This window comes from Acaryochloris thomasi RCC1774 (assembly GCF_003231495.1).
Classification (GTDB): domain Bacteria; phylum Cyanobacteriota; class Cyanobacteriia; order Thermosynechococcales; family Thermosynechococcaceae; genus RCC1774.
In genome coordinates this window covers 54,694-166,397 of the sequence record NZ_PQWO01000001.1, presented here as the reverse complement: position 1 = coordinate 166,397, position 111,704 = coordinate 54,694, and the positions used below count along the sequence as shown (strand labels likewise).

The following is a 111,704-nucleotide window of genomic DNA, read 5'->3' as shown; positions in this document are numbered from 1 at the left end:
GGTATCGACGGGACAGTCGATTTGTCCCTGAGCCGCGACTAGCGACTGAACCCAGGTGAAATAAGCCTCACGAGTGCGGGGACGACTAAAGCGCTGGAAGTTGACGTAGCTGGTGGCTCCCATACCAAAGCCGTAGTAAGCTTCGTTCTGCCAGTACACCTGATTATGGCGACACTCAAAGCTCGGGCGGGCGTAGTTGGAGACTTCATAGTGGCGATACCCGGTGGCGGATAGCCGCTGTGAGGCAAGCCGGTACATCTGGGCGGCGTGATCGTCGGTGGGCAGTGGCTGGCTTCCGGGCTGGTACCGCTTGCCAAAGACCGTTGTTGGCTCTAGCACCAGATCGTAGGTGGAGATGTGAGTGGGGTGAGATGCGATCGCAACCCTCAAAGATTCTTCCCACTGGGCTAACGTCTGACCCGGCAACCCAGAAATCAGATCGAGACTGAAGTTGCCGCAGGTTTCTCGGACCATTGCGATCGCATCTTCAATCTGCGCCACCGTATGCGTGCGGCCACAGACCTGCAGCAGCTCATCCTGAAACGCCTGGACTCCCAAACTAATCCGATTGACACCCGCATCACAAAAGCCCTGAAGCTGCGCCAGCGTAAAAGTCCCTGGATCCATTTCCATAGAGATTTCAGCCGTCGCCGTTAGATTCAGGCTGTCCTGCAGGGTCGCTAGCAGCGTTATGACCTGTTCTACGCTTAGTAAAGAAGGTGTTCCTCCCCCAAAGAACACTGTTCTCAAGGGCTGTGCTTCTTTGGGTGTTGCCCTGATCTCCTGACAGAGCCAATCGACGTATTGAGCCATTGCCCCAGAGGTCTCCCCCCGTTTGCGATCGCCAATTACAGAAATTGGGAAGTCACAATAAAAACAGCGACGCCGGCAAAATGGAATGTGAAGGTATGCAGAAGTGGGTATCACAATAAGGCCACGAGCGACTGCACTCTATAATGATTGACAGGGGGCATTATGATGGGTTCAGCCTTGCAGGCTTCTGCCTGAGAGCGAATACCGAAGACGCCATTCTCGGCAAGCGAGTGAAATGCTAGACACTACGATTATTTTGACCTGCATCCTCGTTGGATCTGCAATTGGATTCAACGTTGTTGAGCTGTTGCCCCCTAGCATCTTAAATCAAGTCGCCAATATCAACGGGCTCAGTTGGGTCAGTGCCGGGTTTGGCGGATTGTTCGGCATGGTGTTTGGGTTCGCCAGCCAGATCAGCTACCGTCGCGTGGAGCGCAAGGTTAAAAGCCTCCCGGCAGAGGTTTTGCTGAGTCGGTCTGTGGGTCTTGTGCTGGGCTTGCTGGTGGCCAATCTAATGCTGGCCCCTATTTTCTTGCTGCCTATCCCTCAAAAGCTGGCCTTCATTAAGCCAATGGTGGCGGTATTGGGCAGCGTTATTTTTGCCTTCTCTGGCGTTACCTTGGCCGATACCCACGGCCTCACACTACTGCGGGTCATCAACCCTAACTACATGGAAAGCACCCTGCTAGCGGAGGGAACGCTTAAGGCTGCACTTGCCAAGGTTCTGGACACAAGCTGCATCATTGATGGTCGGATTGAGGGGCTACTCGACACGGGCTTTATTGAAGGACAGCTTTTAGTTCCTAAATTCGTTTTGCAAGAGCTGCAAACTTTAGCCGATGCCGCCAATAGTCAAAAGCGTAGCCGAGGCCGTCGGGGGCTGGACATTCTCAATCGCCTACAGGAGGGGCACCCAGAGCGGCTTGTCATTCATCCTGCTGATTATGAAGATATCGCCACCGTGGATGCGAAGTTGGTAACGCTGGCGCAGGATATCAATGGCATGTTGGTCACCAACGACTACAACCTCAACAAAGTGGCCAGCTTGCAAAGCATTCAGGTGCTCAATGTCAATGATTTGGCGCAATCGTTACGACCTCGCTATCTACCGGGAGATGGTCTTGAGCTAAAAATTGTCAAAGAAGGCAAAGAGCCAGCCCAGGGGGTTGGATACCTTGAAGACGGCACAATGGTCGTCGTAGAAGAGGCGAAGGACTATATTGGCAACCAAGTGCCGGTCATTGTCACCAGTGCTTTGCAGACCTCTGCGGGCCGGATGATTTTTGCCCGAACAAAAGCTTCCGTTGCTGCCTAGAGCTGCCTCGCTATTCCAGGTGGGGATCTATAAATTGAACTTTCTTCTCTTTACCGATTTAGCGTAAGTAGCGAGGCAGAATCAAGTTAAAGATCAGATATTAGCAAATGCTCTACATGGCCCTCACCCCCAGCCCCTCTCCCAACATTGGGCGAGCAGGGTGGTTTCATTTAGGGATAGAAAAATGACAATGGTCTGAGCTGTTCTTATCTCAGTAGTATGCCTGAGCATCTCAATCTCATCGAAATTCTTCAAGATATCCCAGACTATCGCAAAAGTAGAGGCCGTCGGCATGACTTGTGGCTCGTCTTGATGCTGGTGTTATTGGGAACCCTGTGTGGCTATCGCGGCTATCGTCCTCTAGCTGATTTTGCCAAGGAACAGTGGCCTATATTGCGTGAGCTGCTAGCGTTGCCTCCATCAACCCGTATCCCCTCCTACTCAACCTTTCGCCGCGTATTGCTTCGCGTTGACTTTGACTCATTAGTTGGGCTGTTCAATCAGTGGAGTCGAGCGTTCATCACACTGACTGAGCCAACCTGGGTTGCCGCCGATGGCAAAAGCATCAGAAGTACGCTGACTGATTACAGCAGCTCCTACCAAAACTTTGTCAGTACCGTTTCGGTCTTCACCCATCAAACAGGGGTTGTTTTGCAACTGCAGGTGATGGAGAACAAGAAATCAAGTGCAATTGAAGTTGTGCGCCAACTGATTACGGCTCTGTCGGGTCAACCGGTCGTCTTCACCCTTGATGCGCTCCACTGTCAAAAAAAACAACGGCACACATTAGCCAACAAGGCCAACACTATTTGATTGCTCTCAAGGCCAATCAGCCGACCCTTTACACAACTCTTGAGCAGTTACATCGCTCAAGCCCGGCTCTGAGTGTGGTACAGACTCTTGATACTTCTCATAACCGTCAAGTTCACCGCGAAGTTTGGGCTTATGCGGCACCGTTAGCTCTCCAAGTGCTGTGGCCTGGTTTAGAGACGTTGCTTTGGGTTGAACGCTGGGGCTGCCGAAATGATGAACCCTTCCATGAGCAAATGGGCTACATCAGTGATTTGAACTTGGCGGCAGATGAGTTTATGAGTCATATCCAACAACACTGGACAATAGAAAATCGTCTGCACTGGGTGAGAGATGTCACCTTAGAAGAAGATGAGGCCCGACCGGGGGGGCATGCGCCAACCTGCTGGGCGATTCTAAATTGCTTCTTGCTCTCCATCATCCGACAACTAGGCTATCGAACGATTCCACAGGGAATCCGATGCTTGGCAAACCAGGTTGAGAAAGTTTATCGAATCCTATGCCAAGGCTTTTCTCTCGATAAATGAAACCACCCTGCTCTCCCAACATTGGGAGAGGGGGGCTGGGGGGGTGAGGGCCAATGCAACGATATTGAATTTAATCAGGAATCTTCAAGTCAATTAAGCCTATCTACTTAGTTGGTAGAGTACCCCTTGATTCGTATCATGGTGGTTTTATCTTTCCATTATTTTTTACTGGAGCTAGCTTAGGGTTGGCCGTTGCCTTTGGCATTCCGACGATGCACCCCACCATTGCCGTGTTGTGCTGTATGGCGGCCATCAACGTAGCGATTGCGAAAACTCCCATTAGCACCACAATCATTTTGACAGTGCTGTCAGATGCGACGATCTTGCCAGTGGTTGCGATCTGAATTTTCACTAGCGATTTCTTCGCTGACCAGCTCTTCTTTATGGGTGAGCAGCCCACAACACTAGATGGCTCTGCCTACAGTTTGCTGGCAAATGTCCTGAATGAAGTCTTGACCTCTTCATTGAGAAATAAGGCAGAGAAACTTAGTAACCTGGTCGCCTACTGTGACCGCATAAACAATAAGTACGATGCCTAAATGTCTGAAACTCTCGACCGCCGTTTGCTGTTTGTATGCCTTCTCAATGAATCCTAAAAAGTAAGTCGTTATCCAATTCTTGACAGTTTAGCGCTTTTAATAAAGCGCCCTGGAAATCCTCGTTTGAGAAAGGTGTGGGAGGGTCTAAGTATTATGAAAGATAGCTCTACAGCATAATCGCAGTTGATTCGTTGCTTGCTAAGTATGAGGGATGTATATATTTGACTGCATGATCATGGCCGAATGCAGATTGATGTTGCTTATTCGTTGATTGATAGACTCGGAAAATGGCTTTGATTACGCCTCCGAAATGGATTAAGTCTCCATCGACTAGACTATGCTCATCGATACGTTTTTCATTGACCATAATCCCATTAACGCTAGGATCTCCACCTGCTTTTCCGTCTATTAGTTTATAGACACAATGCTCCCTGCTGGGATTTTTTGACTTGATCAAGGTAGCGTGGAAGCGTGAGATTGTCCCACTTTCCAAAACAATATCATTGGATACATCTCTGCCAATGGAATACTTGCAGTTAATTAAACTGATGACTTTTTCTTGTCCTACATCGATGAGCAAATGTAGCTGCTGAGTGTGTTGCATTGCAGAGTTTCTATCTATGGATATGCAGTAAGCGAACCAAAATTCATTGTCTTCTCTGAATCTTGTATATCCATTACAGTGATTATCAGTACGAGTCAACGTGATTTGAGTCACACCTCTACGAAATTTGATGAAAGCTGAGGTCCTTCTGATTTTTAGACTTTTTTTAGAATTAAAATCTCCTTTCATGCATCGAGGCTCTCTCCGCTTACTGATGCTGCTGCTCTCTTAGATATGAGGTCACAAAATATGTTTTACGATCCAGGGAAATCTTGATAACTGCCGCCTAAAGCTTCTACGATTGTTTGAGTGTTAGCAACTAGCATCTTGACGTAGGTTTCGGCCTCACTTCCAGGTGCCCCTAACGAATCAGAATAAAGCTGCCGCTCAGACAATTTCACTTTTGCTTCCTGGGCTACGGTCGTAATCAATGCCGGATTGATCGTTGTTTCGGCAAAAATAGCGGGTACTTTTGCCCGACGAATATCATCCGATAGCCGCTTCACCGTTTGGGCGCTGGGCTGCTCCTCTGTGCTCATGCCGATCAAGGTGCCAGCGACCTCTAAGCCATAGGCTTTTGTATAGTATTGAAAGGCATCATGGGTTGTCACCAACTGGCGCTGGTTTTCCGGAATTGTAGCGACTTGCTCTGCAATCCAGCCATCGACTTCCTGCAGTGTTTGCGTGAGCGCCTCTGCATTCGCGGTGAACTCTGCTTTATCTTCGGGGGATAGTTCTATTAGCTGATCGCGGATTGTGTTTACCATTGCGATCGCATTCTCTGCATCCCCCCACACATGCGGATCTGGCTCCCGTTGACCCTGGTAATCATAGTCCAGCGGTTCAATCACTTCCCCTACCGCAAAGGTTGCCCCTGAAACAGAAGACTGAATCAGCTTAATCAAGGCTGGCTCAAGGTTGTAACCGTTGTATAAAATTAAATCTGCATCTTCAATGATCTGGTTGTCTAGAGGTACCGGTTCGTAAATATGAGGGTCTTCACCCGGCTCCAAAATGCCCTGAATTTGTACCTCATCCCCTGCTACCTCCTCTGTCCAGTTTCTCAAAATCGTGCTGGTTGCCACCACTTTGGGCTTGCCTGAGTCAGCTTCTTCTGTGACTCCAGAACAGCCACCCAGCAGAAGACAGACGGAAATACCACCAGTCAGGAGGCTTAAAATATCTTTTTTAAGTCGCGACATAAAGAGTTTTCATAATTCTTTCATTTTTTGATGTTACTATGTTTTCATAATCGTTTCATTTTTGAATGCGCTCAGCCACAGCGCCCAGCTAGGAAGCATCTATGAATTGTGCCAATGGTTTAACAGTTGAACAGCTCGGAGTCCAGTACCGGATGGTTAAGGCTCTGTCTGATATCTCCTGTTCGATTTGTCCGGGGCGGTTGACGGGCATCATTGGCCCCAATGGAGCGGGTAAAAGTACTTTGATTAAGGCGATGCTGGGGTTAATTCCTTCCAGCACTGGCTTGATTACCTATGACGGTCAGCCGCTGACGGCTCAGCTTGATCGGGTGGCCTATGTGCCACAGCGATCGCAAATTGACTGGACCTATCCCGCGACGGTGTGGGATGTGATTATGATGGGCCGGATTCGCAAGACGGGCTGGTTTCGGCGTTATTCTACGGTGTCGCGACGGGCGGCGGCGGCGGCTTTAGAGCGTGTGGATATGGCGAAGTATCGCGATCGTCCCATTGGTCAGCTTTCGGGTGGGCAGCAGCAGCGGGTTTTCTTGGCTAAGGCGATTTCTGAAGAGGCAGATGTGTTCTGCTTGGATGAGCCGTTGGCAGGGATTGATAAGAAGACTGAGGCGATCGTTTTTAATATCTTGCAGGAGTTGGCTGCTGATGGTCATACGGTGCTGGTTGTACATCATGACTTGGGTCAGGCGATCACGAATTTTGACGACTTGATTTTGCTTAATCGCGAACTGATTGCTAGTGGGACACGCAAGGAAGTTTTGACGGGTTCTAATTTACAGCGGGCTTTTGGCGGTCAGGTTAATTTCTTCGCGGGTTAAGCTGCTTAAGCTAACTGATAAATCAGAAAGAGTTTCGCCGTTGATCCCAAACTTTATAACTCATTACCATCTTGCAGATAAGGCTCCGTTCCTCAATCTCAGTGATTTATCAGAACGTGAACGTGCTTCTGTTCTATCGGAGTTGCAGGAACGCTATCGTTCAGAAGATGGATTCAAGCGACAGTATGGCAAACGCTATATGCAACTGCGCCAGTTGACCGAAGCGAGGTTGCGAGATTTATTTATCTCTCGCAGCGGTAAACCACAAAGACACTCGCCGCATTATTTTGTTCTGGGGAAGTCCTTCTGGTTCAAGAATCTGCACCCAAATACCAGAGAGGTGAGAATATCTCTGGATTATCTGAGAGATAAGTCTGTAAGTTTCACTTATCCTGACAGTTTTGTATCGATGGGCTTCATGCCTGAGTTCAGCATAAAAGTGGCACCGCAGCCGTATCACGAAAAAGTCTATTTGTTGAATGAGCTGCCCGAAGTCGTCGCGAAATTTGGGCTTCCACAAGATGATTTCTCAATGCAGTATCAAAATTACAGCAATGAGGAGTTTGAGAAATTTATTGAAGTTCAAGTTTGGGATGACTCACCCTTGGCATGGTGCAACGACTGCTAACGCGAAGGTGAGGCTCAGAGATAATCTATTCCAAGAAAGATTAGAGACCTCAAAGCTCAGATCAAAGATGAAGGATTTGAATACTTACCAAAACGGGGGAAGGGGAGTCATGAACGCTGGCGACATCCCCTGCTTGGCAAAACCGTGACGATTCCAGGTAAAAATGGAGATGATGTGCCACGCTATTTAGAAAAGCAGTTGGAGCAATTGCTGACTGAGCTTAAGAAATTGAGAGAGGAAGACTCGTGAGCCAATACAGCATGGTTATTCAGTGGTCGGATGAAGATCAGCTATTTTTGGTCACAATTCCAGAATTTGCTGATCGTGTTGTCATGCCTTGTACCCACGGTCAGAATCGTGAAGAGGCGATTCGCAACGGTGAAGCAGTTATTGAGATGTACTTAGAGGCTTGGCGATCAGAAAACGAACGCATTCCCAAACCCAGAACGCTACAGATGGCCTAACTTAGAATGAAAGAAAATAACTGAACGAGCAGACTCATAACCTCTACGTTTTGTTGGACTTAGTAGCCTACCTGCAGACTTACCCCCCGTAGATCTAGATAGTCACATGAAGGACTCACTATGAATACTGAAGTGCAGACGAAGCTGGTCTCTCTCTATGACATAGACTATCAACGTTGGCTCCATCAAACTACGGCACAATTGCGATCTCATGATTTTGACAATCTTGATTTGGAAAACTTAGTTGAGGAAATTGAAAGTTTGGGCAGACGTGACCAACGGGCAATCTCTAGCTATCTCACGCGATTGTGTGAACACTTGCTCAAGCTTAAATATTGGGATTCTGAGCGAGAAAGGTGCTTTAGGAGCTGGATCTTAGAAATCAGCAATTTCCGTTTAGAGATTGAGTTGATTCTCAAAGACAGCCCTAGTCTTAAGCCTTTTTTGCATGAGAATTTTCTACCTTGCTACCAAAGAGCTAGAAAGAACATGCTCAAGGTCATACCATCTGACTTAGTCCCAGAAGAACCTAACTTTACTTTGGAGCAAGCTCTAGATGAAGACTGGCTTCCCTGGCAACCTAAGTCGTTTACCTAAATGAACAACCCAGCAAAATGAAGACAGATATTTCACTGCCAGACTCAGTTTTTATTGAGGCAGAGTCTCTCGCAAAACGATTCGGTGTGTCGCGGAGCGAGCTTTACACCAATGCATTGAAAGCTTATTTGCATAGATATAACCAAGACTTGGCTTGCAGCAAACTCAATCAGGTCTATTCCCAACAGGCATCTGATATCGATCCAGTTCTAGCAAAGATATAAGTCATGTCTCTGCCTACTAAGAGCTGGTAGTGTACCGAGTCAGAATGCTGAACTCATTGAACTGAAGTCTTCCCCTATGTTTGATCTTTTAATTGAGCCGCTGCAATACAGCTTTATGCAGCGCTCCTTACTGACCGCTGTTTTAGTCGGCATTGTTTGCGCCACAGTAGGTAGCTACCTGATGGTGCAGCGTTTAGCGCTGTTGGGTGACGCTATTAGTCATTCGGTGTTGCCGGGAGTTGCGATCGCATTTATCTTAAACTTCGACATCTTCCTCGGAGCCTTTATTGCTGGAGTGTTCAGCACTGTCGTGATTACCTGGATTAGGACGCGATCGCAAATCAAAGAAGATGCTGCAATGGGCATCGTTTTCTCCGCCTTCTTCGCTCTCGGCATCACCCTGATCACCATCGTTCAAAAAGACACCAAAATCGATCTCAACCACTTCCTATTTGGCAATATCCTCAGCGTCACTCAGCAAGAAGTGATCAATACTCTCGTGATTACTGTCGTCGTTTTGACCGTGATTGTGCTGCTCTACAAAGAGCTGATGTTTTATACCTTTGACCCCATCGGTGCCCAAGCTAGCGGCCTGCCGACCAATCTGCTCAACTTCGGTTTGATGATTTTGATTGCCCTTACCATTGTTGCCAGCCTCAAAGCCGTAGGCGTCATTCTGGTGCTAGCGATGCTGATTACCCCCGGAGCCACTGCGTACTTACTCGTTCATCGGCTCCACAATATGATGCTTTTGGGGGCCGCACTGGGCGTTTTCTCCAGCATTACCGGCATGTATCTGAGCTATTACTACAATCTACCCTCAGGGCCAGCCATTGTACTGGTCGCTTTTGGATTGTTTATGCTAGCTTTGTGCTTCAGCCCGACCCAAGGCATTTTTACACAGCCCCGAACGGTCCCTGTCCAATTTCAGATGTGGCGTGAAATCAAGGGGTTATTCAAATCCTAAATCAGCTCTTGTAGAGCTGCCTAAGTATTTAGACTTAACGAAATGTTAAGATAGCTTTTAACAAACTTCTTTAAAAAGCATACGGAGATTCAGTTTTGACTCAGGCACTCTCCCGAACCGGCGTTAGACAGCCCACTCTGAAGCACACCGTTCCTATGAAGGTGATTGCGCTAGGCGACAGTCTAATTTATGGCTTTGGCGATCCTGAGGGTGGTGGCTGGGTGGATAGACTGCGGCGTCAATGGATGCAGTCAGAGGGTCCAATTCTTTATAACCTGGGTGTACGCGGTGACACGGTTAGGCATATTTCGCAGCGACTAGAGAACGAGTTCCGCCATCGGGGTGAACTCCGGCATCAGGTGCCTGATCAAATTATTCTGTCCGTCGGCGTCAATGATTCAGCGCGCTTGGGTCGCCCAGATGGACGCAACATGACACCGTTCCCAGAGTTCCAAACAAGAATGGCCGATTTATTGGACCGCGCCAGCCAGCTCTGCCCCGTAACTTTTGTGGGGATGGTGCCGGTAGATGGCACAAAGATGCCGTTTTTAGATGCTTTTTTCTTCAATAATGAAGACCAGCACCTCTATAACGAAGCCACTCGCTTAGCTTGCCAGGAGCGACAGATTCCCTTTCTCGACCTCTTCGATGCTTGGCGACAGCGGGGCGAGGCGTGGTGCCAGTCACAAATGAGTAAGGATGGTCTTCATCCGAATAGCCAGGGTTATCAAATGTTGCTAGCAGATATTCTTGATTGGCAGGCTCTCCAGATCTTGGGCTAGTTCAATCTATCGCTGCGGAGGCTCCTGTGGTTGCGCCCCACAACTGTGAAAATATGTCTGATATTCGGGCTGAAATTGATGCCCTAGATCGTCAGATCATTGCCCTGCTCGGACAACGCTTTGAATATGTGAAGGCGGCAGCTCCTTTTAAGAGCAGCGCGAAAGACGTCCGGGCCCAAGAGCGATTTGACACAATGCTCCAGCAGCGTAGAATTTGGGCTGAGACAGAAGGACTAGAGGCTGATGTGATTGAGAAAATGTATCGAGATTTAGTGACCTACTTCATTGAGGCCGAGCTACAGCACTGGCGTTCAGAGCTATCCTGATTTCTTCATTGCTCATTGCCAAGGAGAATGAATGTGAAAGAGAAGACGGAACGCGAGAAGATGCTGGCTAATGAGCTGTACTTGGCATCCGACGCAGAACTCACGCAATTACAGACTGCCACTCACCGGTTGCTTCACTTCCATAACGTTTCTTTGCCAAGTGAAGTCGATAAGCGAAGGAATATCATACTCAATCTATTCGGCAAGCTAGGCTCTGATTTTGTCGTCAGGCCCCCCTTCTACTGTGATTATGGCTGTCACATCTTTGCTGGTGATCGCCTGTATATCAATTATGACTGCACGATTCTTGACTGTAATACGGTGCATCTGGGTGACGATGTTTTATTCGGGCCAAAGGTCCAAATTTACACTGCTTATCACCCGACAGAACCTGAGTTGAGACTGTCTGGCAAAGAACTGGCAGCCCCGGTTTCCATTGGTGATAACGTTTGGCTGGGGGGCGGTGTTATTGTTTGCCCGGGTGTTTCCATCGGCTCGAATGTCACCATCGGAGCAGGTAGTGTGGTGGTAAAGGATGTCCCGAGTAATGTTGTGGCAGTCGGGAACCCCTGCAGAGTGATTAGAATGCTTTGAAACGCGGGAATGCACCTCACTGGTTTCGAAGCAAAGTTAGAGATTGTTTAACCGTGACGGTTGAGGTGCCACTGCCAAGCATGTTCAACAATCAGCGATAGGTCTGCGTACTGCGGTTGCCAGCCTAAGATCTTTTCTGCTTTAGCTGCACTGCCAATCAAAATAGCTGGATCACCTGCCCTGCGGTAGCTTTCTTCGATCGTAATTGTTTTCCCTGTGACCTCTTTCGCGGTATTTATCACTTCACGCACAGAGAATCCGTCGCCGTTGCCTAAGTTGAAGACTGACGTTTCGCCTCCTTCGAGCAGGTAGTTGAGACCGCGCACGTGGGCATCTGCTAAGTCAGTGACGTGGATGTAATCGCGAATACAGGTACCATCCGGAGTTTTATAATCGGTGCCAAAAATCGAGATTTTCTCCCGTTTGCCTAAGGCCGTCATTAAGACCAAGGGAATCAGATGGGTCTCAGGATTATGGTCTTCTCCGAGGCGTCCTTGGGGGTCAGCACCGGCGGCGTTGAAGTAGCGGAACCGGACCGAGCGGAGATTATAGGCATGGTTAAAGTCAGCGAGGATGTTCTCGACCATCAGCTTGCTCATGCCGTAGGGACTGATGGGCGCTTGGGGATGATCTTCGGTGATTGGAATTTGGTGGGGGGGGCCGTAGGTGGCACAGGTGGAGGAGAAGACAAAGGACCGAACGTCAGCTGCGATCATCGCTTCGAGCAGGGTCAAGGTGCCCATGACGTTGTTGCGATAGTACTTTGCAGGATCCTCGACGGATTCGCCGACGTAGGTGTAGGCGGCGAAGTGCAGAACGGCACCGATGTTGTGATCTCTGAAGACCTGATCTAAGAAGTTGCGATCGCAAACATCCCCACAGATCAGCTCCACCTGAAGCACCGATTCAACTAAATCTTTATGACCGTAGACAAGATTATCCAGCACCACCACTGGGTAACCAGACTCCTTAAGTGCTAAAACCACGTGGGAGCCAATATAGCCCGCTCCGCCAGTGACTAAAACAGTGGGTTTATTCATTTTATATTGAGTGTTGAATCGAACGTCTATATGAATCTTGTCGGTTGATCCACTTTAAAGCTTTCTCCCGAACTCTGGCTAAACCAAATTCAGAAATTAGACTCAACGGCCCCAGACTCTGACATTTAGAATGAGGAAGCGGTTCTTCTTGATTTAGTTCAGGAGACATTGACCGCGCCTCGATCCATCTCTAACCACTCAATGACCTGCACACCCAGTTGTTTGTCATCAAGCCGATCAATCTCTCGAATACCCGTAGGGCTGGTGACGTTGATCTCAGTTAATCGATCGCCAATTACATCAATGCCGACAAAAATCAGACCGTCCCGCTGCAGGACCGGAGCCAGTTGCTGACAAATCTCATGCTCTCGCTTCGTAAGCTGGGCTGCGTCGGAACGCCCACCCGTTGCCATATTACCGCGAAACTCTTTCCCCGTTGGGACTCGATTGACTGCGCCAATCGGCTCGCCGTTGAGCAAAATAATGCGTTTATCTCCTTCTGTGGCTGCCGGTAGATATTCCTGCACCATCACCGGCACCTGGCCCTGATGGGTGCTGATTTCGATCAGAGAGTTAAAGTTGCGATCACCTGCCTCCAGCAGCAAAATTCCTTCTCCAGCTTTGCCGCCTAGCGGTTTAAGAACGCCAATCCCTCGCTGATCCACAAATGAACGAATGACTTCCTTGTCTTGGCTAACAATTGTCTCGGGCATTGCTTCCTGAAACTGCAGTGCATACATCTTCTCGTTCGCAGCCCGTAATCCATGGGGGCTGTTGATCAGCCGCGTTTTCCGCGGATCAATATAGTCCAGCAGATAGGTGGCATAGAGATAGGGCACCGTTACCGGCGGATCCTGACGCATGAACACCCCATCCATTGTCTCTAGCGGATGGGTCACAGCCTCACCAATTTGATACCAGTTGGGTGTTGCAACCCATTTGCCTTCCACTAGCTCAACGGGCTTCAGAGTCACAGGCTGTAGAAATGCCCAGGTTTTGCCCTGAACCAGATATAGCCGCTCCATTTGGGTCACCCAGACCTGATGGCCTCGGACTTGGGCCGCTTCCATCAAGGCCACGCTTGTGTCGTGGCCTGGATCAAGCTTATGGATGGGGTCGATAATAAAGGCCAGTTTCACAGGCTATGCGTTCAGGAGTGGGTCCAGTTTACCGTTGGCATCAAGGGCGTGCATCTCGTCACATCCCCCGATATGCTGATCATCGATGAAGATTTGAGGCACAGAACGTCCGCCATTGGCCCGCTCTGACATTGCCGCCCGAGCGGCATTATCGCCATCAATTTTATACTCAGTAAACTCAACACCCTTACGCTTTAGCAGGTGCTTCGCGCGGATGCAGTACGGACACATCATCCAAGTGTAAATTTCTACTTTTGCTGTCATAGTGCTCCTTATCCAAACAGACCGGCCATCGCCCGACCCATGTTGCTGGGCTGCAGGGCGTCAATTGCGGCAGTCGGTTCATAGCCACAGTGAACCATACAGTCTTGACACTGAGGTTTACCGCTGGCGCGACCGTACTGTTCCCAGTCTGTATTATCCATTAATTCCTGGAAGGTTTCGTAATGTCCTTCACTCAATAGATAGCATGGCTTCTGCCAGCCTAAAACGCTGTAGCTAGGGCTACCCCAAGGTGTGCAGTCGTAGTCCTTCTCGCCCACTAAGAAATCGAGGAACAGGGGGTTGTGGTTAAAGTTCCAGTTTTTCTTACCTGCTCTTTGGGGGGCAAAGATTTGACGGAAGAGGGCGCGAGTCTGCTCTCGCTTGAGGAAGTGGTCTTGATCCGGTGCCCACTCGTAGCTATAGCCGGGAGAGACCATCATGCCATCGACGCCTATACCCTGCACGAAATCAAAGAACTCCTGCATTTGAACGGGATCAGCCCCCTCAAATACGGTGGTGTTGGTGGTGACCCGGAAGCCTTGTGCTTTAGCGGCCTTAATTGCTTTGACGGCAACATCGAACACGCCGTCCCGATCAACGCAGTGGTCGTGCTGCTCTTTGAGACCATCGAGGTGGATACTCAGGGTCAGGTAGGGAGATGGCTTGAATTTGTGGAGGCTCTGCTCTAGCAGAATGGCGTTGCTGCAGAGGTAAACAAATTTGCGGCGCTGAACCAATCCGGCCACAATTTCATCAATTTGAGGATGCAGGAGCGGCTCGCCACCTGGAATCGAAACGACGGGTACACCACATTCCTCAACTGCCTTGAAGCACTGTTCTGGCGTGAGGTTCTGCTTCAAAATCTCTTTGGGATGCTGAATTTTGCCACAACCGGAACAGGCTAGGTTACAGCGAAATAAAGGTTCGAGCATGAGCACGAGGGGAAAACGCTTCCGACCCTTCATGCGCTGGGTGACTAAGTAGCTCCCCACCTCGAAGGCTTCTTTCATACTAATTGACATAAAACCCACTCCTTACGGCCACGAGACACACCCTACGGGGTCATCGTAAATATCACTCTCTTATAACACTTTATAAAGAAAGTTTACCTGTGATAGATATGAGCTGCAGATTAGAAGTTCCTGCCGGACTCATAAGGCATCATGAAAGGGTGGCGACCGTCGTGTGCTGTTAGTGCCGCAGGGGCGGTCTAGAGGCCATTACAAACTCAATTTATAGCTTTAGTACGGGTAATATTATCGAATGGGCGATCTGCAGAGAGCACTCTCAGATTACAATCAGGCCCTGAAAATTCGTCCCCGGTTTTTCCATGCCCATGGCGGACGCGGTAATGTGCTCTTCGCGAGGAAGCAGTATCCTGAAGCGATCGCCGATTTTGATCAAGCGATCTCAATCAGACCGAACGATTTCCGTAACTGCAGCAATCGAGTGGCCGTACGGGTCTCCAGCGGTGATCTAGAAGGCTTTATTGAAGACTTCTAGATTGATGCCAATTTGGCCCACGTCTATAAAAATCGCGGCGTCACTCGTGCCGACCTTGGGGATCGAGCCGGTGCAATCATTAATTTGCAAAGAGCAGCCAGCCTCTATCAAAGAGAAGGCGACGCCGTTCGATATCAGAGAACCATCAGGGCACTAAAGCGGCTTAGCGAAGCCATCTAGCTCCCCTCGTCCAGCATTGGGAGAGGGGTTGGGGGTGAGGGCCAAAACTCAGCGAAGAATAAAGTAGACCTGTGCTCTATTCTTTTGGCATCCAGCTAAACATGGCTCGGAGATCCTTGCCCACCTCTTCAATGGGATGCTCAGCTTCTCTGCGGCGCATGGCGGTGAATCCTGCATTGCCTGAAGCCTTCTCTAGCACAAATTCGCGAGCAAACTGCCCCGTCTGAATCTCTTTCAAGACCTTGCGCATTTCAGCACGGGTCTCATCATTTACAATCCGAGGGCCGCGCGTATAGTCGCCGTACTCAGCGGTATTGGAAATGCTGTCGCGCATCTTGGCGAGACCACCTTCAACTACAAGATCAACAATCAGCTTTACTTCATGGAGGCACTCAAAGTAAGCAAGTTCTGGCTGATATCCTGCCTCTACAAGGGTTTCAAAGCCTGCTTGAATGAGAGCGCTTAAGCCACCGCAGAGAACTGCCTGCTCACCAAACAGGTCTGTCTCAGTTTCTTCTCTAAAGGTCGTTTCTAGAACGCCGCCTCGGGTGCCGCCAATGCCCTTTGCATAGGCCATCGCGCGATCGCGGGCTTGCCCAGTTGCATCTTGATAGACTGCAAACAATGCCGGAACGCCCTGTCCCTGTGCGAAAGTCCGACGTACTAAGTGTCCAGGTCCCTTGGGTGCAATCATCACCACATCAACGTTGGCAGGGGGGACAACTTGAGCAAAATGGATGTTAAAACCGTGAGCAAACGCCAGCACATTACCGTCAGAAAGATTGGGCGCAATCTCTTCGGTGTAAACCGTCTTCTGCACTTCATCCGGCAGCAGAATCATAATGAAGTCAGCGGCATTCGTTGCTTCAGCAACGGAGTGGACTGTCAAGCCAGCGTCACGGGCCTGCTGCGTTGACTTGCTGCCCTCATAGAGACCGATAACGACATTCATGCCGCTATCTTTGAGGTTTAGGGCATGGGCATGACCCTGGGAACCATAGCCAATAATGGCAATCGTCTTACCCGCCAATAGATCTAAATTGGCATCGGCGTCGTAATACATGCGGGCCATGGGGGAAATCTCCTTCCAGCAAGCGTCGGGTGTGCAAACTTTTTATTTTACTGCCTAATGCTGGCAGATTGATATGTGAAGGACAGAAACAATCTATCCCCTATGCTAGAGCCAACGACTTCCGGGCTAAGTTAGGCAAGACCTAGCGCATTCTGCGCTTGCGCCGCATGGCCACTTGCTTGCGCTTCTTTTTCTCAATGGGTGTTTCAAAATAGCGACGACGCTTCACGTCTGCCAAAATACCGGCCTTCGAAACCTGTCTCTTGAATCGGCGCAATGCTGATTCAATTCTTTCGTTCTGGCCTAAAACAACCTGAGTCACTGCTCCTACATTCCTGTTTATCAAAACAACTAAGAGATGGCATCAAGGCAAGACGGCGAAGTTTTTTCTTCGCTCTGCCAGCATCACACCCTATCCGAGATTGCATTTGGGCAAATATCTGCCTCAACTGAGATAGCCCTTGATTTGATATGCACAAAGTCAAGATGACTATTTCTATAATTGTAGCCAAACTATTCGTCGATTTAATCAGCTCTAGGTGAAGGTTCAGTGAGATGCGATCGCAACATTGAAGCCCTGTCTTGAAGTCGCTTCAACCGATATATGAAAGCACCTCCCGCGCTGATCTTTGCCAGCTACAGTTACCGCTATAGGTACAAAAAACGCTGCTGTAACTCAACCGCAGATCATGAGCCACTGTTGGTGAATTACATTACCGCAACTTCATCTTGTTGAGCAGTCTCCGTGTGAGCCTGCAGTTGTTACCAAGTTTTATTAGGTCGCGACTCACGGGGGCGGGCCTTGTTGACTTTCATTTGCCGACCCATCCATTCGGCACCGTCAAGTTCAGAGATGACGGTTTCTTCCTCAGTGTCATTCGCCATATCGATAAAGCCAAAGCCTCTCTTGCGACCGGTTTCTCGATCAACAGGTAAGTGAAGCTTTTGCACTGTTCCATAGGCCGTCAAGACGGCCTTTAGCTCTTCTTCGGTCACATCATAATTTAGATTGCCGATATAAATTCCCATGAAAATTGTCTCCGAGGCAGCTCCGCTACATAAACACTGAGGTGATGGAAAGCGCCGCTCGAATAACGAGGGCAATAGATAAACCAGACCGTCGGACTCAGAGCTTTGCTGAGCAACCCTATATCGGCTTACACTGCGCTTCAAGATCAGGCCATCAGCCATGCAGCTCAAAAATTTCACCATTATCATAGCAACAAAAGCCTCTGCCGCAAGCGCTACAACCCAGTGAAAACTGGGATAATTTGGCTTTGTTGTGTTTGCGATAAATCTACCGTTAGTCGGTCAGCAAGGGTATATACTTCTGCTTCTCGGACAATCATTGCAAAACTACGGCTGCCAGAAGTTAGCATGAAATGAAGGTAGGACTATCTGGGTCTTCCATAGAGAAAGTGGATTATGAAAAAGGTTGTCGTTGGTCTCTCTGGCGGTGTTGATAGTTCAGTCGCAGCCGCAAGTCTGCACCACCTTGGCTATGAGGTGATTGGACTGACGCTATGGCTGATGAAAGGCAAAGGGCAGTGCTGCTCTGAGGGTCTGGTGGATGCAGCACAGCTTTGTGAAGAATTAGGCGTTCCCCATCACGTTGTAGATACTCGTGATCTCTTCCAGGCTGCGATTGTGGACTATTTGGTAACCGGGTATGAACAAGGCGTCACCCCCTTGCCCTGCTCTCAGTGCAACAAGACCGTTAAGTTTGGACCGATGTTGAGCTATGCCCAAGCTGAACTCGACACATCAACGATGGCGACGGGACACTATGCCCGAATTGAATATGATCCGCAGTCGCAGCGCTATCGACTTTTGCGAGCGGTGGATCGGCAAAAGGACCAGTCCTACTTTCTTTATGATTTGAGTCAAGAAATGCTGGCGCACACGATCTTTCCGCTGGGTGAGCAGACGAAGTCCCAGACTCGTCGCGTTGCGGCGGAGTTCAATTTGCATACGGCGGAGAAGCCTGAAAGCCAGGATCTGTGTCTAGTGGAAGCTCACGGATCGATGCAGACGTTTCTTGATCAGTACATTACGCCTCAGCAGGGTGAAATTGTGAATCAGCAGGGGCAGGTCTTAGGGCATCACCAAGGCGTGCATCACTATACGATTGGTCAGCGCAGGGGGCTGGGGATTGCGGCTCCTGATCCGCTCTATGTGATTGGTTTAGATGCGGCGATGAATCGCGTGGTGGTGGGCGATCGCAACTCGGCCCAAAAGTCTGAATGCAAAGTCCAGCGGATCAATTGGGTTTCAATGGCGAAGCCAGATGCGCCAATTCGAGCGGAAGTCCAAATTCGCTATCGCTCGCAGCCGGTACCTGTGACGGTGGTGCCGCTTGACGATCAGGGCTTGCGAGTGAATCTGGTCTTTGACGATCCGCAGTTTGGGATCACGCCGGGACAGGCTGCGGTCTGGTATGACGGAGAGACGCTACTTGGGGGCGGAATCATTGAGCGTTTCCCTGACTAGTCCCGCATCCGCCTTCAAGAAAAGCCCTGACGGACAGCTAATCTGAGGCTGCAGTCAATTTAGACGTCCTTGTAATCATTTTTTTGTAGATTGAACGACTGTAGGAATGAAAAGTCTAAGGGCAGAAAATCAGGATTTTTGTTTACTCTCCGCTCAGCAGATTGATCAGCAGCCAGAGCAGAGCTTTACTCATCCGCTAAACGCAGAAGCCATACGACATACAAAGTCGTTAGGAGATGCTGTGGGATTAGAGCGCTTGGGTTTATATCAGGTTCGCGTTGAGCCGGGCAAGGCTTCGACTCAGTTTCACTGTCATCGCCATGAAGAAGAATTTCTCTATATTCTTTCGGGTCGAGGGATTGCTGATATTGGGGATGCTCAATACGAAGTTGGCCCAGGTGATTTTATGGGGTTCACGGCTCCTTCTCTACCCCACTGCTTGCACAATCCGTTTGCTGAAGATCTGGTCTATTTGATGGGGGGCGAACGGCGGGAGTATGACGTTTGCGACTATCCACGGATCAAAAAGCGTCAGTTTCGCAGTCACAAGCAGCGACAGCTCGTTGATTTAATCGAGGAGGAATAGCGCTCAACTGCTGTACAATTCCGGGCAACTGTCCTCTCACTCGCTATGCTTCCTTTCTCGGGCGTTGTTCTCTGCTTAGCCTTCATTTTGGGATTGCTCACAACCGGTATGGCCTGGGGTTGGCTCGTACTAATTTTGCTCGGGTTGATGGCGGCGCTGTTGAGATCCCAAGCAACCCGCATAAAGTGGCTCCCCTTTGCTTGGCGTATGGGACCACCCGCTTGGCACTGGTTCGTTGCCATTGGAGTTGCTCTAGCCGCTATCGGCTATCTTCATATTCGAGTTCCCTATCCAAGCCCACTGGATATTAGTCGAACCGTTCCTCAGCTAACGAGTGCCACACGACTAGAAGCAACGGTGGTCGGAACAGTGAAAACGTTTCCTGGGGTGACGAGATCGCAAAAGTCCCGATTTCATCTTCAGGCCAGTCAAGTCATTGTCGGATCAGAATCACAAAGGGTTCGCAGCAAGGTTTACGTTACCGTTACTCAGAAGCAGGCCCAGAAGATACACCCGAGTCAGACAGTTGAGATATCAGGCTTTCTTTATCAACCCCCGAGAGCCTCTCTTCCCAAAGGGTTTGACTTTGCCCAGAAGCTAGCGCGACAGAGTATTTTTGTCGGTCTATCGGGTCAAAAAATTAAGATCACCGATGCCGGATCGACTTGGGGATGGTGGGCGTTGCGGCAGCGAATTGTGCGATCGCAAGTCCGCTACCTGGGCGAAACGGAAGGGGCACTGGTGAGCGCAATGGTGTTGGGAGGGCGCTCTGTTGACATGCCTGGGAAAACGCAAGATGACTTTAGACAGGCGGGATTGGCCCATGCTCTGGCGGCCTCTGGTTTCCACGTCTCGCTGATTTTAGCCGCTGTGCTAGCGTTCACCCGACCTTTACCCCTGAATCAACAGGCCGCGATAGGTTGCGGAACGCTGCTTCTTTTTGGTGGCTTGAGTGGCTTTACGCCTTCCGTCTCTCGGGCGATCTTGATGGGCATCGCTAGTTTGTCTGCTCTGGTGACCAACCGCAGGAAGCAATCGGTGGGACTCCTGTTAATGATCGCTGTCTTCTTATTGGTGATCAATCCGCTTTGGATTTGGGATTTAGGGTTTCAGCTCAGCTTTTTAGCCACCTTTGGCCTAATTATCTCGATTCCGACATTTATGAAGGTGTTGGACTGGCTACCGCCTCGCTTGGCGGCGCTGATTGCTGTGCCGTTGGCTGCCACGCTCTGGACGCTGCCGCTCCAGCTTTTTCGGTTTGGCATTGTTCCAGTTTATGGACTGCTGGCAAATATTCTGGCGACCGGCTTTCTGGTGATTCTGACCGTGGGTGGTTTTATCAGTGGGTTGATGGCGGCTTTGCTGCCGCCGTTGGGTGGTGCTGTCGCAGGACTGCTCTACTATCCGGCCCATGTTTTGATATGGATGGTTGATGCTGTGGTGCAGCTCCCTGGAAGCACGACGGCACTGGGAACCGTTTCAATTCTGCAGTTGATTATTCTGTACGCCTTACTTTTGGGGGCATGGCTGTGGCCTTGGGGGCAGCGGCACTGGCAGTTTGCCTTAGCCACAGCTCTTTGCATCATTGTTTTACCGGTTTGGCAGGTTCAATCAAATCGCTTTCAGGTGACGCTGTTTGACTCGGTGAACCCGCCAATTATGGTGATTCAGCAGCCAGGGGCGACGCTGCTTGTGAACAGCGGTGATCCTGTGACGGTTCAGCAAAGCGTGATTCCGTTTTTGGGGCGGCAGGGGGTGAATGGGATTGATGTTGCGATCGCAACCACATCCTGGCCTCGCCTAGAAGAAGGTTGGCAGACGCTGCTCCAGCGCATGCCCATCAACACCCTCAGCGCCGGAGCCGGGAAAGACGCCAGCGCCATCACGGATATGCTCTCTGCCTCAAACCCCAGAGCGCCTGTAGAAATGCAGGTTTTACAGGCGCAGCAACCTCTAACCCTGGGGCAGGTCGAAGTAACCTTCCTGCGAAACCAGCCCGCTATCGTGCTGATGAAAATAGCACAGAAAAATTGGTTGCTTTTGACCGGGGGGCCTCAGTCTAATCCGCAGGCTTGGTTGCAAACGGCTCAGCTTCCTGAAATTGACGTGCTGTGGTGGGTGGGGCAACCCGGTCCTTTGCCCGAGACACTGAAGCCCGAAACGATTATTTATTCCAACAAGGACCGCAGCCTTCCGGCATCCTTTGAAAAACTAGCCCCCAATACCTACTGGGCCGTACGAGACGGCGCAATTCAATGGACCCCTAGTAATGGATTTCGCACAACGCTATCCCCCGGTGATCAAACAGCCGAGATCTTTTGAGGGCCGTTCATAATCGTTCAATCAACCCTGTAGAATAGGTGAGACCCCACCGGGAGAGGTGGCAGAGTGGTTGAATGCGGTAGTCTCGAAAACTACTTTAGGGTCACACCTAACGGGGGTTCGAATCCCCCCCTCTCCGTTTTGATATTGATAGAAAGTATGATCACTCTTCTTTGGCTGCTATGTGGACAGCAATCCGAATATGGGTAGGTCTATCGGTATGGGTAATCAGCAGACCATCTACCTGGGTGAGATTCCCATCAGTGTGGTCAAAAAGAATATCAAGAATGTCAATCTCAGCGTTCATCCTCCTGCAGGTAACGTGCGGATTTCAGCTCCCTTCCGTATGAAAACAGAGGCGATTCATGAGTTTGCGCTCTCTAAAATGGGCTGGATTAAAAAACAACAGCAAAGAATCCGTGCGCAGCATCGTGAAGCACCCCGCGAATACCTTAACCAAGAAAGTCACTACCTGTGGGGTCGGCATTATCTGCTAGAGATTGTCGAAAAAGACGCCACTCCCCACCTGAGCTTCACCCACGATCAAATGCTGTTGCAGGTCCGTCCTGGGAGTGATGTCCTTGAGAAGCGTGCGATTGTAGAGAGTACCTACCGTCAACAGCTCGAAAATGCCATTCCTCCCCTGATTGCCCGATGGGAGCCGCGTATGGGGGTGAAAGTCGCAGACTTCAAGATCAGAAAAATGAAAACGAAGTGGGGAAGCTGCACGCCAACGCTAAGGACCATTCGCTTTAATTTAGAGCTGGTTAAGAAGCCCCCTGAGTGTCTAGAGTATGTTGTTATTCACGAAATGGTTCACTTACTAGAGGCTAGCCACAACAGTCGATTTAAGGCCTTCATGGATCAGTTTATGCCCCAATGGAAGTTCCATAAAGAAATGCTCAACCGCTTGCCCGTCGGTGGCTAGATCCACTCAGCTATTTGAAATAGTAGATGGCTTTGCCCGTTATGAAAGTCCGCTGGGATAAAAGTCTAAAACCTCGGTCAAAAATGCCCATTTATCCGCTGCTTCATCAATGATTTTCGTGATCGGCTTCCCAGCCCCGTGCCCTGCTTTTGTCTCAATACGAATCATCACGGGAGCCTGACCTGAATGGGCTGCCTGCAGAGCCGCTGCGAACTTAAAGCTGTGGGCGGGCACCACGCGATCGTCATGGTCCGCCGTTGTGATTAGGGTCGCTGGGTAGGCCGTTCCTTCTTTTAGATTGTGTAGAGGCGAGTATGCGTAGAGCGTCTTGAAGTCTTCTGCATTTTCTGGAGAACCATATTCTGCTTCCCAGGCCCAGCCAATAGTGAATTTGTTGAAGCGCAGCATATCCATGACGCCGACTGCGGGTAGAGCGGCAGCAAAGAGATCGGGGCGCTGAGTCATGCAGGCTCCCACCAGTAGGCCGCCGTTGCTGCCGCCCATAATTGCAAGCTTTGTTGATGAGGCGTAATTCGAGGCGATCAGCCAGTCTGCGGCGGCGATGAAGTCATCGAAGACGGTTTGCTTATTGTGTTTGGTGCCCGCTTGATGCCAGGTTTCGCCGTACTCGCCGCCGCCGCGTAGAGTTGCGATCGCATATACCCCTCCAATCTCCATCCACTGCAAATACTGAGCGCTAAAGCTGGGTGTAATCGAAACATTAAAACCGCCGTACCCATAAAGTAGTGTTGGATTTTGCCCGTTTAGTTCAATGCCCTTTCGATGCACAATAAACATCGGAATCTGTGTGCCATCCTTACTGGGGTAGAACACCTGTCGTGTTTCATAATCATTCGGATCAAAATCCACCTGCGGCTGCCGGAAAACTTGGCTAATGCCAGTTGTTAAGTCACAGCGATAGATCGTAGTAGGCGTTGTGAAACTTGTGAACGCGTAAAACGTTTCCGCATCTGCACGTTTACCACCGAATCCGCTAACAGAGCCAATCCCTGGTAGCTCGAAGTCCTGGCTAGAGCTACCGTCCAGCGCCATGATCTTGATGATCGTGTGGGCATCCTGGAGATAGTTGGCAATGAACTGATCATTGATAAGGCTAACGCTCTGCAGCGTATCTGCCGTCTCAGGAATGATCTCTTGCCAGTGCTCTTTTTCTGGACGGTTCATGTCAACGGCCATCACTCGTCCCCGAGGGGCTTTCAGATCCGTCTGGATCCAGAAAGTGCTGCCGTCACACCCAATAACGCTGTAATCAGCTTCAAACTCATCGAGTAACTCCACAATTGGGGCATCGGGCTGCTGCAAATCTTGGTAGAACAGCAGGTTCTTAGGATCGGTCCCGCGCCAGACATAAATCAGCAGATAGCGCCCATCCTCGGTGACGCTGCCGTTGAAGCCCCATTCTTTTTGATCGGTTCGCTCATAGATCAATCGATCTTCCGATTGGGGAGTGCCAAGGCGATGGTAGTAAAGCTTTTGGTAGTGATTGACCTGCTCAAACTCATTTTCTGGTTTCGCATAGCGACTATAGAAGAAGCCCTGATGGTCGTGAGTCCAGGATGCCCCCGAGAACTTGACCCACTGGAGATGATCCGAAAGGTCTTCCCCCGTCGCAACATCACGAACCCGAAATTCCATCCAGTCTGACCCCGCTGTCGATAAACCATAGGTGAGATATTGACCATTCTCACTGACGGCAGTATTCATCAGCGCCACTGTACCATCGGTGGAAAGAGCATTGGGATCGAGCAAGACTTGGGCTTCAGCCTCTAGGGATGACTGTGTATAGAGAATGCTTTGATTTTGGAGGCCGTCGTTTTTGCGAAAGAAATAGCGGTCGCCCCGCTTAAACGGCATCCCATAGCGCTCGTAGTTCCAAAGCTCTGTCAGTCTTGCCTGAATGGTGTCGCGGGCTGACAGCGTCTCGAGATAGTCAAAGGTGACTTTATTCTGAGCTGCAATCCACTTGTGTGCTTGCTCTGGATCTTCGAGCCATCGGTATGGGTCTGCAACGGCTACACCGTGATAGGTATCAACCTGCTTGCCCTTAACGCTATCGGGATAGGTAAAGAATGAGGACATTTCGCGACGGACTCCCAGGCAACAACAAAAAGAGATGTGCAAATGTGATTGATGTACGCTTGCCCTCGTGTCCCAGACGTCAAGTAAAAATACTTGCTCAAGCTCTGAAAGTCCCGGAAAACGCCCATCATAATTCAAAATTTGATGAATGAGGTGACCTGAATTACTGTATCAATTATTCATAAAGTAACGTTAAGCTCTACAATTGCAGTTGGTCTGTTCGGAGTCCGCACTGAAGTTGTGAACTGCTCCGCGATGGCCGTAGGCCAATCAAAGACCCTCTCATACCTCATTCATTAACTTCAACAACGTGACTTCAAACCTAACTTCAAAGCCTGTTCTGGAACGGGAGATCTTGCCCTTCACGCTACAGGATGTCCGCAGTGCGATTCCTGAACACTGCTTTGAATCAAATGCTGGGCGATCTCTAGCCTACTTTTTTTTAGATATCGGAATTATCACTTTCTTGTATTGGCTGGCTGCAACCCTCAATAGCGCTTGGTTTTTCCCGCTATTTTGGTTTATGCAGGGCACTATGTTCTGGGCACTTTTTGTCGTGGGGCACGATTGTGGTCACCGCTCGTTCTCAAAATACCGATGGTTGAACGATCTGGTCGGTCACCTCAGCCATACGCCGATCTTGGTCCCGTTCCACGGCTGGCGCATTAGCCATCGTACCCACCACGCAAATACAGGCAATGTTGATACCGATGAAAGCTGGCACCCGACTTTAGAGAGCCAGTATGACGAAATGTCTGGGGCGGGTAAGTTTATTCGTTTTTATCTTTTCCTGCTGGCTTATCCCATCTATCTATTTCGCCGGTCACCGGGTAAAACAGGTTCTCACTTTCTGCCTAGTAGTGACTTGTTCCGCCCCAGCGAAAAGTGGGATGTGATCACCAGTACGGTCTGTTGGGGGTTGATGGTGACTCTCTTGGTTGGCTTGGGCATTAAGTTTGGACTTGTCTGGCTGCTGACCTATTATGTGATGCCCTATCTGGTGTTTGTGGTCTGGCTCGATCTGGTGACTTATCTGCACCACACGGTTGAAGATATGCCTTGGTATCGCGGTAATGACTGGTACTTTTTGAAGGGTGCCCTGTCCACTATTGACCAAGATTATGGCTTCTTCAATCCGATTCATCACAACATCGGTACTCATGTAGCTCATCACGTTTTTCTCAGCATCCCTCACTATCATCTGCTAGAGGCGACGGAGGCGATTAAGCCTGTGTTGGGTGAGCACTATCGAGTTGCCAAAGAACCAATCTGGAAGACGTTCTGGAACTCTTGCCGTACTTGCTTCTATGTTTCTGATCAGGGAAGCAAAGTTTTCTATCAGCCTGCTAAGCGCTAGCAATTAGACTGAACTTTGGCCCTCCAGGACAACTCTGATGTTTCCAGGAGTCGTTGTGGAGGTTTCTGTCTTGGCTTGTTGGCTAAAGATTGAGAGGGTACACAAGATTCACCGCCGTAGCTTTCGCTGTTTAGACTTTGGCTGACCTATGAATCCTTTTCAATGGTTTTGAGAAATTCGCCTTTTGCGTGATTCTAGCCACCGTTGAAGTGATTTTTGACTTTCGCCCGAAGGCTGTCCCAAAAGAATATTTTTGACGCTGACATCTTCGTCGAGGTCAGGCCAGTGAATCCCTTCCCGACTACCCGTCAGTCGCCAGTTATTACGTTCGTCTGATGAACCTTTTAATAGTCGGGGATACCAGGCGAGGGGTACAGAAATAGTGCGACCATCTGCCAAATCAACCGTCAAAGAGTCATCCGTGATGGTAACTTGTTGTGCCTCTGGGATATCAAGTGTCTCCAATATCAAAGAAGTCATTCCATGCCTCCAGAAGTTGCCTTTGATTTTCTTCAACTAATTTCTGAATTCGATTGATTTCTATAGTGTTGAAACCTTTGTTCTTTTGCAGGCGGATTGGCTTCAGCCAAAACTTGATTTCGTTATCGTCGCGTTCTACGTGAACGTGGGGCGGTTCATCACGATCGCCAGCATAACAGAAGAAACGATAGGGGCCAGCACGAAATAGGGTAGGCACTTGCGGCGACAGGCTATAGTCTCTAAAGTCTACAACCCATTGCCCCCTGTTGAGTCGGCTCTAAGGTAACCAGAAATTAGGTGTGAGCACTTTTTGAAAACCACGAATCGTTTTGTTGATGGATCGCGCAAACTGAATATGTGGCTCATCGGCTTCCACTGGGATAATCTCAGCTTTTTGGCCCTGCCCAAAGCGATCGCAAATCAAATTAGCCGCCTCAAGCCCCGTCACATAGGCTTTTTCCTGCGACCAAGACCCGTGCCGATTCACGATCCAGTCGCCGCTAAGATATACGTTATTAAACTCTGTTTGAGCCGGGAGCAAATATTGATAGCTGCCGGGGGCAAAATGGGTCACCGCTCGGGGCAGTCGAATGACGCTGTGATCAATCACCTTCGCTGCGCCAAATCCCGGAACGCAGGTAGTCAGATCCTTTTGCACCATCTCTACGATTGCATCATCGCTCATCGCTAAAAATTGATTAGCGTGATAGAAATCTACCTCAATTACTGACCCTGCTTCATCTCGATAGGCATCGTGCAGTACATTCAGATCGAAGAACGTCCAGCCCGTCGTTGCATGGAACCCAAATCCAGCATTTGAAGGCTGCGGCACGCGCACGCGACGATCAAACCACAGTCGCGTTGCTAAGACATCTACGGATCCCAGATTCATCACGTCCCGGAACTTGGCCTGCTGCTGCAGCGCTGAACTTCCGCGTACGATACTTTGCATCCCAGAGATGCCGACGGAGAAGATTACGGCGTCGGCTTCAAAGACTTCATCGCCACAGATGACAGCATTTGGCTGACCGGATTCATCTAGTCGAAGGTCCGTGACCCGACGCTGGGTGAGAATTTTGCCACCCGCTTTGGAGATGCGATCGCACCAGGGCCGAAAGATCATTTCCCCCACCGTGCCGCGACACCAGACCACGTCAAAATCAGGCTGGTGGGCCAAGATAAAGTAGTAGAGCATTCCCAGCGCTGCCGCTGCCGAACACTGCTCGCCGGGGGCAAATAGACCCACCAGCAACATCGCCTCAAAGGCATCCTTGTAGAGTCTGGCGGAAACCCCATATTGCTTAAACAGCTCACGGGCCGTCATGCCGTCATAGCGTCGCCAAGCCTCATCGGAATTGTCGAAGTCAACCACTGCATGAATGAGCGGAAAAGCCGATAGCCTATCCACCAGAGGCAAGCGCGGAAACTTGGGGTAGGCAAAGGTTCCCAGCGGCATTGGTAACCGAGGCTGGTCCTGAAAAATAGGAGACACTGCCTCCAGCCCCTCGGGGGAATATTGCGAGGATTGGGTCCAGGGGGTGAAGGGCCGCAGTCCTAAGTGATCCACTAGGCCAAAGATATTTTTATAGGGGTACCAAAATCCGTGGATGCCTGCTTCGACGGCTCGACCCCCTGCTGTCTCCCAGCCTGCCACCAGTCCACCGGGATGTTCTCCAGCTTCTAAAAGCGTCACGTCATAGCCTTGCTGAGTCAGGTGATAGGCTGCGCCGAGTCCGGCCCAACCCGCGCCGACAACGACGATTCGTTTTTGTGGTGATGCAGTCATAGTTCTATTCGCGTTGTGGGGCCATAAAAAAGCCCAGATTGTTAAAATCTGGGCGATGGGTTCAAAACGGTTTGCCCTACAGCAGTTTTAAGTCTGGGTAAGCAGAGACTAAATCATCTGAAGTGAGCGTGTCTCCTGATGCCTGGGGTGTCCAGAGGGCTTCTAGAGCAATGAGTTCCTCGCTGGAAACGGCTCCCAGTTTATTCAATGCCTGACGTAGATCGGCTTCTGATTTGAGTTGCGGTAGTGTCAGCTTACCCTGAGAAGCAACGAGCAGCGTAACCACAATGTACTCGCTGGGGGCATTGGACTCAGATTTAACCAGAGCGTCAGTCTGTTCCTTTTGCTGTAGCTCAGATCTGACGTTCGATAGCGTCTCGGCTTGAAACTTACTGCGCTCCGTCAACGCCAAGTTGTTGAAGGCGGCTTCTGCAGTGGCTAAGCGAGTTTGATCAGATTCAGCAGTGGCGTAGGCCCAGTACTCTGGGTTCCGCAGTAAGGCTAAGGTCGTTTCCTGCAGAAGTTTTGCGAGACCGGCACTAGAACCAGTGTTGGCTGATTGCGCGATCCGGTCGAGTTCTGGCTGCAGACCACGGGCTTCTGCAAGTAGGCCCACCTGCACTTGGCTGATGGTAACGGGAGGGTTGGTAACGCTCTGCGGGCTGCTGTAGCCGTCCGACCCGCCGCCACCAATGTTGCGGAAACTGTTGATTAAGAAGTTTGCGATCGCAATGACGATTAAAACCGAGAACAAACTTCCAAACCCGCCACCGATGCCGAAAAATGGAATCAGAAACGGAAAGCCAAGCCCACCCCCGCGACCATAGCCACGGGAATATCCACCGCCGTAGCCGCCACCGGGACTTCTGCGGGCCGGAGCGCGATAGCTGCGGGACGGTACCGAGCGCCGGAAACTACCGCCCCCCATGCGGCCTCCGGTGCGAGCGGCCAAGGCACTATCTGCAGTGCTGACCACTAGCGTTCCGATTAAAAGTGCGGCAAAGACGCCACGGGAGAAGATTCTAAGGATTGAAGAAAATTTCTTATTCATGGTGCTCATTGGAGCTGACGTGAACAGCGATGTTGGTACGGATACCTGAGACTTTGCGATCGCAAACAGGATAACCCATCTGGAAATCAGTGTAACGCTCTTGCCGGGATCGATTCATCCCAAGCACGGGTGGGATCACCGTATAGGCTACCCCCCTCCCACAATCGTGACGATCTCTAGGCGATCCCCCTCATTGATGGGCGTCTTCTCCCAAAATTGTCGGTGCAGAATTTCGCCATTGTATTCAATCGCAATCAGTCGGGGATTGAGATGGAGCTGCACCAGCAGTTCCGGCAACAGTGTACAGGCAGGGCAGGTATGCGCTGCCCCGTTGACCTGGACTGAGATGCCTGAATTGCTCACCATTACTTCCCGAGCCGACCTAATCGGTCTGTAAAGCCCTTGAGAGTAGGGAGCTTGAAGGACTCCTTCCCTGCTTTCTTCGCCTCTGGCTTAGCCGACGGCGCGCTCGCTTTTTCCTCTGCTGACTTGGTTACTGCGGGCTTGGCATCGCTGCTTTGAGCTGTGGCCGTCATTGCTGGCTTGACCGACTGCTCCGTAGAGCCAGGCTTGGCCGCACCAGACTCGGCTTTTACGTTAGAGGTGGCAGGCTGCTTCTCTGAGGTTGTTGGAGTTGACGAGCTAGCTGTCGCGATGCTGCTGGAGGGCTTGCTTTCCGCTGACTTCATCGGCTCCGCTGTTTTCTCTTCAGTCTTCATCGCGGCCTTAACGGATTCTGTCTTAGCTGCTTTGGCTTTGGCGGGCTCCGCTTTTGCTGCGGGAGCTGACTCTGCCTTCTTCGGTGCTATTGTGGCCTCCGCTTTTGCCTTTTCCGCTTCAGCCTTAGCTTTGTCTGCCTTGGCTCTCTCAGCCTTAGCTTTTTCCGCTTCAGCCTTTGCCTTTGCCTCCGCTTTTGCTTTTTCTGCTTCAGCCTTGGCTTTGTCCGCCTTGGCCTTTTCAGCTTTTGCTTTCTCCGCTTCTGCCTTTAGCTTTGCTTCGGCTTGTTTTGCCTTGGCGGCGGCAGCCGCATTTGCCTTGCTCTTTGAGGCTTCTGCTGGCTTTGCCTGTTCCGCTATTTTTGCTCGTTCTATCTTTGCCTTATCTACTTTGCCATTGTCCGTCTTCGTCACAGATTGCGGTGGACTGCCTGCTGATTTCAGCGCCTTTCTTCCGCCAGCTTTAGATTTTGCCTCAGCTGCGGGCTGTGGGCTGGTTGCGGGCGCAGTGGATTTCCCTTTTTGCTTACGGTTCTTCTCTGGCCTTGCCTGCTTGTCTTTGGCTGAGGGCAGTGCCTTTGGCTCGTCCTTAACTGCAGCGTCTTTAACTGCAGCGTTTTTGAGCGCCTTCGCTTTAGGCTCTTTCTTACCGCCCCCAAATAAGCCACCTGAAAATAGCTTTTCAAAAAATCCAGGCTGACGGACAACTAGCAAACCAGGCTGTTTCTGCACCGGCAGCACATTGACCGTATCTATCTCACAGCAGTAGGCGATGTCTTTCTGGCCCCGAAGACGATTAAGGCGCTGTCCATGACTAGAGAGAGCCATCACCTCCTGAAGCTGCCCTTTCCACTGGCGATAAAGGGCCACCGCTGCAATGAGTTCATCATTACCGGATATTTTGCTAAGCGTACTTTTCGACTGCTCTAGAACGCCATCGGCAACCGCTCCTGCACAAATCGTATCTTCTAGAGAATATTCCCCCTGCCAACCGGAGCCGACTAACCATACTTTCCCTGGCTTTTTCTTGAGCAGATAATCCACCACTGCCTGACGATTGATGAGTGCCGCTACCAGTACGGTGGATACTTGCTGAACGCTTTCTAGGCATCGCGTGCCGTTGGTGGTGCTCAGAAATAAGCGTTTGCCTTCTACCTTTTCAGGGGTGCAGTCGAGGGGAGAGTTGCCCAAGTCGCACTTAGCAACCTTTTTGCCACCCCGTTCTCCCGCCCGCAGGCGTTTCTCTTCTGGGAATTCCTCGCTGGCGGCAAAAAGTTCGTCGATGTCGCTAAAGACTTGAATCGCTTCTGCCCCAGAGTTAAGGGCCGTTGTAATTGTCGTACTGGCGCGGAGAACGTCAATTGCGATCGCACATTGAGGGCGACCTTGTTGAGGAAGAAGTTCAGGAGTGTGGTAAACGAATAATTTCACGGCTGCTTGTTAATGCGACAGGTTGAAGTGGAAAGACGGTTCTATTCTAGGGGCTTTGGCCTCCCCATAAAACAAAGCAGGCTCTTAAAGATGTTTGAGGGTTCTAATGTCCCAGAAGTGAATAACTATAGAGCCTGCCACTCGCTTCCATTTGATAGCTAGTTATGCAACATTATAAAACTTAGTAAAGTTATGCAACAGCCCGCTGTGCTCGAATCGTGTGCTAAAGATGTCTGCAAAGACCGGACAGGCAGCACCCAAAAAGTATAGGAAGCCGGTGCTAGCGCTGAGTGATAGAGGAACAGGGATCGAGTATATTAAAGACCTTTTCATCGCTGGATTTGTTAAAGCTGTTATGAGTGCATCATGGAGAATGTTGATCCCTATCGAGTGCTAGGCGTTAAGTCGACTGCGACCCAGGAGGAGGTAAAGCGCGCCTATCGTCAGTTGGCGAAGCGCTTCCATCCTGATAGTCACAGCAAGATGGCCGATCATGATCGCATTGCTCAGGTGAATGCGGCCTATGAGGTTTTGAGCGATCGCCGACGGCGGCAAAACTATGACCAAGTACGGCGGGGGCAGAGTGGTCCTCAGGCTCGGACGGCGCAGCCGCATCGCCCCTCACAGGTCTCGCGGGATACTGATTCTCATCTGCAGGATTGGCTGCAGCGGGTTTATGGCCCTGTTAATCGTGAGCTGGCTCAGGTGATCAGTCAGCTTAAGCCAGAAATTGCTCAGCTGGCTGCCGATCCTTTTGACGATCAGCTCATGGAAGATTTTCAGACTTACCTTGATAATTGCCGCGTGACGCTAGAGTCTGCACAAACCTCTTTTCGGTCGATGCCCAACCCTGCCAATATGGCAGGGATTGCGGCGCATCTTTACTACTGTTTGAGTCATCTTGAAGACGGGGTTGAAGAGCTGGAGCGCTTCACGCTTTGCTATGACGATCACTACTTAAATACAGGGCGAGAGCTATTCCGAATTTCAGCGAAGCTGCGCTGTGAAGCACAAGAGGCAATTAAGGTCGTGCTTTAAATTCGGCTTCTCCACCGTCTAGAGTGGTAGCCGCTGCAGCCCTAAGAAGATGAGGGCAGATAGCGAGATCGAGATGGGGATGGTGATCAGCCATGCTAAGGCAATCTGGCGGAGCGTTGTGAGTTGAATGGTCCGCCAGTCTTGAACCAGACCAATCCCGACGACGCCTCCGATCAGGGCATGGGTGGTGGAGACTGGTAGGCCAAAGCGAGAAGACAGCAACACGGTGGTGGCGGTGGCGAGTTCTGCACTGAAGCCACTACTGGTCTGTAGAGGAATGATCTGCTCGCCAACGGTTGAGATGACTTTGCGACCTGAAATGGCGAGACCGGCGGTGATGCCAATGCCCCCCAGTATAAGAATCCAGAGCGGGGCAGATAGGTCGCCGGAGGGGATGCTGCCGGTGGTGTAGAGGGTTGCGATCGCAACCAACGGAGCCACAGCATTCCCCACATCATTAGAGCCGTGAGCAAAAGCAACCATACAGGCACTGAGAACCTGAAACGTGCCCATCCGGGGTTCAACCGCCGCCTCTGGATCTTGATCAACCCTGGACCATTGGTAGAGCGTAAATATGACCGCCCCCACCAGCGCCACCGTGAGCGTCCCGCCCGGAACCCCTTGGGTCAACGCAGAGAATTGGGGCAGCACGACGGCACCGACGATCAGCCACGCCACCACGCTGAGCCAGGGCAACCATTCCTCTAGCCTGTGGGGATGCTCTAAAAGGTTGCGTTTCACCACGCTATAGAATAGCGCCGCCATTAGCCCACTGAGCAGTGGCGTCAGAATCCAGGTGAGAGAAATGAGGCCAATCACGGACCAGTGAACCGTCCGAATCCCGAAGGCCGTGCAGCTCATGCCTGCGATTGCCCCCACCGTTGCATGGGAAGAGGCCACCGGCCACCCCTGCCAAGTTGCAACCTGCAGCCACAGGCCACAGGTGAGCAGCACGGACACCATTCCTAGTAGTAAAAGTTGAGGCTGGGGGCGAAACAGCTCTAAATCCACAACGCCCCGCATTAAAGTTGCGATCACCTGCCGACCAAACAGAACCGCCCCTGAAAATTCTAGAACGCCTGCTAACACGATCGCCTGACGAAGCGTGAGCGCCTTAGATCCCACCGATGTGCCCATCGCATTTGCCACATCATTTGCGCCCAGATTCCAAGCCAAAAATAGTGCCAGCCCACTGACCAAAATTAGAAATGTCATCGCGTTTCTATGGACATATCACAAGTCTCCGCTGCTTAACATACAAAAGTAGGTTAGATCACAAGGAAGATGCTAAGCTCTTATGCCAACAGCGCTAGTAAGCTGCACTTAAGGCACTGAGAGGCTGAGCTGAGGTCTAACTATAAAAAATTATGACTGAAAAAAATAGGTTGAATGCCAAAGAGCGACAAAGGAGCCATCCGACCCGAACTTGGCTTCGCTCATTCCTCGGCGGAACCAGAACTCGATGGGTCTACCTGCTCCTCATCACGTTAATGGTTCTGATCCCGGCCGCTAGAGTGATGGCCCAAGAAGATGAGCTAACAGGTATTGATAAAGTTATTCAACCTATTAATGATGTCCTAGGTGGCTTCTTCTTCTTCTCTATTGGGGGTGAGAACGGCTTTCCCTTTATTGTGCTGTGGCTGTTTGTCGCCGCCTTCTTTTTCACGCTGCGCATGGGTTTTATCAATATTCGAGGCTTTAAGCACGCCATTGATGTCGTGCGCGGTCAATATGATGATATCCACGATCAGGGCGAAGTCACCCACTTTCAAGCTTTATCTACGGCGCTCTCCGGTACCGTAGGTTTGGGCAACATTGCTGGAGTCGCTGTTGCGATCAGCATTGGTGGCCCCGGTGCGATGGTCTGGATGACGATTGCCGGTTTGCTCGGCATGACCAGCAAGTTTGTAGAATGCACCTTGGGTGTCAAATATCGCCGTGTCGCCCCTGATGGCACGGTCCTAGGTGGTCCTGCCTACTACCTAAATGCTGGACTAGCGCAGCGAGGTTTACGTCCTGTTGGTCAGGGACTCGCGATTTTATTCTGCATTCTATGCTTAGGCGGCAGCATTGGCGGCGGAAACCTGTTTCAGTCTAATCAGGCTTACGCTGCCGTTAAAAACGTGGTGCCGACCTTTCCGGCTTGGTTGTTCGGTCTGATCGTTTCCGCCTTGGCCGCGCTCGTCATTCTTGGCGGCATTAAACGTATCGGCGCTGTAGCGGGAAAGCTGGTTCCTGGGATGGCGATCATTTACGTCTGCAGTTGTCTTGTCATATTGTCGGGCAGTCTCTCAGAGTTGCCCGCAGCTATTGGCCTTATCTTTCAAGGTGCCTTTGCCCCTACCGCAGCCGTGGGTGGCATTATTGGTGTCATGGTCCAAGGCATTAAACGCAGCAGCTTCTCAAACGAAGCTGGGGTTGGTTCCGCATCCATTGTGCATTCTGCTGCCCGTACACATGAGCCGATTCGTGAGGGCCTGGTCTCCTTACTAGAGCCCTTCATTGATACGGTCGTAATCTGTAATATGACTGCATTGGTAATTATTGTTTCAAAGGCCTACGAACAGACAGACCTGGAAGGTGTTGAAATTACTGCCAATGCCTTCGCCACCGTCGCGGGCTGGTTCCCTATTTTGTTAAGTATTGCTGTTTGTTTATTTGCCTTTTCTACGATTGTCACCTGGAGCTACTACGGAATCCAAGCTTGGACTTATCTATTTGGTGAACGGAGTGCCATCATTTTCAAAGTTATTTACATCATCTGCACATTCCTCGGGAGTTGGTTGAGCCTCTCCGTCGTCATTGATTTCACGGACTTACTGTTTTTGGGCATGGCCTTCCCGAACCTACTGGGGTGCTACTTCCTTTCCAATGAGGTCGCGAGCGATTTGAAAAACTATTGGGACCGTCTTGCCTCTGGCCAAATGCCTAAGGTGTTTAAGGTTGCTGATTAACGTTCTCGTTGGAGACTGTAATCGTGAACACCCGCACCAGACTCTCAGACTCTTAAACAGCTTTATGGGTAGCGCGATTGAGGCGACCCGTGCATACAATAGTGAGAGTTGCCATCGTAGATGACCATGCTCATAAAATCCACAACTCGCCATATTCATATCTTCACTGCTGAGGTTGAAGACAATCAGCTCAAGCCCAGCGATACGGTGCTGACGCTAGATGTCGATCCTGATAACGAGCTGGAGTGGAACGAAGACGCCCTGCGTCGGGTCTACGACAAGTTTGATGAGCTAGTGGAATCTTACGGTGGTGAAGATTTGACTGACTATAATCTGCGTCGTATTGGTTCAGACCTCGAACATTTTGTCCGATCTTTGCTGCAGAAAGGCGTGATTGGCTACAACCTCAGTAGCCGAGTCCGCAACTACAGCATGGGGCTACCCCAGGTTGCCCAGAACTAGACGAGGTTGCGTCGTTAGCTAAACAAACCATCCCATCATGTGAGGAAGGCCGCCTACTAGGATAGGTGGTCTTCAAGATGTTCGCTGATATCTAAATCTGGCAGTACCAGAGTCGCGCGCTCATTAGGCACTGCCGAAGGTGGCCTGTTAGATAAGGGGGACTGGCCACTTGACGGCACATCTGCTGAAATTTGCGACGCGGCTACCGCATCGGGCTGCTGTTTAAGGAGTGCCTGAACTAAATTGCGGCTCACTTCTAAGTCTGCTTCAGTTGTATGTTGACGCTCAGGTATGATCACCTTCTTCATCAGATACTCAATCGTTTCTTCTTTAACCCAGCCTCGTCTGACCAGGGCTTCACCCAGGCGCATTCCCGTAATTTCCTGGTCGGCCAGGGCAACGTTGATCTGCGATTCGGTTAGCAACCCAGCCTCCATCAAATAGTTCCCGAGACGCTTCATCTCTGCGACTATCGTTTTGGGCTTCAGGTCTGTGACCTGTGACATCATTCCACTCAGGTCGTCTCGCCAGCTGCAACGACGACAGTCCCAATAAACCGGTAGCTCGTCATATTCATATGCTGCGCCGCACTGCGGACACTGCCCCGTGAAGAACGGATGACTCTTCAACGCCTTGATATCGTCTAAATTCGTCACCCGAGCGAGGAAGTCGGCGACAGAAACCCTCTCCCCGTTTGCTTGCGTCTTTGAACCTGGAGGATGTTGAGCCGCTGGTACCGGGGCACTGCTATTTTGCGAAGCCGTATTGCTCTGTGGAGCCGTCAGTTCAAAACTGTGAACTAAATTAGCCGTTTGCGTCCCTGGCAAAGGCGTGTAAATCTTGACGATGTCAAAGGCGTGGGTCTGCAGATTGACCATTTGCTGCTGCAGGATCTTTAGGACTGTTGACTGATTTGTGCCTTCAGGAGCTTTCAGTAAGATCTGAAGAGAGCGGTTGTTGGCTTTGACTTTAATGTGCACGCCTTCCGCAATGAGATGACGGTTGAGTACGACCGCCACTGCTTGCAGGTTTCCTTGTTTTGCAAGCTGGAGTATTTTTTGCTCATTGACGTCTACCACGCTACTTCGCCTTGCTTTGCTACGACTGGCACTAATCTCTATGATACCCACCTAATCTATCAAATATCGCTATATCGACGGAAAGCAGGCTTAGGGCCTCTGGCAACCGTAAACTCCATGCTCAAAGATTTATTGAGTATGGGGACAGCTCCCCCGTTTGGTTCGACATTGTTAGAGGAGCCTGTCTGAACTCTAATACTGCGTCTATGACTGTTTTAAACCCCGCCACTGTGCGTCGCCTCAATAAGCTACAGCAAACAACGGATGTTTGGGAGGGAGATCGGCGTCCGTTGCCAGGGAGTTTACTGGGTGCTGGTGAGTTAGGAACGAGTGACTGGGTTGTTTGGGCTGATCCGACCCATGTTGTCCGCGCCATGGACCTGGTTCCGGCAGCGAATGGTTTGGAGGCGCTGGTGCGAACCCTAATCATGGCGATGGAATCTCCCCAAGGACCGGCTCAACCGGCTCGCCCCTGCGCGGTGTTGGTTTGCGATCGCGAAATTCAATTCTATCTGCGCGGAGCCTTACAGGATCTCAATATCCAGGTGAACTATGCGCCGAAGCTGCCTCTGATCGATGATATTTGTCAGGAACTGCAGACCATGATGTCCGTGGCGCCACCGCCACTGCCGTCCTCCTATGGTGAACCGCTGCTGCGGGCTGCTGCTACTGTTTGGAGCGATGCGCCGTGGACGCAACTGGCTGATCACCAAATACTGGAGATCTCGCTTGATCATGGCGATCTGAGAACGCTGTATGTCTCAATCATGGGGCTGTTAGAGGCTGAGTATGGTCTGTTGTTTTATCGGACAGAGGCATCACTCCGCCAGTTTCGGCAACAGATGATGACCGCCGTTTCCCCCGATGAGATTGAGGCTATCTTTCTACACCAAGACTGCCTGTTTCTCAATTTTGATGTGGAGGATGCTAGTTCGTCTGAAACCTTGACCGGCAACCTAGAGCAAGACGGATTTGAACCTATCTTTGGCAGTATTCATCCTCTGGAAGGGATGCGAGCGTTCTTAGATGAAGAAGAAGTCCTCTCTTTGACCGTGGCCTTGGACGCCTTCCATCGATTCTGGCAGCGTCATGGTCACAAGCTAGAACCCGATCAATTCCCTGAGGTCAGCGGTCGCTATAAAATTCGTAGTCCACAGATAGACGGTGCTGAATCCATCTCCTATTCTGTGCGGGTGAAAACGCGACCGCAGTTAGCCTCAGAACTGTGGGCCTCAGGATTTAGCGCTGAAGAGATAACTGACTCCCTCTCTGAGAGTCCCATCTTGCGTCAGGACTTGATTCCTGAAAAAGCGTTCTTCAGTCTAGGGATGATCCCCTGGGAGATTGTTGAAATTCTGCGACTGTCTGCGCTGCACTACCAGCCAGGTAAGGTAACGGTGGCAGGGGATGGTCTGCCTATGATGATGGTGCAGACCTCTCGCCCCAAAGCAAAAGCAATGATTAAGACCCTCAAAGCGGGCGGCGGGATTGCTGGACTGGGTTTTAACCCCGGTGAAAGTCCCTTCGACAATCAAGGCTTTGATCTAGGCCTTATCAAAACGGCAGACCAGCAACTGCAGCTATTCGGCGAATATTCCAACGGGGATCCAGTGCATCAGCGCGCGAAACGGAAATGGAACCAGCGCTGTAAAAAAACGAAGGGCTGGTGTGGGTTCGTTATTGCTCAAGGAGGTACCGGCAAATCTCGGGGCCAACCCACTCTCAATGATTTGGTAGCGTTGTTCGAGGTGCGCTTTCTCTCTACAAAAGACTTCGATCTTGGCACTCTGCAGCTGATGCCCCAGATTTTGTCCTAGGATCTTAGTCACGAGGCTGGGGCAAAAGTTGTCAGCGCTACGCCCTGGGCTATTACAATATGTAAAGAAAAATGATAGAGACATAGAGTATGCGAATTGCGATCGTGGGCGCAGGTCTAGCCGGGATGGTCACCGCCATAGATTTGGTGGATGCGGGGCACGATGTCGAAATTTTTGAAGCCCGTCCTTTTGTGGGTGGCAAAGTCAGCAGCTGGCTCGATAAAGACGGTAATCATATCGAGATGGGACTGCACGTTTTCTTTGGCTGCTATTACAATCTGTTTGCTCTGATGGCGAAGGTAGGTGCCTTGGATGAGCTGCTGCTCAAGGAGCATACCCATACCTTTGTTAATGAAGGTGGGAAGCTGGGCGCTTTGGATTTCCGCTTTATTACGGGTGCCCCGTTTAATGGCCTGAAAGCATTTTTTACCACGTCTCAGCTCTCGCTGCGAGACAAAGCTCAGAACGCGCTTGCACTCGGTACTAGTCCTGTTGTCAGAGGTCTAGTCGATTTTGATGGTGCAATGAAGACGATTCGGGCACTCGATCGCGTTAGCTTTGCCGATTGGTTTCGCAGTCATGGCGGCAGCAACGGCAGCATTAAGCGCATGTGGAACCCGATTGCCTACGCCTTGGGATTTATTGACTGTGAAAATATGTCAGCTCGCTGCATGCTGACGATTTTTCAGCTGTTTGCGGCACGCACTGAGGCATCGGTCCTGCGAATGCTGTCGGGCTCGCCCCATGAGCGTCTGCACAAGCCGATTGTCGATTACCTCGAAAGCCGAGGGGGTAAAATTTACACCCGCCGCCGTACCCTAGAGATTTTGTTCGATGATCGCGAGCAGACGAGGGTGACGGGGCTGCGAGTCGCGACTGCTGAGGGGGAAGAAGAGGTTAAGGCCGATGCTTATGTTTGTGCCTGTGATGTACCAGGGGTGCAGAAGCTATTGCCAGAGGACTGGCGACGATGGCCTGAATTCGATAATATTTTCAAGCTGGATGCAGTGCCAGTTGCCACGGTGCAGCTACGATTTGACGGCTGGGTAACGGAACTCCAAGACCCGGAGGCTCGCAAGCAGTTGAGTCGGGCGGCGGGGCTAGACAATCTGCTGTACACCGCAGATGCAGATTTCTCTTGTTTTGCTGACTTGGCCCTCACTAGCCCTAAAGATTACTACAAAGAAGGGGAAGGCTCGCTGATGCAGCTGGTTTTGACTCCGGGTGACCCGTTTATTAAACAGAGCAATGAAGAAATTGCTCACCACGTTCTCAAGCAAGTGCAGGAGCTGTTCCCCTCGGCGCGCGAGCTGAATATGACTTGGTACAGCGTTGTGAAGCTGGCTCAGTCGCTCTACCGTGAAGCGCCAGGGATGGACCCCTATCGCCCTGACCAGAAAACACCTATCCCCAATTTCTTTCTAGCGGGTAGCTACACAAAGCAAGACTACATCGACAGTATGGAAGGAGCGACGCTGTCTGGTCATCAGGCGGCTCAGGCTATTTTGGAAAATGTGTCACAGATTCAGGCTGAGGCGACGCCATGTCAGATTGGTTAGAGCATAGTGAACAGGTGGAGGCTCCTATCTCTGCGGAGGCGGCCTGGGCTCTGTGGGCTGATATTGAGAAGATGCCCCAGTGGATGAACTGGATCGAGTCGGTGACTCTCTCTGATGTAGATCCTGAAATCTCTCGCTGGAAGCTGGCGAGCGGTACTTTTGAGTTTGCTTGGCAGGCGCGCACGTTTAAGAAAATTCCGGGGCAGATTATTCAGTGGGAGTCGGTGGATGGGTTGCCCAATCGCGGGGCCATCCGGTTCTATGACCGTAAGGAAAAGGGCTGCTGCATCGTTAAGATGTCGATTGCCTATCAGGCCCCTGGTATTTTGGCACTGATGGATAATTTGTTCTTGGGACAGATGGTGGAGGCCAATATTCGTGGTGATCTAGAGCGGTTCTGCGAGATTGCTAGAAGCCATCATGGCGTAGGCTAGGCTGCTTAAACAATCGTTCAACCCGTGATAAGTCTTTATCTCCGGGGGACTTCTCTAGGCCACTGGAGAGGTCAATTCCGGAAGGATGGGTCTGACTCAGCGCCTGCGCTACGTTGTCGGGTGTAAGTCCACCGGCTAAAAACCAAGGGCACTGGGGTGAAAAGTCGCTTACGATTGACCAGTCCCAGGTTTCTCCAGTGCCGCCGAGGGCTTGGGATGTATAGGCGTCTAACAGTAGGCTATCGACTGTTTGTTGATATGGTTCTGTTTGCTTGAGTGTGTCTGCGGTCTTAATTCTGAAGGCTTTGATCAATTCCACTTGGGGTAGGGCTGCTCGCAGCTGCTGGCAAAGGGTTAGAGATTCGCTGCCGTGGAGCTGCACGCCGGTTAGTTGGCCTCGCTCAACGGTCTCTTCGATGGTGGCTGCTGTTGCATCGGCAAAAACGCCAATCCGGGCTAGTGGTAGACCCTCTGTCGATGTCTCTGGGAGCTGATGGGTGATCTTGTAGATCTGGTCTGCTGTAATGAATCGTGGCGATTGAGGGACGCAGATGAATCCTAAGGCATGGGCCCCTAACTGTGCGATCGCAACCCCTTGATCTATCTTGGTAATCCCACAGATTTTGACCCGTAGAGATGGGGGCCAGTGGCGGATGTCGGCGGGTCGAGTCATGGACTGAATGTTAACTCTTCAAACAAAACGTCGGTTTGGTGCAGGCCAATTTTTATAATCCTGACAGTTATTCTACCGATTACAGTTATCTCGCTGTTTAGGAGAACCCTTTTTTATGAATCTTATATTGCTGACAACTTTCCCCGAGTATCACTGGACTTTCAATACTGGGGTGCTGATGATAGTGTGCAATTTACTTGCGATCGCAATTGGCCGCTACGCAATCCAGAACCAAGGCGTAGGCCCAGAGCTACCCGGACCCCCTGTTCCAGATATTCTCAAGGGATTTGGATGGCCTGAATTTTTGGCTACTACATGCTTTGGTCATCTGCTCGGCGTGGGCATGATTTTGGGTCTGAGAGCGGCTGGCGGTCTCTAGATTACCTCTACTCCACTGCGGGTGCCCCTGAGGAAGAGAGAACTTCTCCGACTCAGGGGCATTCTATGAGTTTGCTTGTTATAACTCCTGGCCAATCATTATTCGGTGGCCGTCGATCGTTCGGATGGCAAATTCACGCATGCCCCACGGCTCATCATTCAAATGTTTGATTACGTCTACGTTTTTATCATTGAATTCAAGATAGTAGACTTCAGCGTTATCAACCATCAGATATGCGAAGTAGGAGTGATCGCCCAGTTCGGCTGCGGGTGTTGAATTGGGGCAGTGACCCGCCATTATTTGGCAACCTTCTCGCTCGAATACTCGCCAGCCATCATCGCCAATTTCGCGAATTGTGAATCCCAGGACATCGCGATAATAGTCAGATGATAACTGCAAGTCTTGCACCGCAAGAACATACATTTGTCGATTGATCATGACCTTTGATTGTGTTCGATATAGATCGAGCGAATTGCTGCTAACCCTTCTGGAGCGATCCCGGTTTGTCCTGCTTGCAATGGACTGAGACAGGCTATCGTGACCCTCGCTCAATTGCTTACAGCAACCTGTTTAGACGATTTGCATATCCTACAAAACCAGTAGTCCGAACAAGTCTGAAACCCGGTAGGTTAGCTGTTCTAGAAACTTCGGCATCGGTAACACTGTCTCCGGCTCATCTAAGATTTCAATCTCCTGGCTAGGCTGATAGACAAAGACCGCTCTATCTTCAGGGTCAATCAGCCATCCCATCTGAGTTCCATTCCTGAGACAGCGAAGAATATTTTTAGTCACTTTCGTTGGACGCTGGCCGGGTGACAGGATTTCAATGGTCCAATCTGGCGCGAGGAGAAACACATTAGCAATTTCTCCATTCTCGTCTGTGGGAATGCGTGACCAAGTAAAAACGGCGATGTCTGGCACGATAGAGGCACCATCAAAGGTGCAGCGAAGTTCTGGAAAGGCGCAGGCCACCTGTTCAGATTCAACAGCCGAATTGATCACCTTGACAAATTTATCCTGCAGTCTACTGCGCTTTCCCTGCGGCATGGGCTTCTGAATAATGTGGCCGTCGATGTACTCACTGGCTGGTTTGGTCTCCGGCAAGCCCAAGAAGGCATCTAATGTGATTGGCTTCGCTGATGTTTGAACCATGTGGGTTCCTACTTCTACTTGGCTAATATGTTAGCCCGTATCAGGAATAGACAACCAGCCAGGATATTGAAACAGTACTTGCGATCGCATCAGAACTATCTGATCAGGAAACATGAACCGAGGCTGAGAAAGATTTGCTCAAATTATCCATTCAGCCGAGGCGGAGCCAAATAACTTTTGACGGATTCCCGGAGACTAAGCTTAGGTCGTGCATATCCGCGTCTTTTGAGGCAATCATAAAATCATTCTCTTTTGCGTTCCCAAACGACTGAATCCGTTGTTGATTTCATACCTACGTCTCGAACAGGTAGAGAATTTGGGAAAAGATCGCTCAAGCGGTCTGGCAGTCTAGGTGATAAGTTTTCATCAAACAGCAGCTTCATGCCGATAGCGGAGCGGTCATGAACCGACGCTCACGATCAGCAGCGTAAGCGATACAAGCTTTTAAGTCTGCTCGTGTTAGATCAGGAAAGTCATCAAGAATTTCTGCTTCGCTCATTTCAGACGCGAGGTACTCAAGTACTTCATAAACTGTAATTCGTAAGCCACGGACGCAGGGTTTGCCGCCACGCTTCCCAGGTTCAATTGTAATGATGTCCTTGTAGTTCATGGGGGCTTATCGTCGTTACTTACAGTCACTCTTACATCTTGCCAAATCAAATAAAAACAGCAATCAGTCACTATCCGGGCATGGGATAAAACCTACAAATCCCATACAGAGAGAGCGGCGCCTCAATTGTAGACGAAGCTGACTGAAGCATTCTCCTAGAGGTGATCTGAATGCTCTAGCTCCTTGGTGACTTCAAAAAGCCTTCGACTAAAGCGAACACAAAATTTGATACTGTGCAGCTCGGTTCGGAGTGATAGCTGTACATGGATCAGTCGAGACTTATTAGCTGGCTAGCCTCAGCTCATGAAGCCGGATTTGCTATGATTGACAAGTAGCTCTCAAAAAGAGAGCATTTGCCTATGAGGGTAATTAGCCGAAGCCGACTATTAGAGTTCGTAAATCGGCATCGATCTGCTGCAGAAGCGCTTGATGTTTGGTACCGACTGGCTAAGAAGGCAAGGTGGCAAAATCTAAGTGAGGTCCGGGAGACTTTTCGTTCGGCTGATGTTGTTGGCAACTTCACTGTTTTCAATATCAAAGGGAATCAGTACCGTTTGATTGTTGATATCGATTACATGAGACAACGCATCTTTATCAAGTACGTTCTCACGCATAAGGAGTATGACAAGGATGACTGGAAGCGTGACCCCTACTATTGACCGAAACTCCTATGAGTGTTTGCTAGGGCATTATCGTCCTACTCCGATTCGCTCTGAGCAAGATAATGAGGATGCTTTGGCTACTGTTGCAGAACTGGCTCATCGGGATGATTTGACTCAGGCTGAGGAAGATTTGGTGGAATTGCTGACTCAACTGATTGAGCGCTTTGAGGAGGAGCACTATGCTTTTTCTGATGAGATGAAGGCTCAGCCTCTAGATTTTTTGCTGGAGTTGGCCCAGACCAACAGCTTGAGACAGGCTGACTTTGTAGGAGTTATCGGCAGTCGAGGGGTTGTTTCTGAGGTTTTCAATGGTAAGCGAGGGATTTCTAAGGCGATGGCCCGAGCTTTGGGTGAGAAGTTTAAGGTTGATCCAGGTGTGTTTCTGTAGGAGGGATGAGAGGTGCGATCGCACCCATAGATTTTCCTGTATTCCGACAACCTTGTTCTTGAATTTGCGATCGCAGGAAATGCCGAAGTGATTATTACCAACAATGTTCGTGACTTCCGCAACGCACAACTGACATTCCCACAGCTTGCAATCTTAACGCCGGACCAAATATTGAGAGGTAGCTAATATGGCAACGCTAACGATACGCATCCCTGACGATAAGCACTCACGTCTCAAAGCCCTTGCCAGCCATCGTAAGATTAGCGTCAACAAGCTTATTGAGGAGTTGTCGACTCAGGCATTGGCGGAATTTGATGCTGAAACCCGGTTCCGGGCGATGGCTGCATGTGGGTCAGTTGAGAAGGGGCTGAGTGTACTGAACAAACTCGATGCTCATTTTGGGTCCTAACAGATCACAATAAGAAATTCCCTAACGCATAGTGGCGCAGGGCGATCATATAAATTTACTCCCCCTGTTCTTGAACTTGCCACACACTCGACATTTCAAGCGTTGTAGGTTTCATCAGTCAAACAGACTTTATAACTCTGAGATTTTCTCTGTATTGAGGCGAGCCTGACGTACCTGTTCTTTTAAGGCTGGTTCAGGTGAATTCGAAAACCTCTCGATAACCTGATTGTAAATTGCTGTTGCTTCTTCTTGCTCCTCCAGTGCTTCAAGGGAAGCACCCTTGAAGATAAGTGCCTTTGCAACTTGTTCTTGTAAGGCACTTTCAGCAGAATCAGAGTATTTCTCAATAACCTGATCATAGGCAGCTATTCCTTCCTCGAAAAACTCCAACTCGAAGAGCGTACTTCCTTTCTCGACAAGTGCTCCCGCAACTTGTTCTTTTAATTCAGTTGCAGAAAACTCAATGAACTTCTTAATAGCTTCGTCGAAGGCAGTGATCGCCTCTGCCTGACGCTCCAACTCGATAAGGAGATAACCCTTACAGCGCATAGCCAGCGCGACTTGTTCTTGTATATCTGTTTCAGGCGAGTCAGAGTATTTCCCAATAGACTGTTCAAGAGCAGGCAATATTTCATCATAGCGTTCCAACTCATAGAGACTTTGTGCTTCAAATAACAGTGCATTTGCAACCCGTACATGTAAGACTGTTTCAGGAGAGTCGGAGTATTTCTCAACAATCTGTTTATACATCTTGATCGCTTCTTCATGATGCTTTAACTCATGGAAAATCCATCCCTTTTTTAGAAGCGCAGTTGCTACTTTTTCTTGTAAGGTAATTGCGGGAAACTCAGAGTATTTTATAATTAACTGATCCCAAGCAATAATCGCCTCTTCCCAACGCTCCATTTTCTGGAGAATATATGCTTTCTTGAAAAGAGCATTTGCAATTGTATGGACACTTGATTTTGGTATCGGCTGTGTCAAAATCTCCCCCAGCAGCAAAATCTGTTCACAAGCATCTATTACATCATCAGGACTATCATTTAGAGCTAAAGCTGCATCCCATAGACTAGAAATTAAATCGCAGCGCTGTCGGTCATTAAGAACTTTCGTATCAAGCTTATAAATTATTTGGACTGCCTCACGGTACTTTGATCTGCGTAGTGCATCTCGAAAAGGCTCTAATAAAGTCTCAATTTGCGCTTGTCCTTCAATGATTTCACGTTCATGTTCCGCTGCACGTCCAACACGATCTATGACACTGCCAATAGCATATAAATCATCTTGATCCCTAACTTGGGGTAGTGATTTACGTAGGTATTGAGCAAAAAATTTTAGGGGGTCTCTCGTTAAAAGGGGGGCTTCTAGCCCAAACGAACGTACCAAGCTGTCAAGTATTTCTTGTGCCGATAGTGTAATCTCAACTGAGGTACCTGAGACAAGGTTTTTATTGGATTCTTCTATCGCTTTTTTAGGTGTTCTCGAAGTCAAGGCTGTAGGCCGTGGCTCATTAGTCTCCTCAGTCTGAACATGCTCATGAGACTTTTCTACAGGCCCTACAAAACAGACATTGGGATGATCAGTTAACCAATTAGGAAATGCAGCAATATGCTCTCGTCGATAGCAGAACCAGTAGAGATTATTTGGCAATGCTCCTCTTGACAAGCGACGCTTCAATGCGGCCATAATCACATCCCCTTCCCAGCCGCTGTAGCCAATCACAAGTGGCGAACGGCGCAGCAAGATATTGTCGAGTAAAGCTCGCATCGTATAACTGTCTGCACTAGGATTCTTCGAACGCTCTTGAATTTCACCAGCCAAGTTGCAGCAATCATAAAATTGATACGTTCCATGTACATGAACGATTTGTAAATCATTGCGCTCTGGATCGATTCGCTCAGCCGTTTGTGGGTGATCGCAAATGACATAGGATGCGCCGAAGAGGTTTAACGACCGAGCCAGTAGATCATCAAAATTGGGTGTGACGACCAAATTGGTAATCTGCTTATCTAGCAACAAGTGTGCCAATCGCAGGTTAGCAGCAGAAATCGCTTTGTCCTCTATCAAATTACGTAGGTACTTCTGGCGCTGCACCCGCTGTGGGTAAGCCAACTGAAACCAGTGTGAATAAGAATCGCTAGCATTCTGTAATTCTGGCTCATCATCTCTCTTCCACTTCGCAGCTACATTCTTGCAAGCATCTACAATTTGACTTGCCAAAGGAATTGATGGCAAAGAAATTCCAGCACCTACAACAAAGAAGAATGGCTTAATCTCCTCATCCGCACACGATTGATGGATATGGCTAACTGCAGTCTCAAGATCAATCAGATTCATGGAGCTTCAAATTGTGTCGTTATCAGGAAAAGGCTGACGTCCATGTAAAACCCGCAGAATCTCAACACGACTATTTTGAACCCGATATACGGCTAAATAGGGTGTGCCACTAACCACGAGTTCACGAGTTCCCAATAAACGTCCCGGTCGTCCCATATTGGGCATCTTAGCTAGATTGCTAACCGATTGATCAATTCTCTGTGCAACATTGCGAGCCGATACCGGATCGTTATCAGAGATGTAGGTGCGAATGTGAATAATGTCTTGAACTGCGGCAGGCAACCAAACTATGGGCATGGAGCAGATTTCTCTTCATCGGTGCCCCAAGTTTCTAGCCAAGCAGATACATCGCTATGATCAACCCACTCAGTATCAGGCTGATTCGCTTGTTCAACAGCCACCTCAATTTGCTGGATCTGCCAAGCTTCCTGCTCAAGGTACGCAGCAATCGCTTTAGCCGCTAACCATGACTTACTACGTTGGGTGCTTTGAGCAAGTGCCTCTAGTTGTTGCTTAAGGGAGGCATTCAGACGAACCGTAATCGTCGCAGTTTCAGTCATGTGGAATACTAGCAATGTTCCACTTCAATTGTACACATTGTGTACAAAAGCTGCCTTACGCCGTTGGCGTCAACACCTTCTCCGCTGCTGTAACCTCTGGGCGCTCTGCTTCAGATGGTGGCACCACTTGCCAAAACTGAGGCAAGCAGTCAGGCCACTGTCTCAAAACAGCCGCTCCTTTGGCACTCCCCGTATGCTCTACATGGGCTTGAATGAGGGTGCGAAGCTGCTGCTCACCCGCCTCAGTCACAACCCGCTGCAACTGAACAATCTCAGGATTCACCTTAGTGGGGAAACTCCCATCCTCATCCAAAACGTAGGTCAATCCACCCGTCATGCCCGCACCCACATTGCGACCCGTCTCACCCAGAACCACAATCACGCCGCCCGTCATATACTCGCAGCAGTGATCGCCTGCCCCTTCAATGACGGCCTGGGCCTTAGAATTTCGCACCGCAAATCGCTCTCCGGCTTTGCCGTTAGCGAATAGGGTGCCTCCGGTGGCTCCATACAGACAGGTGTTGCCGATGATTACGTTGTCTGCTGCTTCAAAGGGTGATTCTGTAGGCGGTTGAACCACGATTTCACCACCGTGCATACCTTTGCCCACATAGTCATTGGCCTCGCCCGTGAGCTTGAGAATCATGCCCGGAAGGTTGAAGGCTCCGAAGCTTTGACCGGCGCTGCCCTTGAGGTTGAGGGTGATTTGACCCTGGAAGCCCGTGTTGCCGTATTGAGTTGCGATCGCACCCGAAACCCGCGCCCCCACAGCCCGATCCGTATTCACCACCTCAAAGCTTTTCTCTACTTGAGCATGTTGAGTAATCGCCGCCTGAATATCAGGATCTGCCAAAAGCTGATCATCAAACACAGGCCCATTGCTGTGGACTTCTTCATGCTGAAGCCAACCGCGTTCCGTTCGAGAATCTGGCAGCATCGTTAAACAATCCAAGTTCACCGCCGCCGTTTTTGTGAGGCCAGCGCCCTCGAGCATTTGCAGCAGGTCGGAGCGGCCAATGATCTCATCTAAAGAGCGAACGCCTAACTGAGCGAGAAGCGATCGCACTTCCTCTGCAATAAAGCCAAAGAAGTTAACCACATGCTCAGGAATCCCCGTAAACCGCTGCCGCAGCTTCTCCTGCTGAGTGGCAACGCCCACCGGACAATTGTTGGTGTGACAAATGCGGGCCATAATGCAGCCCTCTGCAATCATGGCGATGGAGCCGAAACCATATTCCTCAGCGCCCATCATCGCGGCCATAATAATATCCCAGCCGGTTTTGAGACCGCCATCGACTCTGAGGGTGACGCGATCGCGAAGCTGGTTTTCCATTAGCGTGCGATGCACCTCAGTAAGGCCCAACTCCCAAGGGCTTCCGGCATGCTTGATGGAGCTAAGAGGGGAAGCTCCCGTGCCGCCGTCATGTCCTGAAATCTGAATGATGTCGGCGTTGGCTTTTGCGACTCCGGCGGCGATCGTGCCGATGCCAATTTCAGATACGAGCTTCACTGAAACCCGAGCCTTGGGATTGATCTGGTGCAGATCAAAAATGAGCTGAGCCAAGTCCTCAATAGAATAAATATCATGGTGAGGCGGCGGTGAAATCAGCGTCACTCCTGGCTTCGACTTCCGTAGTTTGGCAATGTATGCACTTACCTTTTTGCCTGGAAGCTGTCCGCCTTCACCGGGTTTTGCACCCTGAGCCAGCTTGATCTCGATCTGCTTGGCGTTCATCAGATATTCAGGCGTGACTCCGAAGCGTCCTGATGCCACCTGCTTGATAGCAGAGCTGGCAGTGTCACCGTTTCGTAAGCCGTTGAGGTGGGGGAGCTGTTGTGATTTGCCCTCAGCATCTACGTCGTCTAGAACCTTGAAGCGGATTGAGTCTTCGCCGCCTTCGCCTGAATTGGAGCGACCGCCGAGGCGATTCATTGCGATCGCAAGTACCTCATGGGCTTCCCGCGAAAGCGCTCCTAAAGACATCCCACCCGTGCAAAAACGCTGCACAATATCTTCCACGGGTTCTACATCTTCTAGAGGGATTGCGTTATCCCCCAACCTGAAGTCCAGCAAATCACGGAACGCGGTAATCGGTCGGTTCTGAAGCTGTTGCTTATAGACTTCGTAGTGATCGTACTGTTTCTCCTCTACGGCCTGGTGCAGCACCTTAGCAATATTGGGCGTATTCATGTGATACTCGCCGCCCGGTCGATATTGAATGAAGCCAAAGTTCTCCAGCTTCTTGGCATCCAGTTCTGGGAAGGCGTTGCGATGAAATTCCATTACTTCCTGCGCCAGCTCCGCAGTGGAAAGACCGCCCACGCGAGAAGTTGTACCGACAAAGCCCAGCTCTAGCAGCTCAGAACCAATGCCAATCGCTTCAAAAATCTGTGCGCCTTGATAGCTTGCCAGCAGGGAAATGCCCATCTTCGAGAGAATCTTCAACAATCCAGCTTCAACCGCCTTGCGATAGTTGCTTTGGGCACCCGCAATCGTCGTAGATTCAATCTTGCCCCGCTCCATCATTTTCTGGGTCTTGTCGCTGGCCCACCATTGGCGAGTCGTTTCAAGTGCCAGGTAAGGGCAAATAGCGGCTGCACCATAGCCAATCAGACAAGCGAAATGATGGGTACTCCAGCATTGAGCGGTATCCACCACGATAGATGCCTTGAGCCGCAATCTTTGACGAATCAGGTGATGGTGAACGGCTCCCACTGCCAAAAGCGGCGGAATATAGGTATGGTCCGCATCTAGGTGGGTTGATGCTTGGGTTGAGGAGATGCGATCGCTCAGTACCAGAATTCCTTTGCCGGCCTGCACCGCTGCGGTCGCTTGCTCACAGAGTTTCTGAACCGCCTGCTTCAAACCATCCGGTCCATCGGCGACGGCAAACAGCGTCGATAGCGTCTCGGTTCCGAGCTTAGATGCCTGCACCGTATCCAGTTCAGCTTCATTGAGAACTGGCGATGATAATTTCAAGAGCTGCGCTGACTTCGGATCGTGGGCTAATAAATTCCCGCGTTCGCCGAGCTGTGTACTCAGAGACATCACCAGCTTTTCGCGCAGCGGGTCAATGGCGGGGTTCGTGACCTGTGCAAACCGTTGCTTGAAATAGTCGTAGAGGACATGCGATCGCGACGACAAAATCGATAGCGGAATATCATCCCCCATGCAGAAGGTCGGCTCCTTGCCATCCTTCGCCATTGCCTGCACAACCATCTCTACATCTTCTAGGGAATAGCCATAGGCAGTCTGTTGATTCAAGCAGGTCGCCGAATCCATCTGGGCTTTGGCAAGGAATTCACCTTCGGCCAATGTCTGCCGCTGCTCCTTAATCCAGTCCCCATAGGGATGTGCCTGAGAAATTCGCTGCTTAATCTGCCAGTTGGTGAGAACTTCCTCTTTCTCCAGATCCACCGCAATCATCTGCCCTGGCCCTAGCCGCCCCTTAGATACGATGTCAGCCTCTGGGATTGGCACCACGCCAGCTTCTGACCCGACGATCACATAGTCATTTTTAGTAATGCAGTACCGCGCCGGACGGAGGCCGTTGCGATCGAGCGTCGCCCCCACCATCTTGCCATCACTGAATACGACTAGGGCCGGACCATCCCAGGCTTCTTGCAGGCCGCTGTAGTACTCGTAGAAGTCCACAATCTCAGGATGATCGGTAAGTGCAGGCTGATTGCGATAGGCTTCCGGCACCAAAATCATCAGCGCCTCTTGAGGGCTGCGACCAGACTGCACCAACAGCTCCATCGCGTTATCTAAATTGGACGAGTCGCTATTGTTCGCATTCACAATCGGATCGAGCGACTCAGCGTACTGGTCCCAGTGGGGATGGCTGAGCTGAGGCTTGCGCGCCTTCATCCAGTTGATGTTGCCGAGCAGCGTATTAATTTCGCCATTGTGACCTAGGAATCGCATCGGCTGCGCCAGCGGCCACTTGGGCATCGTGTTAGTGCTGAAGCGACGGTGATAAATCGCGAAGGCACTTGTGTAGAGCGGGTTCTGCAAATCGGCATAAAACATCCCGAGGACTTCAGAGCGCACCATCCCCTTATAGACAATCGTGCGGCTTGAGAAAGAACAGACATAGAAATCGGTGCCCCAGTCGCTCCCCATTGCGGCCTGTTCTATTCGCTTGCGGACCAGATAAAGCTGTCGCTCTAAGTCATCGCCCTTCAGCGTTTCAGAGGTGACAAAAAGTTGTTCGATTCGCGGCTGATTAGCTTTGGCCTGCTCTCCCAATACTTCTGGATGAACGGGGACGGGACGCCATCCAATGATGTTTAACCCTACTTCTGTGGCGAGGTGTTCTAGTTTTTGACGTGCGATCGCACTCCTCTCTTCATCATCAGGCAAAAACACCATGCCCACGCCCGTAGCGTCTTTCACCGAGGCATTCTGCGCCTCTAACCAAGGTTGAAACAAACCCCAAGGGATTGCGGTCATCAGACCTGCGCCGTCACCGGAATCGCGATCGGCGCTGCAGGCTCCCCGGTGCTCCATGCAGGTTAGCCCTGTCAGGGCATGTTCAATCAGGCGATGGGTTTCTTCACCGTGTTGACTAGCAATAAAGCCCACACCACAGGCATCGCGTTCCTCGACCAGCCAAGGCTGTCCTTGAAATCCTGCAGCGGTTTGGTGAGCCTGGTGATGAGACATTCTTGAGATACCTATAATCAACGTCTTAAGAGTAAATCTGCCAAAAGGAGAGATTTACCTGTAGCGAGCAGTGAGCCATTCCCATGCGTCCGGGGGAGTAATGACCGTATTACTATTGTAGCGACTTCAGCCAAAAGCTTGGTAGGCAAGCCATAGCCTTACTAAAGTGGCACCAATTTCAACCGTAAACTGTAGCAACGCCAACATAACAATGCTATTTTCTGTGGCGGGAGGAGACTCATGCTTTTCTAATGCGGCAGTGAGTCGATAGCAAGTAGCAAATACTAGGAGAGCAGAAGCCAAAAATGATGTCGGACGGTACGCTGCAGCTGCATCAATAAAGAGCGTTCAGTCTGCGAGCAATCCATCGGGATCAAAATCAGTTAGAGCAATCTCGGCAAGTTGACTAGCAGGTAAGCTATCAACGACTGAAGAAACATTAGGTTCATTGAACGGTAGGCGGGTTATATGAGTCCCGAGGAATTGCTGGAGCAGTACGCTGCTGGAAAACGCGATTTTGCTGGCATTGAACTCGAAGATGCTCGTCTGAACAGGGTTGACTTGCGAGGGATCAATCTCAGCGAAGCTAATTTGACAGGGATATCTCTCATTGGATCTAATCTCGAAGGAGCTACCTTGAAGAAAACAATTTTGGGTGATTCCGAACTAGCCAATATCAACTTGCGTGGCGCGGACTTGACCCAGGCCAGCCTTTCCTGTGCCACGCTAGGCAACGCTAATTTACAAAACGCTATTTTGATCGGGGCTAAACTCTTCCAAGCTTCCTTGATTGGTGCGTGCCTCATTCATGCGAACTTGCATCAAGCCGCGATGGGACAGACCAATATCAGTGGCGCTAATCTCTCCTACGCGAATTTACGAGACGCTTTCCTCAAGGAAGTTCTCTTCAATGCTGACTTATCCTTCGCTGACTTCAGCGGAGCCGAGACTTGGGACAACATTGAGGCATTGTTCACTCCAGGAATCCTCTGCAACACTATTTTGCCCGATGGCACCGTCAGGAACGATGACTGTTGATGGTTGTGCAACATCATCCGCAATTAATTTGACCTTCATAGATTCGGCCAATCCTGTGCACCGTGTAGGACTCGTAGAATCACGACGCGAGTTTCTTCCACCCAGTAAACCGCCACGTAGGGCGATCCCTTAATCACCAGTTCTCGGGTTCCGGCAGCACGACCGGGCCTACCTCGTTTAGGGAACTCCGATAGCCCTTCGATGGCTTTGAGAATCTGGCTTTCGGTTAGCTCGGCTGCATCTGGGTTGCGAAGCGCTAGGTAATCCCAAATATCGTTTACATCCTGTCGGGCGCTTTTAGTCCAAACGATGGACACTATGGAGCAGTTCGTCTACGAGAGTAGTCGGTAACGACTTCAGCATGATCTACGATTTCGCCTTGGGCAAGGTCATCAAACCCTTGCTGAACGGACTGTAAAAACTCGTATTCGTTACTGACGTAAGCTTCTAGAGCCTGATGGAGAATCCAGGCGCGAGTGCGGCCTAGCGATTCAGAGAGCTGGTCGATTTGGGTGGCAAGTTCTTCGGTGACTCGGGTAGAAACGGTGATTTCTTTGGTCATGGACGATCGATAATGATGTGACCAAGGTTGATTTATTTACATTGTAGACGTTGTAGACAGTTCACTGTATCTGCTCGAAAATATTGACCGCGCTCAGAAAATGATGAATAAGTCTTGCTGTCTCTGGTTCTTCATAGAACTAGCGTTACCACTTTGTTTGGGATTGCGATCGCAAACTCTAGCTCTTGCCGTTCTCTAGTCCTGATAGTCTCTTTGAAATCTTTCGTCAAAGCCATCGCTACCCTTAGCTTCTCCGCTTCTTGTTGGATTCATTGGAAGTTATTGTCCAGCTCTGAGCAAGATATCCCCGTGAATATGTAAGGTGTCGGTCTATACACAGTAAGCTATTCATAGGCTTAACGCTCGTTTATCAACTATGTTGACGCAAGAAAAGACTCAAAACTGGAAGCCCCTTATCAAGCAGTTTGAAAAGATTGCTGGCAAGCAGGGCGTTATCGTGACACCAGAAGAACGCTCCGTTTACGAATGTGATGGTCTCCTTAGCTACCGAGAACGTCCCAGTTTAGTGGTTCTGCCTCGCACCACTGAAGAAGTTGCTGCGATCGTTCGAATCTGCGACCAGAATGATATCCCCTTCGTCGCTCGCGGATCGGGTACGGGCTTGTCGGGAGGAGCGCTGCCCACAGAGGGCTGTGTTCTAATTGTCACCACTCGCATGAATCAAATTCTAGAAGTGGATCTAGAGAATCGCCGGGTTGTCGTTCAGCCAGGGGTGATTAATGCCTGGGTAACGCAAGCGGTCAGCCAGGCAGGCTTTTACTACGCACCAGATCCATCTAGCCAAATCATTTGCTCTATTGGCGGCAACATCGCTGAGAATTCAGGTGGCGTCCACTGTCTTAAGTATGGCGTCACCACCAACCACGTTCTCGGAATGAAGATGGTGCTGACCGACGGCTCGATTGTTGATCTAGGCAGTAAAGTTCCAGAGATGCCAGGGTACGACCTTACAGGTATCTTTGTCGGCTCCGAAGGAACGCTGGGCATTGCCACTGAAATTACGCTGCAGATTCTCAAAAAAGCGGAGACCGTCAAGGTTTTACTGGCGGACTTTACCAACGTTGAAGCCGCAGGGGCCACCGTTGCCGATATTATTGCGGCAGGCGTGATTCCAGCGGGTATGGAGATTATGGATAATCTCAGCATCAACGCTGTTGAGGATGTGGTGAAGACGGACTGCTATCCCCGTGATGCCGGAGCGATTTTGCTGGTAGAGCTAGACGGCATGGCAGTGGAGGTAGAGGCCAGCAGCCAGCGCGTTGCAGATATCTGCCGCCAAAATGGAGCGCGGAACGTCTCGGCGGCAGGTGATGCGGCCACCCGCGACAAAATGTGGAAAGGCCGAAAGGCGGCTTTTGCGGCGGCGGGGAATATGAGCCCGAATTACTTTGTACAGGATGGGGTGATTCCGAGAACGCAGCTTGCGGATACGCTGAAGCAGATTGAGGCGCTGAGCAAAAAGTATGGACATCGGGTGGCGAATGTTTTCCATGCTGGGGACGGTAATCTACACCCGTTGATTCTTTACGATGAGTCAGAGCCAGGAGCGCTACAGCAGGTAGAGGCGCTGGGCGGCGAGATTCTAAAGCTCTGCGTTCAGAAGGGCGGCAGTATCTCTGGTGAGCATGGAATCGGGGCGGATAAGCGCTGCTATATGCCTGAAATGTTCTCGAAGGCGGATTTAGAGACAATGCAGTGGGTCCGGCATGTGTTTAATCCAAAGGAACTAGCTAATCCAGGCAAGGTCTTCCCGACGCCACGCACTTGCGGAGAAGGTGCCCACACCCACAACATTCCTGCAGAGTTAGATGGGGCAATGCTATTCTAGTGCCCGCTTTGATTGAGACTTCATGGGTTGCGCAATTGAATCGTTCGGAGCGCTGCACCTGAACTAGCTTGATCGTTAAGTGGCAACTCAGGAAGGCGAATGCCAAAGTTTTCTCGAAGGTCACATAATCGTTGATCTAGATAAAACGTGTAATCTTCAGCAGGCCAACGGTGTTTCATTGCCATCGCGCTAATGAGCGTAGCAATAATTCTCGGAAGACTAGAAAGCCAAGTCTTGATCAAACGTCCGTATCCTATTTTTGACAGGACTTGTTGATGATCATCGTGCATGTTCACTCGGTGCATATCTTGCATCTTTACTGTTGTGCCAAAGGCCGTCCATACATGGGCAATGATTTCTCCTAACAAGTTAGTGGGACAACCGAATAGCACATGAATTGCATCATGCATATCAATGTCATCGCTCAGGTCAGGTACAACATTCTCTGCGGCATCACTAGTGGCTCCCTCATGGGCGCGAAGTTCTCGAACCCCCTCACGGAGAGTCTGGGTAGAGTTTGGATTCAGGTAATCGAGGTCTCGCATAAGTTTTCTCCTGAGTTGATTTGGATCCTAGAGCTGCCGAGTTTTGCCCAATCTGTTTCAAGTCTCTCTTCTATAGCTCAATGTTAGAGAAGTTCAGCCATCCCACAGTAAATACAGGCACTAACACCAACAATATAGACAAGCCAAGTGAGACCAAAACCAATTGCGCGACCGGGGGAAGGACCGTAGGTTTTGATTAAGCCCCATGCGTGGGCAATGCGTCCGATGGTCAATGCACCTCCCATGAGCCAGAGGGGCCAGGATGGGGTAGACATCAGCTCTAGAATGATGATCAATAGCAACCCCAGAGGGATATATTCTGTAAAGTTGCCATAGGCACGGACTTTGCGTTGCAGAAGTCCATCGTCAGCCAATTTGGTGCCCACAAATTGCCGAGTACATCTTTCGATAAACGCTGCCCATCGATTTGGGGTTGCGAGATAATTTTTCTGAGTCTTAATATCTTCCTCAATTTCTCCATGCCAAATTCGAGTTTTAGTGCGCTCTGCCACAACGATGCAGGAAAGGACAAATGCGATCAGACCATTGAGGCCGACAAAAAGTGCTGAGATAGGAACAGACATGGGCAATATTGGCTGTAGACCAGATCTACAGAATAGAAATTGAAAACTCGCTAGCCAAGTCCCCAACTGGGTACAAATTGATGAAATTTGCTCCTTTGATTGAAAAGCTTACAACTGTAGCGAATGAAGCGCAGTTGCGATCTTGCTTTATGGATTATGCCGGTGAGCTGGTCGGAGCAACGGCCTGGGGCTTGGATTTACTGGACCGGCGTGCTCAAGTGATTGAGTCAGATCTTTGGGGGGTGCCCGATACATTTCATGATCGCTATCAGGATATTGGACGCGATGCAGATCAAATCAGCCAACAGATGATTAAGCATCAAGTTCCAGTTCACAATCTATCGGTCTACTCTCAACAAGACTGGCACCAGAGCACACTCTACCAATCTATATTCCGCGTCTATGGTGTTGAACATGGGTTAGCTGCACCTCTAGTCGGCAACGGTTATTTGATTGGCGGTGTTTATTTTTTACGCGGGAAAGACTGGCCTGCCTTCTATGACGGAGATCTGATTCAATTGAGTGCTCTGTGTCTACATCTATCCGTGCGACTGGCGATGTTCCGCCTTGCTGTTGCTCCCTCTCTAGTCAACGGCTTGACGCCGCGAGAACTCGATATCTCTGAGTTAGTGGCTCAAGGCTGTAGCAATCGGGAAATTGCTTTGAAGCTAAACATCAGTCGCGACGCCGTCAAACAGGTGCTCAAGCGGATGTTTCGAAAGCTCAACGTTTCTGCCCGTGCAGAAATGGTTGCAAAATTGAAGGCTTAGCGCTTGGTGAGTATGAGTACTATATTTGGATGTCTGACCTGTGCGATCATGCTTCAAGGCTTCGAGCTTGTTTCCAGGCGGTATACGTAACGTCTATAGAAAAGTAGCGGCATGAAGTTGTTCTAACCTTCGAGCAGCAATCCGCTGAATTGACTGGAGCAGCTTTCTCGAAAACTTACCCTGAAAGAGCTTCTGTGTTTTCTTACAATTAAATGAAGCGATCACACATTAACCATAATGCTCCTCGTTAATAATGCCAAACATCCTCGTAAGGCTCTGCGATGTGAAATTATCAGGGTCTCGGTAGGACAGAGCAGTGGGGCCAACAAAGCTGTTTGTCTTACAGTTGATGGCGTTATGAGACTATAGAATAAGGACTTGAGAGGCCACGAATTATGGCTTTGGTCAATCCCACAACATTCATTTGGCGTTATGGAAAGAACGAAAGCAAAGTCTCCCGAGGCAATCAAAGCCTATGCTCTTGTTGAAACTCTGCAGAAGCGATTTGTCCAAAAATTAGAAAGCGTTAGTCGCTCTATGGGGCAAGAGCAGCCCTTCGAGCCACGCGAATGGTTTCGAGACCAGGGAGAATACGGCGGTGGGGTTCGATATCTAGCCACGGATGAACAAACTTTCAACCGTGCCTCAATTAATATTTCTCAGGTTAATTACGATCGCAACCCTGCTAAGAAGTTAGGCTCGGCTTCTGCGATCTCAACCATCGTCCATCCCAGAAACCCCCATGCACCATCGGTCCACATGCACATTAGCTGGACTGAAATGAAAAGCGGGAAGGGCTATTGGCGAATTATGGCCGATCTCAATCCCTCAATTCCTAATCAGGACTTCAAAGACCGTTTTGCCGCCTGCCTAAAAGAAGCAGCGCCCGAACAGTATGAAGAAGCGTCTGCCCAGGGCGATCGCTATTTTTATATCCCAGCTTTAGAGCGTCATCGCGGCGTGACGCATTTTTATCTTGAAGATTATTCCACGGATGATCCGGCTGCAGATTCTGCCTTGGCTCGGACCTTCGGTGAATCTGTGATTGATTGTTATGCCAGCATTCTCCAAGAAGCTGTTCAGGAGCAGGCCAACCCTAACGATTATGAGCAACAGCTCGCGTATCATAGTCTCTATCTATTTCAGGTCTTGATGCTGGATCGGGGAACCACATCAGGGCTGCTGGTTCACGATCAGAATGACGTGGGTATCTTGGGGTCTTTACCCGAAAAAGTGAGCCGGTCTCTTCTAACCTCGTGGAAACAATCGCTCCAGTCCCCACAGGATCAATTGTTAGTTAGCATCCTAGATGCTTTACCCACAGAAGAGCCTAGCCCGGTGGATGAGCCGACTAAGAAACGGTTGGCAAACTCCGTTCGCCTGCATTATCGAGCACACCCCGAGGCACTCAGTATGCAAGCGAGAGGGAATGTGATTCCACCGACCGTTCAAAATCACGGTTAGGCGTCTCCAACTTTTGTGAGTCATATTGTTTTTCTTTCTGAACGTTTCCCTCCCGATCTGGGGGGGGTTGCTCGGAGTGCGGGTCGCATTGTCTCATCTCTTACTACGCTGGGTCACTCGGTAGAAGTTGTGACCTGGAGTCGATATCTGCCGCCAGGAGACGTTGCTCCTCCAGAAAGAGTAGAGACAGCAGGTGGCCTGCTCTCGATTCATCGCATGGGCCTCTACCGTCATTGGGATGGCACTATGCCCCACACCCTCAATCTTCTCGATTGGCTTAATCATGATCATCCAATCGATGTTGTGTGGGGACACTACCTCTTCCCTGCAGGTTTTCTCGCGGTTTGGTTTGGTCAGCTCAATCACTGCCCCACGATTGTCAGCGCTCGGGGGAACGATGTGGATCGTGCCGTCTTTCCGCCCGGAGATTTTGCGCGGCTGCAGTGGACCCTTGCCCACGCTACTCAGCTCACTGCCGTGAGTCAAGATATGGCAAAGAAAGTGCAAATGGTTTGTGAGCGCAACGATGTAATAACTCTCCCCAATACTGTTGATGCAGATTTGTTCTGTGTTGCCAAGCCAGACTCTAACAAAGTGCTCCGGCAACAGCTTGGTATTGCAGATCATGAGACTGTGCTGGGCTTCTCAGGAGAGCTACGCGAGAAGAAGGGCCAGCGTTTTCTGCTTCAGGCTTTGACGCAGGTCCTGGAAACGCGACCTGCCTGCCTGTTAGTGATGGGAGAATTGCGAACGGCGGCGCAGTCTTTACTCCAGACCTTTGCCTTAGATCATCCAGAGGCGGCGGAGCGGGTGATTATAACGGGACACTTGCCGACGCCGGAAGAGGTGGTACAGCATCTCAATCTTTGCGATGTCTATCTACAGCCGTCGCTATGGGAAGGGATGCCCAATGCTTTGCTGGAGGCGATGGCCTGTGAGCGCTGCTGTATTGCCAGCGATGCAGGGGGAATTCCTGAGGTGATTACCCATGGAGAAACGGGCTTTTTGCTGATGAGATCGCAACTCCATCAACTCGGCCACGCCATCATCGAATGCCTTGCCCTACCCCACGAGCAGCGGCAAAAAATTGGACAGCAGGCCCGCCAACACGTCCAAGCAAAACATGGACTAAACACTGAAGCCATGATGCTGAAAACTATTCTAACTGCCGGCTCTAGGCAGACTCTAGATATCTAAAGACCTTATTGGACAGTTCAGAGGAATCAAAAGGCTTGGTCAAATAGTCCGTGGCACCGACAACCTTCGCTTTCGCGCGATTGATGAAACCGCTCCTGCCCGTCACCATAATAATCGGCGTGTCTTTGAGCTGAGGATGTTTACGCAACATTCGACAGAGATCGTAGCCATCCATTCGAGGCATTTCAACATCCAGCAAGATCAAGCTAGGATTCGATTTGATGACCTTGACCAACGCCTTAATGGGGTCGTCAATTAAGATTGGACAGAGCTTCTCTTGGATCAAATATCTCTGTACCATCTTCAGAATGGCAGGGCTATCGTCAATACAGATAACGGTGTATTGACTCATGGAGCCAGTTTTGTTCTCAATCAAGAATTGATCTGCAAATTCCTGAGGATTATAAGAGACATCACCGCTTAAGTTTGGATCTGAGCTAGGGAATCTATCCGAGAATCTAGGGAACAAGTGATAAGGTGCAATCGGCTCCCTCAGGATAATCGTTTTCTCCGTGATTTCAGAATATAAATCCTGGGCCAAGGACAGCTCGTCCTGTCCTAGAATCACCGCCAACTTTCGAAAGCTGAAGCCCCTGAGAACGCCACCGTATTTTTCGAGCTTCTCAGAACCAGACTGGCGCTGAAGCTCACTTTGGCTGAAGTAATAGAGTCCCTGATAGGGAGACCAAATTTCAGGACCTAGATCTCTCCAGGCTTTGATGCGATATTGACACTCTTGAACCAGAAGCAACAGGTCTAAGCGACTCATCGGATCTAAAGAGGACGAACGACTAATAAATCGATAGTCTCCTGCCACAAGCAGTAAATATGATTCGAGAGCTTCCTGTGACAGTCGCTTAATCAGGAGCATGACCTGCTCCGTATTCAAGTAATTCTGATCCTGGAGCCAGCGAATCGCTTGATAGCTAAACGGTAGATCTTGCCGAGCATCGTAGCGATTAGATAGCGCCCGAACGTCTTGCTTAATTTTCTGATTAATGGCAGGTACGATACGGCTAAAGTCCTTTAGATGCCGGTCTAATACATCCGAAGGATTGATTGAATGGCTCGCAAATACGAGCTGCCCCCCTTCAACGTAAATTCGCCAGACCGCATCACAGCTTACAACTTCTAAAATGCCGCTGCTTGATGATGCGACAAGCTGGCTCAGAATAGCCTTTGGCGGTGTGTTGCTCGTCAGTTGACCTTTGATCTCTACGTCTATTTCTTGCTTCACTACTGTATTTACTCTATATCTAAGGAATAAAAAGCTGCTTCCTGTCTATCAAATAAGGATCAAAGGTAAAGACTAATCTGTGCGTTATCAATAATGAGTCTGGCGCTCGAGTCAATTGTTCTTTATATGTATAACTTATATATAGAATGCCCAGTTTTATGTCTTATATAACAATCCTCACTATTGAACGTTGAGAAAAAACTGTCTGGTATATCTACTCACAAAAGATAGATAGCTGTGATCTATATCACTTTGCACATCTAAAATATTTTGGTTTGAAAAGATAGTATTCACAAGCTTCAAAATTGAACTGAAAATCGTGATGTTTTGCGTTTTTATGTCTTCCCTGGCTTAATTTAGCTTTATGGTTGAACCGGCTTGGAGTCTACGATCTCCTGCTTTGTTGTGCTTCAAAGTGTGGGGCTGATGTTCTTAGTCACTTTGTGAATGCCTAGACGTTTGTAAACTCGAATGAGATCCTGGTTGGACTTTTCCCACGTATAAAATCTCTCGATATAAGAACGCGCCCCTTGCGATAGCTGTAGGCGCAGATCAGGATTAGCCCGTAGCAGCAGCAAATTATCTTTAATCGCCTTAGCTGAGCCTGGACGCCCCATCAGTAGATGTATATTTTGCCTTCCCAATGCATGAACAACGTCTAGATCGCTTGTCACGACTGGAGTTCCGGAGGCCATGCCCTCTAGAATCTTGAGCGGACAGCATCCTTGTATGCAGTTGCGATCGTTGGCTTTGAGTGGGGCAACGATCACGTCAGCGTTGTGCATCTGCTGTACAAGCTGAGCCTGGTTCACGGGGGCTAAAATCTGAACGCGGTCCTGCTGGCCTAGGCGGCGGATTAATTTGAGCAGAGATCGCAACTGCTGTGGCCTCGCGGGTCCCAAAATCGTTAGCACTGCTGGAAAATCTCGACAATATAGATCCAGTGCTTCGATGGCTAAGTCAACGCCTTGCCAAGCGCTCAGCGTCCCAAAATACAGCATCTTTAGCGGCTGAAGATCAGGGCTGAGGCGCGGTGCTCGATAGGTAAAGACACTTAAATCTACGCCGTTGGGAATCACCGCAATTTTGTCTGCGGGCACTCCCTGCTGTACTAAAAAAGCTTTGGTGACGCCACTGGGCGTGATCACCTGATCGGCCTGGGATAGGCACAGTGCTTCTTGAGCTAATAGCTTGTGCATTAGCTCGGAATCCTCTGCGACACGGGGATAGCGGTACTTCAGCTCAATGGACGGCAGTCCGTTAATTTCTAAGATCAGGCGATCGCAAAGTTCCTGCTTACGTTGAGCGATGGGAAAACCTTCGTAAATAGAGCGCACATGGATCGCCTGAAATCTTTTATTTCTAAGCCATTGATCAAGCTGCCGACGAAAGCTGAGAACGCGATCGAGTAGAGTTTTGCCCAGGGCCGGGAGCGCTGTGTGATAGACCCCTGGCCAGCGTTGGTGGGAGAGGATCTCTTCTGGTGTTGGGGAGACGCTGACTAAATGGAGGGGGCCAAATTGATTTGCGATCGCACCTGTAAACGCTTCAATATGAACGGCGGCACCCTTCGGGGCTGGAACAATATCAAAACTAATGTAGGCGAGGGGAAAATCGGGCATAACCTGAGATGATAGACCTGATCGAAATCAGCTAGATTTTGAGTAGAGAAATCTCTCTCTCAAAAGGATAAAAGCCGCAGGAGATTTAAGTGACCCTCAACCTTGAATCATTTAGACAGACCTTAGTTTACGATCAAAGGAGCACAGCAAAAAAGCTGATTGCTGACCTGATTTTGATCGAAGACAGTGACGCTATTGCAGAGGAAAAGCAAAAAAAATTAGGAGGTATTCTGACCTTCGTTGTGATTGGATTTTTCTTGTTTTTGTTTTTAGGCTTTTTCTTTCCCCCATTATTTATTCTCGTGGCGATCCTGGCGCTTCCTCTGGTGATCTTGACCGTGCTGTGGAACAGGCAGAAAAGTCGCAACATCATCAACGAGCGCTACGAAATCCCTAAGCTGCTGATTCCTAAGTTCCTGCGCGATATGCAGCCGGAAGCCTCTGTTCATCTTGCCGTTGACTTTAGCGATCCGAAGGCCAAACGCAAAAAAGTTGATACGATTCCTGATCCTAGACGGTCGAAGTGGAAGATTGATCGCTACACCGACCCGTGGCTTCGGCTAGAAGGACAGTTTCTTGACCATACTCGCTTTCAAATTTCGATTACAGAATTCACCATTGAAAAATATGGCTGGAAGCGCAGCCGCAGCGGGAAAAGTAAGTTCAAGCGTAAAGCGAAGCCTAAAGGGTTAGAAGTGGCGCTCATGCTGCAGTTTTCTAGAAATCGATATGGGGCGATCTCGATGCTCCAAGCATCTTTATCTGAAGCGATCAAGCTGCCAAACAATGCTCGAATCAAGCGCCTGAAAGTGAGCGATAACCGCCTACTGTTGGCCGCTAAGATCCCGCCTGCGAGCTATGCCAGAAATGCGGATACTCAGGAAGTGGATCATCTGGTGACTCAAATGTTTCTCAGTCTTTACCACGGTCTCAATTTAGCGAAGCAGCTTTCGAGAACGACTTCATAACGCTTTTAGTTTAGTCTTTTCACTTATATCTATATGCCTACCTCCAATCAAACACCAATTCTACAAGGCTTGCTGATCAGCCTTTTGCTTGCTCCACTCTTGCTGCTCAATAGCTGTGGTGCAACAGAGCAAGAGGCTCCGCCTTCAACTGAGGCTGCTGCCCAGCCAGATCAGCTGAGTACCGGTGAACCCACAACTGTGAAAGCATCGGTAAAGTTTAAGCAGGATGGGGGGCAAGAGCGCTTCACCCTCAAATACAAGCCCGACGGAGCCAAGCTAGAGGATGCTGCGGGGGCTGAGATTGCCAGACTGAATATAGACGCAGCCCAGAAGGTCAAAATTAAGGATCCTCAGGATCAGGTGCTGGGTTACGTGGTGCCGACCACTGGAGCCTGGAAGCTAGAAAATGCCGAACAGTCAGAGGAGCTTTATATTCTTCGCCAACAGGATGATGGCGACTACAAGCTAGAAACCGGTAGCGATCAGCCAATTTACCGAATTAAGAAAAGAGAGTATGGATATGAAATCGAATCTCCTGACAAGCAGTCCCTCTACAAAGTAAAGGAGAAGGAAGGTAAGATTTCGCTCCGCAATGCTGAAGATCAAACCGTTCTCTATTCCAAGGACAAAACATCCCCGATTGCAATGGCCTGCTTCGGGTTTGAGGTGCTGACGCCAGAACAGCAGGCCGCCCTCGCCTATGCCGTTTCTCAGTCAACTCCCTGATGCGTATTCAACTAATTTGGACTGATCCGGGCAGCGGGCAAGTCTATCAGCCCGTGTTTGCTTTGCCCATTGCCCTCGGACGTAGCTTTGGCTTGATGCCGGGGTCTCTCGATGGACAGGCGGTTAGCCGGGTTGTGCTGGCCGATGATCAGGTGGAGATTTATCATGCACTGCTTAAAGAGCAGGATGGGTCTGTTGCGATTGAGGGGCAAGCCAATGCGTCTCTGAGCGTGAACGGCATTGCTTTTAGTTCTGCACCGTTACAGGAGGGCGATCTGATCCAGATCGGCCCCTTTGAGCTGGAGTTCAAGCTCCCGGCTGAAGATACCCTGCCGCCGGTTGCTCCCGTTGAGGCTGTGCCGCAGAGTCCCCCCTCGGCTGCTGGCGAAGACCTGCAGCCTCCGTCGGCGGCTGGAATCCCTAATCCAGTGTCAATGAGTGGGGCGAGTGGGTTTGATGAATTGGCCTCGGGGCTATCCTCGGCTGCAGGGGAGAGTGTTGCTGGGAACTGGAGATGCGATCGCAAAGTGGGCTTCCTGTTCAAGCGTCCCTGTGAGCGCACGACACCTCAGGGCTGCCCCTACTGTCGCAATGGTCAGGCTAACAACGATCCCTACTTTTACGACTATGATCTTTACCCCAACTATGGACGCTATGGTCGGGGCTATTGGGGCTACAGCTATTATCGTGATCGCGATCGCTACGCCTACAACAGCGATTCACGGAATGTAGACTTTACTGAAGCCGATGCTGCCAGCTTTGAAGATGAAACGGATACCGACTATGAAACCAGCTTTGGTGATAGCTAGAGTATGACCACCTGGCTCATTTATGCTCTTGGCGGTGGTTGGGGACACTTGAATCGTGCGATCGCGCTGGGTTGCAGAGCGGCACAGCAGCATCGAGTCCGCATTCTAACCAACTCTCCCTACGCAAGCTGGGTTCAAGAGCAGCTACAGGCAAATGTGCTGCCGGTCCCAGCGTCGCATTTAGAACTGCAGGTGCTATCGGCTCAGGTAGAACCGGCTGAGACTAGTCATCAGGTTCAGGAGCAGATCTTGAATGCTGAATTTGACTGTTTGATTGTTGATACTTTCCCGAGGGGGCTGGGGGGTGAACTGGTAACCTGCCTACCGATGCTCGAGATCCCTAAGGTACTGATTCACCGTGTCTTGAATCCCGACTATGTGGTTGCGAAAGATCTCGTCCCCTGGGTTGCCCAGCAATACGATTTGGTTTTAGTCCCAGGGGAGAAAGAGGACACCTGTTTTGCGGATTTGCCCCAAGCGGTCATTACTGAACCGTGGGTGATGTTGAGCCATCCAGAATTAGATCCAATCAATACACCTCAACCCTTGGTGATTATCTCTGCGGCAGGTAATCCAGACGAACTAAATTTTTGGGGAGAACTGACGGCGAAGATTCAGGCTGCGTTTCCGCAGGTGACGGTGCGCTGTTTAGCGTTTCAGCAGCCGCACAACTGCCCCGAAGAGTGTTGGGTACAGCACTGGCCGGGGATGACGGTTTTGCAGCAGGCAGATGTGATTGTGGGGGGAGCGGGCTACAACACGATTTTTGAGGCTGTTGCGTTGGGTATTCCGCTAATATCGCTTCCCTGTGATCGTCGGTATGATGATCAGAAGCAGCGGGCTATTCAGTGGTCCCATCCGGTGAGCAATGCAGAGGATGCGATTGCAACTCTGTCTGTATTGCTCCAAGCCCCGCGACATCAAAATAGATCATCAAGGTACGTGAATGGAGCCGATACAGCGGTCCCTTTGATTGCAGGTTTACCTGCGCCCCTTGATGGTTAGCCAATAGCCTGCAGTGTTTCTCGTATGATGCTGGCGATGATCCCCCCCAGCCCCCCTTGAAAAAGGGGGGAGAATTCTTGCTGATATTTTATTGTTAGAACAAAAGCTAGATACCAGCTATGAACCATCAAATATAGCGGTATACGTATTGATTAGGACATCAAAATGTTTGAACACCATGTCTGCTAAAGAAGGTCTGCCCTAACTCAGCCGCGTATTGCTATATTCAACCTACAACTGGCCCCAAGCATCACAGTAAACAGTCCCCAAACACCTAATGTAAAGCATCAACAGCCACCCCCCTTCTTAAGGGGGGATTAAGGGGGGATCATGCCCAATCTCAATCAAAGCAACTTCCACCTCGCCTACAACCCCAAACTAATCGCCAGAGCCAAACAACTCCGCAAAAACATGACCCCAGCGGAAAAAAAACTCTGGTACGGCTATCTAAAAAACTTCAAATTCAGAGTTCTAAGACAACGTCCCATCGATCACTTCATCGTTGATTTTTACTGTCCCAGCCTCAAGTTAGTCATCGAAATTGACGGGGGACATCACTCTGTTGAAAAAGTGAAAGAGTATGACCAAGCCAGAACTCAGGTCTTGGAGGGTTATGGCTTGAGACTATTGAGATTTACTAATCAGCAAATTTTGCAAGGCTTTGAACAGGTCTGTGAGGTAATTGAAGGGCTGATCCCCCCTTAATCCCCTTTGGAAAGGGGGGCGAGTTCTTTAGTGCAGCAATTACTGAAAGATTGATATCCATGAAAGCAGTTATCTTACTCTCGGGGGGCCTCGACTCCTCTACTGTTCTCTACCGTGCTAAAGCGGAGGGGCTGGATTGCTATACGCTCTCCTTCGACTACCAGCAACGACATCGGCAGGAATTAGAAAGTGCGATCGCAACTGCAAAAGCAGCCAACGCCACCGAACACCAAATCATCAACTTCGATCTGCGGCTTTGGGGCGGTTCTGCCCTAACGGATCAAAATATTGATTTGCCAGCCCATCGTTCCTTAGATGAAATGTCCGAGCAGATCCCTGTTACCTACGTTCCGGCTCGCAATACTATTTTTCTCAGCTTTGCCCTCGCCTATGCAGAAGCGATCTCAGCTCAGCAGGTCCACATTGGTGTTAATCAGCTCGATTACTCTGGTTATCCTGACTGCCGCCCTGACTATATTCAGGCAATGGGTGAAGTCTTCCGGCTGGGGACGAAACAAGGGCGTGAAGGGCAGCCCATTGAAATCGTGTCGCCGCTCATAAACCTAACTAAAGTTGAAATCATTGAGCTAGGAAATCAGCTCGGCGTACCGTGGCAAAAAACCTGGTCCTGCTATAGCGATGGGGGTGGACAGTCCCCTCCCATTGCCTGTGGGGAGTGTGATTCTTGTCAGTTGCGGCTAGCCGCCTTTGCGAAGTTGGGCCTCCAAGATCCGCTGCCCTATCGATCGACCCAGGTAAAAAACTGAGGCTCTGATTAAGACTCTTTGCGACGTTCTAACATCTCAACTCGACCAAACAGCTCCTGCACCTGCTCATTTTGCAGACCCAAGACTTCAATAACTCCAGAGAGTCGCTGAGTCTGTAGGTTGACCACATCTATTAAGCGATCAAATTTTTGTTCTGTTTGCATTTGTTGTTCCGTTAGGAGATCAAACTTTCGATCTGCCTGCAGTTGCTGCTCTGTAATGCGGGTCAGTTGTTCGTCCACGCGGTCTAAACGCTCAGCTCTACGCAAGTCTGACTCTTGCAATTGGCGTTGAATTGCCAGCATTTGCTCAATCTGCTTCTCAAATTCCTCGTTGGTCATTTGTTCCTCACGACTGCCTTCTCTAAGTGTAATCGCGATTGCCTTCAGCTTTGGTATGGCTCGAGGATAGGCGGTCACCTCATCCTGCGAGATGGGGACAACCCCTATATCATTAAGGAAGATTAAGAATATCCATTCTAAAAATTCCATGACTGCTCAACTTGCCGCACCTGCGATCTCAACCCAAACCTGGACCTGGCAGGGCCACCAGATCCACTACGCAGTTCAGGGAACTGGTCAGCCCCTCGTGTTGGTTCACGGCTTCGGTGCCTGCATTGGTCACTGGCGCAAAAATATTCCGGTATTGGCAGCGGCGGGCTACCGTGTCTTTGCCCTCGACTTACTCGGTTTCGGAGCCTCGGATAAGCCAAAGCTCGACTACAGACTAGAGATATGGCAAGAGCTGCTGCAGGACTTCTGGTCAGCGTTTATTCAAGAGCCAGCCATCTTCATTGGTAACTCAATGGGGGGGCTGATTACTTTGATGATGCTGGCACATCACCCTGACATTAGCGCTGGCGGCGTTCTCCTCAATTCTGCCGGGGGCTTGAATATGAATATGCGCGATGACGAGCAGAACGTTGTCCGGCGCATTTTAATGGGGGGCATCAATACCCTGATTGCCTCGAAGCGTCTGGGGCCATCCCTTTTCAATCGCGTACGAACCAAGCAACGCATTCGCGGTTCTCTCTCTCAGGTTTACCGCAACCCTGAAGCGATCACCGATGAGCTGGTGGATATGATCCATGCCGCTGCTGCCACACCGGGTGCCCAGGAAGCCTTTGCCTCAATCATGACGGCTCCGGCAGGTCCAAGACCTTCTGAGCTGTTGCCCAGCATCGAGAAACCGCTGCTGGTGCTTTGGGGTGAGAACGACCCTTGGGCGGCACTGCCGACCGCCGATATCTATCGCCTGCTCAGCGAAGAGGCGGAGACTCAGGTTACGTTCAAAACGATTCCAAACACCGGCCACTGCCCCCACGATGAACGCCCCGAAGTGGTGAACCCGTTAATCATCGATTGGCTCTCCCAGCTTTAACGAAATGGATTTTTGCCCTGATCTGGTAAAGCAACAGGCCTTAGATATTGGCTTTCATAAGGTCGGGATTTCTGCCGTTCAGCCCCGCGACACGGCTACTCTCCAGTCCTGGTTAGCGCAGGGCTACCAAGCAGAAATGGCCTGGATGCAGGATCCGAGACGGCAGGATATTGAGCAGGTGATGCCGGGTGTGCGTTCGGTGATTTCCGTTGCCTTGAATTACTACGCGTCTCAAGAGCGTCCACAAGGAAAGCAATACGCCAAGATCTCTCGGTATGGCTGGGGGCGAGACTACCATCGAGTCTTAACGAAGCGCCTTAAGGCTTTTTCTGCATGGTTAGAATCGCAAGGTGAAGGCATCCGCACGCGTTACTACGTCGATACTGGCCCGGTGCAAGATAAGGTTTGGGCTGAACGCGCAGGTCTGGGCTGGATTGGCAAGCATAGTAACTTGATTAGCCGCGACTATGGCTCCTGGATTTTTCTGGGGGAAATTCTCACGAACCTTGAGCTAGAACCCGATACGCCCCATACTCAGCATTGCGGTACCTGCACCCGCTGCCTAGAGGCCTGCCCTACCCAAGCCATTACGGAACCCTTTGTGGTGGATGCCAATCGCTGTATTGCCTACCACACAATTGAAAATCGTTCGGAGACGCTCCCCCAAGAGGTGGCTGACAATCTGCAGGGCTGGGTGGCAGGGTGTGATATTTGCCAAGATGTTTGTCCCTGGAATCAGCGGTTTGCCAAAGAAACAGATATCCCTGACTTTCAACCCTATCCCTGGAATGTGGGGCCAACTCTGGCCGAGCTAGCAACGGTGTCGGAGGAAGAACGCGATCGCAAGTTCCCTGCTTCAGCCCTCCGTCGCATCACGCGCAAAATGCTACAGCGCAATGCCCAGGCCAGTTTAGACAACCCTGTACAAAAATAATGATGTATACTCCGCCTCTGCTGCTCAGAAATGGTCTAACCATGACCCTGTATATTGCGCTGTGGGCAAATCGCAATTGGAAGGCCACCATCGCTGCCCCTGAGCCACCCTATCAAGAGCATGTGTTTACTGGCGCTGAAGATACCCCCATCTTTGGCATTATGGCCATTCCCGAAAACGCCAAGGGAACGATCGTGGGCACCTACGGCATCACCGGCACGCTCGACAATCAGTGGTACTTGAGGTTGCTGGGCCGCAAAGCCTATGCCGACGGTTATGCCGTGGTTCTCTTTGACTGGCGTGCCCACGGCAAAACGGCTGAACTCTCGCCCGCCTTAACCTCTGACGGGATTTTTGAAGGCAAAGACTTTGTCCATATTGCGGCGCAGGCAAAAGCGATGGGCTGTCCCGCGCCCTTCTGGTTCACAGGGTACTCACTCGGCGGGCAGTTGGCGCTGTGGGCCGTGAACGCCGCCGAGACCGTGGCTGACTGGGGGCCAGAACTAAATATCCAGGAATCTGAAATGGCGGGTGGCGCAGTGATTTGCCCCAGCTTGGAATCAAATCGCTCATTATCCTATCTGGTGAATGCACCGCTAGGTAAATATTTAGAAGGTGCGATCGCAAAATCGTTAAAGCAACTGCTATGGCAAATTCATGCCACCCATCCCGAGGCGATCGATCCCGCTGCAATTGAGCGCGCCAACAGCATTTGGGGGTTTGATAATGAGATCGTCATTGGCCGTCTAGGCTTCGATTCCGTTGAAGATTACTATGCTGCAACCAGCCCGCTCTATCTACTGCCGAAATTAAAGAAGCCAACGCTGATCGTCTATGCGGCGGATGACCCTATGTTTGACCCGACGCTCGTTTCCGAATTGCAGCACCTTAGTACCGAAAACCCAGCCTTAGAGCTGGTATTAACTGATCATGGAGGACATGTCGGCTATTGGAATAGCGAAGCAGGACAGCGCGACAGCGGAGACCGCGACCAGTGGTGGGCCTGGAACCGCATCCTTGAATGGTGGCAAAAATTCCCTGTCTTGGATTCACAAGTGATAGATGTTAGAGCTGCCAAAATATCTTAAACTGACCGATTCCAACCCAAAACCCCCACCCAGAAGGGCAGGGGCTTGGGCTTTGATTATGTAAAGTCCCTTCGGAACCAACAGCATCCATACCCCTAAGATGGTTTTTAGGTCTGCCAGTTTGCGCCTTGTCCTTTCGGAACAAGTTGCCATTTCGGGGACTCAGCTGGGCTATATGCGGGGGGTATGACAGCCCAATAAATACATCGTAAAAGATAACTAAACCGTGGTTAACCGAGAAATTACGGAGATTTTGCAAACTTTCCTATACGCTCTTGCTTAAATCGTGTATTTGTCCCAGTAGCGCGTCTTCCAGCGCTGTTCCTCGTCTAGAGGAACAGATGCTCTAAAGATAAGGCGCCCCATCTCGATGGCTAAACTTCCAGCCCAACTCTGTTTGAACGGCAACCAGATCGTTATCAGGGTAGCTTACGCGATCTTGTGCCGTGCGATCTCCCACCTCGAGATATGCAACGTCAGTATCAGAGCGGTTGATTAGATGGTGACCATCTTCAGTGCCCGCTGGGAACCCCGCCGCCATCCCTGCTCTTAAGACTTGTTCGCCTTCGCCAGTGACCAAGGTTATCGCTCCCTGAAGCACGTAGATGAACTCATCTTGATGACTATGCCAATGGCGTAGCGCTGAACGGCTACCCGGCGCCAACCGCGTTAGGTTAACACCAAAATTTTTCAAACCTGCAGCATTACCCAACCGCTGCTTGATTCGCCCAGCTACAGCAGACTCAAATATCTCAGGATAACTAGAGCCTGTTTCTACGGTTACTTGATGCGGATCAATGATCATTAATCATCGCCTCTCTGATAACAAAACCGGCTCCTCTACTTGAGAAGCCGGCCTATAACCTTCAGCGAGTGCTGAATCTTCGATTTATTTCAGCTTAGCCAGCCCAACCTGCTGCAGCTTGGTCCAAAACATAGGCTGCAACGTTCTCAATATCTGAAGCAGATAAAGTGCTACCAAAAGCAGGCATTGCGCCATTACCGTTGGTGACCTGAGTTGCGATCGCATCTGCTGTATCTTTGCCATTAGCAGAAAGGTCATCCTGCTTTAAGGTTTTCGCAGGGTTAATCGTATTGTTGCCACCCATATGGCAAACAGCACAATTTGCGTTGAAGACGCCAGCACCGGCACCAGCATCAGCCGCCATTGCAGGACTTGCAAAAGTAACAGTTACAAGTGCCATTGCCATTAGGGCAATAGATAGTAGCTTTTTCAAAATGATTCTCCTCTCTTGAGATAATGTCAGACTGTGAAAACTCTGATGTTTCACAGAAATTTTATTGTAAAGACCAGCCTTGGCAAAGCCTCAGCTCAGATCGTGAGCCAGCATATACCCACGTCAGTATTTTAGGATGCGCGACGCCCCTTACACGCAAAAGATGTTTAGACCTAATAGATTCAAAAATCTTGAGCGCCCCAACCCGGCGTCGTCTCCGACGCCCTGAGGACCAAGGCAGATAGCTTATTTTATCCGATAGCCAACTTCCTGGCATCTCTCGGCACCCAAAACTTAAGATCGCTGCACTGCTGAGGGTTGAACAATTGAGTATGGCCCTCTGCATTCACCTTTACAGGAACCGCTTCAGTCGCCTTAAGATAACGGCGAATTTAGAGATTGATGGTGGCGGCTTGAGCTGGCTGGCCTATTGGGAATAGACCCAAAGGACCAGCAGCAAACGAGCCAGGTGATGAGTAGTGGATTCAATGTTCAACATCATCAGGTCTAAAGGATTAGCGAGTGGATTTACCGCCGCCCCATGATTCGCCTTTAATATTGGGCTGTACCAAGATGTACTGAGCTACATCGACTAAATCTTCGTCATTTAGATTTCGCATTGCAGGGAATACATCTGCACTCTGAGTGCTGGGATGCAGTTCAGCAATCTCTTCTAAACCGTCATACGTGGTTGGATTATTCATGTAGTCGACTAACGCAGCCACATTATTGCGAGAAGGGTTTGCACCTTCTAATGACCCTGTTGACAGATTGAGGGTTGGATTTGTTTTTGTGTCGCCACCGGTATGGCAGATTGAGCAGGCAAAGTTGAATTTGCGCTCACCGTTAGCCAGGTCATCTAGGCTCGCGGTCACTGTAGCCCCGCTGGCATCTGCAGAGACTGTCCGAACGGCTTCGGTAATTTCTACAGCATTTGCACTACCCGTCAACAATTGGAACGCCAAGAAGACTGTAGCCACCGCCAGCAACATGTATCTTTTCAGCATAGTTCTCCTTTCAATTTTGCTTCTTTAATCAGGCTCTCATCAACACAGATCAATCAATACATCTCAAGTGAGCAGCTCCCATGGACGCAAACAAATCCTCAACATTAAGCGATCACAGACTCACAACCTCCTCTTCAGAGCAAGGGTAATCTGTCGCTATTTATGTAATCGATAGGTCTGCAAACCCCATGATTATGAGCTTGATTGATTCTGCTAATATCATGCCATTGAGAGGTCCCTTTCCCAAATCTGCGCTTGATATAGTTTGGAATGGTGATATTGGCAATATTCAAAATTAGCGTCCAATATGCTCTGCAGCAGGATTCATCTGCCCCTTAGGCATATCTGAAACCTTGGGTAAAGGCTGGTGAATTCGAATCAATCGCGCTAGCGTGGCCTTCAGTTGTGGGCGCTGTACAATGGCATCAACAAAGCCGTGATCCAGCAAATATTCAGCGGTCTGGAAGTCATCGGGTAGCTTCTCTCGCAGCGTTTGCTCCACCACTCTGCGTCCGGCAAAACCAATCGTCGCCTTAGGCTCAGCTAGAATCATATCCCCCAGCATGGCAAAGCTAGCCGTCACTCCACCCGTCGTAGGATGGGTCAAAACGGGGATATAAAGAAAGTGATGGGCTCGATGTCGCTCTAGTGCGGCTGAGGTTTTTGCCATCTGCATCAAACTCAACATTCCCTCCTGCATTCTTGCTCCCCCTGAGGCGCAAACAATGATGATCGGGCGACGGTCCTGAGTGGCTTGTTCAATGAGTCGCGTTAACTTTTCACCCACAACCGATCCCATACTCCCTCCCATGAACCGGAAGTCCATGACCCCCAATGCTACGGGTAGGCCTTCCATCAGTCCCAAGCCGGTCTGCACTGCATCCCGCAGTCCGGTTTTCTCTTGATAGTCCTGCAGCCTCTCGCAGTAAGCCTTGCGGTCTTTGAACTTGAGCGGATCGCAGGCGATTAAATCTTCATCCATTGCTGACCAAGTTCCGTCATCAATCAGCTGATGAATACGCTCATCGCTGAAGACACGCATGTGGTGATTGCATTCTACACAGACCATGAGGTTCGTCTGTAAGTCTTTTGTGTAGGTCAATGCGCTGCAGGACTCACACTTCGTCCATAGCCCGTCAGCGATATCTCGCTCGGGTTGCGCCTGTGGTGCAGGACTTGATTTTTGACGATTTGCAAACCAGTCAAATAAGGACATGGGACTTGTGAATTCCTCTATAGCAAGGCCAAGGGTGACAAAGACAGATGAGCGTCTATGAATCCAGCCACCCTATTGTCCAGTTACAGATGCATTAGAGCAATGGGGGATGAATCGTTAACAGATTATTAACTTTGATTCTAGCGAGCATCTTGACCTTTTCGTGCAGGAATCTATAAAAGATGGCGGGTCTGGGATCAGCTCTGATTTTGACAAATGTCGATCGATTCTGGGATTAGGCGATGGCAGAAAATGACAAACGGTAAAAAATAATACAAATTGCATCCTTGCCCCTTTAAAGAAGAAAAGGAGACTTGGGTACTCTGATCTTAGAGACAGATTTAGACCTTACTAACTCCATCACGTTTCAAGATCATCATGCTAAGCCAGACTAACTCGAACCGATTTCCTATGTGGCAGTACCTTAACCAGCCACTCTTTCACCCTGATGTTCAGCTTCAGCTACACCCCAGTCAATTCTGGCGGCAGCATCGTATTCAGTTCCTCGATCGGTGCTGGAGTCGAGACTGTGCTCGGCATAATCATCCTCATCAATAAATAATGCGCATGATGAGTCGTTACTGGTTGATCGGCATGGGGCTGATCGGATGACTGAGGCATTCGCTGGTACTTCCCTGGTGGACTCTTCGCTTTAGCTCCGTTATTGTGCTGGTGGAGCGACACCACAAAACTAGTCTTGATATAGAGTTCAGGATTCTGACTGAGAATCTTGCCTCGACCCAACACGATTGGCTCTCACCATTGGTATGTATCAATGCTGGGGGCCATTGTTTTTGGCCTCCTTTCAGGGGTCTAGAGCCTGCTTCAAGGTTGGATGTTATGAAGTTTGGTGACTCTCTTGCCTGCTCTCACCCCCTTCAGAGAGTGGGCGATGTACAATTATGGAATAGGATTCATCCTAATCCCGACCGGATTACCGGGCAATCTTGTCTCAATTAATCTACCTTAATAATTATTAGCTACCTGATCGCCTCACTTACTCCGGGGTGATTTTCTGTCTTTAAGTCTATTTTCTGCGCCTGTACACATGGTTAACGCTCCTTCCGCTCCTTCGATTGCTAAGCCCTCCAAACTTGAGAAGATCAAGGAAAATAGTCAGTTCCTGCGTGCTCCTCTAGTGCAAGAACTGCAGACACCCACGTCCTTTTTGCCTGAAGACGCGATTCAGATCCTCAAGTTTCACGGATCTTATCAGCAAGATAATCGGGATAACCGAGTTCGCGGGCAGGAGAAAGATTATCAGTTCATGCTGCGTACCCGCTGCCCAGGGGGCTTCATACCGCCTGAGCTTTACCTGACACTCGATCATCTGTCAGAAACCTATGGCAATCAGACGCTCCGGGCCACCACTCGGCAGGCTTTTCAGATGCACGGCATTTTGAAAAAGAACCTGAAGGCAGTGATGGCTGGCATCATTAAGAGTATGGGGTCAACTTTAGGGGCTTGTGGCGACCTCAATCGTAATGTGATGGCGCCGCCGGTTCCCTACACGAACCGACCTGACTATGCCTATGCGCAAGATTATGCCAATCGGATTGCTGATCTACTGACGCCCCAGACGGGTGCCTATTATGAGATCTGGCTTGATGGTGAGAAGGTTGTTTCGGGAGAAGAGCATCCTGAAGTTAAGGCTGCCCGTCAGAGGAACAGCCACAATACCAATATTAAAGGTACAGAAGAGCCGATCTACGGGGAGCACTATATGCCCCGAAAGTTCAAAATTGCGGTGACGGTACCCGAAGATAATTCTATTGATCTTTATACCCAGGATCTGGGTCTGGTGGTCATCACCAACGACCAAGATGAGCTGGAGGGCTTCAATGTTCTGGTGGGCGGTGGCATGGGCCGCACCCATAATAAAGAAGAAACCTTCGCGCGTATCTCTGACCCGTTGGGGTTTGTGGCAAAGGACGATATCTACGATCTGGTCAAGGCTGTAGTCGCGACTCAGCGAGATTATGGCGACCGCCACCAGCGTCGTCATGCGCGGATGAAATACTTGGTGAATGACTGGGGAATTGAAAAGTTTAAAGGGGTTGTTGAACAGTATTTTGGTAAGTCTTTAGAGGCGTTCCGGTCGCTGCCTGATTTTAAGTACGAAGACTATCTGGGCTGGCATGAGCAGGGGGATGGTCAGCTCTTCTTCGGGCTGTCGATGGTAAATGGTCGGGTCTATGATCAAGGGGATTTGCGTCTGAAAACGGCTCTGAGGATGCTGGTGAAAACCTACCAGTTACCGATACGGATGACGGCAAATCAGAATCTGATTTTGTACAACATTCAACCCGGTCAGCGCTCAGAAATTCAGCAGCTCTTGCAGAGTCACGGCGTCCAAATGGCGGAGGAGATCGAGCCGCTGGTGCGCTATGCGATGGCCTGTCCGGCGATGCCGACCTGTGGTCTGGCGATTACAGAGTCTGAGCGAGTCATCCCGAGTATTGTGGACCGGCTTCGGGCGTTGCTGAATCGATTGGGTTTGGAACAGGAGCATTTTGTGATTCGGATGACGGGTTGCCCAAATGGCTGTGCCCGCCCCTACATGGCGGAGGTGGGGTTTGTGGGCATTAAGCCCGAAACCTATCAGCTTTGGCTGGGTGGTTGCCCCCATCAAACTCGGTTGGCTCGCGTTTATCAGGAATTGATGCCGATTCAGGAGCTAGAGGCGACATTAGAGCCGCTGCTGGTTTACTTTAAGCAGTCTCGCAGCGGTAAGTCTGAGAGCTTTGGCGATTTTTGCGATCGCATCTCTTTCGAGTCCCTGCGCCAGTTTGCCCAAACCTACGATCCGAGCGCGGTTTCCAAGACCAGAGTGCGGCACCGTGTCAATCTGCGGCCGGAGGTCTACAGTCGCCTTAAGGATAAGGCGCAAGCTGAAGGTCAAACGCTGACCGAGCTAGCCTCTGATGCACTGGAAGCTTACCTGCAGTCTCAGTAAGCGAGCTGCCCATGAAAATTGTGGTCGTGGGCGGCGGTGCTGCCGGATTCTTTGGTGCGATCGCCTGTGCTGAAGCCTGTCCTCAGGCTCAAGTTACGCTGCTAGAGGCTGGGAAAACGCTGCTGGCAAAGGTGCGAATTTCGGGCGGTGGTCGCTGTAATGTGACGCATTCCTGCTTTGACCCGGCGGCGCTGGTGCAGCATTACCCACGCGGAGGGAAGGCACTGCGGGGTGCTTTCAGCCGCTTTCAGCCCCAGGATACGGTAGCCTGGTATGCCCGACATCAGGTGAAGCTGAAAACAGAGGCCGATGGCCGCATGTTCCCGGTTACGGATGATTCCGATACGGTTGTTCAGTGCTTGCTGCAGACAGCGAGGCGTCTAGGGATCGAGATTCTGACAGGCGCTGCCGTCTCTAGCGTTGTCAAACAGGCTAGAGGTTTTCGGGTGACGATGGTGTCTGGAAGAGAGAGGAGATGCGATCGCATCCTCTTGGCAACCGGCAGCAGCCCCCAAGGTTGGCGCATCGCTCGATCATTGGGGCACAAAATTATCTCTCCAGTTCCGTCATTATTTACATTCAAAATTAGGGATTCTCGCCTCGAAAACTTAGCGGGTGTCTCCGTAAATCCGGTGCATGTGCGGCTGAAGACTGCAGATGAAAACGGTAAAGTCTCCACGCTTGAGCAAATGGGACCGCTGTTGGTAACCCACTGGGGTGTCAGCGGTCCCGCTGTTTTAAAGCTGTCAGCCTGGGGTGCACGTGCATTACATACTGCTCAGTATCGAGGACAGTTGCTTGTCAATTGGCTACCGTATACATCGATGGAGCAGGTGCGGGAGATCTTACAAACGGCTAAAGGGGAAATGGCTAGACGTGCGATCTCAACCTACAATCCCGTACAGATTCCGCAGCGCCTCTGGCAAAGACTCGTTGACGCCGCTGCTGTACCCGCCGAAAAACGCTGGGCAGACCTCTCAAAAAAAGAGCTGAACCATCTGACCGCACACCTCACGCAGGACAGTTACAGCATTCAGGGCAAAGGAGTTTTCAAAGATGAATTCGTCACCTGTGGCGGGGTCGCACTCAAGGAAGTTAACTTTAAGACCTTGGAAAGTCGCTGCTGTCCGGGGCTGTTCTTTGCCGGGGAAGTTCTTGATATTGACGGTATTACTGGGGGCTTTAACTTTCAAAGTGCCTGGACTACAGCTTGGCTGGCCGGTCAGGCAATGGGGCAGAGATTGTCCGAAGATGACTAGATGGTTAGAGAATACTGCCAAGAGAATGCTCTGCGATTACAAGATACCTTGCAAGTTAAGGGTAAAGCCGGGAAGTGTACATCTTCTCCAAAAAGCTGGCTGGGCTGCTCTAAAAGTTGAACGCTCTGACCGCTACGATAAATTTCTACGTGCTGGTTTTGTGGATCAATGAGCCAGCCTAGACGAGCACCATTTTCTACGAATTCACGCATTTTAGTCTGCAGCGAGGAGAGGCTGTCGCTCTTTGAGCGTAATTCGACTACGAAGTCGGGGCATAGGGGGGCAAAGCCTTCTTTCTCTTCTTCAGTCAAGGTATCCCAGCGATCTCTACTAACCCAGGAGGCATCAGCAGCGCGAGTTGCTCCACTGGGCAGCTTAAAGCCACCGGATGACTCGAAAGCTATGCCCAAGGATTCGTTTGCTCCAGCCCAGTTCCAGAGTTGAGCTGTAATGCTGATATTGCGTCTGCTCGACTCGCTCCCAGTTTGGGGATTCACAATTAACTCTCCATCGGCAGTGCGCTCTAATCGTAAGTCGCGGTTGGCTGTTGCGATCGCTATAAATTCTGATTGAGAGACGCGAAGGGAAATCTCTTGAGGCAGCTCGAAGGTCAGGGTCTGCATGATGACATCTTCTGTGAAGCGCTGGCTGCCATTCTAGCCTAACCCCCATTTCTTTGAGCTGCGTTCAACAATATATTTGATGAAAATCTGACGGAAGAATGAGCGCTAAGTTCACAGCAAACTTTGGAGTGAGCGGCAGCGAGCAAAAAAGTTATCCCGTGCAAATGATTTGTGTCATACCGCAGCGTATTCTGATGGGTCGTTAAACTCACGCTTGCTGCCATTGAAAGAATTAAACAAATCCTGATGTCTGGCTAGGCCGTATTCATCTTGCCTTGTGTTGTACTCTTTTACCCACTGAATCAGGTTTTCAAAGTTATTTGATTGTGCTTCCGCCGTATCGAATTTTTCCGGTTCCCACGGTCGGCTGCGGCAATGCGATAGACATACCTCAACACCAGGATTCAAAAAAATAAGCTGCTCGCATTCTCCTAATAGCGGCTCCAGAATATTAGCGTAACAGCCTTCAATGACCCAGCTTTCGTTACATGCGATGAAGCGTTTTGCTGCGGCAATACTATCCGCTAAAGGGCGTCGGTTGGCCGTTTTCTCTTCAAATACAATTTCGTCGAGCGACAGAACAGCGGCTCGCTCTTTTTCAAGTAGTTTTTGGGTAAGGGTGCTTTTCCCTGCGCCCGCATTACCGAGTAGTATGACTTTCACGAGACAATGGCTGTTCCTACGGTGTAACTATAGTGGTGAGGCGAACTGCTCCATAAGGTGAAAAGGTTAGTCAGTGACAGGCTCGAATATAGTCAGTGGGCCGCCTGACGTGCCTGCTTAAGCATCGCAATGAGGGTTTGATGAGCATCTTCAGAATCCTGTAGCGCGTGGTCAAACTCCACCCGCACGGGGACAGAATCGCCGTTGACTTGGGCTACTAAGTTCATTCCCTGATTGTCAATACTTTTCATCTCAGCGGCTGTGGCCTCGGGCGTTTGACCATAGATCTGCACATAGACCGCCACCGCTTCGCCATGATCTTCGTTCATGTGCTTACAGATGCGATCGCTAACCGCAGGAGATAAAGCATCAGACATCAGACAGTATCCTTACTTAGACTTTTTGATACCTTAGCAAAAACTGAGAGCCTCAGATAGATTGGTGCCGCTTCCCCACAAATCAAGCATCGGCATGGACCGCAGGACGGTAAAATAAATTGCCGATTGTTCTAGCGCAGCCATAATGATCTCCAGTAATGACTTTCGTACCGGCACCAGCATTGAGATGGACGGCTCTGTGTGGCGGGTAGTTGAATTCCTGCACGTCAAGCCGGGGAAAGGGTCTGCCTTTGTTCGGACTAAGCTGAAGAACGTCCAGGGCGGCAACGTCATGGAGAAAACCTTCCGGGCCGGTGAAATGCTGCCCCAGGCCAATCTGGAAAAATGCGATATGCAGCACACCTACAAAGATGGTGACCAATACGTTTTCATGAATATGGAGACCTACGAAGAAACCAACATGAGCCAAGAGCAGCTTGGTGAAGCTGGCGGCAAATATATTAAAGAGGGCATGGACGTCAAAGTTATCCTCTGGAATGAGCGGGTGCTTGAAGTTGAACTCCCTACCTCAGTCGTTTTAGAAATTACTCAAACTGACCCCGGCGTTAAAGGAGATACCGCGACTGGTGGTACAAAACCTGCAATTTTAGAGACTGGAGCCCAAGTGATGGTGCCCCTCTTTATTGCCCAAGGAGAACGCATTAAAATTGATACGCGCACAGATTCCTATCTCGGACGCGAATAGGAGGTGTACCGTGGATTTTGATCTTAAACAGCTTCATGAACTTCTTGCGATTCTCAACCAAACTGATGTTGAGGAACTATCGCTGAAGAGTGCAGACTTTGAACTAAATATCCGCAAAGGCAATAGTCCAGCGGGTACAACCGTGGTCACAACATCAGCACCCACGCCTCTAGAACCCAAACTAGAGATTGTCCCTGACGCAGAACCCGCCCCCGCCTCTGGGCCTGACAAAAAGTGGGTCAAGGTTACGTCTCCCATGGTGGGCACTTTCTACCGTGCGCCAGCTCCAGAGGAGCCGTCCTTTGTGGAAACGGGCGATCGCGTTCAAAAGAATCAAACACTCTGCATTATCGAGGCAATGAAGCTCATGAATGAGCTAGAGGCTGAGCTGAATGGCGAAGTGATGGAAATTTTAGTAGAGAACGGTGAACCTGTGGAGTTCGGCCAGACATTAATGTACATCAACCCAGCAAAATAGGGATTTCTGCAGGGAATATTCATAAGCGATGAGTCTCTTCGTCCCTCACTTGGAAGTTCGCAAGTGGGGGACGTCGGTCGTCTGGCGCTCTTACGCTGGTTTGCCCGAGCTTAGGATACTGCCGTCTGGCATCAGTGTGTCTTGTAAAATTGCTGTTGTCAGATCAGTGCCGGTTAAGTTGGCTCCGAATAGGTCAGCGCCGCTGAGATCTGCTCCCTTAACGTTGATGTCTCTCAGATCTGCATACTGGAGCTGAGCACCTCGCAGCATGCTGCTGCTTAGAGTCGCGCCCCGAAGCGTGGCCTGCTTTAAACAAGCGCCTGCCAAAATAGCATTACTCAAAAACGCGCTGTCAAGATTCGCTTCTGTTAGGTCTGCTCCGCTGAGATTGGCTCCAAATAGTTTTGCGCCATCAAGATTGGCTCGATTGAGCTGAGCTAAAATCAGATCTGCGCCGTGCAGAGAGGCTGCCTTGAAGTTGGCGTTTTGAAAGATGCCGTGGCTCAACTCCGCCAGACTGAGCTGCGCCCGTGGTAGCTGAATGCCCTTGAAGTTCCGCTCTCCCTCGGCATAGTGATTTAACAACTCTTCAACGGTCATTTGCAAGTGGGGTGACTGAGTATTACAAGGCTCTGGGGCTAAGTAAGATTGAGTCCCACTACTTCCTCGACTTCAGTGGGGTAGAACATCGCTCTCTTTTTTTAGTATTCCTCTCTCTAAAGAATGGTGTTGTTCTTGCAGGGGTTTGGATCAGCTTACTCTCAGCGGATCTAACCACCGTACAACCGTACTTTCCAGCTGCCTCAGTTCCCGATAGACACCCTGCCGGATCCACTGGCCCACGGCATCAAAGGGGGTAAAGTTCTCGCCCGCTTTCCAGTTGAGATCGGGGCCCATTGGTGTGAGGTGATTGCCTGACAGACGCTGAACGACGACCATTCCGGGGAACCGCTGCTCTAGCAGAGAGGCCAGTTTTGGGGTCTGATCCAGACTGTCGTTGGAAAACTTGACCAACAAGTTTCGGCGGACTTGGTAATGCTCTTGGACTAAACGCTGGGTTTCGTTGGGAGAAGGTCTGAAGACAAGTGGAGCATCAGGACTCAGGAATTCAGAAAACGGGATGGCCTGTTCGGCTCGTTCGTTGTTGAAAGAAATCAAGATATTCCCGGCCCGTTCGATTTTATACAGGCTTCCCAGCATCAGGTGTAGCTTGCAGCCCATGCTATGTCCTAAACCGTAGACGGGCAGAAATCTTTTGAGGCGACTTGTTGCATGGAGTTCGGTCTGAACGGCTGCAAACTTAGCGGCAATATCGTCAACCACCCCAAAATGATCCACAACGGTATCAAAAGAGGTTGTGATAATGGCGTATCCTTGCTCGCAAAGAGATTCTAGGAAACGTTGATAGGTTGTTTGGGGGGCACCACCGATAAAGGCTCCCCCTAAGAAGTGAATCACGGCGATGGGATGACGGGGCAACAAGACCCAGTTCCCGGCCACTTTTTGCCAGATCATTGGGGGGCCCGCTGTGAGAGTTCTGTGGGGGGGCGATCGCAACTCCAGGCCCACCAAGCTTGACCACAGTGGCACTGATAAAATTCCTGCCATCGCCGCTCGAACTTGTCATTGACGACAGGGGCACGACGGTTGATCCAGACCTGTTCGGCTTCAAGGCAGCTTGCCTGACATTGCGGACAGCTAAATTGATGGGCATGGACCGAAGACTGGGTCCAACTGGGAGGAGCAGGGTCAAATGCGTTCATAAAACTATTGTAAAGCTATTGTCAGCTCGAGCTAGTTACTTCGGGGGGACGGTTGCCCAGTATGATTGAGTCTGTTTCTCTTAATGCAATTCTGTGTGTTCTCAATCCATGAAATCTATGTCTAATTTTGTTCTGCGCCCTAACACCAGTGATGAAATTATTCGCCAGTATATTTGGGAACACAACGAATACCGTATTCCAGAAACCTTGCAGCCCACAGATGTGATCATTGATATCGGGGCGCATATCGGCTCATTTTCTCACCTCTGCTGGCAACGGGGGGCGCGAAAAATCTTTGCGTTCGAACCCTTTCCTGAAAATTTTGAGCTGTGTCAGTCCAATCTAGCCGCGACCTCCGTCACCTTAGCGAATAAAGCCGTATGGACCTTAGATCCTTCGCCGCTATCACCGCTTTTTTTGACGGGCTTTTCCCCGATGCTTCTCGATGGTCCTGACCCGATTACCCCCGGCGACATGAATACGGGGACCCCCTCCGTGTTTGGGAGTGCAGGTAAGGCGGTGGAGACTATTGCCTTAGATGACATCATTGGTGATCAGTCGGTGCGTATTTTGAAGGTGGATTGTGAGGGTAGTGAATTCCCTATTCTGCTGACCGCCAAACGCTTGAAGCAGGTGCAGTATATTACCGGCGAATATCATTTGATGGAAAAATGGCCCGCCGCTGCGCTCATGGATGGGTATACAGAATATACGTTGGGAGATTTGGCGGATTGCCTCACCTCTTTAAGATTTCGAGTTGAGTTCGTCCCGTTCAAAGATCCGTCGTTTGCCGCCCGAGTCGGCAATTTCTTTGCTTACAACCTAGACTGGTCAGAAGATTAAGTAGGCAGACACAATTATTCTACAGGTGGGTTCAGCGTTTATTTAGGCTCAGCTACTCAGTTCAAAATTGCCGAAAAGCGGTTGCAAATGCTGCTCAATTATTTCTGCCTGGGACGAGCCTACCGAAAACTTCCTAGACTTTACCAATAACAACAAAGTACTTTAATGCTCTTAGGCTGGTAGTCTTGGCTGATTGTCAGTGCCTCCTTGTCTCGGTCCTCAGTAAGTCCCCTTTACAATGAGTGTATGTAATGAAGGAAAACTATTGGAGGGCTTATCGAAACGATCTACGGCAACCTGAAGGGCTTGAAGCCGAGCCATATTAAGCAACTTAAGCGTCTTTACCATCAACGATTGCCGGGTGATTGTTTGACGACGCCGGAGTTCGCCCAGCGTTTAGCAGCGATCAGCAGCGAGATTCACCAGCCCATCTGTAGCTATCTCAATCGACGGGGGCAGGTCATTCGCATTGGAATTGGCTCTCCTCATCAAACCCAGATTCCACCACTAGAGCTGCCACGCTACGGTGCAGAGCGATTGTGTGGAATTCGCTGTATCGCGACTCAGCTTAAACGAGAGACGCCGAGTGAGTCGTCATTGACGGCCATGGCGCTGCAGCGATTAGATGCTTTAGCGGTTCTGACTTTGACGGGTGAGGGTTTTGAACGACGGGGCGGCGGTGCAACGGGCTACGTCAAAGATGCTTATTTAGCTCATTTAATCCCTCACCCAGAAATGCCTTGGACGACGACGCCTGCGCTGAGCCTGGATCAGTTGAGTCAGCAAGATTTCTTGGCGTTGGTGGATGGGCTAGAAACTGAGTTCAGACAGGCGGTGGCCCAGCAGGCTAATGTCACGGGTGATCGCGTTCTTTTGGTCGGCTTGATGGTGCAGCAGGACACGGTTGTGCGTTTTCAGGAAGGTCTTGAAGAGCTGGCGATGCTCGTAGATAGTGCCGGGGGAACGGTTCTGGAAACGCTGCGGCAAAAGCGGACCCAGCCTCATCCTCAAACGGTAGTGGGCCAAGGAAAGGTGCAAGAAATGGCGCTGCGGGCGCAGACGTTAGGCGCGAACCTGATTGTTTTTGATCGAGATTTGTCTCCGGCGCAGGTGCGGAATTTAGAGACTCAGATCGGGATTCGGATTTGCGATCGCACCGAAGTAATCCTAGATATCTTCGCCCAGCGCGCTCAATCCCAGGCCGGTAAGTTACAGGTCGAACTGGCCCAGCTTGAATATCAATTGCCGAGACTCTCAGGACGTGGGCTTGCGATGTCTCGATTGGGGGGTGGTATCGGCACCCGAGGTCCGGGTGAGACAAAGTTAGAAACCGAGCGGCGGGGCATCCAGCGGCGTTTGAGTCGCCTGCAAAAAGAAGTCACTCAGCTCCAGGCCCACCGCTCGCGGATGCGTCAGCGTCGTCAGCATCAGGGCGTTCCCTCTATTGCGGTGGTGGGCTACACCAATGCGGGTAAGTCAACGCTGCTTAATGCCCTCACCAATGCTGATGTCTATACGGCAGATCAGCTCTTTGCCACGCTAGATCCGACAACCCGACGGCTAATGCTAACAGCCCCTAATAGCCATGAGCCACTGCCCCTATTACTGATCGATACGGTTGGCTTTATCCATGAGCTACCGCCGCCGTTGGTGGATGCCTTCCGTGCCACCTTAGAAGAGGTGACCGAAGCTGAGGCGCTTCTGCATGTGGTGGATTTATCGCATCCGGCTTGGGAGCATCATATTCAATCGGTGATGGAAATTTTGACGACGATGCCGGTGACGCCGGGGCCGATTCTGATTGCCTTCAATAAGATTGATCAGGTGGATGGGGAAACGCTGAATTATGCGAAGGAAGAATTCCCTCAGGCGGTGTTTATTGGAGCTTGCGATCGCATCGGTTTTGAGACCCTACGCCAGCGTCTAGCTCAGCTTGTAACCTATGCCGTTTCTATCTGAATCTAGCGTCCGTTGCGTTTTTGATAACCCACGCTTGTCTACTGAGTTTTCACCTTAGGATGGCTTTAGTGAAAAAGCATAGGCAATGTCTTTGATAAAGTGCTTTAGTTTTGCGATCGCAACCACGTTCTCAGCTTTAACAGGGTCTTCTCTGCTAGCGCCACAGTTACCAATGGCTTCACAGGCTTGGGGGCAAGCTGTAAGCTCACAAAAAAGAGACGCTGCACAGCTTTTAGCGCAAGGAATTGAACTCAGACAGCAGAGACAGTTTCAGGCTGCCCTGAAGACACTACAGAAGGCATTGATCCTTTATCAAACCCAAAAAGATCCACGAGGCCAGAGGAACAGTTGGTACGCGATTGGTGATGTTTATTACTATCAGTCTCAGTATCTGCAAGCACTGAAATCTTATCAAGAATCTTTCGCCACCCAACAAGCTATCCTTGCCCCCAATCCGGCTGATCTCAAAACGCAGGCAGTTTTGCTAAACGATCTAGGACTTGTCAGCAATCGCCTGGACCAGAAGCGGAGGGCACTGGAGTTTTACAACCAAGCGCTACCAATAACTAAAGCAGTCAAAGATCGCAATAGTGAAGCCGCCACCCTCAACAATATTGGTAGTGTTTACGCGGATCTGGGCCAGAAGCAGAGGGCACTAGCGTTTTACAACCAAGCGCTACCAATAACTAAAGCGGTTAAAGATCGCGATAGTGAAGCCGCCACCTTCAACAATATAGGTCGTATTTACGCTGACTTGGGTCAGAAGCAGAAGGCACTGAAGTTTTACGACCGGGCACTACCGATACTCAAAGAAATTGGCAATCGCAGTGGTGAAGCGACCATCCTCAATAACCTAGGCGGTATTTACGCTGACTTGGGTCAGAAGCAGAAGGCACTGAAGTTTTACGACCGGGCACTACCGATACTCAAAGAAATTGGTAATCGCAATGGCGAAGCCATCACCCTCAACAATATGGGCGGTGTTTACAATGACTTAGACCAGAGACAGAAAGCCTTAGATCTCTATAATCAAGCACTACCGATACGAAGAGAGGTCGGAGACCGCAGTGGTGAAGCCGCCACCCTCAACAACATCGGCAGTATTTACGATGATCTGGGTCAGCGGCAGAAAGCCTTAGACCTCTATAACCAAGCGCTGCTGCTGCAAAAAGAGATCGGAGACCGCAGCGGTGAAGCAACCACCCTCAACAACATTGGCAGTGTTTATGATGATCTGGGTCAGCAGCAAAGGGCCTTAGACCTCTATAACCAAGCTCTATCGATACGAAGAGAGGTCGGAGATCGCGGCGGTGAAGCAGGCACCCTCAACAATATTGGGGTTCTGCTCTCCGCACAAAATCAATCCGAGCTGGCCATTATCTTCTACAAACAATCGGTGAATATTAAAGAATCTCTTAGAGACGAGATTCGATCGCTTTCTTCTGAGCTTCAGCAGTCCTACACCCAAACGATTGCCTCTACCTACCGCGATCTTGCCAATCTACTCCTGCAGCAGGATCGCGTCTTAGAAGCCCAGCAAGTTTTAGATTTACTCAAAGTCCAAGAGCTAGATGACTATCTCAGCCAGGTTCGGGGCAATACGAAAACAAGTAAAGGCGTTACCGTTCTCAAACCAGAACTCGCTATCTTGAACCAGCTCAGCGAGTCCCAAGAGAACGTCATTCAACTCGGGCAAGAACTCACCAAGCTGCGCCACATTTCCCAAGATGATCGTACCCAAACCCAGCAGAAACGCATTGACCAGCTCGTAAAGCTGCAGCAAAACCTCAACCAAGACTTTAATCAATTCATTGCTAGTCCTGCAGTCCAGACAGCCCTCGGTCAACTAAGCCGCACGGCCCAGCGTCAGTCCGTGGATCTTGCTGACCTAGATGCTCTGAGAGATAACCTCAAACAGCTCAACGCCGTTCTGCTTTACCCGCTCATTCTTGAAGATCGCCTAGAGCTGGTGATCACGACTCCGAATAGCGCCCCCATCCGCCGCACTGTCTCAGTTTCTAGACAAGAACTCAATCAAACCATTGTTGCTTTTCGCCGCGCCCTCCAAGATCGTCGCAGCTCTGACGTTAAACCTCTCGCCCAGAAGCTTTACTCCTGGCTCGTCCAACCCATCGAAGCTGACCTCAAGCAAGCCAATGCCGAAACTATCATCTACGCTCCCGATGGACAACTGCGTTACATTCCCCTGCCCGCACTCCATGACGGGGATCAATGGCTTGTTCAGCGACTGCGGGTTAATAACATCACAGCTAAATCCTTCAGCAATCTCAACCCCCAAACTCAAGGGCCGCTGAGCATCCTAGCCGGAGCTTTTGTCAGTGGGCAGTACAGCTTTCAAGTTGGAGCGGAGCAGTTTGCCTTTTCGGGTTTACCCTTTGCAGGCAAAGAAGTCTCCCAACTTGTCACCACTATTCCCGGAACAACTCGCTTGCTCGATCAAGACTTTAGTGTGGCTAAATTTCAGCCTCGTATGAACGAACACAGCATCGTTCACCTTGCGACCCATGCCGCCTTCGTCCCTGGCCAACCGGAAGACTCATTCATTTTGTTTGGTAATGGCGATCGTGCCACACTCCGAGATATTGGCAGTTGGTCCCTCTTCAACGTCGATTTGGTCGTCTTGAGCGCCTGTGAAACGGGATTGGGCGGCAAATTTGGTAATGGTGAAGAGGTGCTAGGGCTAGGCTATCAGTTTCAGAACCGGGGAGCTAAGGCAACGCTTGCTTCACTGTGGCAAGTCGATGATGGCGGAACACAGATGCTTATGAGTGCATTTTATGGCAACTTGAAGGCTGGCCCTGTATCCAAAGCAGAAGCTTTACGACAAGCTCAGATTGCAATGATCACTGGGCGAGACAGCAGTATGAGCGATCAGCGTGGCAGCATCAAAGTAGTTGATGATCAGCCACGGAAACAGAAGCAGAAAAACAACCTCAGTCATCCCTACTACTGGGCACCTTTTATTTTGATTGGTAATGGTTTGTAGGAAGGTTCTATCGATTGATTTCTGCTAACGCCGGTTCTTACTCTGGTTTGCCGCCTTCGATGACTCTGTCAATCAGCCCATATGCCTGCGCTTCCTGCGCGGACATAAAGTAATCACGGTCCATATCTTTCTCAATCTTGTCCAGAGACTGCCCTGTGCGGTCAGCATAGATTTGATTGAGCTGCTTCCGCACTCGCACAATCTCTTTTGCTTCAATCTGAATATCTGTGGCCTGTCCGCGCGCGCCGCCTGAGGGTTGGTGAATCATGATCCGCGAGTTGGGCAGTGCTAGACGCTTACCCGGCGTACCGGCCGCTAGTAAGAAAGACCCCATTGAAGCGGCTAAACCGACACAAATCGTCGTCACGTCAGCTTTGATGTGCTGCATCGTGTCATAGATCGCCAGCCCCGCTGTCACCGAACCACCGGGCGAGTTGATGTAGAGATAGATCGGCTTGCTGGGATCATCAGAGTCTAGATACAGCAAGAAGGCGACAATCTGGTTCGCTAAACTATCTGTGACCTCTTGACCCAGGAAAATAATGCGTTCCTGACTGAGGCGCGTGTAGATGTCAATCCACCGTTCATAGGGGCTGCCGGGTAGGCGGTATGGAACACTTGGAACACCAATAGGCATAGGACGAAACTCGCAAACGGGTAGATAAAGAACTTAAACAGTAGGGGCTAGAGCTTTCGGCAGATCCTTTGAAGACTCTAAGATCCGATCGATGATGCCGTACTCTTTCGCCGCTTCTGGCGTTAGGTAAAACATGCGGTCCATATCTTTCGAAATCTTGTCGGCATCCTGCCCGGTTGCTTGGGAAAAAATATTCAGCATGGTTGTCTTATTATCCAGAACTTCCTTTGCTCGAATCTGGATATCTGTTGCCTGTCCCTGTGCCCCTGTTTTAGATTGGGTTAACACAATGGTGGCGTGGGGTAAGCTGGCGCGACTGCCCTTAGCACCCGCCGCCAAAATCATTGCGGCAGTTCCTAACGCCTGACCAATACAGATTGTATGTACCGGTGGCTTGATGTAGGACATCGTGTCGCAGATGGCAAAGGCTTCCGTCTCGAAACCAATGGCATCTCCGCCATACCAAGAGGTTCCTGTGGAATTGATGTAGAAGTAGATGGGTTTATCGGGATCATCAAACTGCAGATAGAGCAGTTGGGCAATGATCAGCTGGGTCACATCAATGCCAACCTGCTGCTTTACTTCATCCGACGAAAACAGCGGCATGCCAAGATAGACGATCCGCTCTTTCAAGAGCAGAGACTGTAGATCGGGAGGGGGAGAGCGAAAATATGCATCTCCAGTGTAGGGGGCTTGCATTGGCTAAATGAGTCACTCCGTTGCATGGGACCGCTGATCAAACCAGCGCCTTAACACTGTAGCAATTTTCTGTCTTGTGGTTGTAGGCGAGGATGTTCGTCGGTCGCGGTCGTCAATATGCCTCTGTGTACGACAACTGCATTGACTGCCTTGAGCTTTCACCGTCACAATAAAAATGTTGCCAGGTTTAAGGACGCTTCACTATGGTTTTAACCGCCTCAACGATGCTGCAGTTGGGGACTGCTGCCCCTCGTTTTCAGCTCCCTGACGTTGTTAGCGGTCAACTGATCTCGCTGGAGACATTTCGCGATCGCAAAGCTCTCTTAGTCATGTTTATCTGCCAACACTGCCCCTTCGTCAAGCATGTTCAGAATGAACTGGCGCAACTCAGTCAAGATTACAGCGAGAACGGTCTGGGGATTGTTGCCATTAGCGCTAACGATGTGGCCAACTATCCTAATGACTCTCCTGAGAATCTCAAGAAGATGGCAGAAGACCTCAGCTTTGATTTTCCGGTTTGCTACGATGCCACGCAAGCTGTTGCCCAGCGCTACACGGCGGCCTGTACTCCTGACTTTTTTCTCTTCGACGGCGATCGCGTCCTGGTTTATCGCGGCCAGCTAGATGACAGCCGCCCGAGCAGTGGTGTTCCGGTTACGGGACAAGACCTACGAGCTGCACTGAATGCCGTGCTGTCCAATCAGCCCGTTGACAGCAATCAGAAGCCTAGCATTGGCTGCAATATCAAATGGAAGCCCGGAAATGAACCCGCTTACTTCGGCGCATCATAGCGTCAACTGCTCTTTCGCTATAGCTTTCCACTTTCCTGAAAGTTTGCGGAATCCATAGAAACATCTCACTTTCTCTCTCGGTTTTGTCGGACTGCCTGGAGACCAGAGTGTGTGAACTGCAGCCTGATGATGATGGCCAGTACGTGTCGGAAAGGCTGCTCGTAAAAGCAATCGTCGTTTGCCGATAAATTTCTTAGCACATTGCCAAGCTTGATTGTCTTTACTCCAGTGCAAAAGTACAGACCAGTCGAACTCAGGAAGCCCAAGCCTGGAGTCTCTGCCGCCGTCATAGCCAGAAGGCCAAGCAAATCCTCCGGCTTTCGTCCAGCGAGTTTGATGTGGGCGTAACCAATGAGAACACGCCCCGATCTGAGCGTACACGGTGGTTTTAGGAGAACTCGCACGTAGTTCGGTCTCTACGTCGCTTAATAAAGTATCAATCGCAAGAGTCCAAAAATCATGATCGTCTGTTGGCCCCAGATGGACAAGAATACGCTGCTGCTCCTCTGACTCTTGCTTCATTGTCCTAACCACGCTAGTCCGAAACTACGCACTTTCAGTGCGAGACTTTAGTTGCTACACATCTCTAATGCAGTATGGGTATGCAGCATAGAGAGAGCTATGGTTGAGAATCGTCGAGGCAATCATACTGTTACTCGCCTGACAGTTCATGTCGTGTGGGTGACAAAGTACCGCTACCACGTTCTTAAAGGAGAAGTGCAAAAGCGTTGTCGTACTTTGCTCATCCAGATATGTGATTCAGAAGACATCAGGATTTTGAAGGGCGTCGTCAGTAAAGACCATGTGCATATGCTTCTTGAGTATCCCCCCTCGAAATCGCTCAGTGACATAGTTAAGCGTCTCAAAGGTCGAACGTCTCGGTTGCTTCAGCAGGAATATCCAGAGCTTGAGAAGCGCTATTGGGGTAAGCACTTATGGGCAATTGGTTATGGAGCATGGAGTACAGGGAATATCAGTGAGCAGATGGTTGCCGAGTATCTAGAGCATCATCGTCCAGTGTCAAATAATGATGTCGATACATTTATGTTGGAATGAATGAGGACTTTAGTCCTGAGAGAAATCGGACTTTCAGTCCTTATCCAACCTCTGTACTGAAAGTACAGAGTAGTTGAGTTGGCTCGGTTCTTAATATCGATAGGTGGACTCAAGTTGAGATCGCATCGATCCCACCTATCAATTACAGTTTTCTAAAGCTCTACTCTCGCTTGAGAAAGTCAACTAAAGCCTCTAATTTGTCCCAAGCAGCCCCACTGCTCAGCACCGACTGAGCCTGGGAAACGCCAGCTTCGTAGGTCTCAACGGCATTGCCCACAAACAAAGCTAGGGCTGAGTTGAGCGCCACAACATCGGTTTGAGCCGGTGTTCCTTTCCCTTGCAAAACCGCCCGAAGAATCTCGGCATTTTCCTCAACACCGCCTCCCTTGAGCGCCGCTAATGGTGCTGCAGACAGTCCTAGTGCCTGTGGGTCAATGCTTTCTAGGGTGACCTGCCCGTCTTTGAGGACCGCTAAGTCTGTTAAGTCACCTAACCCCGCTTCATCTAGCTGCTCCCGTCCGTGCAGTACAACAGCTCGCTCAACTTCTAAATGATTCAAAGCCGTTGCCATTGTCTCTAGCAGTGATGGAGCAAAGACCCCAATGACCTGTCCTGTAGGCCGCAGCGGATTAACTAGGGGACCCAGTAAATTGAAAATGGTTCTGATTTTCAATGTTTTCCGTAGGGGGACAACGGCTTTCATTGCCGGGTGCCAGCCGGGTGCAAACAGAAACGTGATTCCGATTTCGCGCACCGCAGACTGGCAGCGTTCAGGAGCCACATTCAACTGAATGCCCAGGGACTCTAGAACATCAGCAGATCCGACCCGACTGGAAGCAGAACGGTTGCCGTGCTTGGCAACGGGCAAACCCGCTGCCGCTGCAACAAAAGCCACAGCAGTAGAAATGTTGAAAGTGGATGCGCCATCGCCGCCAGTTCCGCAGGTGTCAATCAGCGGTGACGGAAAAGCCGAGGCCGGGGCGAGGGCAACGGACTGATTGAGAAGAACGGTTGCCATACCTGAAAGCTCTGAAGCTGACACCCCTTTTGCCTGAATTGCGGCCAGAATTGCTCCAGAAAGAACAGGAGGGATTTCTTCTCGTAGCCAGCCTTGCATGAGATCTGCGGCCTGCTGCTGAGAAAGCGATTGCCCCGCAAGCAACTGCTGTAGCAAGACTGACCCGTTCTGAGACTCTGCATTTGTCATAGCATTCATCAATTTACGATAGGTGAAGATGGAGAATGGGCCAGTGCTTGAAGCTCATGGCCGACAACACGGCAGATTCGCCAATCAGGGAGAACCGTAGCCCCTAGACGCTGATAGACCGAGATCGCGTTTTCATTCCAGTCCAAAACGCTCCACTCTAAGCGTCCACAGTTGCGCTCTACTGCTAGGTTTGCCACTTGCTGAAGTAAAGCCTTACCAATGCCCTGTCGTCGATAGTCTGAGTGGACAAATAAATCCTCTAGATAAAGACCGGGCTGTGTCAAAAAAGTTGAGTAGTTGGTGAAAAACAACGCAAAGCCGACAATGTGTTGATCGATGCTGGCAACCAAAGCTTCTGCGTAGGTGGGCTGACCAAATAGATGACGTTCTAAGGTCTCTGAGCTGCCGGTGACCATCTGCTCAAGCTTTTCGTAGCGGGCCAGCTCTTGGATCAGTTCAAAAATATCAGGGACATCTTTAGGCTGAGCTGGACGAATAACAAAATCTGAAGATAAAGGAGGCATATTTAAGAAGCCGACGAAACTTCAGGAACTTCTGAGCGCGGGAAAAAACGCTCCTGTATTGCCGCCGTCACGATATGGGATAACAATCCCAAGGGACCAGCGAACAAGCACAGTATCAGAGAGTGAATTGTCCAGACCCCCAGTCGCTGACCTTCCCAGTAAATCCAGCGGCCTACGAACAGATCCATTACTAAGAAGTGGACCCAACCCGTCGCAGCGGCACTGGGTTCTGCAAAAAATCCGGCGATCGCGGGCAAATCAGGATTGGACATGGCCTGGGCTGCTTCTGGCGTCAGCGACAGCGCCAATAGGCCCACATAGAGCAGTGCCAGAGCAATAAAAGGCAGAAGGGAACTGAGAATTTGCTTGGTCAAGGTCCAATTCGGTAGCAAAATCATCAGTGCCCAGAAGGGAAGGACGAAAACATTGGCAATGTTAAACCACTGTTCGATAGTCATGACTGGGCAGCTCCCTCAAGTCGTTGCTGTTTCCATTGTTAACTGAGAGGGGGACAAGTTTAAGTCTCCGCTCTATGATCTAAGATAGATTCGATTTGACATTCCAAGCTGGGAAGTATCTATGAGCCGTCGCCGTTCTAAATCCTCCTCTGTGCTGCACCGCTGGTCTCGGCCCGCGATAGGTGCGATCGCAACTCTAGGGGCCATCAATACTGCCTACATTACGGCGACTCGCCTGCTTGGTTCTGAAACCGCCTGTCCCACTGAGGGCTGTGCAAAAGTTTTATCCAGTCCCTACGCCACGGTCTTCGGTCAGCCCTTGGCGTTGTTTGGTTTGATTGCCTATATTGTCATGGCCGTTTTTGCTTTGGGGCCATTAGCCATCAATCCCACCGAGAAAAAGCAGCTCCGCATTGACCTAGAAAATAAGACCTGGCTGCTGTTATTTCTTGGCTCCACAGCCATGATGTTGTTCAGTTTCTATCTGATGTACATCATGGTGACCAAGTTTGTTGTCCCTCTTGGCCCAGAGGCCGTCTGCATCTACTGCATCGCCTCCGCTTTTTTTGCCACCGCCATGTTTGTGCTGACTCTCATGGGGCGCGCCTGGGACGACATAGGCCAGCTCCTCTTCTCGGGCGTGATCGTTGGCCTGATTACGATCATTGCTACTTTGGCCGTCTATGCCCCCATCGGCCAGCCCGTGGCAGAGGCTTACAACATTGAATCAGGAACAGGTGAAGTCTTTTTCAGCGTTGAGAAAGAGTCCAGTGAGGCTGAAATTGAGCTAGCGAAGCATCTTAAATCAGTGGGAGCCAATATGTACGGGGCGTATTGGTGTCCTCACTGTTACGATCAAAAGAAGCTTTTCGGGGTCGCGGCCTTGAGTGAGATGCCCTACGTTGAATGCTCTCCAGACGGCAAAGATTCCCAGCCTCAGGTTTGCCAAGACTTATTCACCAAAATTGAAAAAGAAACGGGAGAAAAAGCAGGTTTCCCGACCTGGGACGTCAACGGCAAGTATTTGTTTGGTAGTCAATCTTTAGAAGAGCTAGCACAAGCCTCAGGGTATCAAGGGCCTCAGGACTTCAAGCAGTAGACCTCTTGCATGAATCCGCGAATACTTCTGCGTCTGCTCTCCTTTCCCAGAGTTGACGCCGCTCTAGAATACATACTCAACGCAAATCGCTGACGGCCCACTAAATCCCTCATGCTAGGGGACTTGAAATCGCGTTCTTCTTACAGACTCCGTGCAGTGAAGCCTCAGCTTAGAACGGGTATAGTTGAGATTGAATTCTCAGCTCAATACCCTGGGTTTTTACTTCATAATAATCCGCTATAAAAAAGCCCCTAAGCTAAGTCCTCTATCAATGGAGAACTTAGCTTAGGGGCAATAAAATAGTAAATCGTGATGACTAGGTATTACGTTTAACAGCTTGCCCAGATGTTTGTTGAAGATTGAACAGCATATGGAGTGATTGCATCGCTTTGCGTCGGACCTCAATGTCTTGCTGAGCGCGAAGCTGCACCATAGGATCATGCAGAATCTTGTTCACGATTCCGCGGGTCAGTGCTTCAATCACCTCTTGATGTTTTTCTGCAAACTCCGAACCTAAACGAGAAAGTGCTTTCTCTAGTTCCTGTTCACGAATGTCCTCTACCTTAGCTCTTAGACTGCTAATAGTAGGAACCGTTTCTAAAGAACGCCACCACGTATCAAAGGCAAACTGTTCTTCTTCTAGTAGCGTTTCGGCTTCAATCGCCATCTGACGACGGCTCTCTTGATTCTGTGCCACTACGGCTTTCAAATCATCAACGTTAAACGCACGAACCTGCGAAAGCTCACTCACGTCAGAATGAACATTTCGAGGCACTGAAATATCAACGATCATCAAAGATTCTAGAGTCGCCACAATTGGCTCTAGTATCTGTCGCGTTAACAGCGGTTGAGTTGCCCCGGTACTAGTAAATACGAGATCAGACTGGGCTAGAACAGGCTCCATATTGCCCATCTCGTGAAGCTGCAGGTTGGCATCCTTAAACTGTGCCGAAAGCTCCTCTGCTCGCTTGAGTGAGCGATTGACAATCGAAATCTGATGTGCGCCTTTACTGATCAAATGTTTCACCAACAGGCGAGACATCTTACCGGCTCCGATGATCGCAACTCGACACTCCTTCAGATTGTCAGCCTTCACCTGAGCCAGCTCAACCGCAGCAGAGCTAATAGAAACGGCTCCGGTGCCAATACTTGTTTCAGTGCGAACCCGCTTGCCTGCAGAGATTGCCTGCTTGAAGAGACGGTTGAGAATAGGTCCCGTGCCGCTATATTTCTGCCCCAATTTATGGGTGTGCTTCACCTGGGATAAGATTTGTCCTTCACCCAGGACGAGGCTATCGAGCCCAGCAGCTACTCGCATTAAATGCATAACTGCATCTTGATGAAGTAGAACAAATAAATGAGGACGCAGTTCTGCGAGAGGGAGCTTGCTCCACTCAGACAGAAACTGCGTTAGTTCCCGAATCCCCTGATCGGTCTCATGGGCGACAACATAAACTTCTAAGCGATTGCAGGTGCTGAGCAGAGCGACCTCCTCAATGTGTGGGTAGCTCCGCAACTGTGCGATCGCACGTTCCTTTGCATCATCAGGGACACTGAGTTTCTCTCGCACATCGACAGGGGCTGTCTTGTGGCTCAGACCCACAACTGCAATATTCATGTTCTCTCCCTAGGGTAGTCGCGTTCAAATAAACAGAACTCTTTGCTTAGTGAAGCTGGAGTGCTTTCGGGCGACTGGGCTTCTCAAACATATGGATCGTATCCACGAATCTAACGGTCTTTGATTGAGTAGAGATAACCAGGGATTGGGTCCGTGCACCACCCCCGAAGAAGCGAACGCCTTTCATCAGCGTGCCGGGTGTAATGCCGCAGGCCGCGAACAGGACGGTTTCGCCGGAAGCCAGTTCACTTGCCTCATAAACCCGATCGGGATCTGTAATTCCCATGCTCTTGAGGCGCGCAAGATTGCTTTCCTTGCTTTCCCCGATGAGTCCAGTCTTGACGACTTCAGGGTCGTAAACGAGCTGTCCCTGGAAGTGACCGCCCAATGCACGCATGGCCGCAGCAGAAATGACACCTTCAGGGGCTGCACCAATGCCCATTAAAGCGTGAATATTGGTGCCAGAGAAAGCACAGGATAGCGCCGCAGAAACGTCACCGTCACTGATTAAGGCAACTCGTGCGCCTGCTTCTCGAATCTCTTTAATCAGGTCGTTGTGACGCTCTCGCTTCATAACGACAACCACTAGCTCATCAATGGAGCGATCGAGGCACTCTGACAAGATTTTTAGGTTCTCAGTTGCGGACTTATTAATGTCCACTTTGCCTTTGGCGGCAGGCGGTGCAGCTAACTTCTTCATGTAGAAGTCAGGGGCTGCGAACAGGCCACCTTTCTCTGAGATTGCCAGCACAGCCATGGAGCCATTTTGGCCATAGGCCACTAAATTGGTCCCTTCACAGGGATCAACCGCAATATCAATTTCTACTAACTCATCAGGATTACAAACTTCCGCTGCGTTTTCCTGAGTACAGATTCCTAACTCTTCACCGATGTAGAGCATGGGAGCATCATCTCGCTCTCCTTCTCCGATCACAATGCGACCTCGCATGTGGATCTCATTCATGCGTTCTCGCATGGCCTCTACGGCAACTTCATCTGCAGTATCTTTTTCGCCTTTGCCCATCCACCGAGCTGATGCGATTGCTGCTTTCTCAACAACCTCAATAATTTCTAATCCAATAACATTATCCACGCAGAGATCCCTCCAGATTGCCCTGATTGCGTCTTTTTGATTGCGTTTTTAAACTGCAGTACTTTAAGACTGTTTTCTTTTTTACGTATCAACCATCAATCGTATCAGACCGCCGAACCAGACTTGCGGGGAATTGCAAGATAGCGTTTGAGGATCAAGGTGATCCGCTGAGCCTGATATTAAGGGTCTCGAAGATGTTCTGGGGGCAGACAGACCTTGGCGTTGCAGTTACCAGTTCCGCCATCCGATTTCTGTCTTCTGAGTACTCAGCAAATCTTGATAGGTTGCGCCATTGGCCCATCGATCGATTTCACGGGCTCTTAAGACGGGAAGCGGATGCGTTAATTCTGCGGTTCGTACCGATTTCAGTAAGGTGCTTAACTCATGATCCATTTGGTCATACGCTCTGGCCTGCGCTAGAAACGCTTCCACGTTGAGCTGTGGTGAAAGGGTGGGTGAACCACCGGCTAACTTCATGAGTACGGAGGCCATTGTTGTGGCATCTTGGGTCACTAAAAGTCCGGCGCGATCGCAAGTGAATTCGGCACATCTGACCCAAGCTAGCAGCTGCATCTGCAGGCTCTGGGCCAATACTGCCCCCCACTGAGAGAGCTGACCTACCGCTAGCATCATCAAATTTGCTGCTGTTAGATATACTCCATGCTCACATTTGAGATGGCCGAGCTCATGGGCAATCACAGCCTGAATCTCTGCTGGTTCTAGTAGCTCAATAAGCGATGTATGGAGGACAATAAAGGGCTGTTTACCTCGCATTGCAAAGGTGTAAGCGTTAGGGACTGGATTTTGCTTGATATAGAGCTGTGGTACCTCTAAATCTAAAACTTGACAAGCTTCCTGCAGGAGCTGGAATAAATCAGGAAGCTGCTGCTCTCCCACCAGTACACTCGATGAAATGTTGTCTAGATAAAAGACCTGCTCTGCCATCCCTCCTAACAGACTTCGGATAGCCCAATCCATTCCTGGTAGTTGACTGAGGGCTGCGGTCGCTTCTTGGTCAACGGGATGACGAAACTGACTAGCTTTGAGACCCAGGAGCGAGACTTTCGGAGACATGAGTGCCTAACCTAACCTACCGTACACATCTGTTGATATTGTGCCACGGGTCTTTAAAACAAGCTGCGGGGGGCCGGTGTTGGCCTCCCGCAGTCATGGAGTATTGGCTTGCTGTTTCAGACGCGCTAGGACTAGACTTTTGCGACCGGATCGATGCGTTCAATTTTGGCCCCTAAGCTTCTGAGCTTGGCTTCAATGTTGTCGTATCCCCGATCAAGATGATGGAGACCCTGGACCGTTGTTTGCCCATGAGCGGCTAATCCAGCCACGACCATTGCGGCAGAGGCGCGCAAATCGGTTCCTGTCACGGGAGCGCCAGACAGCTGTGGAACGCCCTGAATCATGGCATTGTTGCCTTTGATTTTTATGTCGGCCCCCATGCGTTTCAGCTCTGGTACATGGCCAAGTCGATTTTCATAAACTGTTTCAGTGACAACGCTGCTGCCCTCGCAGAGACTTAGCAATGCCACAAATAAAGCCTGCATATCGGTCGGGAAACCGGGATAGGGCAAGGTCTCAATATCAACCCCTCTCAGCACATCTCCTGGGACAATGCGCAATGCGTCAGGTTTGTCAGAGATAAGCTGACAGCCGATGGCTTTTAACTTTGCGATCGCAGCTGTCAAATGTCCTGGCACTAGAGCCTCTACCGTAATTTCGGAGCGTGTGATCGCCCCCGCCGTTAGAAAGGTCGCGGCCTCGATTCGATCCGGCACAATTTGGTAATCCGTTCCGTGAAGTCTCGGTACTCCCGAGATCACGATTGTATTGGTTCCTGCTCCCTGAATTTGAGCACCCATTGACCGACAGAAATTAGCCAAGTCAACAACTTCTGGTTCTTGAGCTGCATTCTCTAGAACAGTTTCTCCCTCCGCTAGCGTGGCGGCCATCATCAGGGTTTCCGTGGCCCCAACACTGGGGTAGTCCATATAGATCCGAGCGCCTTTGAGTTTTTTCGCGTAGGCATGCACTGTGCCGTGCTCAATATAGACTTCAGCCCCCATCTGCTTGAGTCCATCTACATGAATCTCCACGGGGCGTGCGCCGATCGCACAGCCACCCGGCAGGGGAACTCTTGCTTCCCCCATGCGGGCCAGCAGAGGACCGATGGCGAAAAAGCTAGCTCGCAATTGACTCACAAGTTCGTAGGGAGCACTCGTTTTGGTAATGTGTCGGGGATCGATTTCTAGGACATGCTTCCCTTGGGTAATACCGACGCCAAGAGCGGTTAAAATCTCACCCATGCGCGCGATATCAGCCAAGGCCGGAACATTGCTTAACCGGCAAGGCTCAGACGCTAGCAGCGCCCCTGTCATTAAGACCAGTGCCGAATTTTTAGCGCCACTGACCTGAACGTGCCCCTCCAGAGGGCGGCCGCCCCAGATCTGAAGCATGGGCTGTTCATCTTTTGCTTTGGCCGCAGATTCACTCTGCGCCTCAGCGGACTGATTCGATGAATCCTGTGACAAAGTAGACATATTATTATGTTTCAATTGGGCCACCACACCGGTTTTGGTCTGGATTATAGACTAAAACCCTTTTTTTGTAATCTGTATTCTTACCTAAGTTTCTCTTATGGTACCTTATGACCGCTGCTAAGAAGCCTTGGCTAAAAGCGGAGAGCTTTTTGCAGAATCCGAGCCTTTCTGTGCAATTTATGGCTCTAGGGTTGGTGATCACGCTGGTTTTTGCCCTTGTCGCCATATTGTCTCCCACGTTTCAAGATTGGGGCTGGCTTCAAGACCCCACTATCTTTCGCAATGGGGACGCCTACAATGTCCCTCACGCTTCCCCCTCTGCTCAGCATTGGTTTGGAACAGATCGCGAAGGGCATGATGTCTTTGCCCGAACTGTCTTTGGCTCGCGCGCTGCCTTTGATGTTGTCTTAAAAGCAACGCTTTTGAGTTTGTCGGTCGGTGTGTTCTTAGGGTTGCTCAGCGGCTATTTGGGCGGCAGGCTTGATCTCGCTCTTCTGTTTTTGATGGATACAATGAGCACGCTGCCAAATCTGTTGTTGGCGGTGACATTTGCCTTCGCTGTCGGTCGAGGGACTCTCAATGCTGCCCTAGCATTAAGCATTGCCTATATCCCCAAGTATTACCGGGTCGTGCGCAATCATACGGTGAGCATCAAGGCGGAATTGTTTGTGGAGGCGGCTCAGTCTTTGGGGGCGTCCCCTTGGCGCATTCTCTCTCGTTACCTAGCCTTGAATGTCATGCAAAGCGTTCCCGTGTTGTTTACTTTGAATGCGGCTGATGCTATCGGCACTTTAGCTGGGCTTGGTTTTTTGGGGTTGGGACTACCGAAAGAGACCGCTGAGTGGGGGCATGATCTGAGCTTGGCCCTCACAGGGCTCTCGACCGGTATCTGGTGGACAACGTTTTTCCCGGGGTTCGCAATGACGCTGATGATTGTGGGACTCTCATTGATTGGAGAAGGACTCAATGAGTACATAAATCCTTTGCTGCGTCGAGAGAACTGGAAGTAACCTCATTTTCTTTGCTCGTGCCATTCTCATTTGATGCCTCAACCCATGTATAGGAGGGATTATAGAGCTTTGTCAGGGGAGTTGCGATCGCAAATAATATTTTTTACTAGACACAGTCTCAAAACTCACTTATGATAGTTAGCTGTTGCCGAGATAGGGATACTGAATTAGCTTGCTAGTTCAAGTCCTGGCATGAATGAGGCCAATCTTTAGCCCTATTCGAAACTTGATTCCTTTTCCACGCTTGGAGAGCTGAAAGTCTCTAGGTATGGTTTGCCATTCTGGCATTCAAGTCTGCAAATCGAGCACAGTAGCTGATAGGTGCAACGCTTCCGAGCTTGTATTGTCGGTGTTATGACGTAATGGGAGACGATTGCCGTGTCCGTTGGAATCCTAGGGACAAAGCTGGGTATGACCCAGATTTTTGATGAAGAAGGCCGATCTATTCCGGTCACTGTCGTACAGGCGGGCCCCTGTGCGGTCACTCAAATTAAGACAAAGGAAACTGACGGCTATACAGCGGTCCAGGTTGCTTATGGCGAAACTCGAGAGAAGCTCTTGACAAAGCCAGAACTTGGACACTTGAAGAAGTCTGGCGCTACGCCCATGCGTCACCTGCGGGAGTATCGCATGGCAGACGTTAGCGGTTTTGAATTAGGGCAGGGGCTGGCCGCTGATTTGTTTAGTAAAGATCAGCTTGTCGACGTGACAGGGACTTCTATCGGTCGCGGTTTTGCGGGTTATCAGAAGCGTCATAACTTTAGGCGAGGGCCAATGAGCCACGGTTCTAAGAACCATCGTCAACCCGGATCGACGGGGGCGGGTACCACGCCTGGTCGTATCTATCCAGGCAAGAAAATGGCGGGACGCATGGGCGGTATAACGGTAACGGTTCGTAAGCTAACGGTGGCTCAGGTTGATGCTGAACGTAATGTTCTGTTAATCAAGGGTGCCGTGCCTGGGAAGGCGGGTTCTCTCCTGAACATTCGGCCTGCCACAATTGTCGGTCAGTCCTAGATCTGTTCGTTGAGATTATCTTGAGAGAATCGTTATGGTTAGTTGTGTTGTTCACAATTGGGAAGGCAAAGAGTCAGGTGAGGCTACGGTTGACCTAAGAATTGCTCGCGAAGAAAATGCAGCCCACATTGTTCATCGGGCAATGCGGCGACAGATGTCTAACGCCCGCCAAGGGACAGTGGCAAGTAAGACGCGTGCAGAGGTGCGCGGGGGTGGCCGCAAGCCTTGGAAGCAGAAGGGGACAGGACGTGCGCGAGCGGGCTCGAACCGTTCTCCGCTCTGGCGTGGTGGCGGCGTCATTTTTGGCCCCAGTCCTCGTGATTATTCGGTCAAGATGAATCGCAAAGAGCGACGCCTTGCTTTGACAACGGCTTTCAGTAGTCGTTCAGATGACATGGTTGTTGTTGAGAACTTTGTTGATAAGCTCCCTCGTCCAAAGACAAAGGAATTAGCCGCGGCTCTGGCCCGATGGGGTATTGAGGAAGGCTCTAAAGTCTTGTTGATTGTGGCCGATAAGCAGGAGAACGTCTATCTGTCGGCGCGTAACAACGCCAGTATCAAGCTGGTTCTTGCTGCGAATCTTAATGTTTACGATTTGCTCGCCTCCGACCGGATTGTGGCGACTGAAGATGCGATCGCAAAAATCCAGGAGGTTTACAGTGACTAAATTCACGCCATCGGCCTTAGCCGACATCGTCCGCCGCCCCATCGTTACGGAAAAAGCGACATTACTGCTTGAAAATAACCAGTACACATTTGAAGTTGATCCTAGAGCTAATAAGCCACAAATCAGAGAAGCCATTGAGTCTCTTTTCGAGGTCAAAGTTGTAGGGATTAGCACCCACAAGCCGCCATTGAAGAAAAAGCGGATGGGACGTTTCATTGGCCATAAGCCTCAGTATAAAAAAGCAATTGTGACCCTAGCTGAAGGCGACACGATTACTCTATTCCCCGAGGTCTAGGTCACCTTTCTCTCTCGTTTTTAGAACTAGCCTTATTTGCAATCGACTAAGAGTTTACTGTTATGGGCATTCGATCATACCGACCCTATACCGCTGGATCCCGGCAAAAGACATCCTCTGACTTTGCCGAGATTACGCGTGATCGCCCGGAGAAATCCCTTGTTGGTGCAAAGCACCGTCATCAGGGCCGAAACAATCGAGGCGTAATCACTAGTCGGCGGCGAGGCGGTGGTCATAAACGCCGCTACAGGATTATCGATCTCTACCGCAACAAGTACGGGATTTCTGGGAAGGTTGCGACCGTTGAGTACGATCCTAACCGTAATGCACGTATTGCCCTGATTAATTATCAGGACGGAGAAAAGCGATATATCCTTCACCCTCGGGGACTCAACGTAGGGGATGAAGTTGTGTCCGGCCCAGAATCCCCCATTGAGATTGGAAATGCATTGCCGTTAGCCAATATCCCCCTTGGTACAGAGGTACACAATGTTGAATTGGTGGCTGGTAAGGGAGGGCAAGTTGTCCGCTCTGCAGGCGCACTTGCTCAGGTCGTGGCTAAAGAGGGCGACATGGTTACCCTGAAGCTGCCCTCAACCGAGGTGCGAATGTTCCGTAAAGAGTGTTACGCCACTGTTGGCCAAGTCGGCAACGTTGAAGCCAACAACATTACCCTTGGTAAAGCAGGACGAAACCGATGGAAAAGCCGTCGGCCAAAGGTGAGAGGTTCTGTTATGAACCCTTGCGATCACCCCCATGGTGGCGGAGAGGGTAGAGCGCCTATTGGTCGTGCAGGCCCTGTCACGCCTTGGGGTAAACCTACCTTGGGCTACAAAACCCGCAAGAAAAATAAGGGGAGCAATGCCCTGATTGTACGCCGCCGTCGTCGTACTTCTAAGCGGAGTCGAGGCGGTCGAGCGTCATAAGCACTTTCTTCTAGTTTTTATTGAGTTAATAGCCACTGACAAGGTTTCACGATTATGCCCCGCTCTCTCAAAAAAGGTCCCTTCGTTGCGGATCACCTAATGCGAAAGATTGAAGTCTTAAACGCTAAGGGTGATAAGCAAGTGATCAAAACGTGGTCCCGAGCCTCTACAATTTTGCCCCAGATGATTGGTCATACGATTGGGGTTCACAATGGCCGGCAGCATGTGCCTGTATATGTGACAGAGCAGATGGTGGGCCACAAGCTGGGAGAATTTGCGCCGACTCGCACATTCCGCAGCCACTCGAAAAGCGATAAAAAGGCTCGGATGTAAGGAGCACAACAATGTCAAATCAACTGAAAGATATTAACGGCGCTTACGCCACGGCTAAATACATCCGCATGTCTCCCCGAAAGGTGCGCCGTGTCTTGGATCAGATTCGAGGCCAGAGTTATCGTGATGCCTTGATCTTGCTGGAGTTCATGCCCTACCGAGCCTGTGACCCGATTCTCAAAGCTCTACGGTCTGCTGTTGCTAACGCTGAGCATAACAAAGGGATTGATCCGGCGGGCCTTGTGGTTAGCCATGCCTATGCCGATCAAGGACCAAGCTTGAAGCGATTTCGCCCCCGAGCACAGGGGAGAGCTTACCAAATTCGGAAGCCAACCTGTCATATTACCGTTGCCGTCAGCAGCTCTGAGTCAGAGGATTAATCGTTCACGTTTGACTATGCTGACTTGTTTTTTGTAGAGGATATCCTTGTGGGACAAAAGATTCATCCAACTGGCTTTCGTTTAGGAATCACGAAGGATCATAATTCACGTTGGTTTGCCGATACGAGTCGGTATCCAGAACTACTTCAGGAAGACTATAAAGTTCGGCAGTATGTGAACAAGCAGCTCAGCAACGCCGGAATTGCCGGTGTGCGAATTGAGCGTAAGGCCGATCAAATTGATCTCGAAGTGCGGACCGCACGACCCGGCGTCGTTGTCGGCAGAGGTGGCAGCGGGATTGAGGCTCTAAGAGTAGGGCTGCAAAAGGAACTGGGGAGCGATCGCCCGATTCGCATTAACGTTGTTGAAATTGCTAGAGTCGATGCTGAAGCAGCCTTGATTGCTGAATCCATCGCTCAGCAGCTCGAGCGACGTGTTTCTTTCCGGCGAGTTGTGCGTCAAGCTATTCAGCGCGCTCAAAGAGCCGGTGTTGAAGGTATCAAAATTCAGGTTGGTGGTCGTCTCAACGGCGCAGAAATCGCCCGTAGTGAGTGGACCCGTGAAGGTCGAGTTCCTTTACATACCTTGAGAGCAGATATTGATTATTCCTACCGATTTGCCAGTACGACTTACGGCATTTTGGGAATTAAGGTTTGGGTCTTTAAAGGTGAGGTTATTCCAGGCTCAGATCTTGAGCCGACTCAGACTCGTGAAGGTCCTCCTCGCCGTCGCCAGCAGCAGCAGCGTCGCCGCCAGCAGTTTGAGGACCGGTCTGATTCAGATTCTTAGATCAATCTTTAGCTCTAAGCCTTTATTCTTTAAAATTTCTATTGACGGAATCTAGATCATGTTAAGCCCAAGAAAAACTAAATTTCGGAAGCAGCACCGGGGGCGGATGCGTGGAAAAGCTACGCGAGGTAATACTCTCAGTTTCGGAGAATTTGGCCTCCAAGCAACCGAACCCTCTTGGATCACTTCCCGACAAATTGAGGCTGGCCGGCGGGCTATGACTCGCTATGTTCGACGGGGCGGCAAGATCTGGATTCGCATTTTCCCTGATAAGCCTGTTACCATGCGTCCTGCTGAAACCCGGATGGGTTCAGGTAAGGGAGCTCCTGAGTATTGGGTCGCTGTAGTTAAGCCGGGTCGGATTATGTACGAGATTGCCGGTGTTCCTGAGTCCGTCGCACGAGAAGCGATGCGTTTGGCCTCATTCAAAATGCCGATTAAGACTAAATTTATTGTTCGTGAGTCGCAGGAGTCTTAGCGCATGGCCTCTTCTAAAATGAGTGACCTCAGAAAGCTCTCAGAGGCTGAGGTAGAGACAAAAATTCAAGATCTTAAGCGCGAGCTATTCGATCTACGGTTCCAAAAGGCAACTCGTCAAACCGTTCAGCCTCATCAGGCGGGCCAAATTCGCCACCAAATCGCGCAGTTGATGACGCTGCAGCGCGAGCAGCAGGCATAAGCAGCAGGGAGCCAGTTTAAAAGGAGTAAGGTCACATGGCAGTTAAAGAGCGGATCGGCTTAGTCGTAAGCGACAAAATGGACAAAACAGTGGTGGTGGCAATTGAGAGCCGGTCACCTCATAAAAAATACGGCAAGATTATGGCCCGTACTCAGCGATACAAGGTTCACGATGCCGAAAATAGCTGTAGTATTGGCGATCGCGTTCGCATTCAAGAGACTCGTCCCATGAGCCGCACAAAGCGCTGGGTCGTGACCGATATTCTGACATCTGCCAAGTAGGGGCCGTCCATGATTCAGCAAGAAACTCGTCTAAATGTTGCCGATAATAGCGGCGCGAAACAACTTCTCTGTATCCGGGTGCTGGGAGGTGGTAACCGTCGCTACGGTGGTGTCGGTGATGTCATTATCGCTACCGTCAAAGACGCTGCGCCTAATATGCCTGTTAAGAAGTCGGATATTGTGCGAGCGGTTATTGTACGAACCCGAAAGTCGATTAGCCGAGAAAGCGGCATGAGCATTAAATTTGATGATAATGCTGCGGTCTTGATTAACCAGGATAATAATCCGCGCGGCACTCGTGTCTTTGGTCCCGTGGCTCGTGAACTGCGCGAAAAGAGCTTCACTAAGATCGTCTCACTTGCTCCGGAGGTTTTGTAATGACAAAAAATAAATCTGTCATTCGACATAAAATGCATGTCAAGAAGGGCGATACCGTGCAGGTCATTGCTGGTAAGGATAAGGCTAAGGTTGGTGAAGTCCTTCAGGTATACCCAAAGACGAGTCAGGTGATTGTTGAAGGGGTCAACATCAAGACTAAGCATATTAAGCCTCAGAGTGAAGGCGAATCGGGTCAAATTACGACCAATGAGTATCCCGTTCATAGCTCTAACGTCATGCTCTACTCTCAGAAGCAAAGTGTTGCTAGTCGAGTTTGCTATTCATTTACTGATGATGGTCGCAAGGTGCGAATGTTGAAAAAGACGGGAGAAATCATTGATTAATAGCGTAGTGATCAACCCTGACCAAGCCCAGGGATTGTAAGGACCATAACCGACTATGACTGTCAGACTTAAACAAATCTATACCGACACTGCAGTTCCCAAATTGCAGGAGCAGTTCAGCTACAAAAATATCCACCAAGTTCCTAGCCTCTCTAAAATTACGGTCAACCGGGGTTTGGGTGAAGCCGCCCAGAACGCTAAGGCGATGGAAAACTCTCTGAGCGAAATTGCTGTTATTACGGGGCAGCGACCTGTTGTCACTCGTGCTAAGAAGGCGATCGCAGGTTTCAAGATTCGTGAGGGTATGCCCGTAGGTGTCATGGTTACGCTTAGAGGTGAGCGCATGTACGCTTTCCTGGACCGTTTGATTAGTCTGGCTCTGCCTCGCATTCGAGATTTTCGGGGCTTAAGTCCTAGAAGTTTTGATGGCCGGGGAAACTACACTTTGGGACTGCGTGAGCAGCTCATTTTTCCAGAGGTTGAGTATGACAGCATCGATCAGATTCGGGGCATGGACGTCTCTATTAGCACCACTGCCAATACAGACGAAGAAGGTCGAGCACTATTGAAAGTTTTAGGGATGCCTTTCCGGGATAACTAGGGAACGGTCTATTAAGGAGTACTTATGGCAGCGAATGACACGATCGGCGATATGCTAACCCGGATTCGAAACGCGAATCTAGCTCGGCATCAAGCCACTGAGGTGATGTCCACCAAGATGACTCGCAATATTGCTGCGGTCTTAAAGGAGGAGGGTTTTATCTCCGCCTTTGAAGACTCAGGAGAGGGTGTCGAGCAACGGCTTGTGATTCAGCTCAAGTATAAGGGCAAACAGCGTCAGCCCATTATCAATACTTTGCAGCGCATTAGTAAGCCTGGATTGCGAGTTTACTCGAATCGTAGAGAGTTGCCCAGGGTCCTAGGTGGTATTGGTATTGCTATTATCTCAACCTCCAGCGGCATCATGACTGATCGAGACGCCCGCCGTCAGGGCGTCGGCGGTGAAGTTCTCTGCTACGTTTGGTAGTCTTCCCTAGCATTTTTTGATTACGGAGTTGGCAACATGTCTCGCATTGGTAAACGCCCGGTGGAAATCCCCGATAAGGTCACGGTGACTTTAGATGGACAATCTGTGGCGGTCAAAGGTCCGAAAGGAGAGCTTTCTAGAACGCTGCCTCCTGAAGTGTTGCTTGAGCAGCAGGATAAGGCCATCGTCGTGTCTCGTCGAGATGAGTCGCGTAATGCTCGTCAGCGTCATGGACTCTGTCGTACCCTAGTTGCCAATATGGTGGAAGGCGTCTCTAAAGGTTTCGAAAGGAAGCTGCAGATTATCGGAGTAGGCTATCGCGCCCAGGTCCAGGGCAAAAACTTGGTCCTGAACGTTGGCTACAGCAATCCAGTTACTATTGAACCACCGGAAGGCATTCAAGTCGCGGTAGATGGCAATACGAATGTGACTGTGAGTGGAATTAATAAAGAGATTGTGGGCAATACAGCGGCGCGAATTCGTGCTGTTCGCCCTCCTGAGCCTTACAAGGGTAAGGGAATTCGGTATGAGGGAGAATACGTACGCCGCAAGGTCGGCAAGGCAGGGAAGAAGTAAATGAAAACTCGTAAGCAGGCTACCCGTAGCCGTCATCGTCGAGTGCGTCGAAAAGTTAGCGGTACAGCTACTCAGCCTCGTCTCGCTGTTTTTCGCTCTAATCAGCACATTTATGCCCAGGTTATTGATGACGTGCAACAGCATACCTTGGCAGCAGCTTCATCTCTTGATGAAGCTGTGAAGAAAAAGGCTTCGTCTGGTGCTAATTGTGATGCATCCATGCAGGTGGGGCAGTTGGTTGCTGAACGGGCTTTAGAGAAGGGTATTAAGGCTGTTGTCTTTGATCGGGGCGGCAATCTTTTCCACGGTCGGGTTAAGGCATTAGCAGATGCCGCTCGTGAAGCAGGACTACAGTTTTAAAAGAGGTAGATGAAAGATGGCAGGTCGTCGCAAGGGAAATCGCAGCCGCGAGAAAGACAGTAACTGGCAAGAGCGCGTGGTTCAGATCCGCCGCGTTTCTAAGGTGGTAAAGGGCGGTAAAAAGCTTAGCTTCCGAGCCATTGTGGTGGTTGGTAATGAAAAAGGCCAGGTTGGCGTTGGCGTTGGTAAGGCTAGTGACGTGATTGGAGCTGTCCGTAAGGGAGTTGCTGACGGTAAGAAGCAGCTTGTAGAAGTTCCGCTCACTAAGGCTAATTCTGTGCCTCATCCAATTACCGGTCGAGGTGGTGCCGCAAAAGTTATGCTCCGGCCTGCTGCACCAGGAACAGGTGTGATTGCCGGTGGCGCAGTGCGTACCGTGTTAGAGTTAGCGGGTGTCCGCAACGTGCTCGCGAAGCAGTTAGGCTCTGACAACCCTCTCAATAACGCTAGGGCTGCCCTGGATGCGCTCGATTCTTTACGAACTTTCTCCGGGGTTGCTGAGGAACGTGGCATACCGGTTGAAAAGCTCTACGCTTAAGAGCTAGACACGCTGCTAATGGGTGGCCGAAACGCTATCTTGCTTTAACTTGCTTAAAATTTATACACTGGATCCATGAGATTACAAGACGCACAACCTAAATCAGGTTCACAGAAGCGCCGCCGCCGTCTGGGACGAGGCATCTCCGCTGGTCAAGGCGCTAGCTGTGG

Annotated in this window: 124 protein-coding genes, 1 tRNA gene, 4 pseudogenes and 1 riboswitch (2 of these 130 only partly in view); of the genes and pseudogenes, 73 read left to right on the top strand and 56 right to left on the bottom strand. The window is 50.3% G+C overall.

Features of this window, described 5'->3' with window-relative positions:
- On the bottom strand, positions 1–927 hold the 5' portion of the coding sequence (gene hemW, locus C1752_RS00965) for a radical SAM family heme chaperone HemW (RefSeq protein ID WP_199464242.1). 288 nt of this gene lie to the left of the window's left edge; 927 of the gene's 1,215 nt are visible here — the first part of the coding sequence; it begins with the start codon at positions 925–927; the stop codon falls past the left edge of the window.
- A gap of 121 nt (positions 928–1,048) precedes the next feature.
- On the opposite strand from hemW, the gene C1752_RS00960 reads away from it, so the two are divergent.
- The 4 genes and pseudogenes from C1752_RS00960 to C1752_RS30425 all read left to right on the top strand — a co-directional run bounded on the left by C1752_RS00960 (position 1,049) and on the right by C1752_RS30425 (position 4,004).
- Positions 1,049–2,128, top strand: a complete 1,080-nt coding sequence (locus C1752_RS00960) for a PIN/TRAM domain-containing protein (protein WP_110984174.1) — start codon at positions 1,049–1,051, stop codon at positions 2,126–2,128.
- 219 nt (positions 2,129–2,347) lie between these two features.
- Positions 2,348–3,465 (top strand): annotated as a pseudogene (locus tag C1752_RS30430) (ISAs1 family transposase).
- Between the two features lie 80 nt (positions 3,466–3,545).
- Entirely contained in the window at positions 3,546–3,809 is a 264-nt protein-coding gene (locus C1752_RS29170) for a chloride channel protein (protein WP_110984171.1), read from the top strand.
- Positions 3,810–4,004, top strand: coding sequence for a glutathione S-transferase C-terminal domain-containing protein (locus C1752_RS30425; RefSeq protein WP_353962719.1), 195 nt, complete (start codon positions 3,810–3,812; stop codon positions 4,002–4,004). It begins immediately after the preceding gene.
- 166 nt (positions 4,005–4,170) lie between these two features.
- Here C1752_RS30425 and C1752_RS00935 read toward each other — a convergent pair whose 3' ends face one another.
- Both C1752_RS00935 and C1752_RS00930 read right to left on the bottom strand, forming a co-directional pair.
- On the bottom strand, positions 4,171–4,797 hold the full coding sequence (locus tag C1752_RS00935) for an FHA domain-containing protein (protein ID WP_110984169.1): 627 nt from the start codon (positions 4,795–4,797) through the stop codon (positions 4,171–4,173).
- 65 nt (positions 4,798–4,862) lie between these two features.
- On the bottom strand, positions 4,863–5,810 hold the full coding sequence (locus C1752_RS00930) for a metal ABC transporter solute-binding protein, Zn/Mn family (RefSeq protein ID WP_110984168.1): 948 nt from the start codon (positions 5,808–5,810) through the stop codon (positions 4,863–4,865).
- A 101-nt stretch (positions 5,811–5,911) separates the two neighbouring features.
- On the opposite strand from C1752_RS00930, the gene C1752_RS00925 reads away from it, so the two are divergent.
- From C1752_RS00925 to C1752_RS00880, 9 genes are all read left to right on the top strand, one after another.
- Entirely contained in the window at positions 5,912–6,646 is a 735-nt protein-coding gene (locus C1752_RS00925) for a metal ABC transporter ATP-binding protein (RefSeq protein WP_110984167.1), read from the top strand.
- Positions 6,615–7,274: a hypothetical protein gene (locus C1752_RS00920; RefSeq protein WP_146242250.1), complete on the top strand. Its 660-nt coding sequence runs from the start codon at positions 6,615–6,617 to the stop codon at positions 7,272–7,274. Before C1752_RS00925 ends, C1752_RS00920 begins: the two co-directional genes overlap by 32 nt.
- A gap of 27 nt (positions 7,275–7,301) precedes the next feature.
- Positions 7,302–7,523: a type II toxin-antitoxin system HicA family toxin gene (locus C1752_RS00915; RefSeq protein ID WP_110984165.1), complete on the top strand. Its 222-nt coding sequence runs from the start codon at positions 7,302–7,304 to the stop codon at positions 7,521–7,523.
- Entirely contained in the window at positions 7,520–7,738 is a 219-nt protein-coding gene (locus tag C1752_RS00910) for a type II toxin-antitoxin system HicB family antitoxin (RefSeq protein WP_110984164.1), read from the top strand. The genes C1752_RS00915 and C1752_RS00910 overlap by 4 nt, the downstream gene beginning before the upstream one ends.
- Positions 7,739–7,858: 120 nt before the next feature.
- Complete coding sequence (locus C1752_RS00905) at positions 7,859–8,335, top strand: DUF29 domain-containing protein (RefSeq protein WP_110984163.1); 477 nt, start codon at positions 7,859–7,861, stop codon at positions 8,333–8,335.
- A gap of 300 nt (positions 8,336–8,635) precedes the next feature.
- Positions 8,636–9,526 carry a metal ABC transporter permease gene (locus tag C1752_RS00895; RefSeq protein WP_110984161.1) on the top strand — a complete coding sequence of 297 codons (891 nt, stop codon included), beginning with the start codon at positions 8,636–8,638 and terminating at the stop codon, positions 9,524–9,526.
- A gap of 155 nt (positions 9,527–9,681) precedes the next feature.
- A complete protein-coding gene (locus C1752_RS00890) occupies positions 9,682–10,308 on the top strand; it encodes a GDSL-type esterase/lipase family protein (protein ID WP_110984160.1) in 627 nt (208 codons plus the stop codon).
- A 26-nt stretch (positions 10,309–10,334) separates the two neighbouring features.
- Positions 10,335–10,634 carry an isochorismate lyase gene (locus C1752_RS00885; protein WP_233501240.1) on the top strand — a complete coding sequence of 100 codons (300 nt, stop codon included), beginning with the start codon at positions 10,335–10,337 and terminating at the stop codon, positions 10,632–10,634.
- Positions 10,635–10,667: 33 nt separating this feature from the next.
- Positions 10,668–11,228, top strand: coding sequence for a sugar O-acetyltransferase (locus C1752_RS00880; RefSeq protein ID WP_233501239.1), 561 nt, complete (start codon positions 10,668–10,670; stop codon positions 11,226–11,228).
- Between the two features lie 47 nt (positions 11,229–11,275).
- Here C1752_RS00880 and galE read toward each other — a convergent pair whose 3' ends face one another.
- The 4 genes from galE to hpnH all read right to left on the bottom strand — a co-directional run bounded on the left by galE (position 11,276) and on the right by hpnH (position 14,693).
- The gene (gene galE / locus C1752_RS00875) at positions 11,276–12,268 is read right to left on the bottom strand and encodes a UDP-glucose 4-epimerase GalE (protein ID WP_110984158.1); all 993 of its coding nucleotides are present in this window, start codon (positions 12,266–12,268) and stop codon (positions 11,276–11,278) included.
- A 158-nt stretch (positions 12,269–12,426) separates the two neighbouring features.
- A complete protein-coding gene (gene gshB / locus C1752_RS00870) occupies positions 12,427–13,407 on the bottom strand; it encodes a glutathione synthase (RefSeq protein WP_110984157.1) in 981 nt (326 codons plus the stop codon).
- A 3-nt stretch (positions 13,408–13,410) separates the two neighbouring features.
- Complete coding sequence (gene grxC, locus C1752_RS00865; RefSeq protein WP_110984156.1) at positions 13,411–13,671, bottom strand: glutaredoxin 3; 261 nt, start codon at positions 13,669–13,671, stop codon at positions 13,411–13,413.
- A gap of 8 nt (positions 13,672–13,679) precedes the next feature.
- On the bottom strand, positions 13,680–14,693 hold the full coding sequence (gene hpnH / locus C1752_RS00860) for an adenosyl-hopene transferase HpnH (RefSeq protein WP_110984155.1): 1,014 nt from the start codon (positions 14,691–14,693) through the stop codon (positions 13,680–13,682).
- A gap of 238 nt (positions 14,694–14,931) precedes the next feature.
- Here hpnH and C1752_RS00855 point away from each other — a divergent pair.
- Positions 14,932–15,174: pseudogene (locus tag C1752_RS00855) on the top strand (tetratricopeptide repeat protein); the annotation flags it as partial.
- A 256-nt stretch (positions 15,175–15,430) separates the two neighbouring features.
- Here the strand turns inward: C1752_RS00855 and ilvC are convergent.
- From ilvC to rbp, 3 genes are all read right to left on the bottom strand, one after another.
- Positions 15,431–16,426, bottom strand: a complete 996-nt coding sequence (gene ilvC / locus C1752_RS00850; RefSeq protein ID WP_110984153.1) for a ketol-acid reductoisomerase — start codon at positions 16,424–16,426, stop codon at positions 15,431–15,433.
- Positions 16,427–16,568: 142 nt separating this feature from the next.
- Positions 16,569–16,748, bottom strand: a complete 180-nt coding sequence (gene rpsU, locus C1752_RS00845) for a 30S ribosomal protein S21 (protein ID WP_110984152.1) — start codon at positions 16,746–16,748, stop codon at positions 16,569–16,571.
- A 440-nt stretch (positions 16,749–17,188) separates the two neighbouring features.
- Positions 17,189–17,455 carry an RNA-binding regulator gene (rbp, locus tag C1752_RS00840; RefSeq protein ID WP_110984535.1) on the bottom strand — a complete coding sequence of 89 codons (267 nt, stop codon included), beginning with the start codon at positions 17,453–17,455 and terminating at the stop codon, positions 17,189–17,191.
- A gap of 396 nt (positions 17,456–17,851) precedes the next feature.
- Here rbp and mnmA point away from each other — a divergent pair, with 396 nt between their 5' ends.
- The 5 genes from mnmA (at position 17,852) to C1752_RS00815 (ending at position 22,752) form a co-directional block, all read left to right on the top strand.
- Positions 17,852–18,916 carry a tRNA 2-thiouridine(34) synthase MnmA gene (mnmA, locus tag C1752_RS00835; RefSeq protein ID WP_110984151.1) on the top strand — a complete coding sequence of 355 codons (1,065 nt, stop codon included), beginning with the start codon at positions 17,852–17,854 and terminating at the stop codon, positions 18,914–18,916.
- Positions 18,917–19,022: 106 nt separating this feature from the next.
- Complete coding sequence (locus C1752_RS00830; RefSeq protein WP_110984150.1) at positions 19,023–19,502, top strand: cupin domain-containing protein; 480 nt, start codon at positions 19,023–19,025, stop codon at positions 19,500–19,502.
- Between the two features lie 45 nt (positions 19,503–19,547).
- Positions 19,548–21,824, top strand: a complete 2,277-nt coding sequence (locus tag C1752_RS00825) for a ComEC/Rec2 family competence protein (protein WP_110984149.1) — start codon at positions 19,548–19,550, stop codon at positions 21,822–21,824.
- A 52-nt stretch (positions 21,825–21,876) separates the two neighbouring features.
- Positions 21,877–21,963 (top strand) — tRNA-Ser (locus tag C1752_RS00820).
- An 81-nt stretch (positions 21,964–22,044) separates the two neighbouring features.
- A complete protein-coding gene (locus tag C1752_RS00815) occupies positions 22,045–22,752 on the top strand; it encodes a M48 family metallopeptidase (RefSeq protein WP_110984148.1) in 708 nt (235 codons plus the stop codon).
- A gap of 39 nt (positions 22,753–22,791) precedes the next feature.
- On the opposite strand, the gene C1752_RS00810 is transcribed toward C1752_RS00815, so the two are convergent.
- Positions 22,792–24,852, bottom strand: coding sequence for a prolyl oligopeptidase family serine peptidase (locus C1752_RS00810; RefSeq protein ID WP_110984147.1), 2,061 nt, complete (start codon positions 24,850–24,852; stop codon positions 22,792–22,794).
- 310 nt (positions 24,853–25,162) lie between these two features.
- Here C1752_RS00810 and C1752_RS00805 point away from each other — a divergent pair, with 310 nt between their 5' ends.
- Positions 25,163–26,209 carry a fatty acid desaturase gene (locus tag C1752_RS00805; protein WP_199464240.1) on the top strand — a complete coding sequence of 349 codons (1,047 nt, stop codon included), beginning with the start codon at positions 25,163–25,165 and terminating at the stop codon, positions 26,207–26,209.
- Positions 26,210–26,368: 159 nt separating this feature from the next.
- On the opposite strand, the gene C1752_RS00800 is transcribed toward C1752_RS00805, so the two are convergent.
- From C1752_RS00800 to C1752_RS29815, 6 genes are all read right to left on the bottom strand, one after another.
- Positions 26,369–26,689, bottom strand: coding sequence for a DUF2442 domain-containing protein (locus C1752_RS00800; protein ID WP_110984145.1), 321 nt, complete (start codon positions 26,687–26,689; stop codon positions 26,369–26,371).
- Entirely contained in the window at positions 26,661–26,906 is a 246-nt protein-coding gene (locus C1752_RS00795) for a DUF4160 domain-containing protein (RefSeq protein WP_110984144.1), read from the bottom strand. Before C1752_RS00795 ends, C1752_RS00800 begins: the two co-directional genes overlap by 29 nt.
- 60 nt (positions 26,907–26,966) lie before the next feature.
- A complete protein-coding gene (locus tag C1752_RS00790; RefSeq protein WP_110984143.1) occupies positions 26,967–28,475 on the bottom strand; it encodes a hydroxysqualene dehydroxylase in 1,509 nt (502 codons plus the stop codon).
- 76 nt (positions 28,476–28,551) lie between these two features.
- Positions 28,552–29,526, bottom strand: coding sequence for a DUF1517 domain-containing protein (locus tag C1752_RS00785; protein WP_110984142.1), 975 nt, complete (start codon positions 29,524–29,526; stop codon positions 28,552–28,554).
- Between the two features lie 147 nt (positions 29,527–29,673).
- Complete coding sequence (thiS, locus tag C1752_RS00780) at positions 29,674–29,889, bottom strand: sulfur carrier protein ThiS (protein ID WP_339373354.1); 216 nt, start codon at positions 29,887–29,889, stop codon at positions 29,674–29,676.
- A 2-nt stretch (positions 29,890–29,891) separates the two neighbouring features.
- A complete protein-coding gene (locus C1752_RS29815) occupies positions 29,892–31,673 on the bottom strand; it encodes a 2-phosphosulfolactate phosphatase family protein (RefSeq protein WP_199464239.1) in 1,782 nt (593 codons plus the stop codon).
- 366 nt (positions 31,674–32,039) lie between these two features.
- Between C1752_RS29815 and C1752_RS00765 the strand changes: the two genes are divergently transcribed.
- Positions 32,040–32,711, top strand: coding sequence for a J domain-containing protein (locus C1752_RS00765; protein WP_110984140.1), 672 nt, complete (start codon positions 32,040–32,042; stop codon positions 32,709–32,711).
- An 18-nt stretch (positions 32,712–32,729) separates the two neighbouring features.
- Here the strand turns inward: C1752_RS00765 and C1752_RS00760 are convergent, their stop codons facing one another.
- Positions 32,730–33,926 carry an inorganic phosphate transporter gene (locus C1752_RS00760; protein WP_110984139.1) on the bottom strand — a complete coding sequence of 399 codons (1,197 nt, stop codon included), beginning with the start codon at positions 33,924–33,926 and terminating at the stop codon, positions 32,730–32,732.
- 275 nt (positions 33,927–34,201) lie between these two features.
- Here C1752_RS00760 and C1752_RS00755 point away from each other — a divergent pair, with 275 nt between their 5' ends.
- Together C1752_RS00755 and C1752_RS00750 are read left to right on the top strand one after the other, a co-directional pair.
- Positions 34,202–35,665 (top strand): alanine/glycine:cation symporter family protein, encoded by a 1,464-nt coding sequence (locus tag C1752_RS00755; protein WP_110984534.1) that lies wholly within the window; start codon positions 34,202–34,204, stop codon positions 35,663–35,665.
- A gap of 126 nt (positions 35,666–35,791) precedes the next feature.
- A complete protein-coding gene (locus C1752_RS00750; RefSeq protein WP_110984533.1) occupies positions 35,792–36,127 on the top strand; it encodes an NAD(P)H-quinone oxidoreductase subunit M in 336 nt (111 codons plus the stop codon).
- Between the two features lie 56 nt (positions 36,128–36,183).
- Here C1752_RS00750 and C1752_RS00745 read toward each other — a convergent pair whose 3' ends face one another.
- On the bottom strand, positions 36,184–37,206 hold the full coding sequence (locus C1752_RS00745; protein WP_110984138.1) for a cyclic di-GMP-binding domain-containing protein, MshE-related: 1,023 nt from the start codon (positions 37,204–37,206) through the stop codon (positions 36,184–36,186).
- 206 nt (positions 37,207–37,412) lie between these two features.
- Between C1752_RS00745 and C1752_RS00740 the strand changes: the two genes are divergently transcribed.
- The 3 genes from C1752_RS00740 (at position 37,413) to C1752_RS00730 (ending at position 41,016) form a co-directional block, all read left to right on the top strand.
- Positions 37,413–39,023 (top strand): DUF6930 domain-containing protein, encoded by a 1,611-nt coding sequence (locus C1752_RS00740; RefSeq protein ID WP_110984137.1) that lies wholly within the window; start codon positions 37,413–37,415, stop codon positions 39,021–39,023.
- A gap of 89 nt (positions 39,024–39,112) precedes the next feature.
- Positions 39,113–40,582, top strand: coding sequence for a 9,9'-di-cis-zeta-carotene desaturase (gene zds, locus C1752_RS00735; protein ID WP_110984136.1), 1,470 nt, complete (start codon positions 39,113–39,115; stop codon positions 40,580–40,582).
- Entirely contained in the window at positions 40,567–41,016 is a 450-nt protein-coding gene (locus tag C1752_RS00730) for an SRPBCC family protein (protein WP_110984135.1), read from the top strand. The genes zds and C1752_RS00730 overlap by 16 nt, the downstream gene beginning before the upstream one ends.
- On the opposite strand, the gene C1752_RS00725 is transcribed toward C1752_RS00730, so the two are convergent.
- Positions 40,991–41,689, bottom strand: coding sequence for a phosphoribosylanthranilate isomerase (locus C1752_RS00725; protein WP_110984134.1), 699 nt, complete (start codon positions 41,687–41,689; stop codon positions 40,991–40,993). The two genes, C1752_RS00730 and C1752_RS00725, sit on opposite strands and share 26 nt — an antisense overlap.
- 115 nt (positions 41,690–41,804) lie before the next feature.
- Here C1752_RS00725 and psaK point away from each other — a divergent pair, with 115 nt between their 5' ends.
- A complete protein-coding gene (psaK, locus tag C1752_RS00720; RefSeq protein WP_110984133.1) occupies positions 41,805–42,068 on the top strand; it encodes a photosystem I reaction center subunit PsaK in 264 nt (87 codons plus the stop codon).
- Positions 42,069–42,146: 78 nt separating this feature from the next.
- Here psaK and C1752_RS00715 read toward each other — a convergent pair whose 3' ends face one another.
- The 4 genes and pseudogenes from C1752_RS00715 to C1752_RS00700 form a co-directional block, all read right to left on the bottom strand.
- Positions 42,147–42,506 carry a VOC family protein gene (locus tag C1752_RS00715; RefSeq protein WP_110984132.1) on the bottom strand — a complete coding sequence of 120 codons (360 nt, stop codon included), beginning with the start codon at positions 42,504–42,506 and terminating at the stop codon, positions 42,147–42,149.
- 150 nt (positions 42,507–42,656) lie between these two features.
- A complete protein-coding gene (locus C1752_RS00710; RefSeq protein ID WP_110984131.1) occupies positions 42,657–43,220 on the bottom strand; it encodes a Uma2 family endonuclease in 564 nt (187 codons plus the stop codon).
- A 151-nt stretch (positions 43,221–43,371) separates the two neighbouring features.
- A pseudogene (locus tag C1752_RS30155) lies at positions 43,372–43,603 on the bottom strand (DUF5615 family PIN-like protein).
- Positions 43,600–43,830, bottom strand: coding sequence for a DUF433 domain-containing protein (locus C1752_RS00700; protein ID WP_110984130.1), 231 nt, complete (start codon positions 43,828–43,830; stop codon positions 43,600–43,602). The pseudogene C1752_RS30155 and the gene C1752_RS00700 overlap by 4 nt, the downstream one beginning before the upstream one ends.
- Before the next feature lie 359 nt (positions 43,831–44,189).
- Here C1752_RS00700 and C1752_RS00695 point away from each other — a divergent pair, with 359 nt between their 5' ends.
- The 3 genes from C1752_RS00695 to C1752_RS00685 all read left to right on the top strand — a co-directional run bounded on the left by C1752_RS00695 (position 44,190) and on the right by C1752_RS00685 (position 45,289).
- Positions 44,190–44,489 (top strand): type II toxin-antitoxin system HigB family toxin, encoded by a 300-nt coding sequence (locus C1752_RS00695; protein ID WP_110984129.1) that lies wholly within the window; start codon positions 44,190–44,192, stop codon positions 44,487–44,489.
- Positions 44,461–44,880, top strand: coding sequence for a helix-turn-helix domain-containing protein (locus tag C1752_RS00690; RefSeq protein ID WP_233501301.1), 420 nt, complete (start codon positions 44,461–44,463; stop codon positions 44,878–44,880). Before C1752_RS00695 ends, C1752_RS00690 begins: the two co-directional genes overlap by 29 nt.
- A gap of 187 nt (positions 44,881–45,067) precedes the next feature.
- Positions 45,068–45,289 carry a toxin-antitoxin system HicB family antitoxin gene (locus C1752_RS00685; protein ID WP_110984127.1) on the top strand — a complete coding sequence of 74 codons (222 nt, stop codon included), beginning with the start codon at positions 45,068–45,070 and terminating at the stop codon, positions 45,287–45,289.
- Positions 45,290–45,418: 129 nt separating this feature from the next.
- Here the strand turns inward: C1752_RS00685 and C1752_RS00680 are convergent, their stop codons facing one another.
- From C1752_RS00680 to gltB, 4 genes are read right to left on the bottom strand one after another with little or no spacing between them, the layout of a single operon-like run.
- Positions 45,419–47,626 (bottom strand): tetratricopeptide repeat protein, encoded by a 2,208-nt coding sequence (locus C1752_RS00680; RefSeq protein ID WP_110984126.1) that lies wholly within the window; start codon positions 47,624–47,626, stop codon positions 45,419–45,421.
- A gap of 6 nt (positions 47,627–47,632) precedes the next feature.
- Positions 47,633–47,923 carry a type II toxin-antitoxin system RelE/ParE family toxin gene (locus C1752_RS00675; RefSeq protein ID WP_110984125.1) on the bottom strand — a complete coding sequence of 97 codons (291 nt, stop codon included), beginning with the start codon at positions 47,921–47,923 and terminating at the stop codon, positions 47,633–47,635.
- Positions 47,914–48,186, bottom strand: coding sequence for a CopG family ribbon-helix-helix protein (locus tag C1752_RS00670; RefSeq protein ID WP_110984124.1), 273 nt, complete (start codon positions 48,184–48,186; stop codon positions 47,914–47,916). The genes C1752_RS00675 and C1752_RS00670 overlap by 10 nt, the downstream gene beginning before the upstream one ends.
- 55 nt (positions 48,187–48,241) lie before the next feature.
- A complete protein-coding gene (gene gltB, locus C1752_RS00665; protein ID WP_110984123.1) occupies positions 48,242–52,855 on the bottom strand; it encodes a glutamate synthase large subunit in 4,614 nt (1,537 codons plus the stop codon).
- Between the two features lie 468 nt (positions 52,856–53,323).
- Between gltB and C1752_RS00660 the strand changes: the two genes are divergently transcribed.
- On the top strand, positions 53,324–53,893 hold the full coding sequence (locus tag C1752_RS00660; RefSeq protein WP_110984122.1) for a pentapeptide repeat-containing protein: 570 nt from the start codon (positions 53,324–53,326) through the stop codon (positions 53,891–53,893).
- Between the two features lie 35 nt (positions 53,894–53,928).
- Here the strand turns inward: C1752_RS00660 and C1752_RS00655 are convergent, their stop codons facing one another.
- Both C1752_RS00655 and C1752_RS00650 read right to left on the bottom strand, forming a co-directional pair.
- A complete protein-coding gene (locus C1752_RS00655) occupies positions 53,929–54,210 on the bottom strand; it encodes a type II toxin-antitoxin system RelE/ParE family toxin (RefSeq protein ID WP_110984121.1) in 282 nt (93 codons plus the stop codon).
- Positions 54,210–54,455 (bottom strand): CopG family ribbon-helix-helix protein, encoded by a 246-nt coding sequence (locus C1752_RS00650; protein ID WP_110984120.1) that lies wholly within the window; start codon positions 54,453–54,455, stop codon positions 54,210–54,212. Before C1752_RS00650 ends, C1752_RS00655 begins: the two co-directional genes overlap by 1 nt.
- A gap of 376 nt (positions 54,456–54,831) precedes the next feature.
- Here C1752_RS00650 and glcD point away from each other — a divergent pair, with 376 nt between their 5' ends.
- Positions 54,832–56,304: a glycolate oxidase subunit GlcD gene (gene glcD / locus C1752_RS00645; protein WP_110984119.1), complete on the top strand. Its 1,473-nt coding sequence runs from the start codon at positions 54,832–54,834 to the stop codon at positions 56,302–56,304.
- 20 nt (positions 56,305–56,324) lie between these two features.
- Here glcD and C1752_RS00640 read toward each other — a convergent pair whose 3' ends face one another.
- Positions 56,325–56,849: a hypothetical protein gene (locus C1752_RS00640; protein ID WP_110984118.1), complete on the bottom strand. Its 525-nt coding sequence runs from the start codon at positions 56,847–56,849 to the stop codon at positions 56,325–56,327.
- Between the two features lie 83 nt (positions 56,850–56,932).
- The gene (locus tag C1752_RS00635; protein ID WP_199464237.1) at positions 56,933–57,433 is read right to left on the bottom strand and encodes an MAPEG family protein; all 501 of its coding nucleotides are present in this window, start codon (positions 57,431–57,433) and stop codon (positions 56,933–56,935) included.
- A gap of 80 nt (positions 57,434–57,513) precedes the next feature.
- On the opposite strand from C1752_RS00635, the gene C1752_RS00630 reads away from it, so the two are divergent.
- The 3 genes from C1752_RS00630 (at position 57,514) to C1752_RS00620 (ending at position 60,864) form a co-directional block, all read left to right on the top strand.
- Positions 57,514–58,203 (top strand): helix-turn-helix transcriptional regulator, encoded by a 690-nt coding sequence (locus C1752_RS00630; RefSeq protein ID WP_110984117.1) that lies wholly within the window; start codon positions 57,514–57,516, stop codon positions 58,201–58,203.
- Between the two features lie 432 nt (positions 58,204–58,635).
- Positions 58,636–59,667, top strand: a complete 1,032-nt coding sequence (locus C1752_RS00625; RefSeq protein WP_110984116.1) for a coproporphyrinogen III oxidase — start codon at positions 58,636–58,638, stop codon at positions 59,665–59,667.
- Between the two features lie 15 nt (positions 59,668–59,682).
- Entirely contained in the window at positions 59,683–60,864 is a 1,182-nt protein-coding gene (locus C1752_RS00620; protein ID WP_110984115.1) for a glycosyltransferase family 4 protein, read from the top strand.
- On the opposite strand, the gene C1752_RS00615 is transcribed toward C1752_RS00620, so the two are convergent.
- Together C1752_RS00615 and C1752_RS00610 are read right to left on the bottom strand one after the other, a co-directional pair.
- Positions 60,842–62,101 carry a response regulator gene (locus C1752_RS00615; protein ID WP_110984114.1) on the bottom strand — a complete coding sequence of 420 codons (1,260 nt, stop codon included), beginning with the start codon at positions 62,099–62,101 and terminating at the stop codon, positions 60,842–60,844. The genes C1752_RS00620 and C1752_RS00615 overlap by 23 nt on opposite strands.
- A 410-nt stretch (positions 62,102–62,511) precedes the next feature.
- Complete coding sequence (locus C1752_RS00610; RefSeq protein ID WP_110984113.1) at positions 62,512–63,723, bottom strand: glycosyltransferase family 4 protein; 1,212 nt, start codon at positions 63,721–63,723, stop codon at positions 62,512–62,514.
- An 89-nt stretch (positions 63,724–63,812) separates the two neighbouring features.
- Here C1752_RS00610 and C1752_RS00605 point away from each other — a divergent pair, with 89 nt between their 5' ends.
- From C1752_RS00605 to queC, 6 genes are all read left to right on the top strand, one after another.
- Entirely contained in the window at positions 63,813–64,691 is an 879-nt protein-coding gene (locus tag C1752_RS00605) for a hypothetical protein (RefSeq protein WP_110984112.1), read from the top strand.
- A 33-nt stretch (positions 64,692–64,724) separates the two neighbouring features.
- The gene (locus C1752_RS00600; protein ID WP_110984111.1) at positions 64,725–65,417 is read left to right on the top strand and encodes a hypothetical protein; all 693 of its coding nucleotides are present in this window, start codon (positions 64,725–64,727) and stop codon (positions 65,415–65,417) included.
- A complete protein-coding gene (locus tag C1752_RS00595) occupies positions 65,417–66,226 on the top strand; it encodes an FHA domain-containing protein (protein ID WP_110984110.1) in 810 nt (269 codons plus the stop codon). The genes C1752_RS00600 and C1752_RS00595 overlap by 1 nt, the downstream gene beginning before the upstream one ends.
- Before the next feature lie 3 nt (positions 66,227–66,229).
- Positions 66,230–67,231, top strand: coding sequence for a glycosyltransferase (locus C1752_RS00590; RefSeq protein WP_110984109.1), 1,002 nt, complete (start codon positions 66,230–66,232; stop codon positions 67,229–67,231).
- Between the two features lie 330 nt (positions 67,232–67,561).
- Entirely contained in the window at positions 67,562–67,936 is a 375-nt protein-coding gene (locus C1752_RS00585; RefSeq protein ID WP_110984108.1) for an endonuclease domain-containing protein, read from the top strand.
- Positions 67,937–67,974: 38 nt separating this feature from the next.
- A complete protein-coding gene (gene queC / locus C1752_RS00580) occupies positions 67,975–68,703 on the top strand; it encodes a 7-cyano-7-deazaguanine synthase QueC (RefSeq protein WP_274704408.1) in 729 nt (242 codons plus the stop codon).
- A gap of 8 nt (positions 68,704–68,711) precedes the next feature.
- Here queC and C1752_RS00575 read toward each other — a convergent pair whose 3' ends face one another.
- Entirely contained in the window at positions 68,712–69,194 is a 483-nt protein-coding gene (locus tag C1752_RS00575; protein WP_110984106.1) for a hypothetical protein, read from the bottom strand.
- Between C1752_RS00575 and C1752_RS00570 the strand changes: the two genes are divergently transcribed.
- From C1752_RS00570 to C1752_RS00560, 3 genes are read left to right on the top strand one after another with little or no spacing between them, the layout of a single operon-like run.
- Entirely contained in the window at positions 69,193–70,083 is an 891-nt protein-coding gene (locus tag C1752_RS00570; RefSeq protein WP_110984105.1) for an alpha/beta fold hydrolase, read from the top strand. The two genes, C1752_RS00575 and C1752_RS00570, sit on opposite strands and share 2 nt — an antisense overlap.
- A gap of 4 nt (positions 70,084–70,087) precedes the next feature.
- Positions 70,088–71,017 carry a tRNA epoxyqueuosine(34) reductase QueG gene (gene queG, locus C1752_RS00565; RefSeq protein ID WP_110984104.1) on the top strand — a complete coding sequence of 310 codons (930 nt, stop codon included), beginning with the start codon at positions 70,088–70,090 and terminating at the stop codon, positions 71,015–71,017.
- Between the two features lie 2 nt (positions 71,018–71,019).
- Positions 71,020–72,105, top strand: coding sequence for a YheT family hydrolase (locus C1752_RS00560; RefSeq protein ID WP_339373352.1), 1,086 nt, complete (start codon positions 71,020–71,022; stop codon positions 72,103–72,105).
- Between the two features lie 70 nt (positions 72,106–72,175).
- A riboswitch (cyclic di-GMP riboswitch) is annotated at positions 72,176–72,266 on the bottom strand.
- A gap of 185 nt (positions 72,267–72,451) precedes the next feature.
- Here C1752_RS00560 and C1752_RS00555 read toward each other — a convergent pair.
- From C1752_RS00555 to C1752_RS28235, 5 genes are all read right to left on the bottom strand, one after another.
- A complete protein-coding gene (locus tag C1752_RS00555) occupies positions 72,452–72,910 on the bottom strand; it encodes a cupin domain-containing protein (protein WP_110984102.1) in 459 nt (152 codons plus the stop codon).
- 94 nt (positions 72,911–73,004) lie between these two features.
- Positions 73,005–73,343: a cytochrome c6 PetJ gene (gene petJ, locus C1752_RS00550; protein WP_110984101.1), complete on the bottom strand. Its 339-nt coding sequence runs from the start codon at positions 73,341–73,343 to the stop codon at positions 73,005–73,007.
- A 515-nt stretch (positions 73,344–73,858) separates the two neighbouring features.
- Positions 73,859–74,350: a photosystem II cytochrome c-550 gene (psbV, locus tag C1752_RS00545; protein ID WP_110984100.1), complete on the bottom strand. Its 492-nt coding sequence runs from the start codon at positions 74,348–74,350 to the stop codon at positions 73,859–73,861.
- A gap of 295 nt (positions 74,351–74,645) precedes the next feature.
- A complete protein-coding gene (gene accD / locus C1752_RS00540) occupies positions 74,646–75,566 on the bottom strand; it encodes an acetyl-CoA carboxylase, carboxyltransferase subunit beta (protein WP_110984099.1) in 921 nt (306 codons plus the stop codon).
- 462 nt (positions 75,567–76,028) lie between these two features.
- Positions 76,029–76,313 (bottom strand): hypothetical protein, encoded by a 285-nt coding sequence (locus tag C1752_RS28235; protein ID WP_158534974.1) that lies wholly within the window; start codon positions 76,311–76,313, stop codon positions 76,029–76,031.
- Between the two features lie 301 nt (positions 76,314–76,614).
- Here C1752_RS28235 and sir point away from each other — a divergent pair, with 301 nt between their 5' ends.
- A complete protein-coding gene (sir, locus tag C1752_RS00530; RefSeq protein WP_110984097.1) occupies positions 76,615–78,522 on the top strand; it encodes a sulfite reductase, ferredoxin dependent in 1,908 nt (635 codons plus the stop codon).
- 11 nt (positions 78,523–78,533) lie between these two features.
- Positions 78,534–79,781, top strand: a complete 1,248-nt coding sequence (locus C1752_RS00525; protein ID WP_110984096.1) for a BaiN/RdsA family NAD(P)/FAD-dependent oxidoreductase — start codon at positions 78,534–78,536, stop codon at positions 79,779–79,781.
- A gap of 36 nt (positions 79,782–79,817) precedes the next feature.
- Here the strand turns inward: C1752_RS00525 and C1752_RS00520 are convergent.
- The 3 genes and pseudogenes from C1752_RS00520 to C1752_RS00510 all read right to left on the bottom strand — a co-directional run bounded on the left by C1752_RS00520 (position 79,818) and on the right by C1752_RS00510 (position 81,444).
- Positions 79,818–80,404, bottom strand: a pseudogene (locus tag C1752_RS00520) (Uma2 family endonuclease).
- A 174-nt stretch (positions 80,405–80,578) separates the two neighbouring features.
- Complete coding sequence (locus C1752_RS00515) at positions 80,579–81,067, bottom strand: P-loop NTPase family protein (RefSeq protein WP_110984095.1); 489 nt, start codon at positions 81,065–81,067, stop codon at positions 80,579–80,581.
- A gap of 92 nt (positions 81,068–81,159) precedes the next feature.
- Positions 81,160–81,444, bottom strand: a complete 285-nt coding sequence (locus C1752_RS00510) for a DUF2470 domain-containing protein (protein WP_110984094.1) — start codon at positions 81,442–81,444, stop codon at positions 81,160–81,162.
- A 145-nt stretch (positions 81,445–81,589) separates the two neighbouring features.
- On the opposite strand from C1752_RS00510, the gene efp reads away from it, so the two are divergent.
- Positions 81,590–82,150 carry an elongation factor P gene (gene efp, locus C1752_RS00505; protein ID WP_110984093.1) on the top strand — a complete coding sequence of 187 codons (561 nt, stop codon included), beginning with the start codon at positions 81,590–81,592 and terminating at the stop codon, positions 82,148–82,150.
- A 10-nt stretch (positions 82,151–82,160) separates the two neighbouring features.
- Complete coding sequence (gene accB / locus C1752_RS00500; RefSeq protein WP_110984092.1) at positions 82,161–82,628, top strand: acetyl-CoA carboxylase biotin carboxyl carrier protein; 468 nt, start codon at positions 82,161–82,163, stop codon at positions 82,626–82,628.
- Between the two features lie 90 nt (positions 82,629–82,718).
- On the opposite strand, the gene C1752_RS00495 is transcribed toward accB, so the two are convergent.
- The 3 genes from C1752_RS00495 to C1752_RS00485 all read right to left on the bottom strand — a co-directional run bounded on the left by C1752_RS00495 (position 82,719) and on the right by C1752_RS00485 (position 84,391).
- Positions 82,719–83,228: a pentapeptide repeat-containing protein gene (locus tag C1752_RS00495; protein WP_110984091.1), complete on the bottom strand. Its 510-nt coding sequence runs from the start codon at positions 83,226–83,228 to the stop codon at positions 82,719–82,721.
- 150 nt (positions 83,229–83,378) lie between these two features.
- Entirely contained in the window at positions 83,379–84,143 is a 765-nt protein-coding gene (locus C1752_RS00490; RefSeq protein WP_110984090.1) for a DUF1350 family protein, read from the bottom strand.
- Complete coding sequence (locus tag C1752_RS00485; protein WP_110984089.1) at positions 84,140–84,391, bottom strand: hypothetical protein; 252 nt, start codon at positions 84,389–84,391, stop codon at positions 84,140–84,142. The genes C1752_RS00490 and C1752_RS00485 overlap by 4 nt, the downstream gene beginning before the upstream one ends.
- A 117-nt stretch (positions 84,392–84,508) precedes the next feature.
- Between C1752_RS00485 and C1752_RS00480 the strand changes: the two genes are divergently transcribed.
- The 3 genes from C1752_RS00480 (at position 84,509) to C1752_RS00470 (ending at position 90,200) form a co-directional block, all read left to right on the top strand.
- A complete protein-coding gene (locus C1752_RS00480; protein WP_110984088.1) occupies positions 84,509–85,234 on the top strand; it encodes an FkbM family methyltransferase in 726 nt (241 codons plus the stop codon).
- Positions 85,235–85,510: 276 nt separating this feature from the next.
- Positions 85,511–87,193, top strand: coding sequence for a GTPase HflX (hflX, locus tag C1752_RS00475; protein ID WP_110984087.1), 1,683 nt, complete (start codon positions 85,511–85,513; stop codon positions 87,191–87,193).
- An 85-nt stretch (positions 87,194–87,278) separates the two neighbouring features.
- Entirely contained in the window at positions 87,279–90,200 is a 2,922-nt protein-coding gene (locus C1752_RS00470; RefSeq protein WP_110984086.1) for a CHAT domain-containing protein, read from the top strand.
- 37 nt (positions 90,201–90,237) lie between these two features.
- On the opposite strand, the gene C1752_RS00465 is transcribed toward C1752_RS00470, so the two are convergent.
- Together C1752_RS00465 and C1752_RS00460 are read right to left on the bottom strand one after the other, a co-directional pair.
- Positions 90,238–90,837: an ATP-dependent Clp protease proteolytic subunit gene (locus C1752_RS00465; protein ID WP_110984085.1), complete on the bottom strand. Its 600-nt coding sequence runs from the start codon at positions 90,835–90,837 to the stop codon at positions 90,238–90,240.
- Positions 90,838–90,870: 33 nt separating this feature from the next.
- Positions 90,871–91,536 (bottom strand): ATP-dependent Clp protease proteolytic subunit, encoded by a 666-nt coding sequence (locus C1752_RS00460; RefSeq protein ID WP_110984084.1) that lies wholly within the window; start codon positions 91,534–91,536, stop codon positions 90,871–90,873.
- 203 nt (positions 91,537–91,739) lie between these two features.
- On the opposite strand from C1752_RS00460, the gene C1752_RS00455 reads away from it, so the two are divergent.
- Entirely contained in the window at positions 91,740–92,327 is a 588-nt protein-coding gene (locus C1752_RS00455) for a thioredoxin family protein (RefSeq protein WP_110984083.1), read from the top strand.
- Here the strand turns inward: C1752_RS00455 and C1752_RS00450 are convergent.
- Positions 92,322–92,849 carry a hypothetical protein gene (locus tag C1752_RS00450; RefSeq protein WP_110984082.1) on the bottom strand — a complete coding sequence of 176 codons (528 nt, stop codon included), beginning with the start codon at positions 92,847–92,849 and terminating at the stop codon, positions 92,322–92,324. The two genes, C1752_RS00455 and C1752_RS00450, sit on opposite strands and share 6 nt — an antisense overlap.
- A gap of 99 nt (positions 92,850–92,948) precedes the next feature.
- On the opposite strand from C1752_RS00450, the gene tnpA reads away from it, so the two are divergent.
- On the top strand, positions 92,949–93,383 hold the full coding sequence (gene tnpA, locus C1752_RS00445) for an IS200/IS605 family transposase (protein ID WP_110984081.1): 435 nt from the start codon (positions 92,949–92,951) through the stop codon (positions 93,381–93,383).
- A 160-nt stretch (positions 93,384–93,543) separates the two neighbouring features.
- On the opposite strand, the gene trpD is transcribed toward tnpA, so the two are convergent.
- The 3 genes from trpD to C1752_RS00430 are packed head-to-tail and all read right to left on the bottom strand — an operon-like array spanning position 93,544 to position 95,572.
- Complete coding sequence (trpD, locus tag C1752_RS00440) at positions 93,544–94,590, bottom strand: anthranilate phosphoribosyltransferase (RefSeq protein ID WP_110984531.1); 1,047 nt, start codon at positions 94,588–94,590, stop codon at positions 93,544–93,546.
- Positions 94,591–94,598: 8 nt separating this feature from the next.
- Complete coding sequence (locus C1752_RS00435; protein ID WP_110984080.1) at positions 94,599–95,114, bottom strand: GNAT family N-acetyltransferase; 516 nt, start codon at positions 95,112–95,114, stop codon at positions 94,599–94,601.
- Between the two features lie 2 nt (positions 95,115–95,116).
- Positions 95,117–95,572 (bottom strand): ABA4-like family protein, encoded by a 456-nt coding sequence (locus tag C1752_RS00430; protein WP_110984079.1) that lies wholly within the window; start codon positions 95,570–95,572, stop codon positions 95,117–95,119.
- 121 nt (positions 95,573–95,693) lie between these two features.
- On the opposite strand from C1752_RS00430, the gene C1752_RS00425 reads away from it, so the two are divergent.
- Complete coding sequence (locus C1752_RS00425) at positions 95,694–96,671, top strand: vitamin K epoxide reductase family protein (protein ID WP_110984078.1); 978 nt, start codon at positions 95,694–95,696, stop codon at positions 96,669–96,671.
- 316 nt (positions 96,672–96,987) lie between these two features.
- Here the strand turns inward: C1752_RS00425 and C1752_RS00420 are convergent, their stop codons facing one another.
- The 4 genes from C1752_RS00420 to murA all read right to left on the bottom strand — a co-directional run bounded on the left by C1752_RS00420 (position 96,988) and on the right by murA (position 101,934).
- The gene (locus C1752_RS00420; protein WP_110984077.1) at positions 96,988–98,289 is read right to left on the bottom strand and encodes a glutamyl-tRNA reductase; all 1,302 of its coding nucleotides are present in this window, start codon (positions 98,287–98,289) and stop codon (positions 96,988–96,990) included.
- Positions 98,290–98,335: 46 nt separating this feature from the next.
- Positions 98,336–99,382: a class II fructose-bisphosphatase gene (gene glpX, locus C1752_RS00415; RefSeq protein WP_110984076.1), complete on the bottom strand. Its 1,047-nt coding sequence runs from the start codon at positions 99,380–99,382 to the stop codon at positions 98,336–98,338.
- A gap of 228 nt (positions 99,383–99,610) precedes the next feature.
- Positions 99,611–100,456: a M48 family metallopeptidase gene (locus tag C1752_RS00410; protein WP_110984075.1), complete on the bottom strand. Its 846-nt coding sequence runs from the start codon at positions 100,454–100,456 to the stop codon at positions 99,611–99,613.
- A gap of 131 nt (positions 100,457–100,587) precedes the next feature.
- A complete protein-coding gene (gene murA, locus C1752_RS00405; protein WP_110984074.1) occupies positions 100,588–101,934 on the bottom strand; it encodes a UDP-N-acetylglucosamine 1-carboxyvinyltransferase in 1,347 nt (448 codons plus the stop codon).
- A 107-nt stretch (positions 101,935–102,041) separates the two neighbouring features.
- On the opposite strand from murA, the gene C1752_RS00400 reads away from it, so the two are divergent.
- From C1752_RS00400 to rplO, 19 genes are all read left to right on the top strand, one after another.
- Entirely contained in the window at positions 102,042–102,944 is a 903-nt protein-coding gene (locus C1752_RS00400) for an ABC transporter permease (protein ID WP_110984073.1), read from the top strand.
- Between the two features lie 378 nt (positions 102,945–103,322).
- Complete coding sequence (gene rplC / locus C1752_RS00395; protein ID WP_110984072.1) at positions 103,323–103,961, top strand: 50S ribosomal protein L3; 639 nt, start codon at positions 103,323–103,325, stop codon at positions 103,959–103,961.
- A 34-nt stretch (positions 103,962–103,995) separates the two neighbouring features.
- Positions 103,996–104,628 (top strand): 50S ribosomal protein L4, encoded by a 633-nt coding sequence (gene rplD / locus C1752_RS00390; RefSeq protein ID WP_110984071.1) that lies wholly within the window; start codon positions 103,996–103,998, stop codon positions 104,626–104,628.
- A complete protein-coding gene (locus C1752_RS00385) occupies positions 104,621–104,923 on the top strand; it encodes a 50S ribosomal protein L23 (RefSeq protein WP_110984070.1) in 303 nt (100 codons plus the stop codon). Before rplD ends, C1752_RS00385 begins: the two co-directional genes overlap by 8 nt.
- Positions 104,924–104,985: 62 nt before the next feature.
- Positions 104,986–105,849, top strand: a complete 864-nt coding sequence (rplB, locus tag C1752_RS00380; RefSeq protein ID WP_110984069.1) for a 50S ribosomal protein L2 — start codon at positions 104,986–104,988, stop codon at positions 105,847–105,849.
- 54 nt (positions 105,850–105,903) lie between these two features.
- Positions 105,904–106,182: a 30S ribosomal protein S19 gene (rpsS, locus tag C1752_RS00375; RefSeq protein ID WP_110984068.1), complete on the top strand. Its 279-nt coding sequence runs from the start codon at positions 105,904–105,906 to the stop codon at positions 106,180–106,182.
- An 11-nt stretch (positions 106,183–106,193) separates the two neighbouring features.
- The gene (rplV, locus tag C1752_RS00370; protein WP_110984067.1) at positions 106,194–106,562 is read left to right on the top strand and encodes a 50S ribosomal protein L22; all 369 of its coding nucleotides are present in this window, start codon (positions 106,194–106,196) and stop codon (positions 106,560–106,562) included.
- A gap of 48 nt (positions 106,563–106,610) precedes the next feature.
- A complete protein-coding gene (rpsC, locus tag C1752_RS00365) occupies positions 106,611–107,351 on the top strand; it encodes a 30S ribosomal protein S3 (protein WP_110984530.1) in 741 nt (246 codons plus the stop codon).
- Positions 107,352–107,409: 58 nt separating this feature from the next.
- Positions 107,410–107,829, top strand: coding sequence for a 50S ribosomal protein L16 (rplP, locus tag C1752_RS00360; protein WP_110984066.1), 420 nt, complete (start codon positions 107,410–107,412; stop codon positions 107,827–107,829).
- Between the two features lie 3 nt (positions 107,830–107,832).
- Positions 107,833–108,030 (top strand): 50S ribosomal protein L29, encoded by a 198-nt coding sequence (gene rpmC / locus C1752_RS00355; RefSeq protein ID WP_110984065.1) that lies wholly within the window; start codon positions 107,833–107,835, stop codon positions 108,028–108,030.
- 35 nt (positions 108,031–108,065) lie between these two features.
- Entirely contained in the window at positions 108,066–108,311 is a 246-nt protein-coding gene (rpsQ, locus tag C1752_RS00350; RefSeq protein WP_110984064.1) for a 30S ribosomal protein S17, read from the top strand.
- 9 nt (positions 108,312–108,320) lie between these two features.
- A complete protein-coding gene (gene rplN / locus C1752_RS00345; RefSeq protein ID WP_110984063.1) occupies positions 108,321–108,689 on the top strand; it encodes a 50S ribosomal protein L14 in 369 nt (122 codons plus the stop codon).
- Positions 108,689–109,033 carry a 50S ribosomal protein L24 gene (gene rplX, locus C1752_RS00340; protein ID WP_110984062.1) on the top strand — a complete coding sequence of 115 codons (345 nt, stop codon included), beginning with the start codon at positions 108,689–108,691 and terminating at the stop codon, positions 109,031–109,033. The genes rplN and rplX overlap by 1 nt, the downstream gene beginning before the upstream one ends.
- A gap of 55 nt (positions 109,034–109,088) precedes the next feature.
- Complete coding sequence (gene rplE, locus C1752_RS00335; RefSeq protein WP_110984061.1) at positions 109,089–109,634, top strand: 50S ribosomal protein L5; 546 nt, start codon at positions 109,089–109,091, stop codon at positions 109,632–109,634.
- A 24-nt stretch (positions 109,635–109,658) separates the two neighbouring features.
- On the top strand, positions 109,659–110,060 hold the full coding sequence (gene rpsH, locus C1752_RS00330) for a 30S ribosomal protein S8 (RefSeq protein ID WP_110984060.1): 402 nt from the start codon (positions 109,659–109,661) through the stop codon (positions 110,058–110,060).
- Positions 110,061–110,096: 36 nt separating this feature from the next.
- A complete protein-coding gene (gene rplF, locus C1752_RS00325) occupies positions 110,097–110,636 on the top strand; it encodes a 50S ribosomal protein L6 (protein WP_110984059.1) in 540 nt (179 codons plus the stop codon).
- Positions 110,637–110,996 carry a 50S ribosomal protein L18 gene (rplR, locus tag C1752_RS00320; RefSeq protein WP_110984058.1) on the top strand — a complete coding sequence of 120 codons (360 nt, stop codon included), beginning with the start codon at positions 110,637–110,639 and terminating at the stop codon, positions 110,994–110,996. It begins immediately after the preceding gene.
- A 16-nt stretch (positions 110,997–111,012) separates the two neighbouring features.
- Entirely contained in the window at positions 111,013–111,534 is a 522-nt protein-coding gene (rpsE, locus tag C1752_RS00315; protein WP_110984057.1) for a 30S ribosomal protein S5, read from the top strand.
- A 75-nt stretch (positions 111,535–111,609) separates the two neighbouring features.
- On the top strand, positions 111,610–111,704 hold the beginning of the coding sequence (gene rplO / locus C1752_RS00310; protein WP_110984056.1) for a 50S ribosomal protein L15. It continues 349 nt past the right edge of the window; the window shows 95 of its 444 coding nt (coding positions 1–95); it begins with the start codon at positions 111,610–111,612; the stop codon falls past the right edge of the window.

Excerpts from the sequence above, each read along its gene's own strand:
- C1752_RS00680 (WP_110984126.1), bottom strand. The coding sequence starts at position 47,626 with ATGAATCTGATTGATCTTGAGACTGCAGTTAGCCATATCCATCAATCG.
- C1752_RS00905 (WP_110984163.1), top strand. The coding sequence starts at position 7,859 with ATGAATACTGAAGTGCAGACGAAGCTGGTCTCTCTCTATGACATAGAC.
- C1752_RS00420 (WP_110984077.1), bottom strand. The coding sequence starts at position 98,289 with ATGAATATTGCAGTTGTGGGTCTGAGCCACAAGACAGCCCCTGTCGAT.
- C1752_RS00800 (WP_110984145.1), bottom strand. The coding sequence starts at position 26,689 with ATGACTTCTTTGATATTGGAGACACTTGATATCCCAGAGGCACAACAA.
- rplP (WP_110984066.1), top strand. The coding sequence starts at position 107,410 with ATGTTAAGCCCAAGAAAAACTAAATTTCGGAAGCAGCACCGGGGGCGG.
- C1752_RS00630 (WP_110984117.1), top strand. The coding sequence starts at position 57,514 with ATGAAATTTGCTCCTTTGATTGAAAAGCTTACAACTGTAGCGAATGAA.
- C1752_RS00810 (WP_110984147.1), bottom strand. The coding sequence starts at position 24,852 with ATGTCCTCATTCTTTACCTATCCCGATAGCGTTAAGGGCAAGCAGGTT.
- rplX (WP_110984062.1), top strand. The coding sequence starts at position 108,689 with ATGACAAAAAATAAATCTGTCATTCGACATAAAATGCATGTCAAGAAG.
- C1752_RS00560 (WP_339373352.1), top strand. The coding sequence starts at position 71,020 with ATGTATACTCCGCCTCTGCTGCTCAGAAATGGTCTAACCATGACCCTG.
- C1752_RS00400 (WP_110984073.1), top strand. The coding sequence starts at position 102,042 with ATGACCGCTGCTAAGAAGCCTTGGCTAAAAGCGGAGAGCTTTTTGCAG.
- C1752_RS00695 (WP_110984129.1), top strand. The coding sequence starts at position 44,190 with ATGAGGGTAATTAGCCGAAGCCGACTATTAGAGTTCGTAAATCGGCAT.
- C1752_RS00725 (WP_110984134.1), bottom strand. The coding sequence starts at position 41,689 with ATGACTCGACCCGCCGACATCCGCCACTGGCCCCCATCTCTACGGGTC.
- C1752_RS00750 (WP_110984533.1), top strand. The coding sequence starts at position 35,792 with ATGCTCATAAAATCCACAACTCGCCATATTCATATCTTCACTGCTGAG.
- C1752_RS00660 (WP_110984122.1), top strand. The coding sequence starts at position 53,324 with ATGAGTCCCGAGGAATTGCTGGAGCAGTACGCTGCTGGAAAACGCGAT.
- C1752_RS00760 (WP_110984139.1), bottom strand. The coding sequence starts at position 33,926 with ATGACATTTCTAATTTTGGTCAGTGGGCTGGCACTATTTTTGGCTTGG.
- C1752_RS00690 (WP_233501301.1), top strand. The coding sequence starts at position 44,461 with ATGACTGGAAGCGTGACCCCTACTATTGACCGAAACTCCTATGAGTGT.
- C1752_RS00585 (WP_110984108.1), top strand. The coding sequence starts at position 67,562 with ATGCCCAATCTCAATCAAAGCAACTTCCACCTCGCCTACAACCCCAAA.
- psbV (WP_110984100.1), bottom strand. The coding sequence starts at position 74,350 with ATGCTGAAAAGATACATGTTGCTGGCGGTGGCTACAGTCTTCTTGGCG.
- C1752_RS00510 (WP_110984094.1), bottom strand. The coding sequence starts at position 81,444 with ATGTCTGATGCTTTATCTCCTGCGGTTAGCGATCGCATCTGTAAGCAC.
- rbp (WP_110984535.1), bottom strand. The coding sequence starts at position 17,455 with ATGGGAATTTATATCGGCAATCTAAATTATGATGTGACCGAAGAAGAG.
- C1752_RS00925 (WP_110984167.1), top strand. The coding sequence starts at position 5,912 with ATGAATTGTGCCAATGGTTTAACAGTTGAACAGCTCGGAGTCCAGTAC.
- rplF (WP_110984059.1), top strand. The coding sequence starts at position 110,097 with ATGTCTCGCATTGGTAAACGCCCGGTGGAAATCCCCGATAAGGTCACG.
- C1752_RS00590 (WP_110984109.1), top strand. The coding sequence starts at position 66,230 with ATGACCACCTGGCTCATTTATGCTCTTGGCGGTGGTTGGGGACACTTG.
- C1752_RS00755 (WP_110984534.1), top strand. The coding sequence starts at position 34,202 with ATGGTTCTGATCCCGGCCGCTAGAGTGATGGCCCAAGAAGATGAGCTA.
- rplE (WP_110984061.1), top strand. The coding sequence starts at position 109,089 with ATGACTGTCAGACTTAAACAAATCTATACCGACACTGCAGTTCCCAAA.
- accD (WP_110984099.1), bottom strand. The coding sequence starts at position 75,566 with ATGTCCTTATTTGACTGGTTTGCAAATCGTCAAAAATCAAGTCCTGCA.
- C1752_RS00815 (WP_110984148.1), top strand. The coding sequence starts at position 22,045 with ATGGGTAATCAGCAGACCATCTACCTGGGTGAGATTCCCATCAGTGTG.
- C1752_RS00490 (WP_110984090.1), bottom strand. The coding sequence starts at position 84,143 with ATGATCTGGCAAAAAGTGGCCGGGAACTGGGTCTTGTTGCCCCGTCAT.
- C1752_RS00700 (WP_110984130.1), bottom strand. The coding sequence starts at position 43,830 with ATGAACTACAAGGACATCATTACAATTGAACCTGGGAAGCGTGGCGGC.
- C1752_RS00470 (WP_110984086.1), top strand. The coding sequence starts at position 87,279 with ATGTCTTTGATAAAGTGCTTTAGTTTTGCGATCGCAACCACGTTCTCA.
- C1752_RS00600 (WP_110984111.1), top strand. The coding sequence starts at position 64,725 with ATGCCTACCTCCAATCAAACACCAATTCTACAAGGCTTGCTGATCAGC.
- C1752_RS00625 (WP_110984116.1), top strand. The coding sequence starts at position 58,636 with ATGGAAAGAACGAAAGCAAAGTCTCCCGAGGCAATCAAAGCCTATGCT.
- C1752_RS00825 (WP_110984149.1), top strand. The coding sequence starts at position 19,548 with ATGCTTCCTTTCTCGGGCGTTGTTCTCTGCTTAGCCTTCATTTTGGGA.
- rplR (WP_110984058.1), top strand. The coding sequence starts at position 110,637 with ATGAAAACTCGTAAGCAGGCTACCCGTAGCCGTCATCGTCGAGTGCGT.
- murA (WP_110984074.1), bottom strand. The coding sequence starts at position 101,934 with ATGTCTACTTTGTCACAGGATTCATCGAATCAGTCCGCTGAGGCGCAG.
- C1752_RS00465 (WP_110984085.1), bottom strand. The coding sequence starts at position 90,837 with ATGCCTATTGGTGTTCCAAGTGTTCCATACCGCCTACCCGGCAGCCCC.
- tnpA (WP_110984081.1), top strand. The coding sequence starts at position 92,949 with ATGGTTGAGAATCGTCGAGGCAATCATACTGTTACTCGCCTGACAGTT.
- C1752_RS00460 (WP_110984084.1), bottom strand. The coding sequence starts at position 91,536 with ATGCAAGCCCCCTACACTGGAGATGCATATTTTCGCTCTCCCCCTCCC.
- C1752_RS00685 (WP_110984127.1), top strand. The coding sequence starts at position 45,068 with ATGGCAACGCTAACGATACGCATCCCTGACGATAAGCACTCACGTCTC.
- efp (WP_110984093.1), top strand. The coding sequence starts at position 81,590 with ATGATCTCCAGTAATGACTTTCGTACCGGCACCAGCATTGAGATGGAC.
- rpsS (WP_110984068.1), top strand. The coding sequence starts at position 105,904 with ATGCCCCGCTCTCTCAAAAAAGGTCCCTTCGTTGCGGATCACCTAATG.
- rpmC (WP_110984065.1), top strand. The coding sequence starts at position 107,833 with ATGGCCTCTTCTAAAATGAGTGACCTCAGAAAGCTCTCAGAGGCTGAG.
- mnmA (WP_110984151.1), top strand. The coding sequence starts at position 17,852 with ATGAAAAAGGTTGTCGTTGGTCTCTCTGGCGGTGTTGATAGTTCAGTC.
- C1752_RS00830 (WP_110984150.1), top strand. The coding sequence starts at position 19,023 with ATGAAAAGTCTAAGGGCAGAAAATCAGGATTTTTGTTTACTCTCCGCT.
- C1752_RS00430 (WP_110984079.1), bottom strand. The coding sequence starts at position 95,572 with ATGACTATCGAACAGTGGTTTAACATTGCCAATGTTTTCGTCCTTCCC.
- trpD (WP_110984531.1), bottom strand. The coding sequence starts at position 94,590 with ATGACAAATGCAGAGTCTCAGAACGGGTCAGTCTTGCTACAGCAGTTG.
- C1752_RS00525 (WP_110984096.1), top strand. The coding sequence starts at position 78,534 with ATGAAAATTGTGGTCGTGGGCGGCGGTGCTGCCGGATTCTTTGGTGCG.
- C1752_RS00790 (WP_110984143.1), bottom strand. The coding sequence starts at position 28,475 with ATGACTGCATCACCACAAAAACGAATCGTCGTTGTCGGCGCGGGTTGG.
- rplB (WP_110984069.1), top strand. The coding sequence starts at position 104,986 with ATGGGCATTCGATCATACCGACCCTATACCGCTGGATCCCGGCAAAAG.
- C1752_RS00675 (WP_110984125.1), bottom strand. The coding sequence starts at position 47,923 with ATGCCCATAGTTTGGTTGCCTGCCGCAGTTCAAGACATTATTCACATT.
- C1752_RS00895 (WP_110984161.1), top strand. The coding sequence starts at position 8,636 with ATGTTTGATCTTTTAATTGAGCCGCTGCAATACAGCTTTATGCAGCGC.
- sir (WP_110984097.1), top strand. The coding sequence starts at position 76,615 with ATGGTTAACGCTCCTTCCGCTCCTTCGATTGCTAAGCCCTCCAAACTT.
- zds (WP_110984136.1), top strand. The coding sequence starts at position 39,113 with ATGCGAATTGCGATCGTGGGCGCAGGTCTAGCCGGGATGGTCACCGCC.
- rpsH (WP_110984060.1), top strand. The coding sequence starts at position 109,659 with ATGGCAGCGAATGACACGATCGGCGATATGCTAACCCGGATTCGAAAC.
- C1752_RS00740 (WP_110984137.1), top strand. The coding sequence starts at position 37,413 with ATGACTGTTTTAAACCCCGCCACTGTGCGTCGCCTCAATAAGCTACAG.
- C1752_RS00890 (WP_110984160.1), top strand. The coding sequence starts at position 9,682 with ATGAAGGTGATTGCGCTAGGCGACAGTCTAATTTATGGCTTTGGCGAT.
- C1752_RS00450 (WP_110984082.1), bottom strand. The coding sequence starts at position 92,849 with ATGAAGCAAGAGTCAGAGGAGCAGCAGCGTATTCTTGTCCATCTGGGG.
- C1752_RS00495 (WP_110984091.1), bottom strand. The coding sequence starts at position 83,228 with ATGACCGTTGAAGAGTTGTTAAATCACTATGCCGAGGGAGAGCGGAAC.
- rplN (WP_110984063.1), top strand. The coding sequence starts at position 108,321 with ATGATTCAGCAAGAAACTCGTCTAAATGTTGCCGATAATAGCGGCGCG.
- C1752_RS00575 (WP_110984106.1), bottom strand. The coding sequence starts at position 69,194 with ATGGAATTTTTAGAATGGATATTCTTAATCTTCCTTAATGATATAGGG.
- C1752_RS00410 (WP_110984075.1), bottom strand. The coding sequence starts at position 100,456 with ATGTCTCCGAAAGTCTCGCTCCTGGGTCTCAAAGCTAGTCAGTTTCGT.
- grxC (WP_110984156.1), bottom strand. The coding sequence starts at position 13,671 with ATGACAGCAAAAGTAGAAATTTACACTTGGATGATGTGTCCGTACTGC.
- hpnH (WP_110984155.1), bottom strand. The coding sequence starts at position 14,693 with ATGTCAATTAGTATGAAAGAAGCCTTCGAGGTGGGGAGCTACTTAGTC.
- gltB (WP_110984123.1), bottom strand. The coding sequence starts at position 52,855 with ATGTCTCATCACCAGGCTCACCAAACCGCTGCAGGATTTCAAGGACAG.
- rplV (WP_110984067.1), top strand. The coding sequence starts at position 106,194 with ATGTCAAATCAACTGAAAGATATTAACGGCGCTTACGCCACGGCTAAA.
- C1752_RS00425 (WP_110984078.1), top strand. The coding sequence starts at position 95,694 with ATGAGCCGTCGCCGTTCTAAATCCTCCTCTGTGCTGCACCGCTGGTCT.
- C1752_RS00595 (WP_110984110.1), top strand. The coding sequence starts at position 65,417 with ATGCGTATTCAACTAATTTGGACTGATCCGGGCAGCGGGCAAGTCTAT.
- psaK (WP_110984133.1), top strand. The coding sequence starts at position 41,805 with ATGAATCTTATATTGCTGACAACTTTCCCCGAGTATCACTGGACTTTC.
- C1752_RS00960 (WP_110984174.1), top strand. The coding sequence starts at position 1,049 with ATGCTAGACACTACGATTATTTTGACCTGCATCCTCGTTGGATCTGCA.
- C1752_RS00635 (WP_199464237.1), bottom strand. The coding sequence starts at position 57,433 with ATGTCTGTTCCTATCTCAGCACTTTTTGTCGGCCTCAATGGTCTGATC.
- C1752_RS00570 (WP_110984105.1), top strand. The coding sequence starts at position 69,193 with ATGACTGCTCAACTTGCCGCACCTGCGATCTCAACCCAAACCTGGACC.
- C1752_RS00715 (WP_110984132.1), bottom strand. The coding sequence starts at position 42,506 with ATGATCAATCGACAAATGTATGTTCTTGCGGTGCAAGACTTGCAGTTA.
- C1752_RS00670 (WP_110984124.1), bottom strand. The coding sequence starts at position 48,186 with ATGACTGAAACTGCGACGATTACGGTTCGTCTGAATGCCTCCCTTAAG.
- glcD (WP_110984119.1), top strand. The coding sequence starts at position 54,832 with ATGTTGACGCAAGAAAAGACTCAAAACTGGAAGCCCCTTATCAAGCAG.
- C1752_RS00610 (WP_110984113.1), bottom strand. The coding sequence starts at position 63,723 with ATGCCCGATTTTCCCCTCGCCTACATTAGTTTTGATATTGTTCCAGCC.
- C1752_RS00785 (WP_110984142.1), bottom strand. The coding sequence starts at position 29,526 with ATGAATAAGAAATTTTCTTCAATCCTTAGAATCTTCTCCCGTGGCGTC.
- ilvC (WP_110984153.1), bottom strand. The coding sequence starts at position 16,426 with ATGGCCCGCATGTATTACGACGCCGATGCCAATTTAGATCTATTGGCG.
- rpsQ (WP_110984064.1), top strand. The coding sequence starts at position 108,066 with ATGGCAGTTAAAGAGCGGATCGGCTTAGTCGTAAGCGACAAAATGGAC.
- C1752_RS00730 (WP_110984135.1), top strand. The coding sequence starts at position 40,567 with ATGTCAGATTGGTTAGAGCATAGTGAACAGGTGGAGGCTCCTATCTCT.
- C1752_RS00765 (WP_110984140.1), top strand. The coding sequence starts at position 32,040 with ATGGAGAATGTTGATCCCTATCGAGTGCTAGGCGTTAAGTCGACTGCG.
- C1752_RS00480 (WP_110984088.1), top strand. The coding sequence starts at position 84,509 with ATGTCTAATTTTGTTCTGCGCCCTAACACCAGTGATGAAATTATTCGC.
- galE (WP_110984158.1), bottom strand. The coding sequence starts at position 12,268 with ATGAATAAACCCACTGTTTTAGTCACTGGCGGAGCGGGCTATATTGGC.
- C1752_RS00640 (WP_110984118.1), bottom strand. The coding sequence starts at position 56,849 with ATGCGAGACCTCGATTACCTGAATCCAAACTCTACCCAGACTCTCCGT.
- C1752_RS00435 (WP_110984080.1), bottom strand. The coding sequence starts at position 95,114 with ATGCCTCCTTTATCTTCAGATTTTGTTATTCGTCCAGCTCAGCCTAAA.
- rpsE (WP_110984057.1), top strand. The coding sequence starts at position 111,013 with ATGGCAGGTCGTCGCAAGGGAAATCGCAGCCGCGAGAAAGACAGTAAC.
- C1752_RS00935 (WP_110984169.1), bottom strand. The coding sequence starts at position 4,797 with ATGAAAGGAGATTTTAATTCTAAAAAAAGTCTAAAAATCAGAAGGACC.
- C1752_RS00930 (WP_110984168.1), bottom strand. The coding sequence starts at position 5,810 with ATGTCGCGACTTAAAAAAGATATTTTAAGCCTCCTGACTGGTGGTATT.
- C1752_RS00650 (WP_110984120.1), bottom strand. The coding sequence starts at position 54,455 with ATGACCAAAGAAATCACCGTTTCTACCCGAGTCACCGAAGAACTTGCC.
- C1752_RS00555 (WP_110984102.1), bottom strand. The coding sequence starts at position 72,910 with ATGATCATTGATCCGCATCAAGTAACCGTAGAAACAGGCTCTAGTTAT.
- queG (WP_110984104.1), top strand. The coding sequence starts at position 70,088 with ATGGATTTTTGCCCTGATCTGGTAAAGCAACAGGCCTTAGATATTGGC.
- C1752_RS00455 (WP_110984083.1), top strand. The coding sequence starts at position 91,740 with ATGGTTTTAACCGCCTCAACGATGCTGCAGTTGGGGACTGCTGCCCCT.
- C1752_RS00710 (WP_110984131.1), bottom strand. The coding sequence starts at position 43,220 with ATGGTTCAAACATCAGCGAAGCCAATCACATTAGATGCCTTCTTGGGC.
- C1752_RS00485 (WP_110984089.1), bottom strand. The coding sequence starts at position 84,391 with ATGAACGCATTTGACCCTGCTCCTCCCAGTTGGACCCAGTCTTCGGTC.
- rplD (WP_110984071.1), top strand. The coding sequence starts at position 103,996 with ATGGTTAGTTGTGTTGTTCACAATTGGGAAGGCAAAGAGTCAGGTGAG.